The 115343-nt window shown below is 41.9% G+C and carries 82 protein-coding genes and 2 tRNA genes (2 of these 84 running past the window's edge); 62 read left to right on the top strand and 22 right to left on the bottom strand.

What is annotated here, in order from left to right; all coding sequences use genetic code 11:
• From IZT61_RS10130 to IZT61_RS10115, 4 genes are all read right to left on the bottom strand, one after another.
• Nucleotides 1-607 carry the beginning of an efflux RND transporter permease subunit gene (locus tag IZT61_RS10130; protein ID WP_196101015.1) on the bottom strand. The gene continues 2588 nt to the left of window position 1, outside the view, so only the first 607 of its 3195 coding nucleotides appear in the window; it begins with the start codon at nt 605-607; the stop codon falls past the left edge of the window.
• A gap of 84 nt (nt 608-691) precedes the next feature.
• A complete protein-coding gene (locus tag IZT61_RS10125) occupies nt 692-1759 on the bottom strand; it encodes an efflux RND transporter periplasmic adaptor subunit (protein WP_196101014.1) in 1068 nt (355 codons plus the stop codon).
• 2 nt (nt 1760-1761) lie between these two features.
• Nucleotides 1762-3102 (bottom strand): TolC family protein, encoded by a 1341-nt coding sequence (locus tag IZT61_RS10120; RefSeq protein WP_196101013.1) that lies wholly within the window; start codon nt 3100-3102, stop codon nt 1762-1764.
• Between the two features lie 224 nt (nt 3103-3326).
• On the bottom strand, nt 3327-3974 hold the full coding sequence (locus IZT61_RS10115; RefSeq protein WP_230383933.1) for a TetR/AcrR family transcriptional regulator: 648 nt from the start codon (nt 3972-3974) through the stop codon (nt 3327-3329).
• A gap of 122 nt (nt 3975-4096) precedes the next feature.
• On the opposite strand from IZT61_RS10115, the gene IZT61_RS10110 reads away from it, so the two are divergent.
• From IZT61_RS10110 to IZT61_RS10095, 4 genes are all read left to right on the top strand, one after another.
• Complete coding sequence (locus IZT61_RS10110; RefSeq protein ID WP_230383932.1) at nt 4097-4531, top strand: sterol desaturase family protein; 435 nt, start codon at nt 4097-4099, stop codon at nt 4529-4531.
• Between the two features lie 290 nt (nt 4532-4821).
• On the top strand, nt 4822-5268 hold the full coding sequence (locus tag IZT61_RS10105) for a hypothetical protein (RefSeq protein ID WP_196101012.1): 447 nt from the start codon (nt 4822-4824) through the stop codon (nt 5266-5268).
• Between the two features lie 475 nt (nt 5269-5743).
• Complete coding sequence (gene murB / locus IZT61_RS10100) at nt 5744-6760, top strand: UDP-N-acetylmuramate dehydrogenase (protein WP_196101011.1); 1017 nt, start codon at nt 5744-5746, stop codon at nt 6758-6760.
• A 131-nt stretch (nt 6761-6891) separates the two neighbouring features.
• Entirely contained in the window at nt 6892-7422 is a 531-nt protein-coding gene (locus tag IZT61_RS10095; protein WP_196101010.1) for an RNA polymerase sigma factor, read from the top strand.
• Nucleotides 7423-8257: 835 nt separating this feature from the next.
• On the opposite strand, the gene IZT61_RS10090 is transcribed toward IZT61_RS10095, so the two are convergent.
• The gene (locus IZT61_RS10090; RefSeq protein ID WP_317193191.1) at nt 8258-9787 is read right to left on the bottom strand and encodes a phytoene desaturase family protein; all 1530 of its coding nucleotides are present in this window, start codon (nt 9785-9787) and stop codon (nt 8258-8260) included.
• 107 nt (nt 9788-9894) lie between these two features.
• On the opposite strand from IZT61_RS10090, the gene IZT61_RS10085 reads away from it, so the two are divergent.
• From IZT61_RS10085 to IZT61_RS10075, 3 genes are all read left to right on the top strand, one after another.
• The gene (locus IZT61_RS10085) at nt 9895-10425 is read left to right on the top strand and encodes a hypothetical protein (RefSeq protein ID WP_196101009.1); all 531 of its coding nucleotides are present in this window, start codon (nt 9895-9897) and stop codon (nt 10423-10425) included.
• Between the two features lies 1 nt (nt 10426).
• On the top strand, nt 10427-11122 hold the full coding sequence (locus IZT61_RS10080) for a lycopene cyclase domain-containing protein (RefSeq protein ID WP_196101008.1): 696 nt from the start codon (nt 10427-10429) through the stop codon (nt 11120-11122).
• Nucleotides 11123-11335: 213 nt separating this feature from the next.
• Nucleotides 11336-11587 (top strand): cytochrome b5 domain-containing protein, encoded by a 252-nt coding sequence (locus tag IZT61_RS10075; protein ID WP_196101007.1) that lies wholly within the window; start codon nt 11336-11338, stop codon nt 11585-11587.
• Nucleotides 11588-11676: 89 nt separating this feature from the next.
• Here IZT61_RS10075 and IZT61_RS10070 read toward each other — a convergent pair whose 3' ends face one another.
• The gene (locus tag IZT61_RS10070) at nt 11677-12597 is read right to left on the bottom strand and encodes a PfkB family carbohydrate kinase (RefSeq protein ID WP_196101006.1); all 921 of its coding nucleotides are present in this window, start codon (nt 12595-12597) and stop codon (nt 11677-11679) included.
• A gap of 248 nt (nt 12598-12845) precedes the next feature.
• Here IZT61_RS10070 and IZT61_RS10065 point away from each other — a divergent pair.
• From IZT61_RS10065 to IZT61_RS10035, 7 genes are all read left to right on the top strand, one after another.
• Nucleotides 12846-12919: transfer RNA gene (locus tag IZT61_RS10065), tRNA-Asn, on the top strand.
• Between the two features lie 81 nt (nt 12920-13000).
• Nucleotides 13001-13074 (top strand) — tRNA-Asn (locus IZT61_RS10060).
• Nucleotides 13075-13444: 370 nt separating this feature from the next.
• On the top strand, nt 13445-14083 hold the full coding sequence (locus IZT61_RS10055; RefSeq protein WP_196101005.1) for a type IV toxin-antitoxin system AbiEi family antitoxin domain-containing protein: 639 nt from the start codon (nt 13445-13447) through the stop codon (nt 14081-14083).
• Nucleotides 14080-14946, top strand: coding sequence for a nucleotidyl transferase AbiEii/AbiGii toxin family protein (locus tag IZT61_RS10050; protein WP_196101004.1), 867 nt, complete (start codon nt 14080-14082; stop codon nt 14944-14946). The genes IZT61_RS10055 and IZT61_RS10050 overlap by 4 nt, the downstream gene beginning before the upstream one ends.
• Before the next feature lie 217 nt (nt 14947-15163).
• The gene (locus tag IZT61_RS10045) at nt 15164-16135 is read left to right on the top strand and encodes an aldo/keto reductase (protein ID WP_196101003.1); all 972 of its coding nucleotides are present in this window, start codon (nt 15164-15166) and stop codon (nt 16133-16135) included.
• On the top strand, nt 16136-16969 hold the full coding sequence (locus tag IZT61_RS10040; protein WP_196101002.1) for a helix-turn-helix domain-containing protein: 834 nt from the start codon (nt 16136-16138) through the stop codon (nt 16967-16969).
• Between the two features lie 297 nt (nt 16970-17266).
• A complete protein-coding gene (locus IZT61_RS10035; protein WP_196101001.1) occupies nt 17267-18151 on the top strand; it encodes a PAS domain-containing protein in 885 nt (294 codons plus the stop codon).
• A gap of 47 nt (nt 18152-18198) precedes the next feature.
• Here IZT61_RS10035 and IZT61_RS10030 read toward each other — a convergent pair whose 3' ends face one another.
• Entirely contained in the window at nt 18199-18699 is a 501-nt protein-coding gene (locus IZT61_RS10030) for a GNAT family N-acetyltransferase (protein ID WP_196101000.1), read from the bottom strand.
• A gap of 72 nt (nt 18700-18771) precedes the next feature.
• On the opposite strand from IZT61_RS10030, the gene IZT61_RS10025 reads away from it, so the two are divergent.
• A complete protein-coding gene (locus IZT61_RS10025) occupies nt 18772-19695 on the top strand; it encodes a DUF808 domain-containing protein (protein WP_317193190.1) in 924 nt (307 codons plus the stop codon).
• A gap of 1074 nt (nt 19696-20769) precedes the next feature.
• Here IZT61_RS10025 and IZT61_RS10020 read toward each other — a convergent pair.
• Nucleotides 20770-23931: a glycoside hydrolase family 2 TIM barrel-domain containing protein gene (locus IZT61_RS10020; protein ID WP_196100999.1), complete on the bottom strand. Its 3162-nt coding sequence runs from the start codon at nt 23929-23931 to the stop codon at nt 20770-20772.
• A gap of 723 nt (nt 23932-24654) precedes the next feature.
• Here IZT61_RS10020 and IZT61_RS10015 point away from each other — a divergent pair.
• The 13 genes from IZT61_RS10015 (at nt 24655) to IZT61_RS09955 (ending at nt 48219) form a co-directional block, all read left to right on the top strand.
• On the top strand, nt 24655-26190 hold the full coding sequence (locus tag IZT61_RS10015; protein ID WP_196100998.1) for a SulP family inorganic anion transporter: 1536 nt from the start codon (nt 24655-24657) through the stop codon (nt 26188-26190).
• An 883-nt stretch (nt 26191-27073) separates the two neighbouring features.
• Nucleotides 27074-30088: a SusC/RagA family TonB-linked outer membrane protein gene (locus IZT61_RS10010; RefSeq protein WP_196100997.1), complete on the top strand. Its 3015-nt coding sequence runs from the start codon at nt 27074-27076 to the stop codon at nt 30086-30088.
• A gap of 31 nt (nt 30089-30119) precedes the next feature.
• The gene (locus IZT61_RS10005) at nt 30120-31631 is read left to right on the top strand and encodes a RagB/SusD family nutrient uptake outer membrane protein (RefSeq protein WP_230383931.1); all 1512 of its coding nucleotides are present in this window, start codon (nt 30120-30122) and stop codon (nt 31629-31631) included.
• Between the two features lie 150 nt (nt 31632-31781).
• Nucleotides 31782-32891 carry a fasciclin domain-containing protein gene (locus IZT61_RS10000; protein ID WP_196100996.1) on the top strand — a complete coding sequence of 370 codons (1110 nt, stop codon included), beginning with the start codon at nt 31782-31784 and terminating at the stop codon, nt 32889-32891.
• Nucleotides 32892-32894: 3 nt separating this feature from the next.
• Entirely contained in the window at nt 32895-34016 is a 1122-nt protein-coding gene (locus tag IZT61_RS09995) for a DUF5007 domain-containing protein (RefSeq protein ID WP_230383930.1), read from the top strand.
• A gap of 21 nt (nt 34017-34037) precedes the next feature.
• Nucleotides 34038-37187, top strand: a complete 3150-nt coding sequence (locus IZT61_RS09990) for a SusC/RagA family TonB-linked outer membrane protein (RefSeq protein WP_196100995.1) — start codon at nt 34038-34040, stop codon at nt 37185-37187.
• Nucleotides 37188-37198: 11 nt separating this feature from the next.
• A complete protein-coding gene (locus IZT61_RS09985; protein WP_196100994.1) occupies nt 37199-38731 on the top strand; it encodes a RagB/SusD family nutrient uptake outer membrane protein in 1533 nt (510 codons plus the stop codon).
• 22 nt (nt 38732-38753) lie between these two features.
• On the top strand, nt 38754-39488 hold the full coding sequence (locus IZT61_RS09980) for a hypothetical protein (RefSeq protein ID WP_196100993.1): 735 nt from the start codon (nt 38754-38756) through the stop codon (nt 39486-39488).
• Between the two features lie 26 nt (nt 39489-39514).
• Nucleotides 39515-41134 (top strand): DUF5008 domain-containing protein, encoded by a 1620-nt coding sequence (locus IZT61_RS09975; protein WP_196100992.1) that lies wholly within the window; start codon nt 39515-39517, stop codon nt 41132-41134.
• Between the two features lie 34 nt (nt 41135-41168).
• The gene (locus IZT61_RS09970; protein WP_196100991.1) at nt 41169-42872 is read left to right on the top strand and encodes an alkaline phosphatase family protein; all 1704 of its coding nucleotides are present in this window, start codon (nt 41169-41171) and stop codon (nt 42870-42872) included.
• Between the two features lie 27 nt (nt 42873-42899).
• Nucleotides 42900-44339 (top strand): PA14 domain-containing protein, encoded by a 1440-nt coding sequence (locus tag IZT61_RS09965; RefSeq protein ID WP_196100990.1) that lies wholly within the window; start codon nt 42900-42902, stop codon nt 44337-44339.
• 24 nt (nt 44340-44363) lie between these two features.
• Nucleotides 44364-45197, top strand: a complete 834-nt coding sequence (locus IZT61_RS09960; RefSeq protein WP_196100989.1) for a PKD domain-containing protein — start codon at nt 44364-44366, stop codon at nt 45195-45197.
• Nucleotides 45198-45750: 553 nt separating this feature from the next.
• Nucleotides 45751-48219, top strand: coding sequence for a glutaminase family protein (locus IZT61_RS09955; RefSeq protein WP_196100988.1), 2469 nt, complete (start codon nt 45751-45753; stop codon nt 48217-48219).
• 293 nt (nt 48220-48512) lie between these two features.
• Here IZT61_RS09955 and dinB read toward each other — a convergent pair whose 3' ends face one another.
• Entirely contained in the window at nt 48513-49613 is a 1101-nt protein-coding gene (gene dinB, locus IZT61_RS09950) for a DNA polymerase IV (RefSeq protein ID WP_196100987.1), read from the bottom strand.
• Nucleotides 49614-50225: 612 nt separating this feature from the next.
• Nucleotides 50226-50585, bottom strand: a complete 360-nt coding sequence (locus IZT61_RS09945) for a response regulator (protein ID WP_196100986.1) — start codon at nt 50583-50585, stop codon at nt 50226-50228.
• A 343-nt stretch (nt 50586-50928) separates the two neighbouring features.
• Between IZT61_RS09945 and IZT61_RS09940 the strand changes: the two genes are divergently transcribed.
• The 12 genes from IZT61_RS09940 (at nt 50929) to IZT61_RS09885 (ending at nt 70932) form a co-directional block, all read left to right on the top strand.
• Nucleotides 50929-51948, top strand: coding sequence for a LacI family DNA-binding transcriptional regulator (locus IZT61_RS09940; protein WP_196100985.1), 1020 nt, complete (start codon nt 50929-50931; stop codon nt 51946-51948).
• Nucleotides 51949-52374: 426 nt separating this feature from the next.
• A complete protein-coding gene (locus tag IZT61_RS09935; protein WP_196100984.1) occupies nt 52375-55335 on the top strand; it encodes a SusC/RagA family TonB-linked outer membrane protein in 2961 nt (986 codons plus the stop codon).
• 44 nt (nt 55336-55379) lie between these two features.
• Nucleotides 55380-56969 (top strand): RagB/SusD family nutrient uptake outer membrane protein, encoded by a 1590-nt coding sequence (locus tag IZT61_RS09930; RefSeq protein WP_317193189.1) that lies wholly within the window; start codon nt 55380-55382, stop codon nt 56967-56969.
• Between the two features lie 19 nt (nt 56970-56988).
• Nucleotides 56989-58005 (top strand): SusE domain-containing protein, encoded by a 1017-nt coding sequence (locus IZT61_RS09925; RefSeq protein ID WP_196100982.1) that lies wholly within the window; start codon nt 56989-56991, stop codon nt 58003-58005.
• Between the two features lie 64 nt (nt 58006-58069).
• Entirely contained in the window at nt 58070-59989 is a 1920-nt protein-coding gene (locus IZT61_RS09920) for a glycoside hydrolase family 13 protein (RefSeq protein WP_196100981.1), read from the top strand.
• Nucleotides 59990-60223: 234 nt separating this feature from the next.
• Nucleotides 60224-60598, top strand: a complete 375-nt coding sequence (locus IZT61_RS09915; RefSeq protein ID WP_196100980.1) for a hypothetical protein — start codon at nt 60224-60226, stop codon at nt 60596-60598.
• A 50-nt stretch (nt 60599-60648) separates the two neighbouring features.
• Nucleotides 60649-61338: a beta-phosphoglucomutase gene (gene pgmB / locus IZT61_RS09910; protein ID WP_196100979.1), complete on the top strand. Its 690-nt coding sequence runs from the start codon at nt 60649-60651 to the stop codon at nt 61336-61338.
• 73 nt (nt 61339-61411) lie between these two features.
• Nucleotides 61412-63757, top strand: a complete 2346-nt coding sequence (locus tag IZT61_RS09905) for a glycoside hydrolase family 65 protein (protein ID WP_196100978.1) — start codon at nt 61412-61414, stop codon at nt 63755-63757.
• Nucleotides 63758-64359: 602 nt separating this feature from the next.
• Nucleotides 64360-66237 carry an alpha-amylase family protein gene (locus tag IZT61_RS09900; RefSeq protein WP_196100977.1) on the top strand — a complete coding sequence of 626 codons (1878 nt, stop codon included), beginning with the start codon at nt 64360-64362 and terminating at the stop codon, nt 66235-66237.
• Nucleotides 66238-66400: 163 nt separating this feature from the next.
• Nucleotides 66401-67777, top strand: a complete 1377-nt coding sequence (locus IZT61_RS09895; protein ID WP_196100976.1) for an MFS transporter — start codon at nt 66401-66403, stop codon at nt 67775-67777.
• A gap of 413 nt (nt 67778-68190) precedes the next feature.
• On the top strand, nt 68191-70065 hold the full coding sequence (locus IZT61_RS09890; protein WP_196100975.1) for an alpha-amylase family glycosyl hydrolase: 1875 nt from the start codon (nt 68191-68193) through the stop codon (nt 70063-70065).
• Between the two features lie 312 nt (nt 70066-70377).
• Nucleotides 70378-70932, top strand: coding sequence for an RNA polymerase sigma factor (locus IZT61_RS09885; RefSeq protein ID WP_196100974.1), 555 nt, complete (start codon nt 70378-70380; stop codon nt 70930-70932).
• Nucleotides 70933-71524: 592 nt separating this feature from the next.
• Here IZT61_RS09885 and IZT61_RS09880 read toward each other — a convergent pair.
• On the bottom strand, nt 71525-71797 hold the full coding sequence (locus IZT61_RS09880) for a GIY-YIG nuclease family protein (protein WP_230383929.1): 273 nt from the start codon (nt 71795-71797) through the stop codon (nt 71525-71527).
• Between the two features lie 486 nt (nt 71798-72283).
• Nucleotides 72284-72556, bottom strand: coding sequence for a GIY-YIG nuclease family protein (locus IZT61_RS09875; protein ID WP_230383928.1), 273 nt, complete (start codon nt 72554-72556; stop codon nt 72284-72286).
• 513 nt (nt 72557-73069) lie between these two features.
• On the opposite strand from IZT61_RS09875, the gene IZT61_RS09870 reads away from it, so the two are divergent.
• From IZT61_RS09870 to IZT61_RS09845, 6 genes are all read left to right on the top strand, one after another.
• Nucleotides 73070-74131, top strand: a complete 1062-nt coding sequence (locus tag IZT61_RS09870) for a FecR family protein (protein WP_196100971.1) — start codon at nt 73070-73072, stop codon at nt 74129-74131.
• A gap of 186 nt (nt 74132-74317) precedes the next feature.
• Complete coding sequence (locus IZT61_RS09865; RefSeq protein WP_230383927.1) at nt 74318-77593, top strand: SusC/RagA family TonB-linked outer membrane protein; 3276 nt, start codon at nt 74318-74320, stop codon at nt 77591-77593.
• A 19-nt stretch (nt 77594-77612) separates the two neighbouring features.
• On the top strand, nt 77613-79193 hold the full coding sequence (locus IZT61_RS09860) for a SusD/RagB family nutrient-binding outer membrane lipoprotein (RefSeq protein WP_230383926.1): 1581 nt from the start codon (nt 77613-77615) through the stop codon (nt 79191-79193).
• A gap of 301 nt (nt 79194-79494) precedes the next feature.
• Nucleotides 79495-79662, top strand: a complete 168-nt coding sequence (locus IZT61_RS09855; protein ID WP_196100968.1) for a hypothetical protein — start codon at nt 79495-79497, stop codon at nt 79660-79662.
• 10 nt (nt 79663-79672) lie between these two features.
• Nucleotides 79673-80536, top strand: a complete 864-nt coding sequence (locus IZT61_RS09850; RefSeq protein ID WP_196100967.1) for an SPFH domain-containing protein — start codon at nt 79673-79675, stop codon at nt 80534-80536.
• Nucleotides 80537-80589: 53 nt separating this feature from the next.
• Nucleotides 80590-81552, top strand: coding sequence for an acetyl-CoA carboxylase carboxyltransferase subunit alpha (locus IZT61_RS09845; RefSeq protein WP_196100966.1), 963 nt, complete (start codon nt 80590-80592; stop codon nt 81550-81552).
• 572 nt (nt 81553-82124) lie between these two features.
• Here the strand turns inward: IZT61_RS09845 and IZT61_RS09840 are convergent.
• From IZT61_RS09840 to IZT61_RS09830, 3 genes are all read right to left on the bottom strand, one after another.
• On the bottom strand, nt 82125-82679 hold the full coding sequence (locus IZT61_RS09840; RefSeq protein WP_196100965.1) for an REP-associated tyrosine transposase: 555 nt from the start codon (nt 82677-82679) through the stop codon (nt 82125-82127).
• Nucleotides 82680-83015: 336 nt separating this feature from the next.
• The gene (locus IZT61_RS09835) at nt 83016-86048 is read right to left on the bottom strand and encodes a glycosyltransferase family 117 protein (protein ID WP_196100964.1); all 3033 of its coding nucleotides are present in this window, start codon (nt 86046-86048) and stop codon (nt 83016-83018) included.
• 441 nt (nt 86049-86489) lie between these two features.
• Complete coding sequence (locus IZT61_RS09830) at nt 86490-89516, bottom strand: protein O-mannosyl-transferase family (protein WP_196100963.1); 3027 nt, start codon at nt 89514-89516, stop codon at nt 86490-86492.
• Between the two features lie 333 nt (nt 89517-89849).
• Between IZT61_RS09830 and IZT61_RS09825 the strand changes: the two genes are divergently transcribed.
• The 5 genes from IZT61_RS09825 (at nt 89850) to IZT61_RS09805 (ending at nt 95933) form a co-directional block, all read left to right on the top strand.
• Entirely contained in the window at nt 89850-90791 is a 942-nt protein-coding gene (locus tag IZT61_RS09825) for a ribose-phosphate pyrophosphokinase (protein ID WP_196100962.1), read from the top strand.
• Nucleotides 90792-90873: 82 nt separating this feature from the next.
• Entirely contained in the window at nt 90874-91458 is a 585-nt protein-coding gene (locus IZT61_RS09820; RefSeq protein WP_196100961.1) for a 50S ribosomal protein L25/general stress protein Ctc, read from the top strand.
• A gap of 206 nt (nt 91459-91664) precedes the next feature.
• Entirely contained in the window at nt 91665-92225 is a 561-nt protein-coding gene (pth, locus tag IZT61_RS09815; RefSeq protein WP_196100960.1) for an aminoacyl-tRNA hydrolase, read from the top strand.
• Nucleotides 92226-92470: 245 nt separating this feature from the next.
• On the top strand, nt 92471-94132 hold the full coding sequence (locus tag IZT61_RS09810) for an amidohydrolase (protein ID WP_230383925.1): 1662 nt from the start codon (nt 92471-92473) through the stop codon (nt 94130-94132).
• Nucleotides 94119-95933 carry a serine hydrolase domain-containing protein gene (locus IZT61_RS09805; RefSeq protein WP_196100959.1) on the top strand — a complete coding sequence of 605 codons (1815 nt, stop codon included), beginning with the start codon at nt 94119-94121 and terminating at the stop codon, nt 95931-95933. The genes IZT61_RS09810 and IZT61_RS09805 overlap by 14 nt, the downstream gene beginning before the upstream one ends.
• A gap of 373 nt (nt 95934-96306) precedes the next feature.
• On the opposite strand, the gene IZT61_RS09800 is transcribed toward IZT61_RS09805, so the two are convergent.
• Genes IZT61_RS09800 through IZT61_RS09790 form a run of 3 tightly spaced genes read right to left on the bottom strand, consistent with a single transcriptional unit; the run spans nt 96307 to nt 99200 of the window.
• Nucleotides 96307-97269 carry an AAA family ATPase gene (locus IZT61_RS09800; RefSeq protein WP_196100958.1) on the bottom strand — a complete coding sequence of 321 codons (963 nt, stop codon included), beginning with the start codon at nt 97267-97269 and terminating at the stop codon, nt 96307-96309.
• Between the two features lie 3 nt (nt 97270-97272).
• On the bottom strand, nt 97273-98637 hold the full coding sequence (locus IZT61_RS09795) for a peptidylprolyl isomerase (RefSeq protein ID WP_196100957.1): 1365 nt from the start codon (nt 98635-98637) through the stop codon (nt 97273-97275).
• A 38-nt stretch (nt 98638-98675) separates the two neighbouring features.
• Nucleotides 98676-99200 carry a hypothetical protein gene (locus tag IZT61_RS09790; RefSeq protein ID WP_230383924.1) on the bottom strand — a complete coding sequence of 175 codons (525 nt, stop codon included), beginning with the start codon at nt 99198-99200 and terminating at the stop codon, nt 98676-98678.
• Between the two features lie 167 nt (nt 99201-99367).
• Here IZT61_RS09790 and IZT61_RS09785 point away from each other — a divergent pair, with 167 nt between their 5' ends.
• Both IZT61_RS09785 and IZT61_RS09780 read left to right on the top strand, forming a co-directional pair.
• On the top strand, nt 99368-100021 hold the full coding sequence (locus tag IZT61_RS09785; protein ID WP_196100956.1) for a hypothetical protein: 654 nt from the start codon (nt 99368-99370) through the stop codon (nt 100019-100021).
• 161 nt (nt 100022-100182) lie between these two features.
• Nucleotides 100183-100758 carry a non-canonical purine NTP diphosphatase gene (locus tag IZT61_RS09780; protein ID WP_196100955.1) on the top strand — a complete coding sequence of 192 codons (576 nt, stop codon included), beginning with the start codon at nt 100183-100185 and terminating at the stop codon, nt 100756-100758.
• Nucleotides 100759-101432: 674 nt separating this feature from the next.
• On the opposite strand, the gene IZT61_RS09775 is transcribed toward IZT61_RS09780, so the two are convergent.
• Nucleotides 101433-103754 carry an OstA-like protein gene (locus IZT61_RS09775; protein ID WP_196100954.1) on the bottom strand — a complete coding sequence of 774 codons (2322 nt, stop codon included), beginning with the start codon at nt 103752-103754 and terminating at the stop codon, nt 101433-101435.
• Nucleotides 103755-103819: 65 nt separating this feature from the next.
• Between IZT61_RS09775 and tilS the strand changes: the two genes are divergently transcribed.
• The 6 genes from tilS (at nt 103820) to IZT61_RS09745 (ending at nt 110593) form a co-directional block, all read left to right on the top strand.
• Complete coding sequence (gene tilS / locus IZT61_RS09770) at nt 103820-105148, top strand: tRNA lysidine(34) synthetase TilS (protein WP_196100953.1); 1329 nt, start codon at nt 103820-103822, stop codon at nt 105146-105148.
• 3 nt (nt 105149-105151) lie between these two features.
• A complete protein-coding gene (locus IZT61_RS09765; RefSeq protein WP_196100952.1) occupies nt 105152-105640 on the top strand; it encodes a hypothetical protein in 489 nt (162 codons plus the stop codon).
• Between the two features lie 139 nt (nt 105641-105779).
• A complete protein-coding gene (locus IZT61_RS09760; protein ID WP_196100951.1) occupies nt 105780-106244 on the top strand; it encodes a hypothetical protein in 465 nt (154 codons plus the stop codon).
• Between the two features lie 436 nt (nt 106245-106680).
• Nucleotides 106681-107823, top strand: a complete 1143-nt coding sequence (gene bshA, locus IZT61_RS09755) for an N-acetyl-alpha-D-glucosaminyl L-malate synthase BshA (protein ID WP_196100950.1) — start codon at nt 106681-106683, stop codon at nt 107821-107823.
• A gap of 252 nt (nt 107824-108075) precedes the next feature.
• Nucleotides 108076-109950 carry a glycoside hydrolase family 35 protein gene (locus tag IZT61_RS09750; RefSeq protein WP_196100949.1) on the top strand — a complete coding sequence of 625 codons (1875 nt, stop codon included), beginning with the start codon at nt 108076-108078 and terminating at the stop codon, nt 109948-109950.
• Nucleotides 109951-110146: 196 nt separating this feature from the next.
• Nucleotides 110147-110593, top strand: a complete 447-nt coding sequence (locus tag IZT61_RS09745; RefSeq protein ID WP_196100948.1) for a KTSC domain-containing protein — start codon at nt 110147-110149, stop codon at nt 110591-110593.
• Between the two features lie 225 nt (nt 110594-110818).
• Here IZT61_RS09745 and IZT61_RS09740 read toward each other — a convergent pair whose 3' ends face one another.
• Genes IZT61_RS09740 through IZT61_RS09730 form a run of 3 tightly spaced genes read right to left on the bottom strand, consistent with a single transcriptional unit; the run spans nt 110819 to nt 113150 of the window.
• A complete protein-coding gene (locus IZT61_RS09740; RefSeq protein ID WP_196100947.1) occupies nt 110819-111538 on the bottom strand; it encodes a phytanoyl-CoA dioxygenase family protein in 720 nt (239 codons plus the stop codon).
• The gene (locus IZT61_RS09735) at nt 111538-112032 is read right to left on the bottom strand and encodes an SRPBCC family protein (protein ID WP_196100946.1); all 495 of its coding nucleotides are present in this window, start codon (nt 112030-112032) and stop codon (nt 111538-111540) included. The genes IZT61_RS09740 and IZT61_RS09735 overlap by 1 nt, the downstream gene beginning before the upstream one ends.
• A gap of 5 nt (nt 112033-112037) precedes the next feature.
• Entirely contained in the window at nt 112038-113150 is a 1113-nt protein-coding gene (locus IZT61_RS09730) for a lactonase family protein (RefSeq protein WP_196100945.1), read from the bottom strand.
• Between the two features lie 301 nt (nt 113151-113451).
• On the opposite strand from IZT61_RS09730, the gene IZT61_RS09725 reads away from it, so the two are divergent.
• The 3 genes from IZT61_RS09725 to IZT61_RS09715 all read left to right on the top strand — a co-directional run.
• Nucleotides 113452-113682: a DUF6370 family protein gene (locus tag IZT61_RS09725; protein ID WP_230383922.1), complete on the top strand. Its 231-nt coding sequence runs from the start codon at nt 113452-113454 to the stop codon at nt 113680-113682.
• A 254-nt stretch (nt 113683-113936) separates the two neighbouring features.
• Nucleotides 113937-114653, top strand: coding sequence for a pyridoxine 5'-phosphate synthase (locus IZT61_RS09720; protein ID WP_196100944.1), 717 nt, complete (start codon nt 113937-113939; stop codon nt 114651-114653).
• Nucleotides 114654-114808: 155 nt separating this feature from the next.
• Nucleotides 114809-115343 carry the 5' portion of an EamA family transporter gene (locus IZT61_RS09715; RefSeq protein WP_196100943.1) on the top strand. It continues 359 nt past the right edge of the window, so the window shows 535 of its 894 coding nt (coding positions 1-535); its start codon is at nt 114809-114811; the stop codon falls past the right edge of the window.

Here is a 115343-nt window from a genome sequence, read left to right as displayed (position 1 = left end):
GTACCTGCGGAACTGAAAGGTTGTAACCTTGCAATTTAGCAGCGTCTAAAGACACCTGAATTTCACGCTCAGAACCGCCTACTAAATTAACCTGCGCAACACCGTTTACCCTCGAAATTACCGGAGCAATTCTTTGGTCGATCAAATCGTAAAAAGATACATCATCCATATTGGCAGATGCCGTCATGGTAATTACAGGTAAGTCATCAAGCGAGAATTTACTTAACGAAGGTGCTTTTACATCTTCCGGTAAATCGGCGAGGATGGCGTTTACCTTACGTTGTGCATCATTTAACGAGATATCGATATTTGCTGCATCAGTTAAGGTAATGGTTACCGTTGATAAACTTTCGAACGATACGGAGTTGATCTTTTTAATGTTCTCCATGGAGGATACCGCATCCTCAATCTTTTTTGTTACGGTGTTTTCAACCTCATTTGGCGAAGCGCCGGGGTAAATGGTCGAAATAGATACTACGTTGTTAGAGAATTTTGGAAGTAATTCGTAACCCAACGAAAAGTAACTTAGCAGCCCGAGCAAGGTAAGTGCGGTAAATACCACAATCACCAGCGAGGGCCTTTTTATAGATATGTCTGTTATCTTCATTTTTTCTAGATTTGAGATGGGAGACGTTAGATTTGAGATTAGCCATTAGCCCTCAACCTCATAACCCTTTGCCTTTAACCTCTTTTATTTTACAATACTTACTGGCGTACCCTCGGCTAAATTGATCTGTCCACTTGTAATAACAGTTTCCCCTTCGTTCAATCCATCAAGAATTTCTACATTATCGCCCAAAATGCGGCCCGAAGTAACGTTACGAACCTTTGCCTTATTGTTTGCCTTATCGAGCACGAATACCTGGTTGCTGCTAACGCTGCCCGCAAAAGAAGTACGTGGTACCAAAATACTTGGTGCTTGTTTAGGGAAGTTAAACACCGCGGTGCCGTACATACCTGCCCTTAAGCTGTTTTTGGTGTCGTTGCTCACCTCTATTTCTACAGGGAAGTTTAATGTTGCATCGGCTTTTGGCGCAATAAATGTAATCTTGCCCGAAAATTTCTGATCAGGGAAAACTGATGATTGTATTTCGACGCTATTGCCCACTTTCAAGTTTGCCACCTGCGATTCGTTAACGCTAACCTGAAGCTTTAGCTTAGAAACATCAACAAGTTCAAAAAGCTGGGTTCCTTGAGCGGTAACAAACGCACCCACTTCAATGTACCTTTTGTTAACGATGCCGTTTATCGGCGATTTAATATTAGCATCACTCACCCTTCTTTGGGAAGCCTGTAAGCGTAATTTGGCATTCTCTGCAGCCAGTTTTGCCTGATCTAACTGTTGCTGGGTAACGCCGCCGGTTTCAAATGAGCTTTGATATCTTGCTAAATCCCTTTTTGCATTTTGGTAAGTCGCTTCCGCAGTTTCTCTGTCGGTATTAATGATCTCCGCATCAATGCGGGCTAAAACCTGCCCTTTGCTCACGCGATCGCCTTCATCAACATAAATTGCTTTAACACGACCTGCGTTTTCCGACAAGAAGTTTAGCTCTTGTTTAGGAACAAAGTTTCCGTTTGCAACAAAATCGAGGTTTACAACTTTCTTCTCTACTGTAGCAACACGAACGGCAACGGCGCCACCACCTTTAGCAATGAAAGCAGTTTTTTCTTCGTTCTTCTTTTTATTGTTGCTTAAAACATAAGCTATTGCACCAAGGGCAACAACAACTACGATAATTATGGTAATTACTCTTTTCATTTCTATTGTACTAGCGATTTAATGTTTCCGTTTGATTTTATTAGTTGTATTTCGGCTATCTTATAGTTTAACAAAGCCTGGTTGTAGCTGTTTTGTGCCTCTGTTAACGAGTTTTCTGTTTCCAGCAAATCGGTTAAGGTAGCCAAACCATTGTTGTAGTTATTCTGTGTACTTTTATAAATTTCTTGTGCCAGATCTGCATTTCTGCGCTGCGACCTAATGGTGTTCAAATTGTTGCGAAGCTGAATTTTTGCATTTTCGTAAGCCAGATTTAACGAGTTCGTCGATTCTTTTCTGTCTTCCTTCGCCTTCATAATCTCCACATCGGCCTGGCGGATTTTTGAACGTGTTAAAAATCCATTGAAAATTGGCACCCTTAACGTTAAACCAATTGCCGAAGCCCCATAGCCAATAGCCGCCGCATTCGAATTCAAGAAATCGAAACTGTTGCTCTGGCTTGAGTACGTGTAGTTTCCGGTTAATGCCAACGATGGATAATACTCTGCTACGTAGGCTTTACGTTGTAAGGCCAGCAATTTATCCTGATTGTTTAAGAGCTTAACCTCAGTTCTATTGGCCAGATCAACCGAATCGGTAAATACTGGTAGCTGGGTAACCTGAGTTAATTCCGTTGCCGGTAACTCGATTGGGTTGCTAACCGGCATGCCCATCGCAAACTTAAGCTGGTTTTCTAACTGTGTAACGGCGTTGATAATTTGCTCACGCTGCGTATTTAAATTGGTAACGTTTACACTAATCCGATCTACATCGATTTTTCTGGCCAACCCATTTTTATACTGGTTTGCAATTACTTTCTCAACTATGCCAACGTTTTTAATGTTGGTGTCGATTACAGCCAATTGCTCTCTGTTTACCAAAACCTGATAGTAGTTATTGGCCACCAATTCGATAATTTGTTCTTCGGTCAGCTGCGAAGTTAGGTTGTAATATTCTTCACTCGATTTCGCTGCTTGCAAGCCTGTAAAAACCTGTTGGTTAAATAACTGCTGCGAAAGCTGAACGCCAGCCGACGAATTCCAGTTTTGGCCCAGTTTGATGGCTTGCGATTGACCGCCAAAATCGGCTACCAATTGACCGATAATCGGGTTATAGGTTAAGCCTGCGGTTCCGGTAAGCTGAGGCAGGGCCTGCGCTCTTACTTCCTCCACTTTGTACCTTCCGCCCAGGATATCTAATTTAGATTTTCGAACACGGGCATTGTTCTGTAAGGCATAAGTTAATGCATCTTTTAAGGTTACTCGCTGTTGGGCAGCTACCATTTCTGGTAAGGCCATGCCAGTAAACATAATCAGCATTATTGTTGCCAGTTTTACTCTAAGCATAATGTATTGTTTTTTTGTTTTTGGGTTTCTTGTTTTTAACCTCTCCCCCCACCCTCCCCTTGAAGAGAGGGAGCTAGGAACTGCTAACTTATTTACTTCGTAATTGCAAACTTCGGACCGCGGACTTTCCGGACTTTTTAAGCCTTTAATCTTCGGACCTCGGACTTTCTGACTTCCGGACTTTTCAGCATTTAGTCTTCAACCTCCGAACTCCAGACTCTCGACTAACACTTTAATCCTTTTGTAAAGATAGAAGAGAGGTCTTTTTGCTTTTGTGTCATTTTATTTACTGCTTTTTTATCTGGGAGCAGATCTTTTCCGAGCTCCATTATGCACATATTTGTAAGGCCCATTAAGCTCTCTAAGTAAAGCTCTGCAACGTGCGCCATGTTTTCGTGTTTAATTTCGCCGTTACGCTGTGCCCTTTCAAATATTTCTGCATAAAACTCCTTTTCCGAATCTTTCAGCGCTGTTAGCTTTTTCTTCATCTGGTCGTCGTTAAAAATATCCGGAAGTCCTTCCGATATCCTCAACATAAAATATTTCATAAAGAAGGTGTTTCGAATATCGATGGTTTGAAACAATACGGTCTCTAATGTTGCATCTGGATTATACTTTTTCTTCAACCGATCAAAATAATCGGTAAACACTTTTTCAATTACCCCAACAATTAAGCTTCTTTTGTCGGGGAAATAATAATATAACGAGGGCTTGGAAACAGATAAATCTTCAGCTATATCGTTCATGGTAGTTTTACCAATACCGAAATGGCTGAAACGCTTGATGGCGCCTTCTATAATTTGTTCTCGCTTTTTATCAGCCTCAATCATTTTTACCTTTCTACTTTCTGACTTTTTTAATAATTTAGTCAAAATTAGGTGTTTAATCTGAAAAGTTAATCAACTGATTAAAAATTGAATTATAACATTGCATTTGAATGACAATTAAATTGCTTTTCGTTGGTTTATATGTATTTACGGTTTAAAATTTCGAAATGGTGATGTTAAGTATGTTGGTTGTATTCGTAACAATTATATTGATGGAATGTTTTTCGTGGGCTATACATAAATACCTATTCCATGGGCCACTTTGGTTTTTGCATAAAAGCCACCACGAAAAATCGCATGCTTTCTTTGAATGGAATGATCTGTTTGCACTTTTTTTTGCTGCTGTTTCTTTGTACCTGATGTATATCGATCGTAGCAATCTGGGCTACAAATTCGCCATCGGTTTGGGCATTACCATATACGGACTGGTGTACTTTATTATCCACGATTGGTTTGTACACAGAAGGTTTAAAACTTTTAAAAGCAATAACAAGTACCTGCAGGCGGTTAGAAAGGCTCATAAAATTCACCATAAAAATAGAGGCAAAGAGCAAGGAAAGGCTTTTGGGCTGTTGTTTGTGAGAAAAATTGAGAAGAACTAGCGTCTAAGGCCGGTTAATCTTAATTAGCTATAATAGCTGTTGCTTAACGGCTTTCGGAGTTGCGCTCACTTCACCTGTCATCCTGAACGCAGTGAAGGATCTCTGGGCGAAGAAAAGCTTGCATTAATAAACTTAAGTTCCAAAACATAAGCAACTGCAGGATTCAGGTTTCTGCAATGATAGGAAAGAGATTCTTGACTGCGTTCAGAATGACAAACATGAGAAAGTAGGCAAACAAATAATGGTTTTTTATTATTACCTTATGATGATTTCACTTATAGCTCCCGTTTATGAAAAATTTTCGAATCGTATTTCTGTTTTTAACCTTAGTTATATTAAATTCATGCGGAAAGAAGACCGATAAAGATCGGGCGATTGAGCTTGTAAAATCAAAATACGAAAGTGGTAATCAGGAATTGAATTTTGAGAACGCAACGCTCGACAGCCTTTATACTATCTCTCCAAAAGCTTATGCCGATAGTATTAAAAAGGGAAACGAGTTAGATACCACTTTAGCACTACTTGAAAGCGAAATAGAACATTTACCACAGGCAGAATCTGACAGCGTAGGCCGGATCAGTGCAGAATTAACTAAGCGCAGGTACCGCTTAATTGATCTGGCTAAGCTAAAGCCACAGTTTAGAGGCTGGAAATTGTCGGGAGTTAAAGTGGAGGATGAGAACGCCGAGGTACTGAGTTTTAACTTTGATAAGGGCATAACACAAATTGTGGAATAGTTTTACGAAAAACTGGTATCGGTTACGCGACGCGAACCCTTGTGCCTAAACCCCCGCCTGAACGGACGGGCAGGTGGGCGTACGGACAATGTCGTTTAGTTAAGTACAACGGGTGTCATCCGATAGCTATCGGATCTGAGCCTTTCGACTTCGCTCAAGATAAACTCAGTCGAAGACCTTTTTCTATAGGATAAAACAAGTAAACATCCGCCCTTCGACTAAGCCTGTATTGAGCCTTTCGTCTACGCTCAAGATAAACTCCAGTCGAAATGCTCAGGGTGACAATATTTTTTGTTTACCCTTAACTTAATAGCATTGGGACGGGAAGGCGGAGACGCAAATCCGCTAATTTTCAAATAAAAACCAACTAGTTCTCAACAACCTGCGCTGCTAAAAACTGGTATTGGCTATGGGCAACGTTAATCAATACTTTTCTCCAATATTTGTTACTTTTGTGCGCAAACTCAAAATCGCTATGCTTCAAATCCAAAAAGATATTTCGCTAAAACCATACAATTCATTTGGTATCGATGTAAAGGCAAAACATTTCGCCGAAATATTTAACGAAGAAGATTTGACAGCGTTGTTCAAAAACGAGCTTGCCAAAACTGAAGACCTGCTGGTTATTGGCGGCGGAAGCAATGTTCTTTTTACCAAAGATTTTAACGGCTTGGTAATCAAGATCAGTATAAAAGGCATTTCATCGCAAGTTGACGGCGAAAAGGTTTTGGTTCGGGCTGGCGCCGGAGAAGTTTGGAACGACTTTGTAACCTATTGCGTTGAGCATGGTTTTGCGGGCGTTGAAAACCTAAGCCTTATTCCAGGTACGGTTGGGGCATCGCCAATTCAAAATATTGGTGCATATGGCGTTGAGTTGAAAGATGTTTTTGAAAGCTGCACTGCTTTTGAAATTAAAACGGGCGAACTTAAAACGTTTACTTATGCCGATTGCAGCTTCGGTTACCGCGAAAGTGCTTTTAAAGGTGAACTAAAGGGACAATACATTATTACCTCGGTAGCTTTCGGCTTAAAAACAAATGCGGCCATTAATACTTCTTATGGGGCAATTGAGGCTGAACTGGAGAAAAGGGGTATAGAAGCGCCCAGTATAGCCGATGTTTCTGCGGCGGTTGCGCATATCAGGGTAAGTAAACTTCCCGATCCATCGACCATTGGTAACGCCGGCAGTTTCTTCAAAAATCCGGTGATCGAAAAGCATGAGTTTGCCGATGTGGTGTCTAAACATCCTGATGTGGTGCATTACCCCACTGCCGATGGGAAGGTAAAGCTTGCCGCCGGCTGGTTAATTGAACAATGTGGCTGGAAAGGGAAGGTGGTTGGCCATACGGGCACCTGGAAAAATCAGGCACTGGTTTTAGTGAATCATGGCGGCGCAACTGGCATGGAGGTTTTTCAATTTTCAGCTCAAATTATAGACAGTGTTCAGTCTACTTTTGGAGTCACTTTAGAGCGTGAAGTAAATATTTTGTGACGAAAAGGCTTTTGAAATAGTATTTAGTCTAATTGGCATGTGCCAAAAGTTTTTGGTATTAAGTTTGTTTATGTCAATATAAATGAGTATATTTTCATTTGACTTTTAAATCTTACCTAAAGCTAAACATCATGACAAAATTTGAATTCAACCATCTTGTTAACCACCACTCGGTATCACTTAGATCTTACGCGTTAAACTTTACAAAAGATGCAGAAGATGCAAATGATCTTGTTCAGGATACCATGCTGAAAGCCATTACTTATTACAATAAATTTAAGGAAGGTACTAACTTAAAGGGCTGGTTGTTTACCATAATGAAAAATACTTTTATTAATAACTACCGCCGTTTAGTAAAAACAAATACATTAATTACGCAAAGCGAAGATATTTCGTCGGCAAACCTTTCTTACAGCGCAACAAAAAATCAGGCTGAAAGTAAATTTGTGTTAAGCGATATAGATAAAGCATTGGCGCAATTACCTGAAGAATACTATGTTCCATTTATCCGCTATTTTGAAGGTTTCAAATACCACGAGATTGCAGATATGTTAAATATTCCAATTGGTACCGTTAAAACGCGTATTCACGTAGCAAGGGGAATTCTTAAAAAATATTTGAAAACCTATTCAAAAGATATGACGGTTGCTGAAATGGCTTAAGGCAGCAAACAATCGAAAGAATTAAAGGGTCTGAATTTATTCAGGCCTTTTTTTTTGTTCTTCGTTCTGCAAGGCAATCTCCTTTCGTATAATCAGATTGCTTACCGATGAAAAATCGGCACAAGTCGGTTCTCTGACCGGATGGTGTGGTATTATAAAAATCGTTATAATCGCGTCGCGATCCTTCCCGAAGTATCGGGACATGCGTTGCGGTACCATTGACGTTTTTATGCATTTCGCTGTTTATAGGGCTATACATGAACTGTCGTCATCCTCAGCTTGACTGGGGATCTTAATGCTAGGGCTTTAATCCCGAAGCTTCGGGACCCTGCGGCAGGCAGGGGTTTAGATACAAAGGTCTATCCGAAAAACTGATAAAGTATTTTTGATTACTAACTGCTGTTAATAAACGCGACAGGAGCGGCAGCCCCGCATTTTTCTTGCGGACTACAGCGGATGGCGGGGCTACAGTTGCCACAGCGCTGCTGTCCGTTCGTTTTCAAAAATGAAATAAGAACGTGTTTTCTCAAATAAATTGCTTAACGATGAAAAATCGGCACAATTCGGCTCGCACAGCCCCGGCTTCCCAATAATGAAAACAGATTTCTCGAATCGTTATTTTATAGAAAAACCCGGTAAAGCAAAAGGCCCGGAAACAATCCAGGCCTTTTTGCTTATCATATATTTGGTTAGTTGATTCTTATTTTTTCTTTCAACAGTTCGCCTTCTCTCTTATTTCGAAACCATTTAAAACCTCGGATGATAATGTTCTTCAGTGGTTTTTTAACAGTATTTTTGTTTTGTGGTTATAAAGATAGGGGAAATTTTAAGTTTGTCAAGATTTTTTTGACATTTTTTTTATTTCCTTTGCCGCCACCTGTCCAGAAACTATTGCTGGTGGCACCCCAGGGCCCGGTACAGTTAATTGTCCGGTGTATAAAAAATTTGATACTTTGCTCTTCATTTTCGGTTTTAGGAAGGCCGTTTGTATCAAAGTGTTAGCTAAACCATATGCATTGCCTTTAAATGCGTGGTAGTCTTTTTCAAAATCATCCATGGCATAGCTCCGCTTAAATAAAACATTTTTTTGAATGTCGTTTCCCGTTAAATCCTTAAAGCGTTTTAACAACAGCTCGAAATATTCATCCCTTTTGCTTTCGTTGTCTTTCAATCCGGGTGCAAGCGGAATCAAAAAGAAGAGGTTTTCTGCGCCCTCAGGTGCCACGCTTTTATCGGTTACTGACGGGCAGCAAACATAAAACAGAGGTTTTTGTGGCCATTTCGGGTCGGTATAAATTTCTTCGGCATGCTCATCGAAGTTTTCGTCGAAGAACAGGTTATGGTGAAGCACGTTTTTCAGTTTGGTATTTAGTGCAACATAAAAAAGGAGGCACGATGGAGCCATGGTTCGTTGATCCCAATATTTTTCACCGTACCTGCGGTGCGCTTTGTTTAACAGGTTTTGCTCAATATGATGATAATCGGCATTGCCAATTACAAAATCGGTGCTGAAAGACCCATTATTTGTTACGAGCTGTTCGGCTTTGTTGTTTTGTACCTCAATTTTAAGCACTTCGGTGTTGAAGTGAAATTTTACGCCCTGCGCTTCGGCGATGCTCTGCATTGCCGAAACCACCTTGTGCATTCCGCCGATGGGATACCAGGTGCCCAAAACCAGGTCTGCATAGTTCATTAAGCTGTACAATGCCGGCGTATTTTGTGGTGTTGCGCCTAAAAACAGTACAGGAAACTCGAGAAGTTTCCGCAGTTTTTCATTTTTAAAAAGCTGATGAACATGTTTGCGCATATTGCCGAGTAACTGCAAGCGAATGCCGCTTAAGGCCAGCCGCGGGTCGAAATATTCCATCACACTGTGCGATGGCTTAAAAACATATTCGTTCATCCCGACATCGTATTTGTATTTTGCCTGTGCTAAAAAGGTGTCAAGGTTTTTGCTACTGCCGGGTTCTAACACTTCGAAAAGTTGATAAAGATCGCCAAGCGTTGCAGGGATATCTAAAGTGTCATCCTTTCCGAAATAAATCCGGTACGATGGGCTTAGCCGCTCGAGCTGGTAAAAGTTTGATGCGGTTTTACCGAACAGGTTATAAAAATTTTCGAAAACATCGGGCATCCAGTACCAGCTGGGGCCCATATCGAACGTAAAGCCATCTTTTTGCCAGGTTCTGGCCCTGCCACCGGCCATTTCGTTCTTTTCAAGAACAGTCACATCGAAGCCGTCTTTGGCCAAAACAGCCGCGGCAGATAAACCCGCAAAACCTGCGCCTATGATGGTTACTTTAGGTTTTTTATCCATTGCCCAAATAAAGCGATTTTTAAGCATATTGTTTGAGAAGATTGTCATTTGCACCAAGATTCACTCAAATCCCGACTAAAGATTTTTGACTAAAGACTGAAGACTCAGCACTGAAAACTCAGGACTCCAAACTTTTCTCTACCTTTGCGCAACAAATGATTAGACTGTCTTTTTTATACCTGCTGCTCTTTGCATCAATCAATGTTTGCCAAGCACAGTTATCGCCCAAAGAAATTGCCGTGTTTAAAACCGATTTGGTTAAGGCGGTAGAAAACTCGAAAGTTACCGACTCTTTGTACGAGAAACTGGCCAAACTGCCCGGTAAAACTGCCTTGGTTACAGCTTACACGGGTACTTTGGAGGCATTGAAGGCAAAGCACTCCTGGAATCCGTACAACAAAATCAAGTATGTAAAGCAGGCGCTGATCACGATGCAGCGGGCAATAAACATGGATCCGCACAATATGGAAATCCGTTTTATGCGATTTTCTGTCGAACACTACACGCCGGGTTTTTTGGGGCTTAGTAAAAATCTGATTACCGACCGAAAGGAAATTATTAAGCATTACCAAAACCGTAACTTTGGCTCGGCCGACGATGTACTGATTAAAAATGTAGCTCGGTTTATGATAGACAGTGAGCGCTGCACCCCAGAAGAAATTATCATTTTAAAGAAGTTTAGTTAACATGAATTACATTTATTTGCTTATTAATGTTGGGGTAATCTTTTTTCCCTTGATATTGTCGTTCGATAAAAAGGTTCATTTTTTTAGTAAGTGGAAGTTCGTTCTGCCTGCAATTTTAATTACAGGTATCGTGTTTTTAATCTGGGATTTGCTTTTCGTTAAGCTCAACGTATGGTCGTTTAATCCCGATTATATTGTAGGGATCAAGTTTTTTGGGCTGCCAATTGAGGAGATCCTGTTTTTTTTAACTGTGCCTTATGCTTGCATTTTTATTTACGAGTGCCTTAATGCTTATTTTCCGGGCAATAATCTGCAGAAATACAGTTTCTCTTTAAGCAACCTGTTTTTGGGGCTTTGCGTTGCCATGCTGTTTTTTGGCTACAACCATTGGTACACGGTGATCAATTTTGGTTTCTTGCTGGTAATTTTGGCTTATGTTGAGTATGTAAACGTAAAGTTTCGGTTTATGTACAAGTTTTATCGGGCCTATTTGGTATCGCTTATTCCATTTTATGTGGTAAACGGATTTTTAACCGCTATCCCTGTTGTGATATATAACGATGAGCAAAACCTTGGTTTTAGGGTAGGCACCATTCCTTTCGAAGATCATTTTTATTTAATGGGTTTATTGTTAATGAACATTTATTTGTACGAAGTTTTTAAAAATAACAGATTTAAAAAGGACCTCGTTGCCTAGGTTTTGGAAATGAATGTTTGTGGTTCTTGGCAGCCGATACTCCCGCCATCCGTTATAGCCCGCAAAAAAATGCGGGGCTGCCACTGCTGTCGGGTTTATTAACAAGGTTTTGCATCGTACAAACCGTAAAATGAAAAACGATTTTTGCTTTTTAGCCACGCTTGGAGTGTATCCTGCAGCAACAAGGTGCTTCTAATAAATTTGAAAATAGTGATGGATCTACCGATTTATACGAAACAACAGCTTGCACTCAGAAACGGACAAGACAAACCGCAGATTTGGGTGGCTTACAAGGGGCTTATTTATGATATGACGGACAGCCGTTTGTGGCGAAATGGAAAGCATTATGAGCATTGGGCAGGGCAGGATTTAACGGACGAATTGCCTGATGCGCCGCATACTGAGGCGGTTTTTGAGAAATTTACCGCAATTGCAGTATTGGGTTCGGCGAATTTAAATCCGTAGATAAAAGAAAGTCATCGGATGAATACCTGCAACTTGCCTATATTCATCCGATGACTGGAAAATGTTAACTGAAAACCGCTAACTGAAACCTAAATTTCGATAGTAAAGGCGCTCAGACTTACAAATTCTTGAATCCTTGCTGCAATTTCCTCGTCGCTTAAGTTTAATAGTTTTTCGGTACCAAATTTTTCTACGCAAAACGAGGCCAGTGCCGAGCCATAAATGATGGCGTTTTTCATGTTCGCAAAGTTAATTGTTCCTACTTTAGCCAGGTAACCGATAAAGCCACCCGCAAAAGTGTCGCCAGCGCCCGTTGGATCAAAAACCTCTGCTAATGGCAGGGCAGGGGCAGAGAAGATCTGGTCCTCGTGAAACAATAGCGCACCATGCTCGCCCTTTTTAATGATCAAATATTTTGGGCCCATTTCGAGGATCTTTTTTGCGGCCTTAACCAAAGAATATTCTCCCGATAATTGACGGGCTTCGGCATCGTTAATGGTCAAAACATCCACCAATTTAATGGTTTCCAGCAAATCGTCCATCATAATGTCCATCCAAAAGTTCATGGTGTCCATCACAATTAGTTTTGGGCGTTTTTCGAGGCGCTTAATAACGGTTTGCTGCACTTGTGGCGTTAGGTTGCCCAGCATTAAGTATTCGCAATTTTGATAATTCTCAGGGATAACGGGATCGAAGTTTTCCAATACATTCAACTCTGTGATTAAGGTGTCGCGACTGTTCATATCGTTATGGTATTTTCCCGACCAGAAGAACGATTTTTCGCCAGCCTTAATTTGTAAACCTTCGGTATCAATTCCGTGTTGGGTAAAGGTGTCGATGTCGGTTTTTGGGAAATCATCTCCAACAACGGCAACAATTTTTGTTTTGTTGTAGAAGTATGAAGCGGCTAAACTAGCGTAGGTTGCGGCACCACCAACAATTTTATCTGTTTTACCAAACGGAGTTTCAATAGCATCGAAAGCTACAGAACCTATGATTATCAAGCTCATATATACGTTGTTTATTTTTTTTTAATTTTTTTCACTGCAAATATTGCATAAATAATTTAAAAGCCCTAATATTGCATTCCCAAAACGAACAAGGGTAAGTTTGCGTAAAAGCTTAAAGAACCTTGTTTTTTGGTAGCCGGATTCCTTCTTAGCTCAGCCGGTTTGAGTTCCTATTGGTTGGAATTAATCAGAGTTAAGAAATGTTAGAGGATTCTGACAAAATTAGTAAAGTAAACCAGAATAAATATTCCTTCTTAGCTCAGCTGGTTAGAGCATCTGACTGTTAATCAGAGGGTCGCTGGTTCGAGCCCAGCAGAAGGAGCAAAATCCTCACAGCAATGTGGGGATTTTTTATTAAAGCTTGCCAACTTGTTTTGGTAGGATATATAGACCAGGAAAATATTCCTTCTTAGCTCAGCTGGTTAGAGCATCTGACTGTTAATCAGAGGGTCGCTGGTTCGAGCCCAGCAGAAGGAGCTTGATTATTCAAGCTAAGCCCACTCCGCCCGAGTGGGCTTTTTTGTGCCTAATCTTTTTTAAAAATAGACTAAGAATTAGCTCAGCTGGTTAGCGTTGCCAATCGTCGGAATTAATCAGAGGGTCGGCTGGGGAGTAAGATCCCGATTCTTCGGGAAGCCCAGCAGAAGGAGCTTGATTATTCAAGCTAAGCCCACTCCGCCCGAGTGGGCTTTTTTTTGTGTTTATTCTATTTTATAAAAAATATGACAGCCTCGCTTAGCGGTTACCGTCATTCGAGCATGGATCGAAACTGCAAGTTTTGATTATTTTTTGTAATTTTAGCAAAGGATAAACGAAAAATTGCCGTTTATCTTATAAATATTTTACAATGGAAATCCAAACAGCACTGAGGCAGTTTTCTAATCAACCGCTTACTCACCAACTTCTGGTTAGTCTTCTGAGCGATTATATACGACCAAATGATAAAATATTGTCTTTAAAAGCAGATGGTCTGATCGAACCTGTTAAAAAAGGCCTTTATGTCACGGGTCGATCTCTTGGCACTGAGCGACCTGAAAACGCACTGCTTGCCAACCATATACTTGGCCCAAGTTACTTATCAATGGAAAGCGCACTTGCTCATTACGGACTAATTCCAGAAAAGGTTTTTGCCGTTACGTCAATAACAACGAAGGCCTCTAGGAAATTTCACACCTCCCTTGGGTTATTCACTTACACGAGTTTGCCATTGCCTTATTATGCCTTTGGTTTGGCCACTATTGCACTGTCTGAAGACCAGCAGGCTATCGTAGCGACTCCGGAAAAGGCGTTATGCGATAAAATAGCCACAACGGCGGGCATAACCTTAAGAAGCCAGTCGGCTGCAAGGGACTATGTTTTTGGAAACTTGAGAATGGAGGAGGAGGATGTAGCCAAGTTTGATCTTGATGCAATATCGAGCTGGCTGGAAAATGCACCAAAAAAAGAGAGCTTGGAAATGTTAATTAAAATGATCGAAAAAATATGATAAAGCAATGGCTCGAAGATTATCATCCTGCAAACAAGGAGGAAGCTAAAGATGCGTTGAGGGAAATTATGCAGGAGATTGCGCTGGCCGGACTTAACCGAGCTGGTTTTTTTGAAAAGGCAGCATTTTATGGCGGAACTGCGCTGAGGATTTTTTACGGGTTAGACCGATTTTCAGAATATTTGGATTTCTCTTTACTTGCCGTTGATCTGGATTTTTCATTAGGAAAATACCAAGACGCGATCATAAATGAGTTTGCTGCCCTGGGCATGCACGTATCTATTTTTGAAAAACAAAAGACAGTTAACAGCAGCATTAATTCGGCCTTTCTAAAATCGGAAACGATTTGGAAGGAACTGGTGTTGGAAAGTGTCATCCCGCAGAACGGTCTTAAAGAAGTAGCCAATATCAAGATCAAAATAGAAGTGGATAAAAAGCCTCCATTGGGGTTTTCTACCGAGGAAAAGCTATTGCTCAAGCCTTTTTCGTTTTACGTAAAGTGCCTGTCGCTTCCCGATCTTTTTGCGGGCAAGATGCATGCATTGCTTTTTGGAAAATGGGGTACCAATGTAAAAGGACGAGACTGGTATGATTTGGAATGGTATATCAGAAAGGGATATTTTCTTAATCTCGAACATTTTTTACTAAGGGCAATAGATAGTGGCGACTGGAAAAAGGATACCATCGACGAAGCGGAGTTCAGAAAATTATTGAGTGAAAAAATTGATAGTGTTAAAATGGAGTTTGTCAAGGCGGACTTCTCCAGATTTATAAAAGATCAAAAGCTAATCGAAATATGGTCTCCAAAATATTTCCACGATCTTACCACAAAACTAAAAATCGGTACATCAAATAAGGGCTAAACCGAGTTTGAAAAATTAAATCAGAAGCACCTATCAAAAAGCATGTGTCGCAGCGTTACTTTTCCGCTGTGTTGTTTCAGCTCAAAAATCTCGATTTTCAAGTTGACCAGGTCATTTTCACACCAAGGAGATCAGGATAAATTTTTGAGCCATACACGTAAAGTTTTTGAGCCGTACAGGAAACCCGAGGCAAGTTTTTTACACCCATCTTTGTGTTATGAGAAACATCACAAAAATTCAATTGGGTCAAAATGGTCCATTGGTATCAGAACTTGGTTTAGGCTGCATGCGCATGTCGTCCATCTGGGGCGGGCCAACGCCTGACGAAGCAGAAAGTATTGCCACAATTAACGAGGCGCTTGATCATGGAATTAACTTCCTTAACACCGGAGATTTTTATGGCGCCGGCCATAATGAAATGTTAATTGGCAAGGCGATAAAGGGGAGGCGAGATGATGCTTTCATCAGCGTTAAATTCGGTGCCATTTTTCATAATGGGCAATGGATCGGATTGGATCTGCGTCCCATGGCCATCAAAAACTTCGTAAACTATTCGCTTACACGTTTGGGCATCGAAACCATCGACCTTTACCAACCTAGCCGAATGGATGGCAGCGTGCCTATAGAAGACATTATCGGAACGGTGGCCGACCTGGTTAAAGAAGGTAAAGTGCGTACAATTGGCGTTTCGGAAATTACAGGCGATCAACTCCGCAAGGCCAATAGTGTGCATCCTATCAGTGCGCTCGAGATCGGTTATTCGCTTGCCGATCGGCAGATCGAAAACGACGTGTTGCCCGTTGCACAAGAGCTCGGCATCGGCGTAATTGCTTTTGCCAACACTGCCGAGGGCTTATTGAGTGGCGATATGAAGGCGCCATTAACAGAAAACGACTACCGCAACCATTTCTCTCGTTTTCAGGACGAAAACTTAATCAGCAATTTAGAAAAAGTAGCTGTTTTAAAGCAAATAGCCGATAATAAAGGGTACACGCCTACCCAGGTGGCCATCGGTTGGGTAAAAGCCCAGGGCAACCACATTATGCCTTTGGTGAGTATGAGCCGCAGGTCGCGTTTGGCCGAAAACATTGCTGCGATGGACATTGTATTTACGCCTGAAGAAATGAACACATTAAACACTACTTTTGCAGTAGGCGCTATAGTTGGTAGCACTTACTTACAACGTTAAATGACGAGCCCCGCAGAAATTCTTCCAGGTGTAATCTTTTATTCTTACCTCTCCACCGAGCGGAAAGAGAAAGTATGTTTTTGGAACCACCATACGCTGGTGCTGCAAGTGTCGGGGAAATTGGTACTCGAAACATCGGGCCAAACCATTTCCATTACAGGCGGAGAATTACTGCTCATCGGCAGAAACCAACTCGGTACATTGACCAAAACACCGCTGCCAGGTGGCAATTACGAAACAGTGGTTATATCCCTGCAAGAAGATCTTTTACGTAAGATTGTGTTAGAAGAAAAACTCACTGCAGACCAGAACTATATCGGTCCGCCGAATATTTTGGTTCCCTCTAACGAATTCTTGCAGGGCTATTTTCAATCTATAATCCCATATGCCCGAAGCTCAGGAAAATCCATGACCGACGAAATGGGTATATTGAAGGTGAAAGAAGGAATTAAGTTATTGCTGCTTACCCTGCCTGTGCTCCGTAACTTTCTTTTTGATTTTTCTGAACCTTATAAAATCGATTTGAAAAAGTTTATGCTCAGCAATTTTCATTTCAATGTACCAGTAGAGAAATTTGCCCAGCTAACGGGACGCAGCCTGGCAGGTTTTAAACGCGACTTTCAAAAAATCTTCGATGCGCCACCACGGCGTTGGCTGCAAGACAAGCGCCTTAATGCCGCGAAGCATCTGATAGAGGCTAAACGCCAAAAGCCATCGGCCATCTATTTAGAGCTGGGTTTCGAAAGCCTGGCACATTTCTCCAATTCCTTTAAGAAAAAGTTTGGCAAGGCGCCAAGTGAGCTCATGCATGTCCTTGCGCACCAAACCGGGTAGCCATTAAATGCCAAACTGCAAACAAAACCCGCCTGAGGACAGATTGTTTAAAACGCTCTCGTCAGGTTATTTTTGCCTTTCGATTTAGCCAACTCCAAACCCTGGAAAGTTACCTGTGTATAGTTAATAATACAGCGAGGGTATGAGTTTTACCGATGTTTTAAAAGTCTGTCTAACAGGTAGGTTAGCTAGCTTTGTTCCCTGGTAATATGGGTATTCCTTTAGGGAGTGTTAAACTCTTTTTAGGCTATTAATATTGCAGATTTTTTTTTCTTATTTAGGACCCCAAATACAGATATGTCCTCCGAAGAATTAAGCAATGTGTCGCCAGTAACTATCGCCGAGCAAGGAAGATCAGTTGAGATAGCGCAAACCCTGCAACTTGTTCGAAAAATATTTGGCTCTAAATTGGTAGAGTTGAGGTTTTTCGATGATCTTGCTGTTGATCAAGCGGTTATCGATAACAACTGCGCAAGCACGCTGCTCACTAGCAATGCAGGAGACCCGATCGGCCTTTTGGCTTTAAAAGATCTGTCCGCTAACGAACTGGGTAGCGAAGGCGAGGAGATTCTTACCCTCTTCGGTAAAAGTATTGTTCAGCAATTAGCAACGCTCGAAAGGTCAAACCAGCTAAATAAGAAACAGCAACAATACCATCTCGAGTTGCAACAATACAAAAACGAACTCGAATCGGCTTACGAAGATCTCAATCAAGCACACGAAGAGCTAAACGAAGCATTTAATACAACAATGTTACTTAGCAGAAGCCTGTCTCGATCGCGGGTAAAACTCAATGGATTTTTGCAGCAGGCGCCTATTGCATTGGGAGTGCTGCGCCACCGCCAGCTTAAAATTGAAGTAGCTAATAAGTTGATGCTCGATTTATGGGGAAAGGACAAAACGATAATCGGAATGCCGTTGGCAAGCGGAATCCCGGAGCTTGTCGGGCAGCCATACCTCGAAATATTGGATAATGTTTACACCAGCGGAGAGCGTTACGTAGGCAAAGCGGCCCGGGTAGAATTGTATAAAGACGGGCGCAAAACCGATTCGTACTTCAACTTTATTTACGAACCCCTTAAAAATGAACGCGGAATAACTAAGGCCATTATGATTGTTGCGACCGATGTTTCCGAGCTGGTAAATCGCCGCCAGGAACCACTGATTCAGACAGGTAAGTGATCTACTTCATCCCAACGTTATAATTGACCGGTAGGTTTTCTACCGCTTCACAATAACTTTTGATAACAGAAGAAGCGCAGTCCCGGGCGTTTGGCAAGCCCGATTTCACCACTAAAAGTATATCCCGATTTCGGAAACAGCGCTTGTGTAGCTTTATTTTCACTGTTTGTATCTACCCTTAGGATATGAATGTTTTTTTCCTCCGCCACAAGCTCCGCCTGCGCCAAAAGTTTTCTGGCGATCCCCATTCCCTGGCAATCCGGATCAACCGCCAGGCGGTGCGTTACAATAGCCAGTTCATTAATGTCCCAACCCGCATCGGCATATTCAGGGTCTTGATCGGTGGTAATTGCCGACACACCCACCACGTTACCTTCTAAGGTGGCCACCCACAATTGGTCTTTGGCTATATCATCGGCAAATACCGCAGGGTTTGGGTAATCGTTTCCCCATTGCAAATTGCCCGAGGCCCGCATAATGGGCACCACTTTTTTAACCAGATGCATAATTTGTGGGATATCTTCAGTCGCTGCCAATCTTATTTTCATCGGGGCAAAGATAACAGAATGAAAAACCTATCGAAATTGTTAAAGACAAGATCGGTATAAAATGAATGTTTTTTGCTGAAATTCGAGATCGAATTTATATTTTGCGACCCTTATTACGATACAGATATGGCTTCGGGATTTTTTGCGATTTTAGACGATATTGCGGCTTTAATGGATGATGTTGCTGTTGCCAGCAAGGTAGCTACACACAAAACCGCAGGTATTTTAGGCGATGATTTGGCTGTTAATGCAGAAAAGGCAACGGGTTTTTTGGCTTCAAGAGAAATTCCGGTGCTGTGGGCCATAACCAAGGGCTCGTTATTGAACAAGATTATCATTGTACCGATAGCGTTGCTTCTGAATGCATTTTTTCCGGTTGCAATTAAGGTAGTGTTGCTTTTGGGAGGTTTTTATCTGGCCTACGAGGGCGTAGAAAAAATTATCGAATACTTTTTTCATCGTTCAAAACCCAGTCACGTAGAAGCAAAGGAGGTAAGGCAAGAGGGCCCCGAAGAGGAAAGGGCCAAGGTACAATCGGCCGTTACCACTGATTTTATTTTATCTATAGAAATTGTAATCATCGCCCTCGGCACCGTATTGGAGCAGAGCCTCACCATACAAATACTAACCGTTTCGGTTGTGGCCTTGTTGGCAACAGTTGGTGTATATGGCATTGTTGCAATTATTGTGCGTATGGATGATGCGGGCTATCAATTGATTAAGCGCTCACATGAAAAAGGCGTTTTTACGGCAATTGGCAAGCTGTTGATTAAGGCGCTGCCAATCATCATCAGAATATTGGCTGTAGTAGGTACATTTGCCCTGATTTTAGTCGGCGGAGGTATATTTGTGCACAACATCGAATTTTTACACCATGTATTACCCAACTTTCCTTCGACACCAAAAGAATTTTTATTCGGGTTGATTGGTGGTTTAATTACCATTCCGGTAGTTTTACTGATTAAAAAAGTTACCGCTTTAATAAAGCGCAGTTAATTCATTCGTCGGCGGTTAACAACCTCTCTTCATGAGCGCCTTGGGTTAAAAGCAAAGGCAAAGAACCACTACCTTTAACAGCGAGAGGTTTAAGGCCAACTATGACCGGTCGTCATCCTAAACCTGATTTGGGACCTTTAGAGCACGAAAGACGCTAAAAAATAAATTCGAAAATTATCGGATCAGTAAAGGAAAGGGCCAGCGAAGTGATCTAACCATTGCTCGCTTAAAATCGACTACATAGGTACATGGGCCACATAACTTATAGCTTAGCTCTAAAAAACCTATGTTTTCTATGTGCCTATGTGTTAAAAAAAACGCCTTTTTTCACGTAATAAAACGAACAGCAGGCACTAGTCAGGTGCTCACAAATCGACCACATAGGTACATAGGCCACATAGCTGAGCTTTTAAGAAAAACCTATGTTTTCTATGTGCCTATGTGTTAAACAAACGCCTTTTCTCATGTAATAAAACGAACAGCAGGCACTAACCAATTGCTCAAATCGACCACATAGGTACATAGGCCACATAGCTGAGCTTTTTAAAAAACCTATGTTTTCTATGTGCCTATGTGTTAAAAAAGCGCCTTGGCTCACTTAATAAAACGTACAGCAGGCACTAGCCAATCGCTCACAAATCGACCACAAAGGTACATAGACCACAGCTGAGCTTTTAAGAAAAACCTATGTTTTCTATGTGCCTATGTGTTAAACAAACGCCTTGGCTCACTTAATAAAACGAACAGCAGGCACTAGCCAATTGCTCACAATCGATCACATAGGTACATAGGCCACATAGCTGAGCTTTTTAAAAAACCTATGTTTTCTATGTGCCTATGTGTTAAAAAAGCGCCTTGGCTCACTTAATAAAACGAACAGCAGGCAAACTAAGATACATAGGCCACATAGCTGAGCTTTTAAAACAAAACCTATGTTTTCTATGTGCCTATGTGTTAAACAAGCGACTTGGCGAAGTGATCGGGCAATTGATCGCTTAAAATCGACCATACGGCTTAGCCTAAAAAACTAAGCTTTCTAAGTATTAAAAACCAATTACCACCCCAAAATCGACGTTATTTAATCGGCTTAATATAATAACTGTAACTATAATCCTTAAATGGAATTTGGTATTCAATTAGCGGCGTGGCGCCCCAGCTATCAATCCCCTGTACACCAAGTTGCTGCCTATCCATGTGCACATAGATTTGGTTACGTTTAACCAACTCACCGCTGTGGTACTGTTTTTTCTCGGCTTCAGGGTCCAAATCCTCAACTGAATAAGGTAATGCATTAAAACTCAATAGTTGATCAATAAATTCGAAACGCAATCCCTTTCCTGCCTTATTGGTAAAATCTACCCAGCGTACATCGGTTTTATTGCCGCTTTCCTGCGGACGTGCATAATTGAAATATTGTTCGTTAACCGTCGATTTGTAGATCCCAATCAGCGATGCCGAGTTTCGGTCGATGTAATTTTCGCCAGGACCACGGCCGTACCAGTTCAGGTTACTATAGTTTTGGTTCAGCTGTAAATCATTACCGATGCGCATCAAGGTTTTGTAATTGCCTTTTATGGCCTTAAATTGGTTTTCAACCTTTATGCTTCCATCGCCCGAGATGGTAAATATCTGCGTTGTTTTTTCGTCGCCATTCAGCAAGCTCGCATTAATGGTAACGGTTGCTGTGTTTGTAGTGCTGGCAACATCGACCTTAATATTGCTTGAGGCGGTTTCCTGATATACATTGCGCCACATTCTGATCGTTTTGTTATAGCCAGCGCCAATGTCGTTATCGGTAGGGGCACGGTAAAAGCCAGGTTGCGGTCCGCTGATCAATACCTCATCGCCTTTTATTTTATAGCTTGTCAAAACCCCTTTCGTTAAATCGAACGTAGCCGTAAAATCGCTTCCCTTAATAGTAGCCTGGCCTGCGGTTTGCTCAACTTTTAAAGTTTTGTTCGTTGGCATAAGCGCTTCGTTTTTCGGTACACCGGCTAATGCAATTTGCTCGTAGGCAACTTCATGTCCTTTCTCTAAAAATGGTTCTGCAGTTTTCAATACATAATGTACGTTTAAAAAGTACTCTTTATCCGGGTTAAAACTGTTCTTAAACGGAATGGTTAAGGTTTGTGTTTGGCGAGGCTGAATATTTAAGGCAGCCACAGCGCCTTTTTGTATCGCTTTACCATCTTCAATAAGTTCCCAATTCAACTGTACGTTACTAATATCCTTAAAGAAATAGCTGTTATTTACATTAATTTCATTGTTTCCGTTATAAGTTGTCTTAATAAATTGATAAACTTTTTTTAGTTCTACCGCCATTGGGGTCATCTCGCGATAAGCGGTTACTACGCCCTTAATGCAGAAATTGTTATCACTAATATTTTCATCCACCGGCCCGCTTAAAGGGAAATCGCCTCCATAAGCCTGAATTCGCTTGCCGTTTTTTATGGTATCAATCGACTGATCTATCCATTCCCAAACAAAGCCGCCCTGTAGTTTAGCGTTATGCTCAATGGCTTCCCAATATTCTTTGAAGTTGCCCAGGCTATTGCCCATAATATGCGCATATTCGCTCATAATAAATGTACGATTCTCTTTGGTTTGTGCCGAATACTTTGGCAAATAATTTGGTGAGGGGTATTGCGGAACAATCATATCGGTATTGAAATCATATCCTGCCCGTTCATATTGTACCGGACGATTATCATTTTCCTTTAGCCAATTATAGGCCTCGTAAAAGTTTACGCCGTTGCCAGCTTCGTTGCCCAGGCTCCACGTTACCACCGAAGGATAATTTTTATCGCGTTCGTACATGCGCTGGATGCGCTCTAAGTGCGGTAATCGCCACTCTTTCTTGTTGGCCAAGGTAACTTCTAAACTGTAATTTAATCCGTGGCTTTCGATGTTTGCTTCGTCTACAACATATAAGCCATATTCATCGCAAAGTGCCATCCAATAGGGATCGGGTGGGTAATGTGAATGACGAACGGCGTTTACATTTAGCTTTTTCATCATCTCCATATCCTTTTCCATATCGGCGTGGGTTAAAGTGTGGCCCTGTTTTGCATTGTGCTCATGGCGATTTACACCTTTTAAAAACACACGTTTGCCGTTAACAAGAAAGTCGCTACCCTTAATTTCCACCGAGCGAAAACCGATCCGCTGCGGAACAACCTCAATTACCTTTTCGTCTTTGTCTTTTAAAGTGATATACAGCGTATATAAATAGGGCGTTTCTGCACTCCACGTTTTTACATTGTTTACCTGTGTCTTAAAATTCAGTTTCGCATTATAATTGCCTAAAACGGAGGTCATTTTAGCATCTTCTTTCCAAACATGGTTTCCTTTCGCATCAACGAGATCCAAAGAAAGATAAAAGTTATCCGGCTTGCTGTGGTTGGTCTTGCGATCAATCCTATAATTATCTACCGTAATCGTTGCATTTAGCAGGCCGTTGGTGTAACTGTTATCCAGTGTAGCGATGGTTTTAAAATCGCCAATGCTCAGTTTGGGCGTAGCATAAAGGTAAACATCACGCTCAATGCCCGAAATGCGCCACATGTCTTGGCATTCTAAATAGCTGGCATCGCTCCAACGATAAACCTGCAGGGCAACCAGGTTTTCGCCCGGTTTTACGTAATCGGTAATATCAAACTCGGCAGCAAGCTTACTATCTTCGCTATAGCCCACTTTTTTGCCATTAACCCAAATAAAGAAAGCCGATTTTACCGCTCCTAAGCTGATGAAGATTTGGCGGCCATCCCAATTTTCGGGTATGGTTACCTTTTTACGGTAAGATCCGACTGGATTGTTATCAACAGGAATATCAAATGGCGGGTTTAGTTGAGCACCCCTCAATCGGTGACCAGTAAATTCATAAGGCTGATTGACATAGATGGGCAGGCCGTAACCGTTTGTTTCCCAATTGGCTGGTACTTTGAAATTATCCCATTTACTATCGTCGAAACTCGTTTGAAAAAAATCTGTCGGACGTTTTCGGGGGTCTTGTACCCAGTTGAATTTCCAGTTTCCGTTTAGCGAAAGAAAATATTCAGACTTTTCCTTTATCCGTTTTTCGGCTAGTTCCCTGTTTTCGAAGCCGTAGCCCTGGGCACGCATTGGTAGTCGATTTATCGAAACAATTTCGGGTGTTTGTAACTCAAAAGGTAAATCCTGAGCTTGGGTAGGCCATGCAAAAACAGTTAGTGCCAATAAAGTAAGCAGTTTTCTCATTTTAATTTAGATGGGGTTCGTTAGGTTCTTAAGTTAAAAATGTTGTCGTGTCGATGCGCTTGTTTGCCAATTGGTTAGTCTGAACATTTCAGGTGTAGGTAGCCGACCAAACAACTTTGCATCATTTACAACAAGGTTTTATCGTTGGAAATAGTTGGTTCTGTGTGAAATATAAGTAAAACCTGCGAATGATGAAACGGCTATTTTTGCGCAAACGTTTGTTTGAAGCTTCAAATCGACATATTATTTTTAAATACAGCATAAAAGTTAATGCAAGCTCGGGTTTGAGAAGTGTCGTAGCGAGACGCTACGACCAGGTGGGTTTCTTCCACCATATCGTCATTCTCGCGTAGGCGGGAATCTTAAAGCGAAAAACTTGGATGGCATATCGTTTCCGGATAATTTACTTGGCTCCTATCCAAATCTTTTAAGTCGGTTGTGGCTTTTCCTGTTGTTGAATTTGTTTGTATGTCGTAGCGAGACGCTACGACCAAGTGGGTTTCTTCCACTATATCGTCATTCTCGCGTAGGCGGGAATCTTAAAGTGAAAAACTTGGATGGCATATCGTTTCCGGATAATTTACTTGGCTCCTATCCAAGTCTTTAAGTCGGTTGTGGCTTTTCCTGTTGTTGGATTTGTTTGTAGATGCATTAGTGATAATGTTATTTAGCTATCAGGTTTCTGATAGAAAATTGGATATTTGTAGGCTTAACGAAACGATAATGAAGCCCTATCTCCAACTTTTCGATTTTTCTAAAAAGATAAATTACAACAGAGAAATCCTTGCCGGGCTAACTGTGGCCATGACGATGATTCCTGAATCGCTGTCGTTCGCCATTCTTGCGGGTTTTCCACCGTTAACCGGTTTGTATGCGGCGTTTATCATGGGCCTGGTAACTGCTGTGTTGGGCGGGCGGCCGGGCATGGTATCTGGCGGCGCGGGCGCAACCGTTATCGTGTTAATTGCATTGATGAATAGCAACGGGCTCGAGTACGTTTTTGCTGCGGTGGCCCTGGCCGGCGTACTGCAAATACTGGTGGGTCTTTTTAAGCTCGGCAAGTTTGTGCGCCTTGTTCCACAGCCTGTAATGTTTGGTTTTGTAAACGGTTTGGCCGTAATTATTTTCGTTTCGCAGTTAACGCAATTTAAAACCATAGTTAACGGGCAGGAAACCTGGCTAAGTGGTACCCCACTTTACATTATGGCCGCTTTGGTTGCATTAACCGTAGGCATTGTAATGCTCTTACCAAAAATCACCAAGGCCATTCCTGCATCTTTGGTGGCTATTTTGGTCGTTTTTGCGGTGGTTTTTACATTTAATATAGATACCAAGCTGGTTAAAGATATCTCATCGGTAAAGGGTGGCTTTCCGGCATTTCATATTCCGGCAGTACCATTTAGTTGGGAAATGCTGGAAACGATATTTCCTTACTCGCTCATTATGGCCGGTGTGGGCTTAACCGAAGGGCTGCTTACGCTAAACCTTGTTGATGAAATTACCGAAACCAAGGGAAACCGCAACCGCGAAAGTATTGCCCAGGGCGTGGCCAATATCGCAAACGGCTTTTTTACCGGTATGGGCGGTTGCCCAATGATTGCACAAACATTAGTTAACCTATCGGCCGGCGCACGGGCTAGGCTGTCGGGCATAATAGCAGCGATAACCATTTTAGTAATTATTTTAATTGGCGCCCCGGTAATTGACAAGGTGCCAATGGCCGCATTGGTTGGTGTAATGATGATGGTTGCCATTGGCACATTTGAATGGATGAGCTTTAAGGTAATTAATAAGATGCCCAAACAAGACATTTTTATCGGTATTTTGGTAGCAGTAATTACCATTTGGCTGCATAATTTGGCGCTGGCTGTCTTAATTGGCGTAATTATATCGGCATTGGTATTTGCTTGGGAAAGTGCCAAACGCATTCGGGCGCATCGATATATTGATAACGACGGTATCACGAACTATGAAGTTTTTGGACCGCTGTTTTTTGGTTCTGTAGCCAATTTTAACGAGTTGTTCGATATTTCGGCTGATACCAATCAAGTGGTGGTTAACTTTAAGCACAGTAGAGTGTACGACATGTCGGGCATTGACGCATTGAGCAAGCTTACCGAAAAGTATAAAAACGTAAATAAGAAACTCCATTTAACGCACCTAAGCGAAGATTGTAAGCGATTGCTTAAAAATGCAGATGCGATTATCGAAGTGAACATTGTAGAAGACCCGACTTATAGGGTTGCTACCGAAAGGTAAACCAATGTTCCACATTTCAATCTTGTTTCCTAAGCACTACTGACTTTAAGTTTGTGCTAGTAGGGGAGACCTGCCCAACACAGGAGAGAGATATCTCAACCGATGAAGGATCGGTTATCGATATGACGGGTTTTCAACGCTGTCATCCTGAGTGTAACGAAGGATCTCCAAGCGATGAAGCACAGAACGCCAAAAACCCACTGCCAAAGAGGGTGGGGTGAGTGGGCAAGGACCGTGAAAGGTAGGTTACAGATGCTTCGTTCCTCAGCATGACAACAAGCGAGCTAAATGGTAGATCGAAGAAATCTGTTTCCTAAGCACTGCTGACCTTAAGTTTCTGCTGGTAGGGGAGACATGCCCAACGCAGGAGAGAGATATCTCAACCGATGAAGGATCGGTTATCGATATGACGGGCAGGGTGCAGGATCGGTTATCGATATGACGGGCCGTGTGCAGGGTCAGTTATTGATATCACGAGTTGTGTCAATTTACAGTAAAACGTTTAACTAGTCTGCAATTGAGCAACAAAAAATATCCGATTTTATTGTTATGCCGAGCAAAAAACACATTAAATTCTGTTTGTTTCCATTATGATATAGTCCTATAATACCTGTCTTAAATATGAATTGAAAAATATAACTGCATTTTTCTTATTATTATGATAAATAATTCTACTTAGCAATAAAATTATAATAAAAATTCATTTTGTTAAATAAAACGATTTAGTATTATATATATTTGATTTAACCAAATTAACTAATTATGAGAATAACCAAATACTACAACCTAAGTACATTCTTTTCGACTCAAGATAAACTTTTGATGTTCTAAAAAGTAATCCTAAAAAAAATCACCTTATTTAATAATTAAAAGATCCATCCCTATGCGATACTTATGGGTATGCTCTGCGCTTTTTGCCACGCTTACGTTAAACGTTTTATCGGCCACGGCATCAAGTTATGGGCTTAACACAAGTCTAAAAACTAGTTACTCTTTCTTTCAAGATACCACCAAAGTTCGGGTTGTATCAGAAAAAGACTCTTTGAGAAAAGACAGTTTAGATAAAATCAAACAGAAGTCTATTTACGACAAGTTATCCGGCGGTGTGCAGAAGAACACCGGGGATTTATCTCTTTTTCCTGCTATTTCGCTTCAGCAGAACTTAAAAGGTAATTATGCAGGCTTATACGTTCAGGAGCCATCGGGCGAACCGGGAAGCATTCAAAATATGTTTTTGCGGGGCGCACCAATGCCGCTCTTATCAAAAAAGGATGTTTACTCCTCGCAACCGCTTGTTGTGCTCGATGGTATTCCGCTGATTGGCGAACACCCGTTTGCCTTCGATATTCAGCAGTACGATTTCAATAGAATCGGCCCCGCAACCAATTTGCTTACAGGTATCGATATTAATAACATCGAATCTATTGAAGTGCTAAAAGACCCGGCAAGTATTGCGGTGTATGGTCCCAGGGGTGTAAATGGTGTAATCGTATTGAAGTCTAAAGCACCCGATGGCGTTTCGAGGAGCATCAGCTTCAACTCGTACATTGGCATGGTTCAAAAACCTACCGTTAATACCATCAATGGTAAGTACGAAAACGAGTTCAGACAACGCTTTTACGATATTTACACTACAAACGGCAGGTACTCTGATGATGAGGAATACCCTGTTTATCTGAGCGATTCGCTTAACAACGTATATAGCGGAAAATCTGACTGGACAGATCTTTATTATAAAAACGCACTGATATATGGTATCAACCTGGGTTTAACAGGGGGTACGGATCGTGCAAGTTTCAGGTTTTCAATTGGCAATACAAAAAGCCAGGGCGTTGCCGATGGAACGGGCCTCGATCGCTATAGCGCCATGTTCAACATCAACATGAAACCGGTAAAATGGTTATTGTTTTCGGCAATGATTAATGGAAACCGCCTAAACAGAGACCGAAACAGAACTTTAAGAGATCGCTTTGCGCAACTAAACTATTTCCCTGATTTGAGTGCACCACTTGCACCCAACAAAGATTATTACGGCAGCTACCTCACCGAGTACGACAAGGGTTTCGACGATAATAAAACAAACAGTATACAGGGTTTTGCCAAGCTGCTTGCTACATTGGGCAAATTTAAAATCAGCTCTACCTTTAACGTAGATTACAACGAAGGCTACCGCGATGTTTTTTATGCCAGAACCTTATTGCAGGGAACGAGCTATGCATCTAATTATTACGGTTTTAACCAAAGGTTGATGATTGACAACAAGGCAACTTACGACCTGAACCTGAACACCGTTCACGATTTCCATTTCGAGGTCGGGCAATCAATTTCGTGGGACCTTTATAAATACAACAATGCTTATGCTTACAAAGGCGCCAACGATTACATCAAGATCAATTTATTGGATTCGGACCCGAAACTTCCCAACGGACAGGATAATCCAAATTATTTGGTTCCAAAAGCTTTCCCAAGAGAACTAACTTACCGTTTTTTGGATAAAACACAAGAAAATCTCCTTTCATTTTATGGAAAGGCAGATTATTCTTTCAGCGATAAATATTTCTTATCCGGAACTTTGCGCTTAGATGGTTCGTCGAATGCGCAGCCTACCAGCCGCTGGTTTTATTCGCCTGCAATTGCCGCAGCATGGAACCTGAAAAACGACTTTTTAAAGGATTTTAAATCTATTGATGATTTGGTAATCCGTGCCAGCGTTGGCAGAATGGGCCGTACGTTTACTTACGATAATTATGCGCAGGGCCCGCAGTACACGGCAACGGTGGGGTGGACAGGTAACCTGACGGTTCCGGGCTATAATGCCATTGGGGTGTTAACAAGACCCTATTCGTTTGGCTGGGTAGGCTACGATGTGCCGTGGTCATACTCCGATCAGCTAAATATTGGTGCAGATGTGGCAATGCTTAAAAACCGTTTACATGCATCACTCGATTTCTACACCAAAGCAGAAAAAAATCAATTAATCGCCATTCCGGCCTACGCTGAATATGGTTATAAGCAGTCGATAGAAAGCGGTTTAGATATGACCAACACTGGCGTGGATTTAACCATCAGCGCACAGGTAATTGCAAACAGCAAATTCAGATGGAACTCGGCTTTAAATCTAAACCACAACAGCAATAAATTAAAGGCGTTGCCAAGGGGCTTAGATGAGATTGTAATCGGTAACCGCTTTTTAAAAGTTGGCCAACCTGTTGATCAATATTGGTTATTGGAAAACGATGGAATTTACACCGCCAATAATCAGGTTCCGGTAGTAAACGGACAGCCTTTAAAATACAATGGACAGGCCCTGAAAGCGGGAGACCCGATGTGGAAAGATCAAAATGGCGACAATATTATTGATGAAAAGGATAAAGTATTAAAAGGCCATTCGATGCCTACGCTTTCTGGAGGTTTTGATAACGCTTTCAGCTATGGAAACTGGACCTTAGGTACCAACGTTTACTTTAACCTTGGCCGGAAGCTGATTAACCAGGAAATGGCTAACCGTTTCGATTTTGTAAACCGCGAAGGAAATACAGATTTAAGCTCGGTTAAGGAAATTACCTTTTGGGAGAAACGCGGCGACTACAGCAAATATCCTTTGTACAACCCCTGGAGCACTGTTATCCCATATCGTGTAGATCAGGATTTATTTCTTGAGAATGCATCATTTTTAAAATTAAGATCGGTATCGCTTGGGTACGATTTGAAAGATGTGTTAAAGCGCAACAACATTAAAATTAAGAGAATATTTGTTTACGGCTCGGTAAACAATGTGTTTGTGGTAACGCCTTATACCGGGCAAGATCCCGAATTGGTTAGTTACGATGGGGTAGATACGGGCTACGGCCAACCGATACCGAGAACCTACACATTGGGTGTTAAAATGGAATTATAATATGAGAAGAACTACTACTAAAACATCAACGATGAAAAATATAATATACACCTTTCTACTTGCTGTAGTTGTTTTATCGGGTTGTAACAAGGCCTTAGAAGATGATTCTACGCGGGCCGTGGGCGAAAAAAACATGTGGAATTCTGTTGAAGATGCACGTGCCGGAATTATGGGCGTTTATGCCCTTACCCGCTCGGCCTTATCAGATAACAATGGCCACTGGATTTACGGCGATGTAAGGCCGGCAGAATTTGCAAGCCCTAAAAGGCAAGATCTTAAAGCAATTATCGCTAATAACTTAAACGCTTCCTATCCGGTTGTAGAGTCGCTTTCTGATTGGACACGGTTTTACGCCATTGTTAACGGTGCAAACGTTTTTATGGAAAACGCGGCACATGTTAAGGAAAACGATAAACGCTACTCGGATAACAACATGACGGTTGATATTGCCCAGGCGAGGTTTTTAAGAGCTTTTGCTTATTTCTATATGGTTCGCATTTGGGGCGATGTTCCTTTCATTATTTCCTCAAACGAAGGCAAGTTCGAAAATAAGCCACGAGAAAGCCAAGCCAAGATATTGGCCTGGGTTGAGCAGGAAATGTTAAGGGCTGCGGCCGATCTTCCTTTTGTTTACAGCGGCAACGATGTACAACAACCGGGCAACTATTACAATGAGGACCGAAACCGCTGGGGTGGTGCGCTGGCAACCAAGGTAACTGCTTACGCTGTTTTGGCCCATGTTGCCGCCTGGAATGCCGATTACCCGAGCGTAGCCAAATACGCCAAATTTGTTGAAGATAATTATGGCAAAACGGGCGGTGGGTACACTTCGGTAACTGATTTAAGTAACTCAAATGGCTTTTTCTATAATAAGAACAACCGCCAGATGTTTGGCTTTAACTCCGATTACGGCCATATTGATGGTGCGGCAACGGGTCATATTGAGGAATTGACGCTTGCAGAGCCAATTTTGACCAAGTCCGTTCCGGATATTTATCTGCCAAAAGATTCGATATTAAAGTATTTCAATTTAGCCAAAGATGAAAGGTTCGCTATTGATACACTGGGCGAATCTAAGTTCGACAGGTATTTTACCAACCTCAACGGAAAATACCCAATTTTTAGCAAAATAAAGGTGATTCAAGGTGGCGGTACCGACCCCAACTTCAGGTATTTTACCAGTGCCTTAATTTTTACACGCCTGGAAGATATTGTGCTGCTGCGTGCAGAGGCGTTATCGGTTTTAGGCGATCAAATTGGCGCACTCAACGAATTGAACAATGTAATTACCAGACGTATTACTGCCGATAACGATTCGCCGTATAGTACGAGCGACGATTTGATCAAAATCATTTTTGAAGAAAGACACCGCGAATTGCTTGGCGAGGGCCATCGTTGGTATGACCTGATCCGTTTAAACAAAATCAGACAGAACGATGCCAGGTTTATGAACCTGATCAACTCCGGAGGTATTTACTGGCCAATTTCCCGTAAGCTTTTATCGCAAAATAGTTTATTAACCCAAAACCCTTATTGGCGCTAGTGTTATGTTAATCCTAAAATGCGCTAATAAATGTCACCCTGAGCGGAGTCGAAGGGCAAATGCACGAGGCTTCGACTAAGTTTATCTTGAGCGAGGCGAAAGGCTCAGCCTGACAAAGCAACATTAACATAACACTAAATAATGCATGATATGAAGAATTTTATAAAATATGTGGGCGGGGTATCGCTACTGTTGATACTCGCCGTGGTTTATTCGGCCTGTAAAAAAAATGGAGGCTATTACGATGCCCAGGATCAGAATGTTCCCTTTGCAGGAAACACCTACGAATATTTGAAAAGTAAGCCCGGGGTTTACGATTCGCTGCTTGTGGCCATCGATAGAATGGGGCTTAAACAAACCCTTACCGATAGTAACATCACGCTATTTGCCGTAACCAACCCCAGCTTTCAGCTGGCTTTAAAAAATTTGAACACGTTGAGAAGACAGTCGGACAAAGATCCGTTGTTCCTCGCCAATATTGATGGCGTACAGTTAGATACCATGGTTTCGTATTACATCATCAGGGGTAAAAAACCGACAGACTCTTTGAAACTTCAGGATGGTTTGAATTTAACGAGCGTAAAAGTGGGTTACCCAATGCACGCAAAATCGATCAGAGGTTCGGCAAGTGGCCAGGTTGGTGCAGGGCCGGAGGTAATTGAGTTCAGCAACACCAAAAAGAGCCAGTTTGTTAGAAACTGGGCTACAAGTACTACAGCATCGAACAATATCCAAACTAAAAACGGCATTGTGCACGTAATCAGCCCCGATCATACCTTCGGTTTTGATGGTTTCGTTACCCGCTTAACGTTTGTTCCGCCACCGCCAAACTTAATGGTTACCGTGGGCGGTACGTTAACTACCAACCGCGAAAACGGTGGAGGTATTACCAGTGGAGAGAGCTCGAGAAAGGTAATTGATGGCGATGACCACACCAAATTCTTATGCGATTTGCAAGGTTTCTTAACGATGACCTATAAGCTTAAAACACCTGAAGTTTCTTCAGTTTACACCTTGATTTCGGCAAACGATTTTCAAGACAGAGACCCTAAAGCGTGGACTTATGAGGCATCGAACGATGGAACAAACTGGACTGAATTGCACCGTGTAAGCAACTTCTTTTTTGAAGAACGCTATCAGCAAAAAGTTTTCAGGTGTACCAATACAACGCCTTACCTGTACTACCGCATTAATATTACCGAGTTAAGAAATGGTAGTGTATTCCAATTGGCAGAATGGACAATTAATAAATCGAACTAGAAGATGGAATACAGAAAATATAAATTCAAAAAACTTATGAAGTCAATCGCTAAAAAAGATCTTCTGTTTATGGTGCTTGCGTTCGTTGCATTTAGCGGATGTAAAAAACTCTATGATTTACCTGATGAGAAAGATTACCTAAGTAATAATGTAAATTTTAGCAACAAGGTGTTGGAGCCGATTATTGGCCGTAACAATTTAATTGGTGGCTTTAATAGCGACAATTCTACAGCTCCGTTAACGTTCGAGATTGTTAATCCGCGTTGGGGCGATGGACGACCATTAACTGATATTTTTCAGAAAGTGCCAACTTATGTGTGGACTGCTCCTTATACGGGTTTAGAAACTTCGCTTGCAGAGATTGAAGCGAAACGTAAGATTGAAGAGCACCAGTTATTTGAGATGCGTTCGTCGGGCGAGTTCATTTTGTGGGCATCGGCAACGAATCAGTTAATCTCACCCCGACCAGCTGACAGTACAAACTTTGCGCAGGATACCCGCTTTTTTGATGTTAAGGTCAAAAATACCGGTGGTGAGCGGTTAATTAAGGATTTCCAGATCAGACCTTTCAGAGAGCGCCCTTACGAGCCCTCGAATGATATGAACTTATATACCGGCCGTCCTGCTCCCGATCCGAAGTTTCCTTTAGATCCAAAACTGAGAGATTATATCCGCCCGGGCTTATCGAACGTAATCGGCGTAACCTCAAACCAGGCTTTAGTTAGCAATAACGATAAAAAAGACGTTGTAGCTTACATCCGCCCCTTTACAGGTGGTAACGGTCATTCGCTCCGCATTAAGGTATTGAACAAAGATTCAGTAGAAATTAACCCGGCGTTTTTCAACGAAACGGTTTGGGATAAGATGATCCACGGTTTCAACATTCAAAAAACCGATAAATATGTTCAATACGATGTAGCCTATCCCATTCCGTTGGTAGAAACGCCAACATCGTATGCGCCGGGAGGTTCGAGGGCCAGAGTGCTGTTAAATTACTCACGAGGTGCTTTTGGTGGTGGACGTACTGTTGCAGCCATCAGTCTCGAGTTTGCCATTTACAAGGCTGGCGACTGGGAAATTGTGTTTCACTTTAAAAATGACAATCCAAAATTCGCAAGCGAGTAGTAAACATTTAAGGCAATTATTATGAAAAGATATATACTATTTTATGCTGTACTTATTGTGTGCATAATTTGTGGCACAAGTGCTTATTCGCAACAAAAAACCATGATTTTAAGTGGACGGGTTGTTGATAAGGAAGCAAAACAAGGCGTTCCGGGTGTTTCTGTTATTTTAGAAGAAACCAATAAGGGTTTAACGCAAACCAATGGCAACGGCCAGTTTTCGGTAAACGTACCGGTTGGCTCAACACTATTATTTAAGTTTTTAGGCTACAATACCCAAAAATATAAGGTAACCGGAACCAACAATGTTACTATTACCATTAGCGAAGATCGTACGGCGTTGGATGATGTAATCATTGTAGCTTACCAAAACCGATCGAAGCAAACCACAACCGGATCGTCGGTAGTGATCCAAGCCAAAGAGGTTCAGGATATTCCGGTATCAAACGTAGAGCAGTTATTGCAAGGTAAAGTTCCGGGCTTAAACATTCAGAACAACACTGGTGCGCCCGGCTTTAGGGGTTCTGTGCAGGTGCGTGGTTTATCGAGTTTGAGCATCGCCGGTAGCGGTAACGAATCGTTTTTGCAACCCACATCGCCATTATACATTATTGATGGGGTGCCTTTGGATGCAGATAAGGCCGCAGAATTCGGTTTCCAAACCCAGGGCCCCGGGGTAAGCCCGCTTTCGCTGATCCCACAAGAGGATATCGAAAATATCCAGATCTTAAAAGATGCGCAGGCCACATCAATGTACGGTTCGAGGGGTGCTTATGGGGTAATTATCATCACTACAAAAAGAGGTAACTCTAAAGTGCCGCGTATCAGGTACGTAACCAACGCCTTCGTAAATGCACCGCCAAAACTTCGCGAAACACTGGGTGGAAACTCTGAGCGACAGTTAAAAATTCAGCAAATTATTCTCAATGCGCAAAACGTAAACGATATCAGGGCAATTTCGACAACGCCATTTTTGGCCGACAGTTTAAACGCGTATTGGAACAACTCTACCGATTGGCAGGATGTATTTTTCCAAACTACTTACAACCAAAGTCATAACCTCGCCTTAGATGGTGGCGACCCTCGTTTTAATTATAAAGCAAACGTTGGTTACTATACCGAAAAAGGGGTAATTAAAAACACGGGTTACGACCGTTATAACCTGAACATGAACATGGAATTTAAGCCAAACGATAAATTCAGGTTCTTCGGTTTTATCAACGGTTCGGTGGGTAAGCAGAATAAGGGTAACGGCGTAGGCTTACTGCAATCGGGCGTTGCAGCAAACGGTCAGGCATCCAGTTTGTTGCCTCCTCCATCGTTTTACCAGGCATCGGGCGGTGTATTATCCGCTTTGCAAACCCTAAACGATAACAATTCGCGAAACTTGCGAACCAACGTGGAGGCCCGCTACGAATTTATTCCCGGTTTAGCCGCAACATCAACCTTAAGTTACGATTATACATCAGATACCGAATCGACCTTTACGCCCGCTGCGGCAAACGGTCAGTTTTCGAAACTTTACGATTATGTAGGCAGAAACTACCAGCTTTACAATCGTAACGGTATTACTTATGCAAAAACATTTGGCGAAAAGCACAACGTTTTCGTAAACACCTTTAACGAGATTTATAAGCAAGGTGCACAGGCGGGCATCACGCTTCAACAAAGAACCCCGAACGATCAGTATCAAGGCCCCGTAGGTTACGATGCCTTTTATTCGAGAGGTGGCGGTGTGTTGAGCAATTACAGAAACGCAACCATTGCATCGTTTGCAGGTTCAGTTTCTTACGATTACGATAAAAAATATGTAGCTGAGTTTTCTTACCGTTTAGATGGTACCTCATCAAGTGGTTTAGAAAATCCATACTCTAAAAACCCATCAGTTGGTTTAAGGTGGAACTTTAACAAAGAAAACTGGTTGGTAGATATGAAATGGTTATCGTACGGTAGTTTAAGGCTAACATGGGGGCAAAATATCGTTCCGACAGGTAACCTGCAAAGTATTTACGGTATTTATAACCTTAACGGAAACTTTAACAACAACCCAACCATTGGTATCAATTACGATTTAATTCCCAACCCGAACTTAAAACCTACCACAACCAGTCAGTACAACCTTGGTTTTGATTTGGGCTTGTTTAACGAGCGCATCTCCTTAAACTTCGATACCTATTACAAAAAAGTAGATAACCTGTTATTTGATCGGTTTTTATCAAATAGTACAGGTTTCAACAAGCTGGCCAGTAACGATTTGGGTATTGCCAACTACGGTACTGAGGTCATGTTGACTTTTAGGCCAGTGGTAAAGAAAGACCTTGATATTTCGGTGTCAGTAAACGGTGCCATTAACCGCGATGTGCTTTTAAAGCTTCCCGAAGAATATAACGGGCAGTACATCAGGTTTGATGGTTCTGGTTACCTGCAACACATCGTATACCGTGTAGGCCGCAACACGTTATCCAATTATTTAAGGATAAACCAGGGCGTTTACCGCACCGATGCCGATGTGCCAACCGATCCGGTTACTGGAAAAAGATACCAATCAAACGGACAGTTTTTCCTGGGTGGCGATCCGATTATGAAAGATGTGAACGGCGATTACATTTTAGATAGCCGAGATTACGAAATTACAGGTAACTCGCAACCATTAATTACCGGCGGTATTTCTACCAACATCAGGTACAAAAACTGGGGCTTAAACGTATACGCAACCTATACCGCCGACAGAACGATATTGAATAATGCACTGGCCGATCGGATTGGAATTATGCGTAATCCTTTCTCGCAAACATCAGTTGTACCGTTAAACGACCTGAATATTTGGAGAGCACCCGGCGACGTTGCAAAATACCCATACCCTTACGATTACAAACGGTTTGATCAGATTCAGCCATTAAGGGCCGATCAAACCTTATGGCAAGAGAGCGGAAGCTATTTAAAAATCAGCAACGTAACAGTTTCTTACATGTTCGATAAAAAGTTTATCAAGCGGTTTGGCCTTAACCAGCTCAGAATTTACGGCTCAACAAACAACCTGGTTACCTTTTCAAAATACAGCGGACCAAATCCTGAAAACGTAACTACACTCGGACGCGATATTTCTACAGGCTATCCTGTGCCACGTACCTATAACATTGGTTTGAACTTAGAACTTAACACAGGCAACTAATCTACATTATTATGAAAAAAATTATCATTTACACCATAATTCTTGCAGCCACATTTTGCTTGCCTGCTTGTAAAAAGTTTTTGGATATTCAGCCTCTGGACAAACTTACCGGGAACAACTTTTTCCAATCGAAAGAAGACGTTGTTGCTAACATTTACAACCTATCGCGAATTGTTTTCGGCAAGTACAACGAAACGCACTTTATTGGTGCCACGGGCGAGTATCGTTCGGGCGAGGTGATGTACGAAAGCCAGTCAGACCACGCACCTGCACGTTCGTTTGTGGAGGCGCTGGGCAGAAACGATTTATTGTATTTGTTAAGTGGTGGCGTGCCATGGGTTACAGATATCAACTATAACTTTAACCGCATTACCGATTGGACAGGATATTATCAGGCCATTCAGGGCGCCAACATCTTAATGGCTAAGCTCGATGAAGGAATCCCCGGCGTAACAGAAGCAGAAAAGCAATCTTTTAAGGCCGAAGCAGCATTCATTCGCTCGTTAAGTTACTTTATTATGGTGCGCTTGTTTGGCGATGTGGTGTATTATACCGATCCTTTCCATGCAACGGCCCAACCCCGCGAAAACTTCGTATCTGTATTAAATAAGTGTATTGCCGATTTAAAAACCTATAAAGATGCAATTGCCTGGACTTACAGCGATCCATCCATAAAAGGAGTAAGGGCAAGCAGGGGCAGTATTGTGGCCTTAATGATGGAGATGAACATGTGGAATGCTGGTTTTGATGCGGCCAACGCCGACAACTATTACAGAGAAACCGCTGCTTTGGGCAAAGAACTGATTGCAAGTAACGCATTTAGGTTAGTGCCAATAACCGATTGGGCAACTGTAGTTAAGGGAAGATCGGACGAGAGTTTGTTCGAGTTTTACCGCAGTATAAACTACGGCGATGCCAATACCAACCTTGCGCCGGTGGCCGATATGTTTTTGCATTATCCGTACAAACGCCCCGAATATACGCACCGTGTAAGCTTTGCCTATTACCGTGGCGAGTACATGCAAAAACTGTTTCAGGATGGTAGCGACAGACGAATTACCACCTGGTTTGACGAAAACATTTTTGCCGATAACGGCAAGTTCATGATGTTAAAATTTGCGCAAAATGCCTTTGCTACAGGAGAGGAAGATGCCAACCCCGATAACACCTTCATGATTTTTAGGTACGGCGGCGAAATTCTGTTAGCTGCAGAGGCAATGGCCAATATTGGCGAAGATGGCGATGCCATTAAACTTTTAAATATGGTTAGAGACCGTGCACAGGCATCGAGATATTCGGGCGGAGGGGGTTCGTCACTAAAAGACTTCATTTTTTATGAAAGATCGAGAGAATTGATCGGCGAAGGACACCATTATTACGATTTGGTGCGCACCAAACGGATATTGAGCAACCAGTGGAGTTACAATGTGCTTACAGCCGATAAATTTAATCGTGGCGCATGGACCTGGCCGCTAAACGCCAATGCAAGAAACAACAATCCTTTTGTTGTATTAAACGATTATTGGGTTAACGGTGGTAATTAAAATGATTAGAAACATTAAAGATATGAAAAAGCTAATAGTAATATGTGCCGCATTTTTACTGGTATTAAACGCTTGTAAACGCGATGAATATTATATAGATGGAGGTAAGGCAAACCCCGATTACCCCGGCAACATGTTAGAATACCTGCAGGCCAAAAAAGTTCCTTTCGATACCGTTGCGCAAATTGTAAAGCTTGCGGGTTTGGAAAAGCAATTTACTACTGAAGACTTCACTTTCTTTGCTTTCGACGATGACGTGATTAAGCGGACAATCGGTACCATAAGAACCGAGGGGCTCAACAGTTTCTTGTACTTTTCGGGTAAGGATACCGTGAAAACCCTCGATCAGATCTCGCCGGTAATCTGGAGAAAATACCTTCAGCGCTATATGTTTAAAGGCGCTAACCGTTTAAGAGATTACCCACAAATTGATTTGGGCTTAAGAACAATTTACCCCGGCGCATTGTATTACGATTATAACAACGACGTATCGAACATTGGTGTTGTATTTGGCGATGCAAATGGCGTTCGTTACATCGGGTACCGCCAGTTGTGGCTATCCTACATCCCCGATATTTCGAAGCCAAACGATAACTGGACCTCTATAGCCGTTGCCTCCTCGGATATTAAACCAACAAATGGCGTAGTACATGCACTTGCTTATACCGGCTCCTATTTAGGATTTAACCGTTACGAGTTTTACAACGATGTTTATACCACGGGCTTAACACCGAGCGCAACAACTACAGCAAAATAATTAGGTTACCTATAAAAGATTAGAACATGAAACAACTCAAATACATGCTAACCATATTTTTCCTAATTGCCCTGGTTATCCAGGGTTGCAAGCAGGAAGAAGAATTAGGCGAAGATCCCTACGGTGTAGGCAAACAGCCACTTGGCATTGCTATAAGCCAAACCGCACCGCCGGTACCCGCCGAGGGCATTGTAGGTACAACAGTTACCATTAAAGCAACAGGATTAATGCCGTACAAAGATCAGCTAAACCTGATGTTTAACGGCGAAAAAGCAGAAGTAGTAAATATTACCGCAACCGAAATAATCGCTAAAGTACCTGCTACGGGCAGTACCGGCAATATATCGATTGCCATTGGCGATCAACTGGTTGTTGGACCGCAGTTTACCGTAACTGGCCTCGTTAAAACCGACATTACCTGGAAAGCAACTGCAGGAACAAATGGTTATGTGAGCCAGTTTTACGAAATGAACGATGGCCGGGCACTCGTTATCGGTAGCTTTACCAATTACGATAACAAAGGTATTGTAACGCCGATTAACAGAATTGCAAGGGTATCGTTAGATGGCGAATACGACCGTACCTTTAGAACAGGCAGGGGTGCAAACGGAACTTTATCCCGCGTAATCGAAATAGGTGGCCGTTTTGTTATTGTCGGAGGTTTTACCGGTTATAATCAGCGTACAGAAAATATCAGCAACATTACTACTTTATTTCCAAATGGTGCCATCGATACGGTTTACATCAGAACCGAAAGAAGACCAACATTAACCGATACCATTACCCATAAATGGTTCCCTAAGTTTAACGGCGGTACCAATGCCTACATTAACAGGGTGTACGCCCACCAGGGAAAAATATTGGCTACTGGCGATTTCAGATATTATGTAAAGAGAGATTACCGCAAGGCAAATTACGATAACACCAGAGATACCGTTATTTTGGATAGTACCGAGATCCGTCAGATTTTACGTTTCAACCTCGATGGTTCGTTGGATAAAACCTATCGATTTAATACAGCAACCAACAAGGGTGGGGTGAGCGCCAACGGCCCGGTAGATACTTATATGCACACCGATGCGGCCAACTTAGAAAAATTAGTGGTGTTCGGCAGTTTCAGCACTTTCGACGATCAGCCTGCTTCGCGTATTATCCGCTTAACCGCCGCCGGAACGAAAGATGCAAGCTTTAACCCCGGTACCGGAGCCAATAATACCATCGGTTCACTTACCTATAATTCCACCACCAAAAAATACTTAATTACAGGTTCGTTTACACAATACAACGGAAAGCCCGCAAATGGTATAGCGCTTCTTAACGAAGATGGTTCGCTTGATGAGTCATTTACTGCAAAATCGTACGAAGGTGGATACGCCTATTTTGCAAGGCAGATTTCGACCGGCCTCATTGTGGTAAGCGGCGATTTTAGAAAGTACGATAACGTAACCAGAAATGGCTTTATGATCCTTACCCCAACCGGCGCACTCGCTCCCGGCTATAATGCAACCGGGCCATTCTCCGGCATTTTATCTGATGTTGTCGAAACCAAATCCGCCGATGGTAAAAAAGCCTTATTGTTGCTTGGTTCGTTTAACCGTTTCGATAACCAGCCGTACAACAACATCATGAGAGTTACTATTGAATAATAAAAGCCTAATAAAATATTAAACAAAGATGAGCATGACGAAAAGATATAAATTATTGTTTGGTGTAATCGCCACAGTAATTACAACGGCCATATTTTCTTGTAACAAGGAATTCGATAGAACACTTGCTGAAAAAGACGGTACCGATACCACACAGGTGAGGTATGGTGCCCGAAAAGTGCTTTACCTGGTGGTAGATGGCGCCAGAGGGCAATCCGTATCAACAGCAAACATTCCAAATATTAACGCATTGTTGCCAAATTCCATTTATAGCTGGGTGGCACTAAACGAGCCCGATGCAACACAAAATGCAACCAATTGGGCAACCATGCTTACCGGCGCAAAAAAAGCCAAGCATATGGTGGCTGATGATAACCTGACCAACAACAACCTGCAAAATTACCCCATCATTTTTAAACGCATAAAGGACATCCAGCCACAGGCCAAAATTGCGGCTTACACCTCATCTTCTGTTTTTCAAAAACTGACCACTGGTGCCGATATCAGTACCCTTGTAAATAACGATGATCAGGTAAAGGCTGCTGTAATCAATCAGTTGAATACAGATACAGCTTCGGTTATTGTTGGGCATTTTACCGATGTGGATAAAGCAGGTATGGCGAATGCGAACGGCTACGACAATTCGTTTCCTGTTTACAAAACCGCTATCGAAAAATTTGATAGCAGTGTAGGCGAAATTATGGCCGCACTAAAGAAACGCCCAAACTACCTTAACGAAGATTGGTTAGTGGTTATCGCATCAAGCGATGGCGGTGCTTATACGCTTCCGGCCAATACCGATGACCAAACCATTTTTAGCAAACCCGGTAATAATTCTTTCATCATTTACTACAGTTCAACCTATCAAAAACGAATTATTGTTAAACCATTTACCGGTAACAGGTATTTAGGTAAAACCGTAAAGCTGATTGATACAGGCATCAGAGCTGAAATTTCTGGTGCTGATGCAGCCGTTTATAATATAGACGATACCACCAAAATGACCATTGAGCTAAAGGTTAAAAAGAATCTGGATATTTTTAGGTGGCCGAGTATTTTGGGGAAAAGGAAGGAGTGGTCTAGCGGTCACCCAAGCGTGGGCTGGGTAATTTACCTCGAAGAAGCGTATTGGTATTTTGAATGGAGAGGTACAAAAGATACCGACTACAAACAATGCCGTGGCGGCGATTTAAGCAAAGGCAAATGGGAAAACCTTTCGGTTAAGATAGAGCAACGTGGCACCCAACGCTTTGTTCGAACGTATACAAACGGTGTATATAATAACGAAGTAGAAATTACCAATTCTGGTTCGCTGGCCAATTCAAATCCGCTTAAATTGGGTTATTTAAATGGTACTGGCCACGGCGTGCCCGATTGCTACGTTACCGATATTCGTTTCTTTAAGTTAAGCGTTCCAGAAAGCGTAATTGGTCAGTATGCCTGCGAAACCTCTATCGATCAGAGCCATCCATCCTACAACTATTTGGTAGGTTACTGGCCTGCAACCGATGGAAACGGCGATAAAATGATCGATCTTTCATCACAAGGGCACGACTTTACGCTAAAAGGAAAATATGTTTGGGAAAACTTTAACGATCTGATCTGTCCGCCATCAGCCAGCACTTTGGCCGTTTTGGTGCCGCAAACAGCAGATATTCCAACACAAGTAATAAACTGGTTAAAAATAGCCAACAAGCAAACATGGTCTCTTGATGGACGGGTTTGGTTAGATCAATAGAATATTGATAATATAATAAATATCGAAATGAAAAGAGTTGTATACTTAATAGTAATAGGATTAGCCACCATGGTGGGTGCCTATTCTTGCAAAGAGTCGCAAATAGAAGATTTATCCCAACCCGATCCGGCCAGCAGGAGCATAACCGGCGAAGGCATTGTGGTGGGCAACGTGTCCATCGATAATGAGTTTGTAAAAGTTCCCTTCAAAATCTCCTTATCCGGAGTTGCCGAAGAAGCTTTTCAGGTGGGCTTAACACTCAACAACGATACCGTTACCCAGCTGATTAATAATGGAACCTTAACCAATGCCATCTTAATGCCGTCGGCAGCAGTAGAATATCCTACGGTAATTAATGTGGCTTACGGTAACGATAGTGGCGAAGGTATTGCAATCGTTCGCCGATCGACGCTGGAACGTAACTTTGGCAAAAAAGTGGTTTTTGCATTAAAACTATCAGCGCCGGGCAAGGGCAACAAAATCGCCGGAGGTAAATCGACCATATTGGTGGTGATCAATACGCAGGATTTATTGAAATCCACCGATTTGCATTACCTTACATTAAACGGTGGCGGTACCTACAACGTGGTTTACCAGGGCACTTACATTGTTGGCCCGGCAGGAATAACCATTCCGCTCGTTGTAAGTCTGGCCAATTCGCCATCATCCGCATTTAATATCAAAATTAAAGATAACGTAGATACCATCTCAACCCTGGTTGCAGCAGGAACGCTTCCGGCAAACGCCATCCATTTGGCCGCAAAAGATTACTCGCTCGATACTTTGGTGCGTTTTAACACAGGCGCTTCCAGCGCTACCGTGAGGCTCTCCATTCCCTGGCCCGTTTTCGATGCCAACATTGCAGCAAATAAAAAGTTTGCCTTTGCCCTGAGTATCAGCGATGCAACAAACCATGTCATTCACCCAACAAATAGCAAGCTCATTGTTACGGTAGATCCGAATGTAAACCTCGATAACAACTCTTACATTTCAGGAACAGGTACCGGCCTAACCGCAAGGTATTACACCAACTACCAAATGGATCCTGATGATGGTCGTGCACCCTTTGTAACCAGAGTTGACGAGGCTATTAACTTTAGCGGCGACGGATGGCCGGACGGCGTTAAAAATTCGGCAGGAGTTTCGTTAAGCAGAGATAATTTCTCTACCCGTTGGACAGGAGAATTCCTTGCGCCTGTTCGCGGAACCTACACTTTCTACCAAACCCGTTGGGATGATGGTTCGAGGTTGTATGTTAACGGCGTGGCCCTCGTAAACGATTATACCACCCAGTGGGATAAGGATACCAGAAAGGGAACCATATTTTTAGAGCGTGGTAAACGTTATAAAATTGAAGCACACCACCGTGAAAACGTGGGTGGACAGCAGGCTTATCTCGAAATTGAGGTGCCCAACGTTTTAAGTAAACGCGTAATTCCAAAAAGCCAGTTATATCCTACACCATAAACATTTATTGATATGAAAAGTAATATGAAAAGATTATTAAGTGTGTTTTCGCTTTTGCTGCTTATCGTTGTGTTAACGGTAAAATGTAAAAAAGACGAAACCGTAGAGGTTGTGCAAGAAGTTGAGGAGCCAAAACCATTGGTTGCTTTTGACTACAAGCTGCCCGACCCGACAAAATTTTTAGAGGTGCAGTTTACCGCCACCCCGCAAAACTATAAGTCGCTGCTTTGGCAATTTGGCGATGACAGTACCTCCGTAGAGGTGTCGCCAAAACACGTTTATCGTTTTCCGGGTACTTATCATGTGGTACTAACGGCCAGAAACGGACAAGGCTACACGGCGGTAAAAGAGGTTAACATAAAAGTAGTAGACCCCACAATTAACTACGCAATTTGTGGCGAAAACTACATGAAAACCATTGGCGGTATTTTCTCGGTAAATTTAGAAGCCGGTGCCGGTGCCGATAGTGGCGAAGGCTCTAAAAAACTGGTCGATGGCGATATCAAAACCAAGTTTTTACAGGCTGGTTTCGATGGAACCCAAAGATGTACCTTCGAATTAAAAACGCCGCAGGTTGTAGGTGCCTATACGCTAACATCGGGCAATGATGCTGCAGACCGCGATCCGAAGTTCTGGATTTTGCAGGGCTCAACAGATGGAATTCAGTACCGCGATTTACATACGGTAACCGTTTGCCCGTGGGAAAACACCAATTCCGGAGCAAGTAGAAACCAAACTAAATTGTTCCATTTTGATAATTATGTGGCCTACAAATTTTACAGGCTATACATTAAGCAAACCCGATCGGCAAGGGTATTCCAATTGTCTGAATGGACGATTAATAAGAAACAGCCTTAAGCTACAGCCAGCCCTCCCCAAAAAGGAGGGCTTTTTTGTCGTGTGTAGTCATCCGATGAGCTATTGGATTTTTATTTGGCGCCTAAAACCTCTCCCTTTTAACGGCGGTGGTTTTTGTTCTGTCTGTAAATCCCTCTCCTCGAGGAGAGGGAAAGCAGAGGCATTGCTTTTAACCTAAACGCTGATAGGGAGAGGTTATGCAGTCATCCGGTATCTATTGGATTTTTATTTGGCGCCTAAAACCTCTCCCTTTTAACGGCGGTGGTTTTTGTTCTGTCTGTACATCCCTCTCCTCGAGGAGAGGGAAAGCAGAGGCATTGCTTTTAACCCAAACGTTGATAGGGAGAGGTTATGAAGTCATCCGATGAATATTAGCCATCTAGCCCATATTCATCGGATGGTTTTTTTAGCTATCGAGATTAAAGCATGCTTTGCAGATATTCATCCATCAACCATACGGTAAATTGAATAAATTTTTATACTTTAGTAAAACGTTTAACTATTGTGTTTTCTAACCGAATTCCTATTAAAAAAATCTATACACACACAAATTATGAACAAGTTTAAATCCATTAAATTACTGGGCATGATGGGCTGCATTTTTATCAGCAGTTTATTAAACGCTCAGGAACGAAAGGCGCCCTCTTACCCTTTAATTACGCACAACACTTATTTCAGCATCTGGTCAAACACCGATGATTTGAACCAATCATCAACTACGCATTGGACCGGAGCAGAAAATTCGCTATTAGGAATGTTAAATGTAGATGGCAATATTTATCGCTTTTTAGGAAAAGAAACGCCTAGTTACAAAACTATACTGGGCACTTCAGACGAGAAGGGATACGAAGTAAAGTACACAGAAAACGAGCCTAAAGGCGATTGGAGCGCATTTAATTATGGCGCAAACGATTGGAAAACCGGATCTGCACCTATAGGCGACGACGCAAAGAATGTTAAAACCCTGTGGAAATCGCATGATATTTGGGTGAGAAGGAACTTTACGGTAGCCAACCCTGCGTCGATAAATGATCTTTTTCTAAAGATCAATCACGATGATAATATCGAGGTTTTCCTTAATGGGAAAAAGATTTATTCAAAAGAGGGCTGGACAAATACCTTTCAGTATATCGCCCTGAACAATAGCGATAAAAATGCCTTAAAATCAGGCCAAAACGTAATTGCCATTCACCTGATAAATACAGCTGGTGGCCGCTACCTTGATTTTGGATTGGTTAATAAAGAGAAAGATAATGCCGGGAAAGTTCAGCTGGCCAAACAAAAAAGCGTTGATGTAACCGCAACTCAGACCATTTATAATTTTACTTGTGGCAAAGTTGATTTGAAGCTGACCTTTACCTCGCCACTGCTCATGAACGATTTGGGTTTGTTTGCAAGGCCGGTATCGTACATCACGTATCAGGTAAAAGCTAACGATAACAAAACGCATCAGGTTAAAGCCTTTTTAAGTGCCTCATCCAATATTGCTGTTTACAGACCGTCGCAAGAAGTTACGGCCAGCAAGTACGCAACGGCTAAACTATCGATTTTAAAAACGGGTACTATAGAACAACCCATATTAGAAAAAGGTGCCGATGATATGCGTATCGATTGGGGCTATTTTTATGTTGCGGCACCAAAAGCGGCCAATACCATTCAATTTGTAACTTCAGAGAAAGATGCAGCCGATGCATTTAGAAAAGGCAATTCAGCATCGACAGCAAAAACAGGGAAAATGCTGGCCTTGAATACTATCGTTCCGTTTGGCACGGTAGGAAAAGCAGCCGTAGAAAAATTTGTTGAATTGGGTTACGACGAAATTTATTCCGTACAATACTTCAACAAGAATCTACGACCTTGGTGGAACACATCGGGCAAAGAAACGATTGAAGGACAATTAACCGATGCGGCTACGCAATACAAATCGGTGATGGCCAAATGCGATGCCTTTAACAAATCCGTTTATGCCGACGCCTTAAAATCGGGCGGAAAAGAATACGCCGATTTATGTATGCTGGCCTATCGCCAAAGCATTGCCGCCCATACGCTTGTAAAAAGCCCGCAAGGCGAAATTTTATGGTTATCGAAAGAGAACAATAGCGGTGGTTTTATTAACACCGTTGATGTAACTTATCCTTCAGCGCCATTATACCTCATTTATAATCCCGCGTTATTGCAAGGAATGTTGAATGGTATTTTCTATTTCAGCGAAAGCGGCAAATACCCGCACCCTTGGGCGGCGCACGATTTAGGTACCTATCCAAAAGCGAACGGACAAACCTATGGCGAGCCAATGCCAGTTGAGGAATCGGGAAACATGATTATTTTAACCGCGGCAATTGCCAAGGCGCAAGGAAATGCCAATTACGCAAAATTGCACTGGAAAACCTTAACCACCTGGGCTGATTATTTGGTAAAAGAAGGACTCGACCCGAAAACGCAGTTGTGTACGGATGATTTTGCCGGCCACCTTGCCCGAAATGCAAACTTATCGGTTAAGGCCATTGTTGGGATTGCCTGTTACGCACAAATGGCCGAAACATTGGGTTACAAAGAAACTGCAGCAAAGTACAGAGCTATTGCCGAAAGCATGGTGCCTAAATGGATGGAAATGGCCGATGCAGGCGATCACTATGCGTTAACATTTGATAATAAAGATACCTGGAGCCAAAAATATAACCTTGTTTGGGATAAGGTGCTCAATTTAAACCTGTTCCCGCAAAAGATTTATAATACCGAAACAAAGTATTATTTAACTAAGCAGAACAGGTACGGTATTCCGCTCGATAGCCGAAAAGCCTATACTAAAAACGACTGGATTTTATGGACAGCCACGTTTGCACCAACCCGCGAGCAATTTGAGGCATTGGTTCATCCGGTTTATAAGCATGCTATTGAAACCGAATCGAGAGTACCATTAAACGATTTTTACGATTCGAATACCGGTATTCGCGATAACTTTAAAGCCAGAAGCGTAGTGGGCGGTTTTTATATGAAAATGCTTGCTGATAAGTTGAAATAAGCCTCTCCCTTTGAAAGGTTGAAGCTATTGAAAAGACAACACATCCCTCTCCGGGAGAGAGGGAAACAAAGGTAAAGTGGTTTGAACCTTTAAGGTTAGAGCCTCACCCTTTGAAAGTATAGTGATAGGCTTTGCCTGTTAATCCCTCTCCGGGAGAGAGGGAAACAAAGGTAAAGTGGTTTGAACCCCTAACTTTAGCGTTTTGGGTTCAAACTACAGTCCTTTAAAACCCTCTCTTCTGGAGAGGGCTATTACTACATTTGCCTACCTACCACCGTTGATTGGGTGAGGCTTTAAAACTCAAATTCCAATTGGTTGCTTTCTGGTTTCTCCGGCGCTACCTCATCATAAAATCTCGATAAGGTAATTCCCAGTAATCGAACTTTGGCAAAGCCGATATCCGCTTCCTCCAAAAGTTTAATCGCTTCTTTGTAAATCGTTGCTGCGTTATTTATGGCTACGCCGAAAGATCTGCTGCGGGTAATGATCTTAAAATCTTCAAACTTGATTTTTACCGTGATCGTTTTACCGCTCAGCTGGTATTTTTCCAATCGGCTGGCTACCGTTTCGCTAATTTGCTTGAGTAAATCGTGCATTACGGCGTCATCGTTTGTGTCTTCCGCTAGGGTATCCTCTGCTCCAACAGACTTGGTTTCGCGATGTGCCCTTACCGGTCTGTCGTCAATTCCGCGTACAATTTTATAGTAAAAGCTTCCCGATTTTCCGAATTGAGCAGTCAGTTGTGGTTCCGTCAATTTCTTTAAGTCGGCACCGGTGTTAATTTGCATGGCTTTCATTCTGGCCGCTGTAACCTTGCCCACGCCGAAAAATTTTTCGACGGGCAGTTTTTCCATGAAGGCCTTAATTTTAGATGGTCCGATGAAAGTTAATCCGTCGGGCTTGTTCATATCAGAGGCTACCTTGGCCACAAACTTGTTAACAGAAACTCCGGCCGAAGCGGTGAGATTTAACTCATTCTTAATGGCCTCTTTAATTGACTTTGCAATATCAATAGCCGAACCAAGTCCGAGTTTATCTTCGGTAACATCTAAGTAAGCCTCATCTAACGAAAGTGGTTCGATAATATCAGTATAGCGACTAAATATTTCCCTTATCGCCTTCGAAACGGCAGAATAGGCGTCGAAACGCGGATAAACAAAAATGGCTGTGGGGCACAACTGGTAAGCTTTACTACACGACATGGCCGACCGAATCCCGAAAACCCGGGCCTCATAACTTGCCGTTGCCACTACGCCGCGTCTATCAGGCTTGCCACCAACAACAATTGGTTTTCCGCGTAACTCTGGAAAATCTCGCTGCTCTACAGATGCATAAAAAGCATCCATATCGATATGGATAATCTTGCGAACTGTTGGTGAGGTTTGATCGGACATTTGCAAACTAAATCTCGGAAATTTTACGCTGAATATTTAACCAGATTTTTTTTCTTTACAAAATAGGGAGAGAGTTGTGCTGTTTTTTAAGGTTGGCGCCTGGTTTAACGCTGTCATCCTGAGGTGTAATTTATTGCAAAAATTCAATATGATAACGGTGCTTAGTAAAGTAGGACTCCTAAAAAAGGTCATCATTTGAGCGCAGCCAAGAAATCTCTATCAAAGGTTCAAAGATTTCTCCACTTCGGTCGAAATGACGATTTTTTGATTATTTCGAAAAAGGTCGATCGTAGTATAACGAAGGATCCCCAAGCGATGAAACGCGAAACGCCAACAAACCACTGCCAAATATTGAAAATAGGTGGGTAAGGGAAGTGAGACGTAGGTTACATGCTTTCCCGAGAAGTTGGAACAGGCTGCTCCATTTATTTGGCGTTTTCGTTTCCGTCTTTGCGAAATCGATTTTTCATCGATTGAAGCAATCTCATAGCGATTTTATTGCAGAACAGATTGCTTCGTACCTCGCAATGACGACGCCTTAAAAACTTCACCTCAGCATGTAGTTGTCAGATAATTCGGTAACAGAACGAAAATTAAGTTTGATTGAGTACGCTAATTTAAAAGATGAGTTACCTTGTTCAACAGCAAATCCATTTCGAAAGGCTTTTCCATGAAGTCGTTTGCACCGGCATCCAACGCCGATTGGCGAATGTCTCTGCTTGCAGATATCATCAATACTGGGATTTCCTTATATTGAGGGTCGTTTTTAAGTTGTTTGCAAATGTCTCTACCATCGTGCCCGCTCATCCATATATCAAGGAGAATTAAGTCTGGTTTATTTTTTACGGCATCTATTACAGTTCCACCGTCATAGGTATAATCAACATCGTATCCCATTACCTCTAAAATCATCGTTACTGCATCAACAATGCCCTCATCATCGTCTGCGATGAGTATTTTTTTATTTCCCATTCGTAAATATTAATTCCATTCAGTCCTTTTGCAAACAAGTAACGTATCCATAATCAGCATTATAACAATATTAATGCTTAAATGTCCGTTTTTGTTTTAAAAATTACGATTATTTGTACAATGAGTTTTTCGATAGTTTGATGGTGCAATTATCATAAAAATGATTGGAAATTAAAACATTTTTTTATGGATATATCGGTTTGCTCAACGAATTAAAAGGTGTAGGCAACACGCTTTTTTTAAAGCCGCTGAAAATGAGGAAATTAAATTTGCAAATAAATTAATTAGCAGTTTTATAGCTTATATTTACCGCTTCAAACAAAATTATAGCTCTGCAGCCCAAATGGATAGTATTAATATTAAGAAATTAGCCGAAGCGTTAAAACTGTCAACTTCTACAATTTCTCGTGCTTTTAGAGATAACAGCGATATTAGTAGCGCCACCAAGGAGCGGATTCTTGCCAAGGCAAAAGAACTAAACTATCAGCCCAATCATTACGCCAGCAATTTAAGAGAACAAAAAAGTAAAACCATTGCGGTAATTGTTCCCGAGCTGGCCAATAACTATTTCTCGCAGGCCATACACGGTATCGAAAGAATTGCCAGGGAAAATGGTTACCATATCTTGATTTATGTAACCGACGACGACTACAAGAAGGAGGTAAACTTTATTCAGCATTTGCATAATGGGCGGGCCGACGGCATTATCATGTCGGTTTCGGGCGAGGCCAACGACCATAACTACCTGAATAACTTTGGCGCCAAACGCCTGCCGTTGGTGTTTTTCGACAGAATTTACGAGGATATTGAAACGCCAAGGGTAATTACAAATGATTACAACAGTAGTTATTTGGCTACTGAGCACTTAATTGAGCAAGGTTGTAACCGGGTGGCTTATATGGTGGTTAACAAAAGCCTATCCATTGGTAAAACCAGGATGCAGGGATACATTGATGCGTTGACGAAGCATGAGATTGCATTCGACGAAAACCTGATTGTAGATTGCAGTAACAGTTATGAAGAAAATAGTGTGATAGTGAAACGAGCCTTGCTCGAGCTTAAACCCGATGGTGTTTTTGCTTCGGTAGAGCGTTTGGCCTTTGCAACTTATTATGCCTGTTACGATTTAGGCATAAAAATTCCGGACGATGTGAAGGTGATCAGTTTTTCGAGTTTAGAGATAGCGCCCTTACTCAACCCCTCGCTAACAACTATTACACAACCCGCTGCCGAAATAGGCGAGGAGGCTGCCAAATTATTGTTTCAAATTTTAGATAACGATGCCGATAAAAATCAGTCGAACGAGCTGATTTTGGAGTCGAAGATTATAGCGAGAAACTCAACTTCAAACGGCGTCAAATAGCACAAAAACTGCCCGCTTTTTTTCATCATATTTTTTCAAAAAATTTCGTCACTTAGTGTAAAATACGCAGAATTTCGATCAAAATTCGGGAACGTTCCCGAAAAGTAAGTCTTAATTGCGTTGATTTTTTCGGGAACGTTCCCGAAAATGAAGCGAAAAAAGACTTAGTGTAAAATTTACACCTTAAAATAAAATTTATAGTTTACAAATAGTTGATAAACAATGTTTTATGTTTTTAAGTTGTTAGTAATGTGGAAACTAATGTTGTTAAAATTTTGAAAATCCTTCCGAAAACCTTGGCTGATTATTTTCTCTAAAATATATTTTTTAAATAAATTTTGATTTTTCATTTCGTGCTGTAAATTAGAGCTGTGTGTAAATCACAACAATATTTAACCAAATTTTATACTTAAAAGAGCTTCGAATATGAAAGTATTTTACCTGTTAAAACAGGGGCTTTTGATGCTGTTGGTTTTCTCAGCATTAATCGTAAAAGCACAAACCGGATCTATATCTGGAAAGGTGCTTGATGAAACTGGCCAACCTTTGCCAGGTGCTTCGGTAATTGTAAAAGGTACAACAAGAACTACATCGACAGATGCAAATGGTGTTTTCAAATTGTCGGGCCTTTCTAATGGGTCGGTAACGGTTGCTGCCAGCTTTATCGGTTACCAAACACTCGAAAAAACAGTTAATGTTGCGGCAAATACCACTGCCGATTTTCAGTTGGTTCCGGATGCGCAGAATCTTAACGAGGTTGTGGTAATTGGTTACGGTACCGCAGAGCGGAAGAACCTTACCGGTTCAATCGCTACCGTAAATTCAAAAGATTTCCAAAAAGGAACAATTACTACACCTGAACAATTAATTCAGGGTAAGGTTGCCGGTGTAAACATTATCTCGGGCGGCGGTTCGCCAGGTGGTGGTAGTACCATTCGTATTCGTGGTGGTGCATCGCTTAACGCCAGTAACGACCCTTTAATTGTGGTAGATGGAGTTCCCTTTAGCGGCAACGCCATTGGCAATGCGCCAAGCCCGCTTTCGTTAATCAATCCTAACGATATTGAAACGTTTACCGTTTTAAAAGATGCAAACGCGACTGCAATTTATGGTTCGCGTGCATCAAATGGGGTAATCTTAATTACGACCAAAAAAGGAACGTCGGGCGCTCCTCAAATCAACTTCAACACAAACAACTCCATTGCAACAGTTGCAAAAAAAGTAGATTTATTATCTGCCGATGAAGTTCGTGCCTTTGTTAACGCAAACGGTAATGCTGCGCAAAAAGCGCTTTTAGGTACGGCAAATACCGATTGGCAAGATGAGATTTATCAAAACGCTTTTTCTACAGATAACAATTTGAGCATTGCAGGTTCATTTAAGGGCGTGCCTTACCGCGTATCAGCAGGTTACTTAGATCAGGAAGGCGTGGTAATTACCAGCAAATTGAAAAGAGCAACCGGGGCAATTTCAATATCACCGAAATTATTCACCGATCACTTAAAAATCGAGTTGAACTTAAAAGGTGCTTTAACCGATTCTCAGTATCCGAATGATGGTGCAATTGGTTCGGCCATTCAGTTCGATCCAACCCAACCCGTTTATGCAACCAACAAGTTTGGCAACTACTTCGAGTGGATTACCAGTGCAGGCGTTCCAAACCCAAATGCACCGCGTAACCCGGTTGCCTTAATCAGACAACAAGATAATCATGGTAATGCGGCAAGAAGTTTCGGTAACGCAAAGTTCGATTATTCGTTCCATTTCTTACCAGAGTTACATGCAGTGGTTAATGTGGGTTACGATTACTCGAAAGGCTACGGACGTACCATAGTGCCAATTTATGCGGCGCAAAGCTTCTCTACCGAAGGATCGTTTACAAGAAGGTTAAATACAGAGATCAACAAATTCTCGGAAGCTTACTTAACCTATGCCAAAACAATTGGCAAAAGTAGATTTGATGTAACGGGTGGTTATGGTTATTACGATGATGCCGTTACCAATTATAATTTCGCCAGCTACAGAGGTACAGGCGTTTTGCAAACTACACCTGTTTTCCCTTTTTCTGTTGACCAAAACAAGTTACTTTCTTACTACGGCCGTTTCAACTACACGTTTGCTGATAAATATATTTTATCAGGAACGATGCGTGCGGATGCTTCCTCTAAATTCGCTGAAGACAATCGCTGGGGTTATTTCCCGTCAGTTGGTTTTACCTGGAGAATTATCGATGAGAATTTCTTAAAGGATAGCAAGGTGCTTTCTGATTTGAAATTGAGGTTAACTTATGGCGAAACCGGTAATAAAGATGGAATTGGTAACTACGATTATCTATCTAAGTACTACGCGAATAGCAATCAAGGACAGTACCAGGTTGGCGATACTTTTTATAACTACTATAGCCCTGCAGGTTACGACCCTGATTTAAGATGGGAAACCACAACAACTTATAACGCTGGTTTAGATTACGGTTTTATGCAAGGCAGAATTTATGGTAGCGTTGATGTTTACTATAAAAAAACCAAAGATTTGTTAAGCAAGGTTACCATTCCGGTAGGAACAAACTTTAGCAATGAGCTAACAACCAACGTTGGTAACATGGAAGTTAGAGGTGCTGAGGTAAGCTTAAACTATGTAGCAGTTAAAACCGAAAATACCACATGGGATATTGGTGTTAACGCGGCTTACAACAAAAGAAAGGTTACCAACCTGACATTAAACCCAAATTCGGGCTTCAAAATCGATGCGGGTGATATTACGGGCGGTACAGGTATTCATTTAAAATACAATGCAGTAAACCAGTTGCCAGGCTCATTCTTTGTTTATAAACAAGTTTACAATGCCAATGGAAAACCATTAGAGGGAGTTTACGAAGATTTAAATGGCGATGGTTCTGTTAATGCTGCCGATCAGTATTTTTATAAATCGCCAGATCCGGTTGTTACCTTAGGGTTTAATACCTCGTTTACTTACAAAAGATGGACTGCGAGCACTGTTTTAAGAGCTAATATTGGTAACTATATTTACGATAATATTTCTTCAAACTTCGGTATCAGAAACAACGTTTTAAGTACACAAGGCATTTTGAACAACTCTACAACCGATTTGTACAACACTAACTTTTCTGGCGGATCTGGTGTTCAGTATTTGAGCGATTACTTTATCAGAAATGCCTCATTCTTAAAAATGGATAACGCAGGTTTATCGTATAACGTAGGCAAGCTTTCCAAAAATGGCAACATGTCGATGCGCATTTCTGCAAACTGCCAAAATGTGTTCGTGGTATCAAAGTATAAAGGAATCGATCCAGAATCGGTAAGTGGAATCGATTATAATCTTTATCCACGTCCCAGAACTTACACTTTGGGCTTAAACGTTGGGTTTTAATTAAGGTAATGGCTATCAGAACCTATCAAAGAAAAGATATGAAAATGAAAAATTCATTTAAAATGATATTGGCATCAGGCATGTTACTGCTGTCATTAAATTCATGCAAAAAAGAAGCGTTAAATTTAACACCTACAAATGATGTAACTGCCGTTGATGTATATGCCACACCAACCGGTTATAAAAACAGCTTGGTAAAATTATATGCCACTTATGCATTAACAAGTCCTCAAGGTGCCGAATCAAGTGATGTTGGCGGATTGAACTCGGGCTTCGCCGATTTTTTAAGGCTGTTTTGGATGACCCAGGAGCTGACTACCGATGAGGCAATCTGCGCATGGGGCGATGTGGGTATTCCAGAATTGGATTATGGCATGCCAACGCCAGATAATCAGTTTTTGCGTGGTTTATATTCAAGAAGTATTCTACAGATTACTTTCTGTAACGAATTTCTTCGTGAAAGCACACCTGAGAAACTGGCGAGCCGCAACATCACAGGTGCCGATGCAACTGCAATTACACGTTACCGTGCAGAAGCCCGGTTTTTACGTGCCTTTCAATACTGGGTATTGTTAGATGCTTTTGGTAACCCGCCGTTTATTACCGAAGATGATGCCATTGGTAAGGTAAACCCGAAACAAATTCAGCGAGGAGCCTTGTTCACTTATGTAGAATCGGAGTTGAAAGCCATCGAGGCTGATCTGGCCGAACCACGTAGCAACGAGTATGGTCGTGCCGATAAAGCAGCAGACTGGGCTTTGCTAGCCAGATTGTATTTAAACGCACAGGTTTATTCAGGTACCGCAAAATATACTGAGGCGATTACTTATTCGAGCAAGGTAATTGCTGCGGGTTATTCGCTAAAAGCCAACTACATGGATTTGTTCAGGGCAGATAACAACGTTAATAACACAGAAAACATTTTAACCATCAATTACGATGGTATAAACGGAACCAACAACGGTGGTACGACGTACATCATTAACGCGGCAATTAACGCTGATATGAATCCAACTTCTTATGGTGTACCCGGTGGTGGTTGGGGCGGAAACAGAACCCGTCCGAACTTGCCAAACTTATTCCCTGATGCAAACGGATCGTTAGATAAGCGTGGTGTTTTCTTCGGAACGAAAAAGGCGGTTGATGCTGTTGGCGAGTTCACAGATGGATTACGCGTAACCAAATTTAAGAACATTACTTCTTCTAATGCTCCGGGCAGAACCCTTAACGGTACTTTTGCATCGGTAGATTTTCCTTTGTTCCGTTTGGCTGAGCAATACCTGATTTACGGAGAAGCGGTTGCCCGTGGCGGTTCTGGTGGTACGGCTGGACAAGCGCTAACTTACGTCAATTTATTGCGTCGACGTGCTTATGGCAATGCATCGGGCGATTTGGTTGCGGCTGCTTTAACTACCGACTTTTACCTGGATGAGCGTGCACGCGAATTGTATTGGGAAGGCCATCGCCGTACCGATTTAATTCGTTTTGACAAGTTTGCCGGCTCAACTTACATTTGGCCATACAAAGGCGGTACACAGGCGGGTACAGCATTACCGGCTTATCGCAATCTTTACCCACTTCCATTAGCAGATCTAATTGCTAATCCCAACTTGGTTCAAAATACAGGTTATTAATCTTAATAGTGAATAAGATATGAAATCAACAATATTTAAAACCTTAGCGCTTTGCTTCATGGCATTATCGCTTTGGTCGTGTAAAAAAGACGAAACCCAAACGGTTTCGAATGTTGAACCAGCAGGAACACTTACTGCTTCGGCAACAACAATAAATTTGGTTCAGGCCAATGGCACAAAAGAAGCATTACAGTTAACTTATCCTTTGGCCACTTCATCGGGCTATGTAGTTCCGGTTACTTCCACTTTGCAGTTCGGCTTAAAAGGCAAAAATTTCGATCCGGTAAGAGAGGTTGTGGTTACAAGTAAAACCTATGCACCAACCATTGCCGATTTTAACAACATGATTTTGGCTTTAGGGGGTAAAGTGAATGAAGCAGCACAGATAGAAGTTCGCTTAAAATCGGGCGCTGCGGTTAACGATTTAACTTACTCTAATGTCATTACTTTAAGTGCTACTCCATATTTGGCTTCGGCATGGATTTATGTGCCGGGTGCTTATCAGGGATGGAATCCATCTACAGCTGATAGTTTAATTTCTCTATCGAGTGATGGCGTTTATACCGGAATGATTGCTTACACCGAAGGTAATTTAGAGTTTAAAATTACCCCTGCAAAAAAATGGGATGTTGCTTATGGCGACGCAGGTTCAGGTTCAATCAGTACATCTGCTGGAGATAACTTAAAATCGCCTGCCGCAATTGTTAAGCAGGTTACTGTTGATTTAAATAAGAAAACCATTGTTTTTGGTACACCAAATGAATGGTCGATTATTGGTGATGCAACCGCTGGTGGCTGGGCAACGGATACCGATATGAAAGGAACTAATGATGGAAAGTCTAATTTCTATATCTTAAAAACAGCTTTAGGCGTTGGAGAAATGAAGTTCCGTTTCCAGCATGATTGGAAAACTAACTTAGGCGGTAGTCCTGCTGCTTTAACAGCTGGTGGCGACAATATTAAAATAACGGCTGCAGGAAATTATACTATTACCTTAGATGTAGCGGCTAACAAAGCAACCATAGTTAAAAACTAAACTATTTAATAACATGCCCTGTAGTGTTCCTTGCTACAGGGCTTTTAATCTCTAAAGTTTCAGCATGATCAAATCCCAAAACCATACCAATCAGGCGCTGTCGTTTAATGCTCAAACTCATTCTTTTCCTAAGCTTGGAAAAAATCTATTTATTGTCGTAGCCTTTGTCATTTCGTCAATTACAAATCTCTTCGCCCAGAAACTGGAGCGTATCGAGCCGATGTTTTGGTACACGGGCATGCACAACCCAAAATTACAGTTGCTTGTTCATGGCGAAAATATTGCTTCGAGCACTGTTTCATTAACCTATCCGGGCGTAAAGCTCGTTAAGGTTAACAAAGTTGAAAACCCAAATTATTTGTTTTTGGATTTAACACTTTCTTCAACAGTAAAAGCGGGATCGTTCCCAATTCATTTTGCTGTTAAGGGTAAAAAGACATTCAGTTATACCTACGAACTAAAGAACCGCAATAAAAGTGCAGACAGAATTCAGGGGGTAACACAAAAAGATTTTATTTACTTGCTGATGCCGGATCGTTTCTCGAATGGCGACAAAAGCAACGATGTTGTTCAGGGATTAACCGAAACAGCACTCAACCGCGATAGCATGTATTACCGCCACGGTGGCGACATTGAAGGGGTAATTAATCATTTAGATTATTTAAAAGATCTTGGGATTACAACCGTATGGATGACTCCGGAGATTGAAAATGATATGCCGCGTGCCTCTTATCACGGTTATGCAGCAACCGATCATTATAAAATAGATCCGCGTTACGGAACTAACGAACTTTATAAAAAATATGTAGAAACCGCTCATGCTAAAGGCATGAAGGTAATTAAAGATATTGTGCACAACCACATCGGCACGGGGCATTGGTTTTTTAAAGATTTGCCAATGAAGAGCTGGGTGCACCAGTGGCCGAAATACACGCAGACCAGTTACCGCGATCAAACGGTGATGGACACCCACGCGTCGGCCGCCGATCGCAAAAAAATGCTCGACGGTTGGTTTGTGCCCTCTATGCCCGATTTAAATGAATCGAATCCTTTTGTGCAAAATTACCTGACGCAAAACCACATCTGGTGGATTGAATATGCAGGAATTGATGGTTTACGATTGGACACTTATCCTTATAACGACCCAGAATATATGGCCGATTGGGCGATAAAACTGAAGACAGAGTTTCCTAATCTGTCTGTTTTCGGCGAAACCTTTGTAAATGGCGTAGCCAATCAGGCTTACTTTGCGGGCGGAAATACGGTAAACCGTGGTTTCGATACGCATTTGCCCGGCATTACTGATATGGCGGTAAAGGATGCAATTTATGAAACGGTAAACGGTAAAAATGGCTGGACAGATGGCGTAAATCGTTTGTACGATGTAGTAGCGCACGATTTTATGTATAAAGACCCAACCTTGAATTGCATCGCTTTAGATAATCACGATATGAGCCGCTTTTACTCGGTGGTAAACGAAGATTTTGATAAGTATAAAATGGGTATGGCGATTTTGCTAACCATGCGTGGCATTCCGCAAATGTATTACGGAACAGAGATTTTGATGAAGAACTTTTCTAATCCCGATGGTTTGGTTCGCTCGGATTTTCCTGGCGGATGGGATGGCGATAAAAAAGATAAGTTCATCGCTGATGGCAGAACCAATAAAGAAAACGAGGCGTTCAACTTCGTAAAAACCCTGGCCAACTTCCGCAAAAACAGCCTTGCGCTACAAACCGGAAAGCTAATGCAGTTTGTACCCGAAGATGATATTTATGTGTATTTTAGGTACAACGCCGCCGCAAAAGGTACGGTAATGGTTGTTGTAAATAATACCGATAAGGAGAAAACTTTAAATACCGATCGCTTTGCAGAACGCATAAATGGCACTACGACCGCAAAAAATGTAATTACAGGCGAAACCAGTGCGATAAAAGAAATTAAGGTGCCTGCAAAAACAACGTTGGTGCTGGAGTTAGGGTAGTCCGAAAGTCGGGAAGTCCGAAAGTCGGGAGGTCCGAAAGTCCGAAGACAAGACCTCTCCCTATGAACGTTTGCGTTAAACGCACTGCCTTTGCTTTCCCTTCCCACTTCTTCGGAAGGGATGTAAAGACAAAAATGCTGCTGACACTAACAGGGAGAGGTTTAAAGCAACAAGACTAAAGCGACAAGTCACCCGCTCTCCTTCGGGGAGGGTTGGGGTGGCTCTGCAAAGAACATGAATGCCAGTGCAAGGAACCTGAATGCCAGTGCAATGAACCTGAATGCCAGTGCAAAGAACATGAATGCCAGTGCAATGAACCTGAATGCCAGTGCAAGGAACCTGAGTGCCAGTGCGATGAACCTGAATGCCAGTGCAAGGAACCTGAATGCCAGTGCAATGAACCTGAATGCCAGTGCAATGAGCCTGAATGCCAGTGCAAGGAACATGAATGCCAGTGCAAAGAACATGAATGCCAGTGCAAAGAACACGAGTGCCAGTGCAAGGAACCTGAATGCCAGTGCAAAGGAAGATTTAGTCGGGAAGTCGGAGGTCCGAAAGTCCGAAGACAAGGTGATAAGCCGAAAGCCGTACAAATGTCTTGATACTTGATACTCGCTACTGATACTTGATACTCGCTACTTGATACTAATATTATAAAAATGCAAGAAAGACTCATGACTTCAAACTCACGACTTACGACTAAAATAAAAGCCTGTCTCTTCGATTTAGATGGCGTACTGGTCGATACGGCGGTTTACCACTATCAAGCCTGGAAGCGCTTAGCCAATTCGATGGGCTTCGATTTTACAGAGGTACAAAACGAGCAGTTAAAAGGGGTAAGTAGGGTAGAAAGCTTAAACAAAATTTTGGCCTGGGGCGAAGTAGAAAAGACCGACGCTGAAAAAGAAGAACTGGCCGCCTTAAAAAACGGGTGGTATGTAGACATGATTACCAAAATGACGCCCGCCGAAGTGTTACCAGGAACAGTTGATTTTTTAACTGCCATACATCAGGCAGGTTATAAACTAGCCTTGGGTTCTGCGAGCAAAAACTCAGGAATCATTTTGGAAAAAACAAACCTCGCTCATTTTTTCGATCAGATTGTAGATGGAAATATGGTGACGAAATCGAAGCCGGATCCGGAGGTTTTCTTGAAAGGAGCAGAACTTTTGGGTTTCGCACCTGATGAGTGCGTGGTTTTCGAAGATGCAGTTGCCGGTGTTGAAGCTGCAAAACGCGGCGGGATGAAAGCCATCGGCATCGGCGAAAAAAGTGTGCTTACCGATGCAGATCTGGTGGTAAGTGGATTGGATAAATTAACGGTTAAAGATTTAGAAAGAATGGTTTAAGGTGTAGGGTTTAAGGTTTAAGGCGTGTGATCTCATGTCTCATATCTCATATCTCACTTCTCAATACTAATAAATGAAAAACTATATTAAAGCAGATGAGTGGAACATTATCGAAGAAGGCTTTGATCCACATTTAAATAAAATTTCGGAAAGTATTTTCAGTTTGGGTAACGGCCGAATGGGGCAACGTGCCAACTTTGAGGAAACTTATACGGGCGAAACCTTGTTGGGTAACTACGTTGCTGGCGTGTATTATCCCGATAAAACCCGTGTTGGCTGGTGGAAAAACGGCTATCCTGAATACTTTGCCAAAGTGTTAAATGCGGCTAACTGGGTGGGCATCGAAGTAAAACTGGACGATGAAATTTTAGATTTAGCCACCGCCCAGGTAACCGATTTTAAGCGTGTGCTTAACATGCATACAGGAGTTTTGGAGCGCACCTTTACGGCAACGCTAAAAAGCGGCAAAACCGTTAAGGTAAAAGCGACCCGTTTTTGCAGTATTGTGGATGACGAAGTTGGCGCAATCCGCTACAGCATCACACCATTAAATTTTGACGGAAAAATCACCCTGATGCCATTTATCGACGGCGACATCAAAAATCAGGACAGCAACTACGATGAAAAATTCTGGACAATGGTTGCTGATGAAATTACCGGTACAGAAGCTTACATTAAGTTGCGGACTAAAAAAACCGAGTTTGAGGTTTGCACGGGAAGTAATATTGAATTGTATAAAAATGCTGAAAAAGTAGATATCAAGGTTGAAGCTGTTCGTAAGGAAAAATTTGTAGGGCAGAGCTTTTCGGTGGATGTAAAGGCAAACGAGGAAATCACTTTGGTTAAAATCGCTGCCAATTTATCATCAGAAAATTATCCGAAAGAATCACTTTTAAAAGAGACAAAAGCAGTTATCGCCAAAGCAACAGCCAAGGGTTTTGATACTTTATTGAAAGAACAAACCGAAGCCTGGGCAACGAAGTGGGAAGAAAGCGACATCATCATTGAAGGCGATGTATCAGCCCAACAAGCCATTCGATTCAATATTTTCCAGCTTTTCCAAACTTACACGGGTAAAGATGACCGTTTAAATATCGGTCCGAAAGGCTTTACCGGCGAAAAGTACGGCGGTTCTACCTATTGGGATACCGAGGCTTATTGTGTGCCTTTTTATCTGGCCACAGCGCCACAGGAGGTAAGCAAAAATTTACTGGTTTATCGTTACAAACAACTGGATAAGGCCATCGAAAATGCGACCAAGCTAGGCTTTAAAGATGGCGCAGCATTGTACCCGATGGTAACCATGAACGGTGAAGAGTGCCACAACGAGTGGGAAATTACCTTCGAGGAAATCCATAGGAATGGAGCCATTGCTTTTGCCATTTACAACTACATCCGCTATACGGGCGATGAAAGTTATCTGTCAGATTTCGGCCTGGAAGTGTTAATTGGCATTACCCGGTTTTGGAAACAGCGTGTAAATTGGAGCAGCAATAAGCAGCAATATGTAATGCTTGGCGTTACAGGTCCGAACGAGTACGAAAACAACGTAAATAATAACTGGTACACCAATTTACTGGCTACCTGGTGCATGAAATACACCACCGAAGCTGCGGGGATTGCAAAAAAACAACAACCACAAAAATACAACAACCTGTTGAAACGCTTGAACTTTAGCGATCAGGAATTTGCCGACTGGGCCGATATCATCGAGAAGATGTACTATCCGGAAGACGAGGAAAGAGGCATCTTTTTACAGCAGGATGGGTATTTAGATAAGGAGCAGACCTTGGTTAAAGATTTACCGGCAAGCGAAAGACCGATCAACCAGAAATGGAGTTGGGACAGGATTTTACGCTCACCTTTTATTAAGCAAGCCGATGTTTTGCAAGGGCTTTATTTCTTCGAAGAGGATTACGACTTGGAAACAATCAGAAGAAACTTCGATTTTTACGAACCGCGTACCGTTCACGAAAGTTCTTTATCGCCTTGTGTGCACAGCATTTTAGCTGCTAAATTAAACGATGAGGCCCGAGCGTATGAGTTTTATTTACGCACCGCACGATTAGATTTAGATGATTATAACAACGATACCGAAGATGGCTTGCACATTACCTCAATGGCCGGAACATGGATGAGCGTGGTAGAAGGATTTGCGGGCATGCGTGTTCGGGATGGCAAATTACAGTTCAATCCTTTCTTGCCCGAAAAATGGAAATCATTTTCGTTTACTATTGGCTTTAGGGGCGCTACGCTTAAGGTAAACATCAGCGAAAACGGAATCAACATTAAAAACAATAACGACATTGCACTGGAAATTGGCATCAGAAACCAGTTGTATAAACTAGAGGGCAATGCAGAATTAGAGATCGAAGAAAGCTTGAAGAAAGAAGTCGGGAGTCCGAAGTCTGAAGTCTGAAGTCCGAAGTCGGGAAGTCCGAAGACTAAAAGCAGAAAGCTTAAAGAAGGAAGACCCGCTATTGCCGTCTAGCTTTAACTGACGGATAAAAGTAAAAGCTGAAAAGGCCCGATTGCCGTCTAGCTTCAGCTGACAGATAAAAGTTGTACAAAAGCTGAAAAGGTCCACTATTGCCGTCTAGCTTTAGCTGACGAATAAAAGTTGTACAAAAGCTGAAAAGGCCCAATTGCCGTCTAGCTTCAGCTGACGGATAAAAGTTGTACAAAAGCTGAAAAGGTCCGCTATTGCCGTCTAGCTTCAGCTGACGGATAAATGTAAAAGCTGAAAAGGCCCAATTGCCGTCTAGCTTCAGCTGACGGATAAAAGTTGTGCCAAAGCTGAAAAGGTCCGCTATTGCCGTCTAGCTTTAGCTGACGGATAAATGTTGTACAAAAGCTGAAAAGATCCGCTATTGCCGTCTAGCTTCAGCTGACGGCTGAAGTTGTACAAAAGCTGAAAAGGTCCGCTATTGCCGTCTAGCTTCAGCTGACGGATAAAAGTAAAAGCTGAAAAGGTCCGCTATTGCCGTCTAGCTTTAGCTGACGGAAATAAAACAATAAAAAATGAAGAAAAGTACAAATGTTAAAGGGTTTCAACCGCGAGCTTCGATAAGCAAAAAGCATTTTTCGGCTTCTGGCTTAACCCCTTTTGGAGAGTTAATTCTTAATTTTCATCAGAAGGGAAAAGCAAGGATTTTGACCCTTTTAATTACCTTTACAATCCTATCATTATCATCCTGCGAACAAAAAAAGAGTCAAAATATGAACGATAAGCAAATCGTTATATATCAATTATTGCCCCGTTTATTCGGGAATAAAAACACAACAAATATTCCTTACGGCACCATCGAGCAAAATGGTTCTGGCAAGTTCAACGATATTACAGATAAAGCGCTGGATGGCATTAAAGAGCTTCACGCAAACTATGTTTGGTACACTGGAGCCCTTGCCCATGCAAGTTTAACCGATTATTCGGCTTACGGCATTAAGGTAGATGATGCCGACGTGGTAAAAGGTCGTGCAGGTTCGGCATACGCCATCCGCGATTATTACGACGTTAATCCTGATTTGGCGGTTGATGTGAAGAACCGCATGAACGAGTTTGAGGAGTTAATTAAACGAACGCATGCGAAGGATTTGAAGGTGATTATCGATTTTGTTCCCAATCATGTGGCCAGAAGTTACCATTCGTACGCCAAGCCGAAGGGGGTAGTCGATTTTGGCGAAAAAGATGACCTGAATAGAAGTTTCAGCACGCAAAACGACTTCTATTACCTTCCCGGCCAACCTTTGGTAGTGCCTACAAACGGACAAAAGACACCGCTTTCGGTGTTGCAGGATGGAAAGTTCGACGAAAATCCGGCCAAAGCGACAGGCAATAACGTATTCTCAGCATCGCCTAAATATGACGACTGGTATGAAACGATCAAATTAAATTATGGTGTCGATTATCAAAACCACGAACAACAACATTTTGATCCCATTCCGCCCGTTTGGACAAAAATGCGTGATATTTTAATCTACTGGACCAATAAAGGAGTTGACGGCTTTCGCTGCGATATGGCCGAAATGGTGCCGATAGCTTTTTGGAATTGGGTTATTCCGCAGGTAAAGCAAGTTAAGCCCGATTTGATTTTCCTGGGCGAGGCTTACAATCCAAAAGTTTATAAACAATATTTAAATGAAGGCAAGTTCGATTACTTGTACGATAAGGTGGGACTTTATGATGGGTTAAAAAAGTTAATCAGGAACGAACCATCTGCAGATGTAAAAGACATTCGTCGGGTATGGCAGGTAGAAAGCGCTGGTTTTGGCAAACATATGTTGCGCTTTTTAGAAAACCACGATGAAGAACGCATTGCATCGGCAGGCTTTGCAGGAAAGGCCGAACTGGCCTTACCTGCAATGGTAGTTTCGGCAACGCTTGGCGCTGGCCCCGTAATGCTATATTTTGGTCAGGAAGTTGGCGAGCCCGGAAAAGGACAAGAGGGTTTTGGTGGAGACGATAACCGCACCACCATCTTCGATTATTGGGGCGTTCCGAACCATCAGAAATGGATGAACGGAGGCTTATTTGACGGTGGTAAATTAGATGAAGCACAACAAAATTTAAGAGCCTATTACAAGCAGTTGCTAAAAGTGACCTCAACAAGCGATGCTGTTTTACATGGCGATATTTACGATGTTCCGCAAACAGGGAATATGAATAACCGCATGTATGCGTTTATTCGGTATTCGGCAAATCAGCGCCTGTTGGTCGTAGCCAATTTTGATAGAAATCAAACGCTGGAGGCCAACATCGAAATCCCCGACGACATTTTGAAAGTGAAGCATTCGTCGCCCGTTACCGATTTATTAACAGATAAAAAATTAAATATACCGGCAGGAACAAGCATACCGGTAAAACTTGCACCCGTTACGGCGCAGGTGATAGAATTTTAGAGAAATTAACCGCTAAGGTAAAGCCATTTCGTCATTGCGAGGTACGAAGCAATCTCATTAGCGAAGTAGATTGCTTCGTGCCTCGCAATGACGACCGTTTATATACTTTGTAGGTGAAACCAAATATAAAACCAAATTAAAGGACAAAACAAACCCAAATATAATGAGCTTAAAAACAGTATTCGAGAATCCGAAATTAACGCTTGCGCAAATCATCAACATGAGTGTGGGCTTTTTCGGTATTCAATTTGGTTGGGATTTACAGCGTGCCAACATGGGGCGTATTTACGAAAACCTCGGCGCCAATCCCGATCAGGTACCCTTATTGTTTTTGGCCGCTCCGCTAACAGGTCTTTTGGTGCAGCCTATTATCGGTTATTTGAGCGATCGGACCTGGCATCCAAAATGGGGCAGAAGAAGACCCTATTTTATGATCGGCGCCATTGTAAGCAGTATTGCGCTCATTTTTATGCCGCACAGCAGCGTATTGTGGATGGCCGCCGGCTTGCTCTGGATTTTGGATGTTTTCGGCAACATTGCTATGGAGCCATTTCGTGCTTTTGTTACCGATAAACTGCCCGATAGCCAGGTAAATCGTGGTTTCATTATGCAAAGTATGATGATTGGCTTAGGTGGAAGTGTGGCCTCTGCCTTACCTTGGCTAATGAAAAACGTATTTAATCTGCAAAATACCGCCGAACAAGGCAGTATTCCGGAAAACGTAAAGTTCTCTTTTTACATCGGTGCATTTTTCTTTTTTGCCGCCGTTTTATGGACGGTTTTTACCACTAAAGAATACCCACCTCAAAATCCAGACTTTAAAGAAAAACTGGATAAAAACAGCAGCGGCTTTTTGGGTGGCGCAAACGAAATACTTCATGCACTCCGCAACATGCCCAAGCGCATGCAAATCGTATCCCTCGTTCAGTTTTTTACCTGGCCGGGCCTCTTTTTAATGTGGTTTTATTACACCACGGCAGTAGCAGTAAATGTTTTTGGAGGCAAAGATGCCGCAGATCCTGTTTATGCGCAAGGCGCCGATTTCGGTAGTTTAACACTCGCCTATTATAGCGTGATTACTTTCTTGTTTGCGCTGGTGTTACCTAAAATTGCCGATGCATTGGGCAGAAAAACAACGCATGCGCTGTGCCTTATCTGTGGTGCAATCGGTTTAATCAGCGTAGCCTGGGTGCACGATAAAAACATGTTGTATTTATGCATGACGGGTGTTGGCATTGCCTGGGCAAGTATTCTCTCCATGCCGTATGCCATGCTAAGCGGTTCGCTGCCCAAAGATAAAATCGGGATTTACATGGGCATTTTCAATTTTTTTATCGTACTGCCAGAGATTATTGCTTCGCTCGGTTTTGGCTGGTTAATGCGCAACGTTTTAAATAATGATCGACTTTTGGCGGTTCAGTTGGGTGGCGGATTAATGATTCTGGCCGCCGTAATCTGCTATTTGTTTATTAGAGAGCCTAAGAAAACAAACGCGGTTTTAACAACAGAACTTAAGATCGAAGAAAACAGATCGGTTTAACAAATTTCGTCATTGCCCCAAAGGGGCTACCTTGTAGCGAGGCGGGATAAGAGCGAGCCGAAGCAATCTCATTCACAAAGTAGTTCGCTTCGTTCTCCAAGAAATCGGAGTTAACGCATGACCGCTTCGTCCTGCTGAATTCATTTCAGCATCTTTCATGCTTAGCGTTCGTGCTAAATAGATCCCAAGCCAAGCTGAGGATGACGACCGTTCATGGTGAGTGCATATATGCTTAAAGGATATCAAAAACGTCATCCTCATTTTCTTCAGGGCACAACCCTGATGGGTAATCGCGATGACGAAAGGCTGAGATAAGTCATCGGATGCATACCTACATAGGCATACATTCACCCTATGACTTTAGATCGGTGCAATCAACTAAATCAGTGAAATCAAACCAGAGGAAAACCAAAATGAAAAAAATTATTTATTTACTGCTGCTAGTAACAGCGTTTAATGCAGCCTGTAAAAAAGCAGCAAATGGAGGCAATGACCCGATACCAACCAATACCGAGTTGCCCGCCGGGGCCAAAGATGGTGTTGCATTTATCAATAACGGCACATCCGCAATTGTTACGCTTTACGCACCGGGAAAGAATTCGGTATCGTTAATTGGCGACTTCAACGATTGGTCGACCGCGGCAAACGTTATGAAAAAAACGCCGGACGGGAACACCTGGTGGGTTCAAATCGATAACCTTAACCCAAATACAGAATATGCTTACCAGTTTTATGTTGATGGAAGTTTGAAGGTTGCCGATCCGTATTGCGAGAAAGTGCTCGATCCGAACAACGACCAATACATCTCTCCATCAGTTTACCCCAATTTAAAAACTTATCCAACCGGAAAAACGACGGGGATTGTAAGTGTAATGCAGGCCAATCAGCCCACTTATACATGGAAAAATACCAGTTTTACCCGTCCCGCTAAAAACAATTTGGTGATTTATGAATTATTGATTCGCGATTTTACCACCGAACATAGTTATGCCTCAACGTTGGCAAAGCTCGATTATTTAAGCGGGTTGGGGATTAATGCCATCGAATTAATGCCTGTTAACGAGTTTGAAGGAAATTTAAGCTGGGGCTATAATCCGTCGTTTTATTTTGCACCCGACAAATATTACGGTACTAAAGTGGCGTTGCAAAACTTTATCGACGAATGCCACGGCAAAGGAATTGCAGTAATTTTAGATATGGTTTTGAACCATTCGTTCGGTCAATCGCCAATGGTGCAATTGTATTTTGATGGGGCCAAGCCTACAGCCAGTAGCCCTTGGTTCAATGTAGATGCCAAACATCCTTTTAATGTAGGCTACGATTTTAATCATGAAAGCGCCGCAACCAAAAAGTTTTCGAAAGATGTGATGAAATTCTGGATGCAGCAGTACAAAATTGATGGTTTTCGCTTCGATTTATCGAAAGGCTTTACGCAAACTCAGTCATCGGGCGATGATGTGTTTAGGAAATACGATGCCGGGCGGATAGCCATTTGGAAAGATTACAACAATTACATCAAAAGCATCGACCCAAATTTATATGTGATTCTAGAGCATTTTGCCGAAGAATCCGAAGAAAAAGTGTTGGCTGATGAAGGTATGATGCTTTGGAACAACCTTAACTACAACATGAATGAGGCCACGATGGGTTGGTTGAGCAATTCTAATTTTCAATGGGGCTTTTATGCCAATCACGGTTTTTCGAAATCAGAAAACCTCGTTAGCTATGCCGAAAGTCACGATGAAGAACGTCTGAACTTTAAAAACCTTGAATACGGAAATGCCTCGGGCAATTATGTAATAAAAGGAAATTTGGCCACTGCTTTAAAGCGGGCGGAACTTGCAGCAGCGTTCTTGTTCGCCGTTCCCGGGCCGAAAATGATTTGGCAATTTGGCGAGTTGGGTTACGATATCCGTATAGATTTTAACGAGAGAACGGGCGAAAAGCCAATTAAATGGGAATATTACAGCGAACCGAATCGCAGGGCTTTGTATGATGCCTACGCGAAGTTTATCCGACTGAAAAAGAACAATAGCATTTTCAATGCTACCACTTCGAGTTGCAATTTGGCTGGCGGAATTAAGTACATCAAATTGGTTGAAGGGAGCAATACTGTTTTGGTGGTAGGTAATTTCGATGTGGTGAACCAAACGGCGAGTATCGATTTTGGCGCTTCGGGAACATGGCTTGATGCGGTTGGAAACAACATTAATTTGGCTTCGGGCACCTACTCGGCAACGCTGGCGCCCGGAGAATACCATATTTTTAGCAAAACAGCTTTAAAATAATCTACAAAGATACTAACTCGTCGTAGCGTCTCCGATGCTATTAAGTTAAGCTTATCAATTGTCAGTCTTTTCGTTTATCCTTAATTTAATGGCATTGGTAGCGTCACGCTACGACATATATTTATCCTTAACTCAATGACTTTGCGCTTTCGCCAGATGAATTTTAGTAAGGCGCTTTAAGATATCTTTGTATTTCATTTAAATTTAGCCGCAGATTAGCAGATTAGTTTACAAAATCTGTCAATCTGCGGCTTTTTTAGTTACAATCTTAATGATTTTCGTTAATATTGTTTTAACAACTAATCATCCTTAATGAATAACAAATTAGCGCATCACTTACTGTGGGAAAGGCTTCGTGCCGGAGATAAGGATGCATTTTTTGATCTCTATAAGGAACTCTATTATCCGCTGGTCAATTTTGGGATCAGGGTGTGTGCAGATTCAGACACATCAAGCGAAGCCACCGACCTCGTTTTTACCACCGTTTGGGAAAAACACGATACACTTAATCGTGTAGATAACGTTGAAGCTTACCTCCGCACATTTTTAAAGCGAAAGCTGCTCAGGATTTTGGAGCGCAAACGCAAGGTAAGCGACGCACTGTTGAACGCAGGTGCTGATGGTGAGTGGATGGAAATGAGCTACGAGGAGTTTATCGTTAAGGTGCAAAGCGATGAACTCGTAAAGCACCAGCTAAAAAATGCCCTCGAAAAACTTACCTTTCGGCAAAAACAGTTAATTCATTTAAAGTTTTTTGAAGGCTTGAGTTACGAGCAAATTGCCGAACAAAGCAATCAAACCATCAAAACGGCATATAATACCATTTACGATGCGTTGAAGATTTTAAGGAAAGAGTTTAACGCTTAGTGTGTTATCTCGAGTGGGATTTTCCAGACGTCATCTCGACTGAAACCTACCTTTATTCGTCATCTCGACCGAAGTGCTCCATAGGAGCTCCTACGGAGGAGAGATCTTTGCATCTAAATTGCGGCAACCATCTTTAAAAGATTTCTCGGCTGCGCTCGAAAAGACGGCCTGTGGATTGATCGTCATCTCGACTGAAACGGAGAGATCTTTGCACCTAAAGCGCGGCAACCATCTTTAAAAGATTTCTCGGCTCTGCTCGAAAGGACGACCTGTGGATTGATGGTCATCTCGACTGAAACGCTCCAAAGGAGCTCCTTGGGAGGAGAGATCTTTGCACCTAAAGCGCGGCAACCATCTTTAAAAGATTTCTCGGCTACGCTCGAAAAGACGGCCTGTGGATTGATCGTCATCTCGACTGAAACGCTCCAAAGGAGCTCCTTGGGAGGAGAGATCTTTGTACCTAGAGTGCAGCAATCACTTTTAAAAGATTTCTCGGCTACGCTCGAAAAGACGACCTGTGGTTTGATCGTCATCACGGCTGGAACTTCTCATATCGTCATCTCGACTGGAACGGAGAGATCTTCGTCGCTTACTACCATGATTGAATTTCCGGAGACAAATCTGTCCAATCTTTGTTTAGGGAGGCTATTAGACGTTCCTTTTTTCCTCTGTTCCATTTTTTCAATTGTTTTTCCCTGGCAATTGCCTCTTCAATTGAAGGATACATTTCGTAGTAAATGCAAACTGATAAATTATATTTTGCGGTAAAAGACTTGGGATCAAGCTTGTCTCTATGTTGAATAATCCTTGCTTGTAAATCTGAGGTTACTCCAATGTAGAGTGTTGTTCTTAAAAAGTTAGTCATGATGTAAATACAGCCGCCTCGTTCCATAATGCATGTTTTATTTAAGGTACGAAAGTTTTAAGGAACTATCCTTAAAAGATTTCTCGGCTGCGCTCGAAAAGACGACCGGTGGATTTGTCGTCATCTCGATTGAAAGGAAGAGATCTTTGTACCTAAAGTGCGGCAACCATCTTTAAAAGATTTCTCGGCTGCGCTCGAAAGGACGACCGGTGGATTTGTCGTCATCTCGACTGAAACGGAGAGATCTTTGCACCTAAAGCGCGGCAACCATCTTTAAAAGATTTCTCGGCTACGCTCGAAAAGACGGCCTGTGGATTGATCGTCATCTCGATTGAAAGGAAGAGATCTTTGTACCTAAATTGCGGCAATCATCTTCAGAAGATTTCTCGGCTGCGCTCGAAAGGACGAGCCGTGGATTGGCCGTTAACTTGGCCAGAACTCCTCATATCGTCATCTCGACTGGAACGGAGAGATCTTCGTCGCTTACTACCATGATTGAATTTCCGGTGACAAATCTGTCCAATCTTTGTTTAGGGAGTCTATTAGACGTTCCTTTTTTCCTCTGTTCCATTTTTTCAATTGTTTTTCCCTGGCAATTGCCTCTTCAATTGAAGGATACATTTCGTAATAAATGCAAATCGATAAATTATATTTTGCGGTAAAAGACTTGGGATCAAGCTTGTCTCTATGTTGAATAATCCTTGCTTGTAAATCTGAGGTTACTCCAATGTAGAGTGTTGTTCTTAAAAAGTTAGTCATGATGTAAATACAGCCGCCTCGTTCCATAATGCATGTTTTATTTAAGGTACGAAAGTTTTAAGGAACTATCCTTAAAAGATTTCTCGGCTGCGCTCGAAAGGACGACCGGTGGATTTGTCGTCATCTCGATTGAAAGGAAGAGATCTTTGTACCTAAATTGCGGCAATCATCTTCAGAAGATTTCTCGGCTGCGCTCGAAAGGACGAGCCGGTGGATCTGTCGTCATCTCGACTGAAACGCTCCAAAGGAGCTCCTTGGGGAGGAGAGATCTTTGTACCTAAAGTGCGGCAACCATCTTTAAAAGATTTCTCGGACTGCGCTCGAAAAGACGGATTTTCTAGCTGCGCTAGCACGGTCCATCTTTAAAAGATTTCGCGGCTGCCTACCCGCGGTCAGGCGGGCGCTCGAAAAGACGATTCATTCTTAAAACATTTCGGCTTATTAAAAAAAAGTTAAAAAATCTTTAGGAAAAAGTAACCTTTTTCGGCACTGATATATAAAAGGCAAATAGTAATGGTTGATAGAAGTGAGTTCAATGCAGAAGATTTCCTTGTCGATAGTACATTTCAGCAATATTGTGCCGGAACCGACGAGCTATGCATCGAATATTGGGAGAAATATATAAAAGCCCATCCTGAGCAGTTGCAAGTGATAACCGAAGCAAAAAATCTATATTCAATTTTAAGCGGCAATCGGCGCAAGTTAACGGAACAAGTGGAAAACCTCGGTAAAAAGCTATTTCCGCAAGGTAAAATAGAAACGCGTAGCAGTTTTCTCTGGTTAAAAATTGCCGCAACAATAGTCGTTATTATCGCTGCAACACTGGCTTACCTAAGCTACAACAGGTTTAAGGCTCAGGAACAAACGGAAGAAGTTTTTACATGGGCAACTCAAAGTGGCGAACGGAAAAAAATTCGCTTATCAGACGGAACCGTTGTCATGTTAAATGCCAAAAGTGCGCTGTCAATAGTAAAGGGATTTGGCAAAGAAAGACGCGAGGTTAACTTAACCGGCGAGGCGTTTTTCGATGTAGTGCATTGCAAGGATGTTCCCTTTCAGGTTCATACGAGCGAATTTAATATCAATGTTTTGGGTACTGCTTTTAATGTAAAGGCTTATCCTGATGAGACCACTTCGGAAGCAACCTTGATTAGAGGATTAATTACCATGGAGGCCGTTAACGGAAGCGGCATTATCACCTTAAAACCCAGCCAAAAGGTAACGGTATACAAAAATGCGCTTCAACCTCAAAAAAGGGCAAAACTGGTAAAGCCATCGTTATCAAGGCCAGAAATTACAATTAACCATTATACTTTAATTAAGGACAGTACAATAGTAGAAACCGCCTGGACCAAAAACCGCATTGAAATTTACGATCAGGATTTTGATGAAATAAAGGGCGCCCTTGAAAAGTGGTATAATGTGAAAATAAAATTTACCAATGCCGAAGTCGAAAAATATCGCTTCACCGCAACTTTTAGCAATGAAACAATCGAACAAGCACTATCTGCCTTGCAAAAGGTGGAGAACTTTAAATATGAGATTAAAGGAGATTTAGTAATCATCTCAAAGTAGAATAAAAAAAGGACGGTGTTGGAGCACCGCCCTTTGAACATTTTTCTTTGATTAATTAATGGCAGTTTATGCGCAAACAGATTGCTGCCAAGAATTTATGCAACCAAAAAAAACAAAAATATGATTTATTATTACTCACTGCAAGAGCATCCGAGATACCGGAAGCTTTTAAAATTCATTATGCTAATGAAATTGACCTGTATTATGGTTTTCATTACTTGCCTTAATGTCTCTGCATCGGTTTTTTCGCAAGAAAAGATATCCCTCGATGTAAAGAAGACCAAGTTGGGCAAGGTTTTACAGATTATTGAGCAGCAAAGCAGTTACCATTTTGTTTACAGCTCTTCTTATGTTCCGGTAAATAAGGATGTAAGCATCACCGTAACCAATACACTGGTTACCGATGTTTTGGCCACCATTCTTAATAGAACAAATTTGAAGTACTCTGTTTCTGACGGGGGCCTGATCGTAATTAGCAGAAATAAAGAGGTTCCCATTTCGGGCACGGTGAAAGATGCACAAGGGGTTGCACTTCCGGGCGCAAGTGTTAGGGTGAAGGGCACGGCCATTGGCACCTCGACCGATGTAAACGGAAAGTTCGCATTGAATGCACCAGACAATGCCATTTTAGTAATTTCGTATGCAGGTTTTCAAACGAAAGAGGTATCAATAGCATCGCAAACTTCGATCGATATTGTGCTTGCAGAAGATACCAAGCAATTAACCGATGTAGTAGTAACGGCATTAGGTATTAAAAAAGAACGTAGAGCCTTAGGCTACTCTGTTACACAAATCGGTGGCGAAACGCTAACGCAGGCACGCGAGAACAACATTACCAACTCCCTGGTTGGAAAAATAGCAGGTTTGGATGTTGCGAGTACTTCAGGCGGTGCCGGTGCGGCCACCAATGTTACCATTCGCGGGGTGTCTAGCTTAGGTCCGTCCAGCCAACCGCTATACGTGGTAAACGGTATTCCGATGGAGAGTTCGCCGGTTGGTTTTGGCAGTACAATCGGCATTGGCAACAACGGCGGCCAGTACGATAATGCGCCCGATTTAGGCGATGCCATCAGCAATATCAATCCCGATGATATAGAAAGTATTTCCGTTTTAAAAGGGGCGGCGGCTTCGGCACTTTATGGCAACAGGGCCAAGGCCGGGGTAATCTTAATCACAACCAAAAGCGGAAAAGGAAACAGCGTCGAATTTAGCAGCAATTACGTTGCAGAACAGGTGATGGACAGAACCAATTGGCAATACGTGTATGGGCAGGGTGTAAACGGCGAAAAGCCTGCAACGCAATTGGCCGCGGCATCAACCGGAAGCTCGAGCTGGGGCGCACCTTTGGATGGCTCGAATGTAGTTCAGTTTGATGGGGTGAGCAGGCGATATAGTGCCCAACGCGATAACATCGAAGATTTTTACCGAACCGGCGGAAGCTTTACCAATACCCTCGCTTTGAACAAATCGTTTACAGGTGGCGTTATTCGTTTATCGGCCAGCGACCTTACAAACCGCTCGGTGGTTCCAAATTCGGGGCTCAACAGACAGAATTTTACGCTCTCAAGTACATTCGATCCGGTAAAAAATTTAGTAATTGATGCACGTTTCAATTACATTTTGGAGCAAGCAAAAAACCGCCCAATGCTGTCAGATGGTGCAGGAAATGCCAACTATAACGCCGCATTTTTGCCAACCAGCGTAAATATCGAGACACTTAAACCGGGCAAAGCGCCGAATGGAAACGAGCTTTCTTACAATACCGGAAACCCGTATGCCACCAACCCCTGGTTTGCCGCTTACGATTTTATCCACAATACTAAAAGAGAAAGGTTGCTCAGTTCGGTAAACGCCCGTTATACTTTTGATGATGGTTTGTTTTTACAGGCAAGAGCCGGAAGAGATTCTTATAACGATAATTACGTTGCGGTAACGCCTTCGGGAACGGCTTACGATGCGGATGGCGGTTACACCGAACAGATTAGCAAATTTTCGGATATCAACGTAGATGGTTTGATCGGGAAGTCATTCAAAATTGACGATATCTCGATCACACCGAACATTGGTGCCAGTTATCGCCGTACGGAGAGCGAGGGCACTACAAACGGAGGCGCCTCGTTCCAGATTTTTGGTATTTATACTTTAGCCAATACGGGAGGGAAATCGGTTTCTGTTTATCAATCGAATGCAGAAACGCAATCGGTGTATGGAACTTTAGAACTTGCTTACAGAGATCTCTTGTATTTAACGGGTAGTATTCGCAGCGATTGGTTCTCTACCCTGGCAACGCCTGGTAAGGATAATAAACTGAATACGGTTTATCCATCAGTTAGCGGTTCATTTGTATTTTCGGAGCTTTGGAAACCATCGTTCTTAAGTTTTGGTAAGTTAAGGGCAGGTTATGCCATGGTAGGGGCCGCTTTTAATCCGTTCCAAACGCAATTATACTACAATTTACGCAGCGAATCCGTTAACGGAAGTCCGCTGGGCAATATCGTTAACTCATCTATTCCGAACGCTTCTTTAAGGGCATCAAGTGCCAGCGAGTTGGAAATTGGTACTGAGCTGCGGTTTTTCGGAGACAGGTTAAACGTAGATTTTACCTGGTACAACAAAAAATCGAAAGATGAGATTCTGGCTGTACCTGCTTCTACCACCACAGGTTACAACGGCGCTGTTTTAAATATTGGCAAGCTTAGGAACCAGGGTATAGAAGGGTTGGTATCGGGAGTTGTGCTTAAAAACGCCGACTTCAACTGGACTTCAACAGTGAACGGATCATATAACGACAACAAGGTTACCGCGCTTGCTCCTGGTACGGCATCGCAGTTGTTGGCTACATCGCGAAGTAATGTTGGCTTTTTGCAAAATTTAGAAGGGATGGCCATTGCTCAGGTTATGGCTTACGATTTCTTGTATGATGCAAACGGAAACATTTTAAAAGATACCAATGGTGCGCCTCAAAGGGGCGAGTTAAAACCTTATGGTTCGGCCTATAACAAATGGGCTGCGGGATGGACTAACGAGTTCACGTATAAAGGAGTTAATCTTTCATTTTTGATCGATGGTAAATGGGGAGGTAAAATCTTTTCGGCAACGGATTATTATGGATATGTTTTCGGTCTGCACCAAGCCACATTGGAAAATCGTGACGCCCTTGGCATTAATGCGGCAAACTATTACAGCACTTATGCAGGCAACGTTTCAAAACAGTTCGTTCAAGATGCAAGCTTCATTAAGTTCCGTCAGGTAATTTTAGGTTACAACTTCCCTGCAAAAATGTTCAACAACAAAATCAAGGGGCTAAACTTGAGTTTCGTTGGTCGTAACCTTTTCATCATCATGAAGAAAACAGATAATATCGATCCCGAATCGAGTTACAATGCAAGCTTTCCGGGTATGGAACTGGGCGGCGTACCGCCGGTGCGTACCTACGGTTTAAATTTAAGTGTTAAGTTATAATCCTTTAAAAAAATTGAAAATGAAAACGATTAACAAATTATACGTACCACTTTTATTATCCGGGTTAGCACTGATAGCAAGTTGTACAAAAGATTTTGAAGAAATAAATACCGATCCTGTTTCTGTAGGTCAGGAACAATACAACCCAAATTACCTTTTATCTACCGCTCAGTTAAATTACACCGGGAGTATAGATTTCGCCTACGAAACCTGGCGTGGTAATTTAATTTATGCAGCTACAATGATGCAGGGAATGTCGTCGGTAATTAGTTATTGGGCCGGAGATAAATATATGCTCAACGAGGGTTATACTGCTGCTTATTGGGAAAAAGCCTATCCAGATCAGGTAAAATATGTTGCCGATTTGGTAGAGTTTACAAAAGATAAGCCACAATATAACAACGTGCATCAAATGGGCAGAATCTGGAAAGCACTCATTTTTGAGCGTCTTACCGATTTATATGGCGATATACCTTATTTCGATGCCGGAAAAGGTTATTATACCGGTAATCTCTATCCAAAATACGATGCACAACAGGCCATTTATACCGATTTACTGAAAGAGGTAGATGAGGCCGGAAACGCACTCAGCACAGGCGGCGATGCCGTAATCGGCGATCTTGTTTATGCTGGCGACATTGCGAAATGGAAGCGTTTTGCCGCAAGCTTAATGTTACGCATGGCGATGCGCTTAACCAAAGCCGATGCTGCATTGGCGCAGACCTACATTAACAAAGCCGCAGGGAAAACCATGACGGATAATGCCGACAATGCCATGTTTAAGCACGATGCGAATGGCGGTAGGGTTACCCAAAACAGAAATGCACAGGTTTTGTTGGGCGATGGTGGACAGGAGAATTTTTACACCCGGTGGAGCAGTACCTTCATCAACTATTTAAAAACCAATAACGACCCACGCTTGAGTAAGGTTGCGGTAACCAAATTGTATTTAACAGACCAAACGAAAGGGCAAAACCCCGGTTTTGTTACCACTGCATCGGTACAAAAAGGCATGCCCAACGGGAAGGATTTGAGTGGTACAGCAGGTAGAGATGTTCGCCAGGATCCGTCTTACACCGATTTTACCGATTACTCTTCGCCAAATCCGGGCATGTTGAAACGCGATGGAAATACCTTCATTTTAACCTACGCCGAAACCGAATTGCTTTGGGCCGAGGCGGCGCAACGCTTTGGTATTGGCGGCTCTGCAGCTACCCATTACAACGCCGGGGTAACTGCGGCAATGACATTCCTTGCGCAATACGATGCAAGCATGGCGGTTGGTACAAACGATGCAGGAATCTATTTGGCAGCGCACCCTTATGTAGCAGCAAATGGCCTGGAGATGATTGCAACGCAATACTGGGCGCACACCATTACCATGCTCGATTTTTACGAAACCTGGTCTAATTGGCGCAGAACGGGCATTCCGGCACTGGTTCCAATTGTATATCCAAATACCAACACCGGCGGATCTATTCCACGCAGATTCCCGTATCCACTTGTAGAGGGCGTTTCGAACGCTGCAAACTATAAGGCAGCCTCGGCGGCGGTCCCCGGTGGCGATAAATTAGTTGGAAAAGTATGGTGGGATAAATAAAAAAGTATCATCTCATCCCTATATTTTATTAACCGGCATTGCAAGTAGCAGTGTCGGTTTTTTCATGCGTAACGTTTTCTCACGTGAATTTCGGTTACCGCGGCTGTAAGGATTTGGATGTGTTTTAAAAGAAGTTTGAGCGCAATGTTACTGCAGCTATTCGCGTTCATCCAGCTTTATGCTTCGAGCAGCGCTAAATCGGTTAAGTTTCTGTACACTTACAACCGATTCCTAATTAGTTTAGTGAGCTTTGGAAATTCGTTCTTGTTTTTTTAACTTACACAAATAAACTTTCGTAACAATGAAACTCGTTCTCAATCTAATCAGCATAATTGCGGCAATTATACTTATCACATTCGGCGTAAACAATATCAGTCAACCCTCCAATTTGAAGGTTTGGATTGGTGTTGGAGAAGTTGTTTTAGGTTTAATTGTGCTATATTTTCCGCTTAAAAAACTATTCAAATAAATTAACGCTAATGGAATATCAAGACGCTACGAAAAAAACACTGTATAAAAAATTAATCAGACTTATTGCCGGTATGGTAATACTGCTCATTGTAATTGCAGTTCAACCTTTTACTTACGAAAATATTGATGCCGGTAATGTGGGCATCAAAATAAACCTTTATGGCTCCGATCGTGGTGTAGATAACATTACTATTGTTACCGGCCGGGTGTGGTATAATACCTGGACAACCAAAATTGTTGAGTTTCCTACTTTTACACAATCGGTAGATTATGAGCCTTTTGTAGTAACCACCAAAGATGCCGCCGAGTTTAAGGTCGATCCTAAATTGAATTACCATGTAAATTCGACTATGGTTCCTCAAATTTACAGACAATACCGCAAGCCGCTGGCAGAAATCGAACAACAGTTTATGCGTAATACCATTTATGATGCCTACCGTATCGTGGCCAACTCTTTCAGTTCAGATTCGGTGATGAGTAACCGCGAGCGTTTTGAAGATCGCATTCAAATGATCTTAACCAAAAACCTGAGTAAAGACGGCTTTATTTACGATCAGCTAACATCTGCAATTACGCCTCCAGAAAGCTTACGACAAATGATTGACGAAAAAAATGCATCCATACAGGCAAGATTGAAAGCAGAAAATCAGGCCAAACAAGCAGATGCGGAAGCGAAGGTTAAAGTGGCTACAGCAACCGGCGAAGCACAGGCCTTACTGGTAAGGGCAAAAGCAGAATCGGAGGCCAATCGCTTAAGGCAACAATCGCTAACGCCATTATTGGTGCAGCAACAATGGATACAGAAATGGGATGGTAAATTGCCAACTACGCAAGCTGGTGGCAATGCAAGCTTCATGCTCCCGGTAAAGTAAATTAAAGTGTTGGCCACAAACTAAAAATAATTACTTATTTTTGTGGTTCAATTATGCAGCAAATAAAAACATCATTCGATTTTGAGAAACCCATTGCCGACCTGGTTCAGCAAATAGAAAAGGTTAAACAAGTTGCCGAAAAAACAAAGGTAGATATGTCTGCCACGTTAGACGAGCTTGATGGCAAATTAAATGAAACCACAAACACCTTATATAAAAACTTAACCGGTTGGAACAAGGTTCAAATGAGCCGCCATCCTGATCGCCCGCAAACACTCGATTATATTAGCATGATTTGCGACGATTTTATCGAGCTTCATGGCGATAGAACGGTTAAAGATGACAAGGCAATTATTGGGGGATTTGCTACCATAAATGGTCAAACGGTTATGATAATTGGGCACCAAAAAGGCAAAAATACAAAAGAGCGTCAGTTTCGTAATTTCGGTATGGCAAACCCCGAAGGCTACCGCAAGGCGCTACGTTTGATGCGCCTGGCCGAAAAATTTAATAAGCCCGTTATTTCGTTTATCGATACCATGGGTGCTTACCCAGGTTTAGAAGCCGAAGAACGCGGACAAGGCGAGGCCATTGCCAGAAACTTGCTCGAAATGTCGGTGCTGCGTGTACCAATTATCTGTATTGTTGTTGGCGAGGGTGCTTCGGGCGGTGCTTTGGGCATCGGAATCGGAGATAAAGTTTACATGTTAGAACATACCTGGTATTCGGTGATCTCTCCCGAATCTTGCTCATCAATTTTGTGGAGGAGCTGGGATTTTAAAGAAAAGGCGGCAGAGTGTTTGAAACTAACTTCCGACGATATGTTCGGCAACAAGCTAATTGATGGGATAATCCCTGAACCGCTTGGCGGAGCACACCAAGATCCAGAATTAATGGGCAGGACCTTAAAAGAGTATATTGTGAAAGATTTAGCTACCTTAGGGAAGATTAAAACTGATAAAATGATTGAACAGCGAATTGAAAAATTCGGTGAAATGGGTGTTGTGAACGAATAATCATTAACTAACTATATTATCCATCCCGTTCGGCTATGCTGAGCGGGATTTTTTGTGACCTGTTACGATACAATCGTAAGGTTATCTGTGCGCTCGTTAGAAACGAGCGCAAGCGTGTTTTTTTGTGATCTGTTACGATACAATCGTGAGGTTATCTGTGCGCTCGTTAGAAACGAGTTCAAGCGTGTTTTTTTTGTGATCGGTTACGATGAAATCGTAAAGTTATCCATGCGCTCGTTAGAAACGAGCGCAAGCGTGTAAGCGTGTTTGTTATGGGCTCACGCTCGTTTATAACGAGTGTGCAAATAGCTAATCGTATTTTACGACGAAAAAGGCATGTAAGGCTTATGCTCACGCTCGTTTATAACAAGTGTGCAAGTAGCTAATCGTATTTCACGATGAAAGGCATGTAAGGCTTATGCTCATGCTCGTTTATAACGAGTGTGTAAATAGCTAATCGTATTTTACGATGAAAAAGACATGTCGGGCTCAATACACCTATAGCTCACGCTCGTTTAAAACGAGTGTGTAAATAGCTAATCGTATTTTACGATGAAAAAGACATGTCAGGTTCAATATACGTCCAACAATTCTACCTCAATAACCCCGCCTAAACTTGAGTAGTTTGATGCAGAACTATAAATATAATGCTCAGCCTCTGATACAATACCTGTCCTAACCGGATTTTGATGGATATAGTTTAGTTTCTGATAAGTAAAATTGACCTCAATCAATTCAACGGCATGGTAGCCGTCTTGCCACACTTTATAGTTTTCTACTCGTTTAAGATACTTGGCTGCGAATTCAAACTTGTTCAGCAGCCATTTTTTACGACTCTCATTGCCTGCATTGATTTCATCAATAATGGCTCTGTTCGTGAATTTCTTAAAATCGCGGATAATTTCAAAGAGTTTGATCTCTCCACTTGTAGAAGCGATCAGGTGGATGTGATTTGTCATTAAACAATAGGCATAAAGTACCAGGCCCTTATGTTGCTGACAATGCTTTAATGAATTTATGACGATTTCTTTGTAAGTCATCCTGGTAAATATATCCACCCAATCTACGATGGTGAATGTTAGGAAATAGATTCCTTCTGGATTATAGGCTTTGTATTGATCAGACATACTATAAAGCTAAACTTTTTTATACAACTTTAGGTTGTGGTTCCAATTTTTCGTAGAATGTTACGATAAAATCGTGAAGCTATGTATGCGCTCGTTAAAAACGAGCGCAGGCTTTTTATGCTGGCTTTTTAGTATAGGGCTCACGCTCGTTTCTAACGAGTGTGTAAATAGCTAATCGTATTTTACGATGAAACCACATCCAATGCTTTTTTGCGTGGCTATTTTTCCACTTCGGCAGACCATCAGGTAACAAAACATAGTTTGTGGCCAACCCAAGCAGCATAAAAAAAGCAGCTACAAATTAATGTAGCTGCTTTGCTATTCACTTAGAAACTGTTATTGCGGACTTTCTTGCGGAAAGAACATCGATAAGCGACTTTCTAAGCCAGTAAAAATCTTTTGCAGATTATTGCTCACTTTGTCTTGTCCCGCGGCTTTACTGGTATTGATCATTCTATTTAAATAATACAAACCTGTCTGAATGCTCTGCGATCCTGTTAAACCTTTAGCCTGCGATAAATCGGCTAGGTAAGTCAGCTCTTTATTAATGTAATCTCCCGATTGCGTTAATATTTCATTCGCTCTTGCATTTTCGCCGAGCTTATAAAGATTTTCTGCCATGTAATATTTAACAACAACGGTACGAATGCCGAAGAACCTTTGAGGCATCACATCATAATATTTATCTACAACTTTTTTAGCCTCAGCAATTTTACCTTCTTTAATTAAGCTTCCTGTTAGGTTACTCAAAATATTGGTGAAGATAAAAGTATCATCAGATGATTGTGGATCTAAATAGGTTGCCGTTTTCATGTTGCCCCATTTAAATTTGTTCATTACGTTGTTGTATAGGACTGGCGTATTCAACTGTTCTGTTTTTTCTTCACCCGATGCAGTATCTGCTTTCAGTGGCATTAAGCGTAAAGCCAATCCTTCGCTATACAAGTATTTATCTAAACCATTAAATTGCTCAGAAGGCACTGTAGATGCAAAGTAAATTGGACGTTTCCAGTTGTTGTGAGCCAAAATATCGAACATGGCCAACGTTCCTTTGGTAACATATCCCTTGTTAAAAGTCCAATCCATTACCGGAGTGATTTTCGCGGCATCGGCAGCAGGAACCGTTCCTGTGCTAATTACCTGTTGAGGATCTATGGTAATCTTCAGGTTTTTAGTTGGTAAAAAGTTCGATTTTGTACCGTCCTGCATGGCAACCTTGTCCTCATCGTTTGGCGATAACAATAAGTCTACAATATTTTTAAGTTCGATAGCGCCGGCAATTTTATAATCATCATAAGGCATTACATCGCGTTCACCTTGTACATATTGCGATGGCTTCATGGTAATTGGCAACGGTGCCGACTCGTTTTGTTTCTGCCTCAAACCGTTGATGTACCAATCAGTGTCGAACAAACTGAGGTTAACAATACGCACATCAGGACGAACATTTTCTACTTCCTGAATATACCAAAGCGGATAAGTATCGTTATCGCCATAGGTAAACAGAATGGCATTCGGTGCACAGGATTGCAGATAATCGTAAGCAATATCATGCGGAACCATTTTGGTCGAGCGATCGTGATCATCCCAACCTTGCTCGGCCATAATTACGGGGGCAGCTAACAAACCGATCACCGTTGCGCCGATTGCCCCCATGGTAGGGGTAAGTTTTTTGAACACCCATTCTTTTAGGCCCAGCACGCCGAGCCCTATCCAAATGGCAAACGCATAAAACGATCCCACATACGCGTAATCACGCTCGCGAGGCTCTAAAGGCTTTTGGTTTAGGTATAAAACAATGGCAATGCCCGTAAAGAAGAAAAGCAAGGCTACAACACCAGCATCTTTTTGATTGCGTTGGAAGTGCCAAAGTGCACCAATAATTCCGATAATTAATGGCAAGAAGAAGAATCGGTTATAGGCATTGTTATCAACCGTTGATGGCGGCAAATTATCTTGCGGACCACGCAACATCGCATCTATTGGCTTCACGCCGCTAATCCAGGTGCCCTCATGTCCGCTTCCCTGACCTTGTTCGTCATTTTGGCGGCCAACAAAGTTCCACATAAAATAACGCATGTACATGTAGCCAATTTGGTAGCTGAACAAAAAGCCCACATTATCTACGAGATTTGGATTTTTAGAATCGTCCAGGCGCATCCACTCTTTGTAAAAAGCAGCATGGTCGTCGCTGTACATTCGTGGCAACAATGTATTATTGTTGTATTCGTAATCGGTTTTTTTACCTGCAACCTCATATTTCTCAGCGCCTTTTCTCCAAAGTGTTTTACCTTCGCTTAAGCCTGTTCTTTCTGAATTATAATTCGGGCCGAACAACAAGGGCCTGTCGCCATATTGCTCACGGTTAAGGTAGCTTAAAAAAGAGAAAGCATCTTTTGGGGCACTATTGTTTAGGTTGGGATCGGCTTTTGCTCTAATAACGATCATCGAGAAGGAGGCATAGCCAAAAATGATGAGCACAGTAGAGATCAAGCCCAGATTTAACAGTTTCTTTTGGTGTTTAATTGAGTATCTGATACCCCAAACCAAGGCTCCAATTAGCAAGATGGCGAAAAATATAATTCCCGTACCGAAACCCATGCCCAGTGTATTTACAAAGAATAAATCGAAGTAAGCACCAAATGAAACCAGGTATTGAATAATTCCATATTGAATTACGGCCAGGATTAAGATCCCAACAATTAATGTTTTTATAATGCCTGTTCCAGTTGCTTTGCCCGTCTTTCTGAAGTAATAAACGAATGCAATTGCAGGAATAGTTAATAAGTTTAACAAGTGAATACCGATTGATAGCCCCATAATGTAGGCGATAAACAACAACCAGCGATCGGCACGTGGCTCATCGGCATGTGCTTCCCATTTTAAGATGGCCCAAAATACAATTGCGGTAAACAACGATGATTGTGCGTAAACCTCCGATTCTACAGCAGAGAACCAAAAACTATCTGAAAACGTATAGGCCAAGGCACCAACTGCGCCCGCCCCCATAATGCTGATTAGGTTGCTTGTTGAAATTTCTTCGCCAGCTTTAATAATGGTTTTTTTAGCCAATGCCGTAATCGTCCAAAATAAGAACAAGATCGTTGCACCGCTACAAACAGCAGAGCCAACGTTCATCCAATAAGCAATTTTGGTTAAATCGCCAGCAGCGAAGATTGAAAAGAAGCGTTGAATCATTAAGAATAATGGCGCACCGGGCTGGTGAACCACCTGCATTCTAAACGCCGATGCAATAAACTCACCACAATCCCAGAAACTGGCAGATGGTTCAAGCGTTAAAATGTAAGTTGTTGTGGCAATTAAAAAACAGACCCAGCCTATTATATTATTGACTTTTGAATAATTCATTGGTTTGTATAATGATATTAAAAAATAACGTTCACATAAAAATGCTGCCGAAATTAACTATTCTCGTCGATAAAACAGGTAAATTTTTGGATTGATTTAACAAAATTTAACGGCTTTAGCTTCTAATGTGTATGGTAAGTCGGGTGTAACCTTGAGCGGAGTCGGGTGTCACCTTGAGCGGAGTCGGGTGTCGCCTTGAGCGGAGTTGGGTGTCGCCTTGAGCGGAGTCGGGTGTCACCTTGAGCGGAGTCGGGTGTCGCCTTGAGCGGAGTAGGGTGTCACCTTGTGCAAAGTCGGGTGTCACCTTGAGCGAAGTCGAAAGGTAAGTGCTCGGGGCTTCGACTCCGCTCAGCCTGACAAAGCGGCTGCGAAATGTTGCCACTGCGTTCAGCATCACAGCAACCTCCCAATAAACTAATGAACCAATGAACCAATGAACAATCAACTACTCGCCAATGGTGTCAATCGATCGATAAAAGTGTTGTATTGCTGTTCTAATTTTTTACTCATCTCTGTCTGATCGAAATCTTTGGTCAATTTTGCCATCTGCCCGAGAAACGTCAAGTAAAAGCGAATGTTCTGTTCAGATACTAGCTGCTTTTCACTTTCCGAAACTTCGGTTAAATAGTTCAGTTCCTTGTTAACGTAGGCTGCGGTTTTATTAATCATTGCGTTTGCCCTGTTTAGATCGTTTAAGCGGTACAGATTTTCGGTAAAGTAAAAAGTGGTCATTACCTGGCGCATGGTGTAAAATTTGTTGGGGATTACATCGAAATACTTTTGTGTCACTTGTTTAGCTTCCTCAATTTTTCCTTCCCTAATCAGGCCGGTTAACAACCCGTTGAACAGATTCGAAAAATAAGTCACATCATCGGCCGATTGCCTGTCCAGATGGTTGGCGTATTTGATGTTTCCGTAACCGTAAACATTAACCAGGTTGTTGTACATTGGTTTCACGTTAACACGATCGTAATCTTCAGTAATACTCATATCAGGTTTCAGCGGCAGCAATCTTCTGTTCAGCCCTTCGGTGTATAAATATTTGTTTAAGCCTACATACTGCGCATCAGGCATGGCACCGGTAAAATAAATCGGCCTTTTCCAGTCGTTATGAGTTAAAATATCGAACAAGGCCAACGTTCCTTTGGTAACATAATCACTGTTGTATGTCCATTCCATCGTGTCTGCAATTTTACCGGCATCTTCTTTTGGTACCGTGCCAGTATCCAAAACCTGTTTCGGATTTACGGTAATCTTTAAGTTTTTGGTAGGAAGCACATTGTACTTTGAACCGTCCGTCATTGCTACTTTATCAGCATCGTTATCAGAAAGAAGCACGTCCATAATCTCCTTTAGCTCGATATATTGAGCGATTTTATAATCCTGATAATACATGATATCCCGTACCCCCTCTACATATTGTTCGGGTTTCATAGAGATGGGTAGGGGAGCCGATTCGTTTTGTTTTTTCTTCATCCCATCAATGTACCAATCGGCGGTGAACAAGCTTAGGTTTACAACCCTAACATCCGGACGGATATTTTCTACCTCTTGTGCATACCAAACCGGATAAGTATCGTTATCGCCATAGGTGAAAAGAATGGCATTTGGCGCACACGATTTTAAATAGTTTACCGACATATCGTGCGCTACATAACTATCAGAGCGGTCATGATCGTCCCATCCCTGACTCACCATAAGCACCGGAGCGGCAATTAAAGCCGCCATCGAAGCGAAAATTCCAGCTTTTGCCGGCGTTAATTTTTTAAAAACCCACTCCTTTAGGCCAAAAACACCAAGCCCGATCCAGATGGCAAAAGCATAAAACGAACCTACATCAGCATAATCTCTTTCTCGCGGCTCTATCGGCACCGAGTTGAGGTAAACCACTATTGCAACGCCTGTAAAAACGAACAGCAAACCAATAACGCCCGCATCTTTTTGGTTGCGTTTAAAATGCCATACCGCACCAATCAGACCGATAATTAAGGGCAAAAAGAAAAAACGGTTATAAGCTTTATTTTCGGTAATCGATGGCGGAAGGTTATGCTGACTACCGAGTCGCAAGGCATCAATTGGTTTAATGCCACTAAGCCATTCCCCATCGCGGCCACCAAGTTGGCCATCTTCATTATCCCGTCGGCCAACAAAGTTCCACATAAAATAACGCATGTACATCTGCCCCGCCTGAAATGAGAACAGGTATTTAAGGTTATCTACTAAGGTAGGTTTATGCTGATCGTCGAAACCCATATAGTTTTTATAAAAGCGAACATGCTCTGCCTTGTCGCTGTACATTCTCGGAGCAAGAGTTTTGTCGCCGAAAACGTATTCAGATCTGGTCCCCGCCGATTCGTATTTGTCTTTTCCTTTACGATAAATTCGGCCGGTGACTTTAATATCAATTTTTTCCGAATTGTAGTTTTGACCATATACCAAAGGCCTGTCGCCATACTGGTCTCTACCAACATATCTTAAAAATGAATAAACATTATCTACATTGTAATTATTGAGGTTTGGTTTAGCCTCAGCCCTGATAATGAGCAGGGCAAAAGAACTGTATCCAAAAATAATGAGCGAAACCGATAGCAGGATCAGGTTCAACGCCCGCTTGTTGTTCAGTATAGAATAACGGATGCCGTATACTAACCCGCCGACAATTAAGATGGCGTAAACTAAAATTCCCGATCCAAAAGAAAGGCCAAGGTTGTTTACGAAGAAATAATCGAAGCTTGCCGCAAACGCGATGAGGTATTGTATAATGCCAAACTGAACGATAGCCAGTGCCAAAATCGATAAAAGAAAAACCTTAACAATGTCTTTCCAATTTGGGTTGTTCGTTTTCTTGAAAAAGTAAACAAAAATTATTGCCGGTATAACCAACAGGTTTAGTAAGTGTACGCCGATTGATAAGCCTAGCAAATAGGCGATAAAAAGCAACCACCTATCGGCCCGGGGCTCCTTTGCCTGCGATTCCCATTTTAAGGCCGCCCAAAATAATACTGCGCTAAAGAGCGATGACAGGGCGTAAACCTCGGCCTCGACAGCCGAAAACCAAAAGCTATCAGAAAAAGCATACGCCAAAGCGCCAACTAAGCCAGCGCCAATGATGCCGATGGTTTTTGAACGGTTTATTGCTTCGCCGGGCTTTACAATGGTTTTCTTTGCCAATGCGGTAATCGTCCAGAACAGAAACAAAATAGTCCCTGCACTTGCCAGCGCCGACGACAAGTTGATGAAATAGGCCACCATAGTCTTATTTCCGAATGCGAAAGTCGAAAACAGCCTTTGCACCATCGAAACAATTGGTGCGCCAGGTTGATGCACCACCTGGAGGCGAAATGCAGAGGCGATAAACTCACCGCAATCCCAAAAACTAACAGATTGATCTAAAGTTAAAACATAGGTGGTTATTGCAATGGAAAAGCATATCCAGCCAACAAGGGTATTGATTTTTGAATAAGTCATAGCTTATGTTAATGGTTAGGTTTAGCTAAAAAGTCGGATTTTGAAATGCAATGTTGCACCGTGCGAATAATTTTTTTTGACTTTCAATTAGTTAGCAATAATTTTTTATTTTTTTTAAATACCCTCTTGCATAATTAAAATATGCTTCCTACATTTGCATTCCCTTTCGGGGAAATATCCTCGATACGTTTTTGTCCGATAGTATAAGGGTAGTACAACGGTTTTTGGTACCGTTTGTCTTGGTTCGAATCCAGGTCGGACAACTAAATTTCAGTTCGGATTGTATCTCACCAGATACGATCCGATTTTTTTTAACCGTAAACTACACGGATTATGCCATTGCAGTTTAACCCGGTAAAGTTATTCTCCGGAACTGGTTCAAGAGGATTATCACTTAAGATTGCTGAACACTACGGCAAACCGCTTGGTAGCGTAACCATTCACAAATTCAGTGATGGCGAATTTCAACCTTCTTTTGACGAATCGATTCGTGGTAGTGACGTTTTTTTAATCCAATCTACTTATCAGCCCAGCGATAACTTAATGGAACTGCTTTTAATGATTGATGCCGCTAAAAGGGCCTCAGCACATTATATTACGGCAGTAGTTCCATATTATGGTTTGGCTCGCCAGGATAGAAAGGATAAACCGCGTGTGGCAATTGGCGCCAAATTGGTGGCAAATTTATTGAAGTCTGCAGGTATTCACCGCATTATGACAATGGATTTGCATGCAGCGCAGATACAAGGTTTTTTTGATATTCCGGTTGATCACTTAGACGGATCGGTTATTTTTGTGCCTTATATCAAAAGCTTAAATTTAAAGAATTTAACCATTGCATCGCCAGATATGGGCGGTTCGTACAGAGCCCGTACCTTTGCCAAGTTTTTTAATGCGGAGGTAATTATTTGCGATAAGCGCCGTAAACGTGCCAACGAAATCGAATCAATGTCGATTATCGGTGACGTAACCGGACAAGATGTGGTTTTAATTGACGATATTTGCGATACTGCCGGAACCTTATCAAAAGCTGCGGCTTTAATTATGGAGAATGGTGCCGCAAGCGTTAGGGCTGTATGTACACACGCCGTATTATCGGGTAAAGCTGTAGAAACAGTAGAAAATTCGGTTTTGACTGAGTTGATCGTTACAGATACCATCCCGCTAAAACAAGAAAGTGATAAAATACGGGTGCTAAGTACCGCTGCACTGTTTGCAAGGGCAATTGCCAATGTAAATGAGCATGGATCAATTAGCGACCTGTTTAGAGTGTAATTAGGTTGAAGGTAGAGGGTTTAAGGCGGAAGGTCTTGATACCTGATACTGCTAATAATAATAAACAATAAATATAAATAAAATGAAAACAATCGCTATTAGCGGTTCTCCAAGAGAGAACGTAGGGAAACGCGATGCCAAGGAACTTCGTTACGAAGGTAAGGTTCCGGCGGTATTGTACGGTGGAAATGAGCAAAAACACTTAGCTGTGTTGATCGCTGATTTAAGAGATGTTATTTATACTCCGGAAGTAAATTTTGTGGAAATTGATGTGAACGGTGCTAAAACAAAAGCAATCGTAAAAGACACACAATTCCACCCACTTACCGACGTATTAATGCACATCGATTTTCTTCAGTTATTCGACGAAAAAGAAATCGTGATGGAAATTCCGGTTAAGTTAACAGGAACTTCTCCAGGTGTTAAAATGGGGGGTAAATTAATCCAAAAGTTACGTAAACTTCGCGTTAAAGCGTTGCCAGCTAACATGCCACAAAACGTTGAGGTAAGCTTAGAGCAATTAGAAGTGGGTAGCTTATTCCGTGTTCGCGATCTTAAAGGTCAGAACTACGTAATTACCAACACTCCAGAAGATACTATCGTATCAGTTGCAATGTCTAGAGCATTAAAACAAGCAGAAACTGAAGCTGCAAAAGGTAAAAAATAATCAGGATTTCCAAGATTATCAGGATTTCCTTGATTTGAAAAAAGCGGTGCAAATGTTGCATCGCTTTTTTTGTGAACCATATTTTACGTTTTCGCATTTAAGTTTTAGTCTTTAGTCTCGAGACTTCCGACTCTAGACTCGGGACTCCGAGCTCCCAACTCTCAACTCAAAACTCCCAACTCCCAACTTTTTCCTACCTTTGCGCCATGAAATATCTTATAGTTGGTTTAGGCAATATTGGGCCCGATTATGCGCATACAAGGCACAACATAGGTTTTGATATTGCAGATGAATTGGTGAAAGGCTTAAGTGGAAGCTTTGAGAATATTCGTTTGGCTTACTATGCGGAAGTGAGTTTTAAAGGGAAGAAACTTCATGTGATTAAGCCGACCACTTTTATGAATCTCAGTGGTAAGGCCGTAAACTATTGGATGAAAGAACTTAAGATTGCTCCCGAAAATGTGCTCGTTATTGTTGATGATTTGGCACTGCCTTTAGGGAAACTCCGCCTAAAGCTGCAAGGGTCGAGTGCCGGGCATAATGGACTGAAAAGTATTGAAGAGGTTTGCGGCGGTCAAAACTACGCCCGATTACGTTTCGGCATTGGAAGTGACTACCCAAAAGGTCGTCAGGTAGATTTTGTGCTTGGCCAGTTCGATAAAAATGAACAGCTGGAAATTCCGGCCCTCATTGATAAGAGTGTCGAACTGATCAAAAGCTTCGTAACTGTTGGCCCCGCGCACACGATGACTGCTTTTAACAAATAAGTTGCGTTATGCCTATTTATTTCGAACTTAAAAAATGGTTTTGGCGGTAGGGTGAACCAATATCTTCAGAACAATTATTGGAGAAAGATTGCTTCGGCTCGCTCGCATCCAGCCTCGCAATGACGGCCGCTTGAATTGATCGAGTTCAGATTGATAGTTCATTCTAATTATTCATCGAATAATAAGCAAAGCTAAAGGCATTTCTCTAAGCTTCCTGCTCTGTAAAGCTGAAATTACAAAACCAAATGATTCAATTTTATATCTTTAGCCACATGAAATCTCTTTTGTACTTTTTCTTTCCTGTTTTGCTATTTTCTTCATGTAGTGAAAAGGAAGAGGCAGACAGTATTGTTTACAACGCAAAAGTTTATACAGTTAATACCAACTTTGATACCGTTGAAGCTTTTGCCGTAAAAAACGGGAAGATTTTGGCGCTCGGTACCACCCACGATATCAGAGCGCAGTACAAAGCCAAAGAAGAAATTGATGCCGCTGGCAAAGCGGTATATCCGGGGTTTATTGATGCGCACGCCCATTTTTATGGCTACGGACAAAGCTTGCAAACTGCCGACCTTCGCGATACAAAATCGTGGGATGAAATTTTACAGCGGCTAAGTGATTTCGCTAAAACCCATCCCGACGGTTGGCTAATCGGTAACGGCTGGGATCAAAACGACTGGCAAGACAAATCTTTTCCTACAAATGAAACCTTAACACAGCTCTTTCCAAATCGCCCGGTATTTTTAAACCGTATCGACGGACATGCAGCCATTGCCAACCAAAAAGCTTTGGATGATGCAGGTATTAAAGGCGAAGTAAAGTTGGTTGGTGGCGATATGCTTGTTAAAAACGGAAAATTAACGGGCGTGTTAATTGATAATGCAGTGGCCTTGGTAGAAAGCAAAATCCCATCGCCAGATGCTAAATTAGCCGAGAAAATTTTTACCGATGCGCAAAAAAATTGCTTTGCTGCTGGTTTAACCACTATTGATGATTGCGGACTGAGTTATTTAGCCGTAGAGTTTATCGAAAAGCTGCAGAAAGAGAACAAGCTTAAAATGCGTTTGTATGTGATGCTTTCTGATGATGAAGCCAATTATAAATATCTGTTTAACCGTGGACCGATAAAAACCGAACGCTTAAATGTACGGGCCTTTAAGGTTTATGCCGATGGGGCATTAGGCTCTCGCGGGGCTTGCCTGTTACATCCATACAGCGATATGCCAGGCAAAAAAGGCTTTTTATTGAGCAATCCCAAACATTTTGAAGAAGTGGCCAAAAAAATAGCTGCCAATAACTTCCAAATGTGTACGCATGCCATTGGCGACTCAGCTAATCGGACGATTCTAAAAATTTATAACAACGTTTTAAAAGGTAAGAACGATAAACGCTGGCGGATAGAGCACGCACAGGTTATTAACAAAGCCGATTTCGATTTATTCGGAAAAACAAGCATTGTGCCTTCGGTACAGCCCACACACGCTACATCAGACATGTATTGGGCTGGCGAGCGCTTAGGGAAAGAACGCTTGAAAGGTGCTTATGCTTATAAACAATTATTGAAACAAAATGGCTGGATCCCTTTAGGAACAGACTTCCCTGTCGAAAACATAAATCCCTTATTAACGTTTTATGCAGCAACGGTTAGAGAAGATTCGAAAGGATTTCCAAAAGGAGGTTTTCAGGTAGAGAACGCTTTAACGCCCGAAGAAGCCTTACGTGGCATGACCATTTGGGCAGCTAAAGCCAATTTTGAGGAAAACGAAAAAGGCAGTCTGGAAAAAGGCAAACTGGCCGACTTTGTTATACTCGACAAAGACATTTTAAAATCAACATCACAAACAATATTGAAAACTAAGGTTTTGAAAACCTACTTGAACGGAGAAAAAGTATATGAAGCGAAATAGATTATTTATTCTGGCTACGGCGAGTTTCTTTAATGTTTTATGTTTAGGAGCATGCGCACAAGAGCATTCCTCGAACGAAAAAAAACTTTCAGTAGCAAATTCGATAAGCAGAAGCACGGTAGTTTTAAACAATCAGGATTCTATAATTCCCTTAAAATCGCTCGATAAAAAGAACATTGCCTCGGTAAGTTTGAGCTTTGCCTACAGTGCCGTGTTTGATAGCCTTGCGAACAAATACGATAAGATTACTTCCTTCTCTGCCGATTCTTATAAGGACAGCGTTAACCTGTACGATTTGGAAGATGACCTCAAATATTTCAATACGGTGCTCATCTGCGTCGACGATCAAAACAGCAACAACGCAAAGTTTATCAACTTTATCAACAGCATAAGCAAAACGAAGAACGTTATTCTTTCGGTTTTTGGCAATGGAACAGCCTTAAAATCTTTTGATGCAATTCAAACTCCAGTTGTATGGACGGCGCAAAACAATGCAGATGCTGCGGCCATCGTTCCGCAATATATCTTCGGAGGAATTTCGGCGGAAAATAAATTAACGAAGGCCTATTCAGCACGCTACACCATTGGATCGGGCTTTAAAACTGCCAAAACAAGGTTGAAATATACCGTTCCGGAAGATGCCGGCGTGAATTCAAACAGCTTGAAGGAAATCGATGCCATTGCATCGGAGGCCATCAATCAAAAAGCTACGCCCGGCTTGGTTGTACTTGTTGCCAAAGATGGAAAGGTAATTTTTAACAAAGCCTACGGAACGCACACTTATGATTCGAATATGCCTGATAAGGTAACAGACATTTTCGATTTAGCCTCAGTTACGAAAGTTACCGCTACTACACCTTCGGTAATGCGGTTATTTGAAGAGGGCAAGTTAAAACTAGATACCAACATTGGCGCCTACATTCCAAAGGCACGAACTACGCCAATGAATAACATTCAGGTTCGCGAAGTTATGCTTCACCAGGCTGGTTTTATCCCTTACATTCCCTTTCATAATTACATAAAAGCTGGCGATTACAGCCGCGATTCATCCGCCGCGTTTCCCACAAAGGTGGCCGATAATTATTACATCAGGAAAGGCTTTTTTAAAGATTTTATGTGGCCAAAAATGTTAAACTCTCCTATAAAAACCCGGGGGAAATACGTTTATAGCGACATTAGCATGTACGTAATGAAAGATATTGTTGAGCACATCAGCGAAGAACCGTTAAATGATTATGCTTATCAGAACTTTTATAAACCACTGGGCATGCAAACTGCCGGTTTCTTGCCAAGAAACCGTTTCAAGGCCGATCAAATCATTCCGACAGAGATGGATACTTATTTCAGGAAGACATTGTTGGTAGGCTACGTTCACGATCAGGGTGCAGGGTTGGCTGGTGGTGTTTCTGGCCATGCAGGTTTGTTTGCCAGTGCCAACGACTTAGCTATTATTTATCAAATGTTGTTAAACCGGGGCAGTTACGGCGGCGAGGAGTACTTTAAAGCGCAAACAGTTGATATGTTTACCTCGAAACAATCTAATGTAAGTCGTCGCGGCTTAGGCTTCGATCGCTGGGATCCTGATACGGCGAAACATTACCCTTCGGTGTATGCTTCGCCACAAACTTATGGACATACTGGCTACACGGGCACTTGCGTTTGGGTCGATCCATCGCGTGGTTTGGTGTATGTGTTTTTATCAAACAGAGTGAACCCGACCGTAAGCGATAAACTATCAGACCTGAGAATAAGGGGCCGAATTCAAGACGTGGTGAATAAAGCGATTGATGAGGCGAAGTAAGGGCAGGCGATATGATTGCTAACCGTAAAATCCCGTCATCCGATAGCTATCAGATTCGAGCGTAGTCGAGAAATTTTAGTAAAGGGCACCGCCGCAGGCAAAGATCTCTCCGTTCCACTGCGCTTCAGTCGAGATGACGATGGGCACTGACCCAAAGCTGGCAGTACTTCGGCAACGGATTTCTTTCTGAGCTGAAATCCCGTCATCCGATTCGAGCGTAGTCGAGAAATTTTAGTAGAGGGCACCGCCGCAGGCAAAGACCGCTCCGCTGCAGTGGAGTTGACGATTGTCTATCAGCACAAAGCGTAAAGCCAGCAGCATTTAGCTATCGGATGACGTGGGTCTGAAACAAAAAACAGGATAAAAGCGTCGGCTATAAAAGAGCTTTGATTATTTTTTCAATAGATAATCCCTCGGCTTCAGCGCGGTAATTGCGCACGATACGGTGGCGTAAAATGGGCTCAGCAACGGCCTGCACATCTTCAATATCAGGAGCATATTTCCCAGTTACTGCTGCATGGCACTTGGCGCCCAAAACAAGAAACTGAGAAGCTCGCGGGCCAGCGCCCCAACTGATGTATTTATTTATCGCCTCAGTAGCAAATTCGCTATTCGGACGCGTTTTTGAAGCTAGTTTAACCGCATATTCCAAAACATTGTCCGTAATCGGAATATTGCGTATCAATTGCTGAAAATACTGAATATCATCCGCATGAATGATCTTCTGCAGTTGAACAGATTTACTGCCTGTTGTGTTTCTAACAATGTTCAGTTCATCAGCAAAAGCAGGGTAGTTGAGCTGAATATTGAACATAAAACGATCCAATTGCGCTTCGGGCAGGGGATAAGTTCCTTCTTGTTCAATTGGGTTTTGAGTGGCTAAAACAAAAAAGGGCTTCGGTAAAATATGTGTCTGCCCAGCCGCAGTAACCGATTTCTCTTGCATCGCCTCTAACAATGCCGCCTGAGTTTTTGGAGGTGTACGATTAATCTCATCGGCCAAAATAATATTCGAAAAAACAGGCCCCTTAATAAACTTAAAATGCCTGTCTTCGCCAAGTATCTCAGCGCCGATAATATCGCTCGGCATTAAATCGGGCGTAAACTGTATGCGGTTAAATTCGAGGTCTAAAACAGCTGCAACCGTTTGAACGAGTAGGGTTTTTGCTAATCCCGGTACGCCAACCAGCAAACAGTGTCCGTTGCTAAAAATGGCAATTAAAACCGATTTTATGATTTCATCCTGTCCAACTACAACCTTGCCGATTTCGGCTTTGATATTGTTGAAAGATTGATGAAGCGCATCAACAGCTTCTACTTCGTTCTTATACTGCATTGTTTATTTTGAGGCGGTACTGCTTTTTGTCCAAATTTTTAATTCATCGCAGGTATTAAACTCGTCGTCTATTTTGATATAAGTGCTTTCACGACGTTTTTCAAACCATTCGCTTAAAGTACGATTAATTTTATCATTTTGTGCGGCATCCCTGATTTTTGGGAAATCTTGTGCCATGTTTGCTTTGTGTGGCGGTATTTTCGATTTTAAGTAAAGAATGCGGTAAGCTTCCTTGCCATCGGCACCAGTAAATAAATGTGGTTTCGAAATGCCGCCAACTTTCATCGTATCAATTACCAAAAATACCGACGGATCCAACTTGTCGACAGGAATAAACGTTGATCTGGCTTGTACATTCTCCGCATTCAACATCATACCTCCGTTGTATTTTGTTTCTTTGTTATCAGAAAACAAGTTTGCAGCCGCCGCAAAGCTGTACTTTTTTGCCATAATATTGTTGTAAATACTATCGGCGTGTTTTTCTAAACGCACTAAGCTTTCGGGCGTAGTTCGCGGAATAATTAAAATATGACGGGCATGAACCTGCTCTCCGCGGCGTTCAATAACCTGTAGAAAGTGAAAGCCAAACTCTGTTTCAAAAATAGGCGATACCTCACCGGCCTTAAGTTTAAAGGCCCAGCTTGTAAATTCCTTTGCCATGGTGTTTCTATCGAAGAAACCTAAGTCGCCACCATCAGCAGCAGATCCCGGATCTTCAGAATAGGTCTTTGCCAAAATGCCCATATCCTCACCGCTCTTAACACGTAAACGAAGTGCCTCAATTTTATCGCGAAACCTTTGTTTCTCTGCTTTTGAAAGCTGTGGGTTTAAAATCACCTCGCCAACCTCAACTTCGGTGTTAAACTCCGGAAGACTATCGCCCAGCGATTTGAAATACTTTTCAACCTCCATTGGCGTAACATTAATGTTTTCGGTAATTTTCTGTTGCATCTTCTGCGCAATCAACTCATCTTTAATCGATGGACGGATTTCGTCTTTGTATTGAAGAACGGATTTGTTCAAAAACTGCTCTAAACGCTCCTGTCCCCCCGCACGCTGCATGCTGTAACGCATACGTTTATTTACCTCATCATCTACCTGGCTTTCTTCAACCATTACAGAATCGATTTCTGCCTGTTGTTTTAACAATTTTTGAGTTAAGGTATTTTGCAAAATCTTACACTTGATATCCTGGTTTGGTGGGTTTCCTTGGTAGAGATATTGGGTATATTGTTGATTTAAATCCGAAAGTAAGATGATGTTGTTTCCTACCACAGCAGCAACTTTATCGATATTATGCTTTGTTGTTTGCGCGTAACTGCTTAAAAAGCAAATCAAAGAAACTGCTACTAAAAATATTTTCTTCATTCTAATGTTATGTTGTACAAATTTAATACTGTAAGCTGTTATAACCTGGCAAGTTTTTTCAACTCGCTTTCGTTAATTTTTACCTGGTACTTCTGTTTTAGGCCTTTCAGCCAGTTTTCCTCTAAACTTTGCTGGTAATCGGTAATCACTTCACCTCTTACTTCATTTAGCGGTTTGTTGTAATGTTGTTTGTTGCTGTTATAAAACTCAATTATCGCCTGTTCGTCTTCCTGCGCTTTGTTCCAGATTTTTTGTTCCGAAACATTGAACATTAAAACGCCTTCCTTATATTCATTTATCAAAAAATCGTGGTCTTTGCCGCTGGTGGTCGCTTTTTTATGTGTTTCCAACAGCGCTTCGTACGTTTTAATTTCCTGCTGGTACACAAGGCTCTTGTCGAGACCCATATCGCGGGCATCCAAAACTTTCAGTTTAAAGTTGATATACAAATTCAAATAAGCCGCTAAATTTGCATAATCGGTACTTAAATTTCCGTTATGGCTTTTCTTGTACGCCCACATAAACTCTTTTGCACTTATTGGTTTACCATTTATTGTAGCCACATTTTGAGCATTCGAAATGCTGCAAATAAGGCTTAGAACAAATAAGCAAAAAGCTTTTCTCACGCAGAGCAGTCTATAAGTTTTAAGGGATAAAAGTAACAATTAGCGGCGCTATTATAAGATATTTAACTAATTTTAACAGAAATTATTATTCAGCAAAAATACGAATGGAAAACCAGGTTACCAACAATGCGAACGCTTTACGTTTATTTTTTACCGATGATGTTTTTGTGGTGGAAGATAAAAGTGTGAAAATGCCGCTTTTTGCTAGTACTGAGGTTGTTTCGGCGCCTGAAGCGATATCTGACCAAAGCGCTAATGAGCAATTAGAAAGTAACAGTTCTACTCCATTACCGAGTATTAAAGTTGGGGAAAGTACCAAAATTGATGTTCCTGCAGTTGAAATTCCTCCTGTAATGGAGGAAATCGCGACTAAAAAAGAGTTTAAATTTTTGGGCGGGAACAAAAAGGCAGTGCTTATTCTGGTAAACGATAACAACAACGACGTAAGTACTGAGCAAGGGCGGGAGTTGTTGCGTAAAATTGTGAAAGCGATTAACCTTTCTACGCCCGATTTTGCCCTGGTGAATTATTCAAATTATCCAAATACCGATTTTATTGCCCTTCGCGAGTTTTTTAAACCCGTGATTATGCTGTCGTTTGGTGTAGAGATTTCAGAATTAAAGCTCAACCTTTCTTGGCAGAATGAAATTATCGTTCACGAAACGACCAAGATAATTTTCGCACCCAATCTTCATCATCTTGATAGTAATATTGCCGCGAAAAAACAATTGTGGGGCCATCTGCAAAAATTATATTAAGAAGGTTTAAAGCTGAAGGTGAGAAGGTTTATGGACTGAAAAACAATGACAAAACCAGTCGTCTAGCGAAAGTCATCCGATGAATAAAAGCAGCACGCAAATATTCATCGGATGACTGATTTACCTAATGAAACCAATGAACTACTGAACCATTGAACCAAATGAAAAAACTCGTTTTTGCAACAAATAATCAACATAAAACAGACGAAATTCGTTCGGCTTTGGCTGGCCAATACGAAGTGCTTAACCTTAACGATATCGGCTGCACTGACGATATTCCGGAAACGGCACTTACTTTTGAGGGAAATGCAGCACTGAAAAGCAGCTACGTGGTTGAACGTTTCAACCTCGATTGCTTTGCCGACGACAGCGGATTAGAAATTGAAGCGTTAAATAATGAGCCCGGGGTTTACTCTGCCCGTTACAGCGGAGGCAGAGACAGCCTGGAAAACATGCGTTTGGTGCTCGAACAAATGAAAAACCAGACCAATAGAAATGCCAGATTTAAAACTGTTATTTCATTAATGCAAAACGGCAAACAGCATTTTTTCGAAGGTGCAGTTGAAGGAACAATCCGGTTCGAGATGTCGGGATCGAAAGGCTTTGGTTACGATCCGATTTTTCAGCCCAACGGCTACAACATTACTTTTGCTGAAATGGATATGGCAGAGAAGAATAAGATTAGTCACCGGGCAATAGCGCTTAAAAAAATGATCGACTTTTTGAAGGAGCAATAGTCTTTATAGTGTTTGTTTTGCCGTTTAATAGGAACGTCGTCATCCTCAGCTTGACTGGGGATCTAAGAAGTATGAACGCTAGTTGGAAAGGTGCTGAACCAAGTTCAGCATGATGAAGCGGCCGGGTCTGTGCTCAGTTTCATTTGGTAAGCGAGACGAGTGTTATCCAATAGCTATCTGATCTGAGCCTTAATGGAATGTCTAATGCGGCAACTATGAACGGTCGTCATCCTCAGCTTGACTGGGGATCTATTAATCATGAACGCTAGTTGGAAAGGTGCTGAACCAAGTTCAGCATGATGAAGCGGCCGGGCCCTGCGCTCAATTTCATTTAGTAAGCGAGCTGGGTGTTATCCAATAGCTATCTGATCTGAGCCTTAATCGAGTGTCTAATGCGGCAACTATGAACGGTCGTCATCCTCAGCTTGACTGGGGATCTATTAGTCATGAACGCTAGTTGGAAAGGTGCTGAACCAAGTTCAGCATGAGGAAGCGGCCGGGCCTGCGCTCAGTTTCATTTGGTAAGCGAGAAGAGTGTTATCCAATAGCTATCTGATCTGAGCCCTGATGGAACTGTCTCGTCATCGGAGTTGATTATTTTTTGAAGAACACTTAGCTTTTCTGTGTTTAAATCCATAAATAAATTTAGCAAATTATTTTGAATATTACCAAACCTACATTTTGCCAACTGGTTTAACCTCAGTCGCTTGTTTTTCGGGTAGAGCAGGTTTTACCTCACGCCTGGCAGTATCTTGTTTTATTCCAGGTGTTTTTTGATCCACGTTTAAAGAATTTTTTGCCGCTGTTGTTTTCGGTTTCTCGGCTGGAGGTGTACTGGTTTTTGGCGCTGTAGTTTTCGGTTTATTTTGCGGTTTCTTCGCAGCAGCTTTTGGTTTACCCTTCGCTTTACCAGACGAACCAACTGCGTCTTTCTTCGATTTCGGACGCTCTTTCGGCTTCCAAGAAAAGCCTTTCAAGGTGAGGTTTTTATCAACCGTATTCTCCGGACTTAATGCGCCCTCAATTCCATTGATATAAACAATATCCTCAATATCATTCTCATTATCTTTAAAAATAAACTTGATGCGGCTACTCAACGTTTGGTTCATTTCTTTGTACACCTTGGTGCTGTCATCTTGCGTATAATAAATGCTCTCGGCATTGCCATCTACATACAAGTTCTTAAACTTTCCATCTTTAAAAAAGCCAGTCATCAACCGACCTTTTATCTGGTTAAAACGCAACGAGTCTTTAGGTGTGTTCACCAAAAAAGCATTTCTGATCGCCTGTAAATTGTTAAGCTTTTTATTCTTAAACTGAACATAAATAGTGTCTCCTACCTGTTGCGAGCCCTCCGACCAGATGATAGGGTTGCTGTAGCAACGCAAAGTAGAGTCGGCGCTGGTATAAAACAAACTGTCGGTTTTGGCCTGAATATTTGTTTTAAAAACCTTTACGCCGTGGTACGCTTTAATAATACGTGCCTGAACGGTATCGGCAGGGTTAAAGCTAACGGTGTCGGGCTTAACGCTACCCCCTTTGGTTGGTAATGCAGTTTTGCCTTTTCCCTTTATAAGCCCTTTTTCCATGCTCTTATTCAGGCTATCTAAATCAACGGCAGGAATCTTTTTCAACAAATCGCCCATTTTTGCCGACGATTGCTTTTGCAAGCTATCACCTTTTAATTTAGGTAGATTTTTAACAATCGAATCGGCCTTGACCTTCAAAATATTGCCTTTCTGTAAGCTATCAGGAACAATACCGGGTAATTTTTTTTCCAACGAATCTATTTTCGTTTTTAGGCTGTCGGCATCGCTGTTTTTGGGCAAATCGATGTTTTCACCTTCAATGGTGTTTTTCGATTTATTTTTATTTCCCTTGTTCTTTTTTTCATTTCGCTTAGTCCGGTCATCTTTCGTCGTAACTTTTTCGCCCAAATCGTCGGCCGTTGCTTTGGGCTCTTTCTTTTCACCAGTTTCCTCGTCATCTTCACCAACCTGATTATCAGCTTTAATGGAAATTTTAGGAATTAGTTTCAACGTTTTTTGTAAAACCATCTGAGTTTCCAAAGTATCGGCGCCCATCCACAAACTATCAGGACGCTTTTTACCCTTTACCTCTATCGAATCTTCGGTTCCTATACCCAAATACGCATTCCGGGTTACCAACGTGCGCTGATCGGCCTTGTAATAATAGCCTAAATCGCCGAACATTTTCATTTTGTCTTTCGTATCAGAGAAAACAATGTTTTTAACCGCTTTTCCGTAACCAATTTTGCCAAAGTAATACAGGCTGTCGCCCTTTAGCGACCGCGTACCTTGCGTGTAAAGGTTCTTCTTTCCAAAATAAGCGTCTTCAGTTGCTGTATTGTAAGCCCCATTTTCCGTGTAAAGGTTGTCGTCTTTACCTTTGATGTTAGTCGGGCCATAAAAATAAGTCCATTTGGTTTGCGTATTGTAACGCAGCGTGTCCGATTTAATGGTAACCTGCGGCGTTACCACCACAACGTTATACCTGAAATAAGCATCGTTGCTGGTACTAAAATAATAGCCGTTTTTGCTCGTCAACGTTACCTCCTTATTTACAATTTTGCCCCCACTGGTATAGGTTCCAATTTTGCTTAAGGTATTATAATCTAAAATATTGGTTGTTAAAATCGACGTTGGATCAACCATTCTGACATTCCCGGTTAAATGCGCATGCTTTTTATTTCCGTCGTATTCAAGCTGATCAGAATAAATATCGGTAGTAAGCTGATTGATGTGTACGTTGTTATACGCTTCGAAGTAATTGCGCTGATTATAGTATACAGCGCTGTCGCAAGTAAGGGTAGCATTATCTTGCTTGAAAACCGGATTTCTCAACCGGGTTATATTATTTTTAACATCGCCATAAATCTTGCCATAAGAAACGATTTCAATCTTTGAGCCCACTTGCTGAGCGAACATCAAAACCGGGCATACCAATAAAAAGATAAAGACAAATAGTTTTTGCACCCTACAAAGTTAGTTTTTTGTTCCGAACGTTCGGAATACCAGTTAAAATTAAATATTTTTGGTGGATGTTACCTTTAGCTCAATTCCGACAATTTATTGAACAGCACCAGCTATTTGCTAAAGATGACAAGGTTCTTTTGGCCGTTAGCGGCGGAAAAGATTCGGTTTTAATGTTACATCTATTTAAAGCTATTGGCGTTAATGTTGGCGTAGCGCATTGTAATTTTAATTTACGTGGAGAAGAAGCGCAGCGTGATGAACATTTCGTTAAAATGCTGGCCACTTCCCTCGATGTTCCGGTTCATATAACGCATTTCGATACCAAAAAATATGCTGCCGAAAATAAAATCTCTACACAAATGGCTGCAAGGGATTTACGTTATCACTGGTTCGAGCAAATCAGAAGCGAGCACAAATATGAGTGTATCGCCCTTGCGCAACATCAAAATGATGCCGTTGAAACGGTTTTGATTAATTTGGTTCGCGGCACCGGCATTAGCGGTTTGCACGGAATCCTTCCGAAAAGAGGTAAGCTGATTAGGCCACTGCTGTTTTTAAGCCGTAATGAGATTGAAACCGCCGTTGCCGAAAATAATATCGGTTTTGTAGAAGACAGCTCGAACCTGAGCACCAACTACACCCGAAACAAGTTACGCCTGCAGGTGATTCCGCACCTGAAAGAGATCAACCCCAACCTCGAGAAAACGTTTGAGGAAAATATGGCCCGCTTTGCCGAGCTCGAAAGCTTTTTAGCTCTTCAAGTGCAAGAACTGGCTGATAATTTATTGATTAAAAGGGCCGACGGCATCTATATTTCGCTGCTCGATATTGCAGCACTTCGACCACAAAAACTGCTGCTCTACGAGTTGCTTAAGCCTTTTGGTTTCGTTGAAAAAGTGGTCGATGCTATTTTGCAGCGCTTAACCTCCCCAAGTGGAACCCATTTTTTCAGTGCCAGCCATCAGGCAATCATCAATCGAAAAGATTTGATTATCGCCCCCCAAAATACTGCCGATCATTTAAACCAATTTATCCATCCTTCCACCGCAAATATTCGCTTCGGCGATGATGAAATTGCCTTAACTTTTAGCGATGAACTCAAATTTGAAGCCGTTGCCAATAAAGCGTTTGTTAATGCTGACCGATTGATTTTTCCATTGGTGTTGCGCAACTGGCAAAACGGCGATAAGTTTATCCCCCTGGGCATGCGCCATTTAAAAAAGGTGAGCGATTTTTTTATCGATGCAAAAGTACCCTTGCACTTAAAGCACACCACACCAATTTTGGTTAACGGAAATGGCCAAATTATCTGGATTGCAGGCATGCGGCAGGATAATCGTTACAAATTAACAGCCACAACAGAAAAAGTTGCTATATTCGAACTCAAAAAGTAATCAGTGGAAAACAAATACGCCTATATCGAAAAACAATACATTGGCCGCGATTATGTTCGCATTTTCATCAGGTTGATTATGGCGGCCTTTTGTTTTGGTGCGTATGTTTACGAACGCGACCGCGATAATACGCAGGATTTGTTTCTGGTTGTGGGCTTCGGTATTATTGGCGTTTCGATGTTGCTGCTGTTCCTCATTCAATACAAAATCATTATTGAGAATGGTAGTATGATTTTGGATGGTTTATGGACTACCAAACGCGTTAAGATCGACTTGAATAGCATTGTAGATGTTCGCAAAGCGACGTATAGCCGTTACTTTTTTAACAACCCGGTTTATAACCTCCACACCAAAGGAACCATCCGTTTTTACTCATCGGGCAAAGACGCCGTAGTTTTAACGGATAGAGACGGCCTTGAATATTTTATTGGCACGCAACGACCAAATGAACTCTTCCTGGTAATCAATGAAGAGATGAAAAACCTCAAATAATGGTTAGTTTGGGGAATAATTTCCCCAATGTTACCCGCTGAGTATATTCTACACACTGCAAAATCTTCGTTTTTCTCATCGTTAGGGCCTGTTTCTATTAAGGCATTCTATTTGAATAGTTAATCTGTAAATGATTAACATGAAAAAAATAATACTTATCTGTTTTATACTCGCTGGATCAATTCACGCATGGGCGCAAAGTTATGTTCCGAATGTTTCTAGAGACTCAGTCGGCATCTTGAACGCTAAGGTGGATGTGTTGAAAGCCAAAATTAAAGTGATTGAGCTCAAGATTGAAGAAGCCGAGGAAGAAGCGGACGTTGAAAAACTGCGGATTAAGCTTGCCGAAGCAAACGATGAGGCAGAGCAATCGGCAGAAAAAGCGAGCAGACATACCAACAGAAGCGGTGGGGGCGACGGCACAGACTTAAAGGAAGTGAATAAGCTGGCTAAACGGGCAAAAAATAATAGGGAAGATGCTATTAAAGCGCTGGAACGTTTTAATAAACAAATTGCCAAGGTAATGAGCCTCCGCGAAGAAATTCAAAAGGAAGAACGCAAACTTCGCCACAGAAAGCCACAAATCTCTTTTGATTACAAATAATTTAGTACCCGTCTCGATTTGATTAGCGCCCCTTTACCGGGGCGTTTTTTGTTTTTAGGCGCTTGTAAGCAGCCAGCTCCGGTTTTGTCATGCTGAGTTTTAATTTTCTAGCCAAAAAATCAATAATGCGTGACGTAAAAAAACAACCACCCTCCCAAAGGGATGCCTTTGGCACCTGCCCCTCCTTGTAAAGAAGGAGGGGAGTCGGACAGTGCGAACGTTAATGGTTATCGAGGCCAAATGGTTGTGCAGTTGCTACTCATCGCCTAGACCGTTCATGTATTGGGGTTTACAACTAAGGCATTCGAAATAGGACTTATTTTTAATGATCGACTGCCGGTTTGTTAGAACTACATTCATTTTTTTATTGCAATAACCCGACACGCATTTCAAACTAAAATCGGCTACATTTGCAATAACAACAACGCAATTATAAATGAAGATAGGAATAGTTTGCTACCCAACTTTTGGCGGTAGTGGAGTAGTTGCAACGGAGCTCGGAAAGGCGCTGGCAAATGAGGGACATCAGGTACACTTTATTACATACAGCCAGCCTGCACGGCTCGATTTTTTCTCGGCAAATTTATTTTACCACGAAGTTTCGGTGCGAGATTATCCGCTTTTTGATTATGCACCCTACGAATCGGCATTGGCCAGCAAGCTCGTAGATGTAGTGCGGTTTGAAAAGTTGGATGTTTTGCACGTTCATTATGCAATTCCACATGCTTCGGCAGCTTTTATGGCCAAGCAAATACTGGCCAGCTATGGCATTAATATTCCGGTTGTTACTACTTTACACGGAACGGATATTACTTTGGTGGGGAAAGACCCAACCTACAAACCCGTGGTTACTTTTTCCATTAACCAAAGCGACGGGGTTACCACCGTATCCGACGATTTAAGGGAAGATACTTACAGCCATTTCGACATCACTAAGGAAATTAAGGTAATCCCCAATTTTATCGATTTTACGCGGTTCAGTTTGCAGGCGAAAGATCATTTTAAAAAGGCAATTGCGCCAAACAACGAACGCATATTAATTCATACCTCCAATTTCAGAAAAGTAAAGCGCACAGCCGATGTAATCAGGATTTTTGAAAAGGTACAGGCGGTTATTCCATCTAAATTGTTGATGGTTGGCGATGGTCCGGAGCGTGCTTACGATGAGCAGCTTTGCAGAAGTCTTAATATTGGCGAAGGCGTGCGTTTTTTAGGGAAACAGGATGCGGTAGAGGAAATTTTATCCGTTTCTGATTTGTTTTTAATGCCTTCAGAATCTGAAAGCTTTGGCCTGGCAGCGTTAGAGGCAATGGCTTGCAAAGTTCCGGCAATTACCACTAATGCCGGTGGTTTACCTGAACTCAATGTTGATGGTTTTTGCGGTTACATGAGCAATGTTGGCGATGTAGATGCCATGGCTGCCAACGCAATATCGATTTTGGAAAGCGATGCCACATTAAAGCAATTCAAAGAAAATGCATTCAAAAGGGCGCAGGATTTCGACCTTAAAAAAATCTTGCCATCGTACGTCGATTTCTATAGAGAAATAATCGAAAAGTCGTTGCAAGCCAGATATTAAAATTTGGTTATTTGTGGCTTAATAGCTTATATTTAATGGTTTGAGCATATTTATGTGAGGAAAAAAACTTTGTTTCAGCTCAATTGAACGCAATCAAACGTTTGAGTAGAGACTGGTTTTTTGCTTTGAAATTGAAGAAAACGAGTACATTGCCGAAAGAAAAACCGGCAGTTGATACAAATCCTCAAAAAAATATGTTCATTTTCTCAATATTTTATTGAGCACCTGAACCATTAAAAAAATTAAGCACAAATGAAAACCAAATTAGTTGCGTTAGTGTTGCTGCTCGCATTTGCATCAACTGCCAACGCCCAAACAAAAACAAGCAAACACACTTTCGCAATTGCCGATGGCAACTTTTTGTTGGATGGCAACCCGATCCAAATCCATAGTGGAGAGATGCACTATTCGCGGATTCCAAAACCTTATTGGCGCCATCGCCTGAAAATGATGAAAGCAATGGGGTTAAATGCAGTTGCAACTTATGTTTTTTGGAATTACCATGAAGTTGCTCCCGGAGTTTGGGATTTCAAATCAGGAAACAAGGATGTTGCCGAATACATCAGAATCGCTCAGGAAGAGGGCTTGTTTGTAATCCTCCGCCCCGGTCCGTACGTTTGCGCCGAGTGGGAATTTGGCGGCTATCCGTGGTTTTTAACAAAAGTTCCCGGCATGGTAATAAGGGGTAATAACCCACAATATTTAGCGGCAACCAAAGCCTATTTCACAGCATTATATGGCCAGGTTAAGAATTTGCTGGTTACCAATGGCGGCCCGATAATTATGGTTCAGGGCGAAAACGAGTTCGGCTCGTATGTGGCTCAGCGTAAAGATATCAGCCTCGAAGATCATAAAAAGTATAGTGCGGCTGTGTTTCAGCAGCTAAAAGATGTGGGCTTCAATGTGCCATTCTTTACTTCTGATGGCACATGGCTTTTTGAAGGCGGTGCATTACCCGGCGCCCTGCCTACAGGGAATGGCGAAGATGATGTGGCTAACCTAAAGGAAAAAGTTAACAAATATCATGATGGAAAAGGCCCATACATGGTTGCTGAGTTTTACCCTGGCTGGTTAGATCATTGGGCAGAACCATTCCAAAAAGTTTCGTACAAGAGCACCGCCAAGCAAACGCAAAAGTATTTAGATGGCGGCGTTTCGTTCAACTATTATATGGTTCATGGTGGTACAAACTTTGGCTTTACCTCGGGCGCAAACTATGATGGTAAACACGATATTCAGCCCGACATAACCAGCTACGATTACGACGCTCCGATAAGCGAGGCAGGTTGGGCAACTAAAAAGTACGATACCTTGAGGCTAATGCTTAAAAACGAAAAAACACCTGCTGTACCCGCCAAAACACCTGTTATCGAAATAAAAGATATCGCCTTAACTAAAGCTGTTGATTTGGAAGATCTTAAAAGTAAGGTTTCGCCAGTTAACGATGACAAGCCGCTAACTTTTGAAGAACTGAATCAGGGCCATGGCTATGTGTGGTACAGCAAAAAATTTAAGCAACCCATTAGTGGCAAATTAGAATTGGCTGGTTTACGCGATTATGCCATAGTTTACGTTAACGGAACCAAAGTTGCCGAGCTTAACAGTTATTATAAAAAGTACGATTGCGATATTGAAATTCCGTTTAATGCCACATTAGATATTATCGTTGAAAATATGGGCCGCATTAATTACGGTGCAAAAATAGTGAACAGTACAAAAGGAATTATTTCTCCGGTAATTATAAATGGAGAAACGATTACTGGCAATTGGGAGATGTATAAGCTCCCAATGGACGAAGTGCCTAACCTGGCCGCTGCGAAAAACACAGCAACAGCGGGTAGACCGGCCGTTTACCAGGGCAGTTTTAATTTAACCAAAACTGGCGATACATTTTTGGATATGCGTAATTTTGGAAAGGGAATTGTGTTTGTTAATGGAATCAATCTTGGTCGTTATTGGAGTGTTGGTCCGCAACAAACGTTATATGTTCCGGGTTGCTGGTTAAGAAATGGTAAAAATGATATTGTAATCTTCGAGCAGAAGAACGATGTGATGCACAAATCGGTATCGGGTATCACTACACCAATTTTGGACGATTTACAACCTGAAAAAGGTTTGCCAAATTAATATGAAGCGTTATCAGCCCAGAAAAAACTGGTAACGCTTGTTTATATTTTTTCGACCGGTTTTACCGCTTGGATGTGTCTTGATTAAACTCATCTGCCAAACCATTTTGATCTTTAAGAAGCTTTCTCCAAAAGAAATAGTTGTCGTTTTAAACTTTCTCTAAATCAAATCATTATAAATCGTACCTTTGCGGCAAATGAAAAAAATAGTAGATTATAGAAAGCTTTTAAACGTTGATAAAACGGCTGAGCTTACGGCGCTTAAGTCGGTTTACCGCACAATGATGAAAGAATGCCACCCTGATAAGTTTCAGGTAGAAGAGGAGAAATTAGCGGCAGAGGCCAGAAGCAAAGAAATAATCGAGGCTTATCACTTTTTGGTGAGCATTGCGCCAGAAACGCGTGAGCAAAACATTGAAACGTACACCCAAACGATTACGAATTCGAACATTTTAGATTTTGAGTACAAGCAATCGGTGTTAAATATTCAGTTTTTTGATGGAAGCGCTTATGAATACTTTGATGTGCCAAGGGCTATTTATATCAAACTCGTAAACGCCGATTCGCCGGGTCGTTTTGCACGCCGCCACATTTGCAATTCGTACCCTTACCGTAACGTAGCTAAAGTAGCCGAACCAGCTTAAAATTAGTTTAAGATATTTTAAAGAAAGACTTGCCGAAAGGGCAGGTCTTTTTGTTTAAATGTGGGTTGTGGCCCAGTGTTTTTCGGTTAAAGTTACTTCTTAGCGTTTTTGAGGGGTTGACCAAAGAACCGTCATTTCGACCGCAGCGCTCCGCAGGAGCTCCTTGGGAGGAGAAATCTTTTGATTTTGGATTTAATGGTGATTGCTTCGCTGGAGCCGCATCCTTCAATTGAACTCCAAATACTCGGCCCAATTTAAGCCAGCTGGTAGTGGTTGGTTGCTAAACTCCAAATGAATAACCCGCCGCCTATTTTTGTTTGTAGTGCGGCTGGAACTATGTAGCAAAAGTGGTTTCATAATCATTATTCCGCCCGATGGCACATTGCAACTGATTTCGTGTTCAACCGTCCAATCAATATGCTCAGGCCGATAAATCCCTTTACTGTGCGAATTTGGAATGACCTTCAAAGCCCCGTTTTCCTCATTTGTGTCGTCGAGATGAATACGAATGGTGAAGTTTTTTTCTAACAGGTTTAATGGCGGTTGAACGGCAAACTGATTGGGCTTTACAGTGTATGGGCCGAAGCCATCAATGTCGACCTTTTTATCCACCGAAATTGTCAGGTCCTGATGATAAGAAACAAACCAGTTAGATTCTTCAGGCTTGTCAAAATAGATCGATTTTACCAAAAAATAGTCACCTCCAAAAACCTCATCAATAGTGCCGATAAGCGTGCTATTGAAGATGTGTTCTTTTGCCGCCGGTACCTCCGTCAAAAATTTTCTAATCGCAAACAGATCTTTCGATTTCCTGAACGCAGGTTTATTCGAGTCGACGGCATCAATTACCTCCGCAATTTTTTGCACTTCCGCAGGCGTATAAATGTTGTTAATAATAGTGAAGCCAACCTCGCTAAGCTCCTTTTGATAATGCCTCAAAATCATTAATTATTTATCATCGGTTTAAACCTGTTGTCTTTATTCCGTAAATCGAGGCCGCCCTCGTAAACCGATTTCAAATTGATCAGATAAAAGCTCCAACCGTTGTGGCATCCCAAACGAATTTCCTTTTTAGACACATCGTCAGTCGGAATGTTTCGTTGCGTCAACGTTACAATTACATACTCAAATTCTTCTTTCAACCTGATCTCAACAAGGCAATTGCCGGCAAATGTAAACTCAAAACGATCTTTGCCATTTGCATCCGTTATTTTACCATGTTCAATATCGTTATATAAGTACCATGTCCATTTGTAACTATCACCTTTAAGTGCTTGCTGCGCTTTGTTAAGTTGCAACCCATTTTCATCGGTAAACCCGGCATCAATCAGAAACCACCTTTCAAGCTCAGCCGCAGTAGTCCAGGCGTTATAAATCTCGGCCACGGTTGCTTTTACCGCTATTTTTAGCGTGAACGTTGTCCAATCGAAGTTCTCCATGCAAATTATTTATCAAATACGAGGCAGACCGGCGCACCAACATCAATCCTTTGGCTGCTGTCGGTCAGCTTTCCTGTAACCGGATTCCTTTTAAATATCACTACATCGTTGGTGTATTGATGCGCAACCAACAGATATTTTCCGGTAGGATCGATGGTGAAATTCCTTGGTCCGTTGCCCAAAGTGCTTATCGTTTCTATAAATTTGAGCTTTCCTGTCGAAAGAATTGAAAACGCTGAAATACTATTGGCGTCGCCACGATTCGTTTCATAAAGAAATTTTCCGTCAGCAGAAACATGAATGTCCGCACCATCAACCTTCCCGCTAAAATTTTTCGGTGTAGTTCCCACTTCTTGAATTTTGGTCAAGCTTCCATCAGCATAAGAAAAAACGGTTATCATGCCATTAAACTCGTGTGCCAGATAAGCAAACTTCCCATTGGGCGCAAAAGTGATATGTCTTGGCGCGGTGCCGGGTGTTGTTTCAACCACTGCCTTTTCTGTCAGCGTCTTATCTTTTCCAGTAGCATTATACTTGTAAATATAAATTTTGTCTTCGCCTAAATCATTAACAATTAAATGCTTATGGTCAGGGCTGAATTTTGTCATGTGTACATGAGCACTTTCCTGCCGGCCTTTTGGGTCGATGCTTTTGCCAGTGTGTTTAACTACCTGAATGGCCTCCGTTAATGATCCATCCGCCTTGCGAGAGAACACAGCTAAGCTACCTCCTGAGTAATTGGCCACAATAACATTTTTACCGTCAACAGTAATAAAGCAAGGATCTGCACCATGACTATCAACTTTGTTTAAAAAAGTTAAGCCACCAGTTTTCGCATCGTATTTAAAAGCGCTGACTGTACTGCTTTCGCCTGTTTCATTTACGGCGTAAACGAATTTCTTGTCAGGAGAAATAGCCGAATAGCTGGGATTTGCCGTACCCTTGGTGGTGTGTTTTAGCACAGCCTGTCCTTTGCTTGCATCGAAGCGATAAGTGTAAATGCCCTCACTTTTGCCGGGCGCCGTATAGGTGCCAACAATGAGGTTGTAATTTGCTTGTTGAGCAACTGCAGCCGTAGTAAGTAGTGTCATAACGATAATTGCAATGTGTTTTTTCATGGGGTCGGTCTGTTTAAACAAATATGAGGAAAAATATGTCGAAGCGATTTTAAAATTGTTTCTTTTTTGCTTTTTAACATTTGTCGTTTTAGTATCCGCCCAAAAAGGAAAACACAAAAACTTTGTAAAAAGATCGGTTTAGTTTAAAAGTTACGATAAATCGTGTGTTTAAAAGGGTAAATTTGAAAAAAAAGCGATGAAAATTTTAATGTTTGCACTGTGTTTTTGCACTATTTCAATTATGGCAAATGCCCAGGTTGTACCCAAAACTAAGCTGTCACGTCAAACAGTTAACAAACAAATGGCAGAAGTTGCCTGCGGCGAATGCCAGTTTAAAATGAAAGGGAAAGATTGCGACCTGGCTGTGAGAATAAACGGAAAATCTTATTTCGTAGATGGAAAGGGTATTGACGATTTTGGCGATGCCCACAGCGAACATGGGTTTTGTAATGCCATAAGCAAGGCACGCGTAACAGGGGAAATTGTAAACGGGCGGTTTAAAGCAAAGGAAATTGAGTTGGTGAAGAATTAAACAGCGTGTTTGGTATATGAAACGATAAATGTTAAACCTTATTTAAAATCTTTCTAATTTAACTCAAAACTTTTACCTTTACCACTGAGGTAATGGATAAGGAAAAAGTAAAATTATGGTTTAAGCGAGTCGGTGTTGCAGGCTTTCTATTCTTCCTGATTAAGGGGATAATTTGGCTGATTGTGTTTTATTTTATTGGCAAGAACGTTGCTTAATATTTCGCACAAACAGCAGCAAAGCCTTATCTTTGTCTTATGACAAAATTATCGGTAAACATCAATAAAATTGCTACACTTCGCAACAGTAGGGGTGGCAACAATCCTGATTTGGTAAAAGTTGCCTTGGATTGTGAACGTTTCGGTGCGCAAGGGGTTACGGTACATCCACGTCCTGATGAACGCCATATCCGTTATCAAGATGTTTACGATTTAAAAGCCGCCATTGCTACGGAGTTTAATATTGAGGGAAACTGCAGGGAAGACAAATTTGTAGATTTGGTTTTGGCCAACCAGCCTGCACAGGTTACTTTGGTTCCCGATGCCGAAGGTCAGATTACCTCAAACCATGGCTGGGATACGATAAAACACAAAGAATATTTGAGTGAAATGGTTTCCGTTTTCCAAAAACAGGGCATCCGTGTTTCCATTTTTGTGGATCCCGTTGTAGAAATGATTGAAGGTGCTGCCGAAACAGGGACCGATCGGGTGGAACTGTACACAGAGGCTTATGCGTATAACTATTATGCCGATCGCGAAAAAGCCATTGTAAATTATATTGCTGCGGCGCATCACGCCAATAAGTTGAACATCGGCTTAAATGCAGGCCACGATTTAGATCTCCACAATCTGCATTATTTTGCTCAAAGTATTCCGGGTTTATTAGAAGTTTCTATCGGCCATGCGCTAATTAGCGATGCGCTTTATTTGGGCTTGGAAACTACTATTCAAAAATACTTGCAACAACTTACTTAAAAAGCTGAGCAGAAAGACCAAAGGCGAAAGCTTAAAGGGAGTCCGAAAGTCGGGAGTCCGAAGTCCAAAAAACTGAAGGCAGTTGCACGTTCTTGATACTTGATACTCGCTGCTCGACACTAAATACTCAAAAACCGCTACTTGATACGATTTTAATGTTAAAAGGAATTCTCCTTGTTTTTTTTGGCGCCTGTTGTTTCGGCATCTTATCTACATTTGTTAAGCTTGCCTACCACGATGGTTACAGTTTGGGCGATGTAACGGGGGCACAGGCTTTTTTTGGGGCGGTAATTTTGTGGGTGTTGTTTTTCTTTCAAAGCAAAACTTCGGCCTATAAGGCTAAAGCAGTTAAATTAGTTACGCCTTGGTGGAAGCTTGCGTTGGCCGGAATTTCGACCGGTTTGGTAAGTATCTTATATTATCAAAGCGTAAAATTAGTTCCAAACTCGGTAGCCATCATCTTGTTGATGCAGTTTATCTGGATGAGTATTTTACTTGAATTGATTATCTATAAAAAGAAACCGACCGGATTGCAGCTGCTGGCTATTCTTTTAGTTTTGGGCGGAACGGTTTTGGCGAGTGGAATGGCAGAGGCAACAGTTGAGCGGCTGAGTTTAAAAGGCGTGGGTTTTGGCCTTCTTGCTGCGGTTTCCTATGCCGGCTTCTTAATGCTGAGTGGAAAGGTTGGAA

Origin of the sequence: Pedobacter endophyticus, assembly GCF_015679185.1 — a bacterium.
Taxonomy (GTDB): domain Bacteria; phylum Bacteroidota; class Bacteroidia; order Sphingobacteriales; family Sphingobacteriaceae; genus Pedobacter; species Pedobacter endophyticus.
The sequence above is the reverse complement of the archived record's forward strand: the minus strand, read 5'-3'. Positions and strand labels throughout refer to the sequence as shown.

What these genes read in the sequence shown, in the direction of transcription:
- IZT61_RS10125 (WP_196101014.1), bottom strand. Translation starts at nt 1,759, where the DNA reads ATGAAAAGAGTAATTACCATAATTATCGTAGTTGTTGTTGCCCTTGGT.
- IZT61_RS10120 (WP_196101013.1), bottom strand. Translation starts at nt 3,102, where the DNA reads ATGCTTAGAGTAAAACTGGCAACAATAATGCTGATTATGTTTACTGGC.
- IZT61_RS10110 (WP_230383932.1), top strand. Translation starts at nt 4,097, where the DNA reads ATGGTGATGTTAAGTATGTTGGTTGTATTCGTAACAATTATATTGATG.
- IZT61_RS10105 (WP_196101012.1), top strand. Translation starts at nt 4,822, where the DNA reads ATGAAAAATTTTCGAATCGTATTTCTGTTTTTAACCTTAGTTATATTA.
- murB (WP_196101011.1), top strand. Translation starts at nt 5,744, where the DNA reads ATGCTTCAAATCCAAAAAGATATTTCGCTAAAACCATACAATTCATTT.
- IZT61_RS10095 (WP_196101010.1), top strand. Translation starts at nt 6,892, where the DNA reads ATGACAAAATTTGAATTCAACCATCTTGTTAACCACCACTCGGTATCA.
- IZT61_RS10090 (WP_317193191.1), bottom strand. Translation starts at nt 9,787, where the DNA reads ATGACAATCTTCTCAAACAATATGCTTAAAAATCGCTTTATTTGGGCA.
- IZT61_RS10085 (WP_196101009.1), top strand. Translation starts at nt 9,895, where the DNA reads ATGATTAGACTGTCTTTTTTATACCTGCTGCTCTTTGCATCAATCAAT.
- IZT61_RS10080 (WP_196101008.1), top strand. Translation starts at nt 10,427, where the DNA reads ATGAATTACATTTATTTGCTTATTAATGTTGGGGTAATCTTTTTTCCC.
- IZT61_RS10075 (WP_196101007.1), top strand. Translation starts at nt 11,336, where the DNA reads ATGGATCTACCGATTTATACGAAACAACAGCTTGCACTCAGAAACGGA.
- IZT61_RS10070 (WP_196101006.1), bottom strand. Translation starts at nt 12,597, where the DNA reads ATGAGCTTGATAATCATAGGTTCTGTAGCTTTCGATGCTATTGAAACT.
- IZT61_RS10055 (WP_196101005.1), top strand. Translation starts at nt 13,445, where the DNA reads ATGGAAATCCAAACAGCACTGAGGCAGTTTTCTAATCAACCGCTTACT.
- IZT61_RS10050 (WP_196101004.1), top strand. Translation starts at nt 14,080, where the DNA reads ATGATAAAGCAATGGCTCGAAGATTATCATCCTGCAAACAAGGAGGAA.
- IZT61_RS10045 (WP_196101003.1), top strand. Translation starts at nt 15,164, where the DNA reads ATGAGAAACATCACAAAAATTCAATTGGGTCAAAATGGTCCATTGGTA.
- IZT61_RS10040 (WP_196101002.1), top strand. Translation starts at nt 16,136, where the DNA reads ATGACGAGCCCCGCAGAAATTCTTCCAGGTGTAATCTTTTATTCTTAC.
- IZT61_RS10035 (WP_196101001.1), top strand. Translation starts at nt 17,267, where the DNA reads ATGTCCTCCGAAGAATTAAGCAATGTGTCGCCAGTAACTATCGCCGAG.
- IZT61_RS10030 (WP_196101000.1), bottom strand. Translation starts at nt 18,699, where the DNA reads ATGAAAATAAGATTGGCAGCGACTGAAGATATCCCACAAATTATGCAT.
- IZT61_RS10020 (WP_196100999.1), bottom strand. Translation starts at nt 23,931, where the DNA reads ATGAGAAAACTGCTTACTTTATTGGCACTAACTGTTTTTGCATGGCCT.
- IZT61_RS10015 (WP_196100998.1), top strand. Translation starts at nt 24,655, where the DNA reads ATGAAGCCCTATCTCCAACTTTTCGATTTTTCTAAAAAGATAAATTAC.
- IZT61_RS10010 (WP_196100997.1), top strand. Translation starts at nt 27,074, where the DNA reads ATGCGATACTTATGGGTATGCTCTGCGCTTTTTGCCACGCTTACGTTA.
- IZT61_RS10005 (WP_230383931.1), top strand. Translation starts at nt 30,120, where the DNA reads ATGAAAAATATAATATACACCTTTCTACTTGCTGTAGTTGTTTTATCG.
- IZT61_RS10000 (WP_196100996.1), top strand. Translation starts at nt 31,782, where the DNA reads ATGAAGAATTTTATAAAATATGTGGGCGGGGTATCGCTACTGTTGATA.
- IZT61_RS09995 (WP_230383930.1), top strand. Translation starts at nt 32,895, where the DNA reads ATGGAATACAGAAAATATAAATTCAAAAAACTTATGAAGTCAATCGCT.
- IZT61_RS09990 (WP_196100995.1), top strand. Translation starts at nt 34,038, where the DNA reads ATGAAAAGATATATACTATTTTATGCTGTACTTATTGTGTGCATAATT.
- IZT61_RS09985 (WP_196100994.1), top strand. Translation starts at nt 37,199, where the DNA reads ATGAAAAAAATTATCATTTACACCATAATTCTTGCAGCCACATTTTGC.
- IZT61_RS09980 (WP_196100993.1), top strand. Translation starts at nt 38,754, where the DNA reads ATGAAAAAGCTAATAGTAATATGTGCCGCATTTTTACTGGTATTAAAC.
- IZT61_RS09975 (WP_196100992.1), top strand. Translation starts at nt 39,515, where the DNA reads ATGAAACAACTCAAATACATGCTAACCATATTTTTCCTAATTGCCCTG.
- IZT61_RS09970 (WP_196100991.1), top strand. Translation starts at nt 41,169, where the DNA reads ATGACGAAAAGATATAAATTATTGTTTGGTGTAATCGCCACAGTAATT.
- IZT61_RS09965 (WP_196100990.1), top strand. Translation starts at nt 42,900, where the DNA reads ATGAAAAGAGTTGTATACTTAATAGTAATAGGATTAGCCACCATGGTG.
- IZT61_RS09960 (WP_196100989.1), top strand. Translation starts at nt 44,364, where the DNA reads ATGAAAAGATTATTAAGTGTGTTTTCGCTTTTGCTGCTTATCGTTGTG.
- IZT61_RS09955 (WP_196100988.1), top strand. Translation starts at nt 45,751, where the DNA reads ATGAACAAGTTTAAATCCATTAAATTACTGGGCATGATGGGCTGCATT.
- dinB (WP_196100987.1), bottom strand. Translation starts at nt 49,613, where the DNA reads ATGTCCGATCAAACCTCACCAACAGTTCGCAAGATTATCCATATCGAT.
- IZT61_RS09945 (WP_196100986.1), bottom strand. Translation starts at nt 50,585, where the DNA reads ATGGGAAATAAAAAAATACTCATCGCAGACGATGATGAGGGCATTGTT.
- IZT61_RS09940 (WP_196100985.1), top strand. Translation starts at nt 50,929, where the DNA reads ATGGATAGTATTAATATTAAGAAATTAGCCGAAGCGTTAAAACTGTCA.
- IZT61_RS09935 (WP_196100984.1), top strand. Translation starts at nt 52,375, where the DNA reads ATGAAAGTATTTTACCTGTTAAAACAGGGGCTTTTGATGCTGTTGGTT.
- IZT61_RS09930 (WP_317193189.1), top strand. Translation starts at nt 55,380, where the DNA reads ATGAAAAATTCATTTAAAATGATATTGGCATCAGGCATGTTACTGCTG.
- IZT61_RS09925 (WP_196100982.1), top strand. Translation starts at nt 56,989, where the DNA reads ATGAAATCAACAATATTTAAAACCTTAGCGCTTTGCTTCATGGCATTA.
- IZT61_RS09920 (WP_196100981.1), top strand. Translation starts at nt 58,070, where the DNA reads ATGATCAAATCCCAAAACCATACCAATCAGGCGCTGTCGTTTAATGCT.
- IZT61_RS09915 (WP_196100980.1), top strand. Translation starts at nt 60,224, where the DNA reads ATGAATGCCAGTGCAAGGAACCTGAATGCCAGTGCAATGAACCTGAAT.
- pgmB (WP_196100979.1), top strand. Translation starts at nt 60,649, where the DNA reads ATGCAAGAAAGACTCATGACTTCAAACTCACGACTTACGACTAAAATA.
- IZT61_RS09905 (WP_196100978.1), top strand. Translation starts at nt 61,412, where the DNA reads ATGAAAAACTATATTAAAGCAGATGAGTGGAACATTATCGAAGAAGGC.
- IZT61_RS09900 (WP_196100977.1), top strand. Translation starts at nt 64,360, where the DNA reads ATGAAGAAAAGTACAAATGTTAAAGGGTTTCAACCGCGAGCTTCGATA.
- IZT61_RS09895 (WP_196100976.1), top strand. Translation starts at nt 66,401, where the DNA reads ATGAGCTTAAAAACAGTATTCGAGAATCCGAAATTAACGCTTGCGCAA.
- IZT61_RS09890 (WP_196100975.1), top strand. Translation starts at nt 68,191, where the DNA reads ATGAAAAAAATTATTTATTTACTGCTGCTAGTAACAGCGTTTAATGCA.
- IZT61_RS09885 (WP_196100974.1), top strand. Translation starts at nt 70,378, where the DNA reads ATGAATAACAAATTAGCGCATCACTTACTGTGGGAAAGGCTTCGTGCC.
- IZT61_RS09880 (WP_230383929.1), bottom strand. Translation starts at nt 71,797, where the DNA reads ATGACTAACTTTTTAAGAACAACACTCTACATTGGAGTAACCTCAGAT.
- IZT61_RS09875 (WP_230383928.1), bottom strand. Translation starts at nt 72,556, where the DNA reads ATGACTAACTTTTTAAGAACAACACTCTACATTGGAGTAACCTCAGAT.
- IZT61_RS09870 (WP_196100971.1), top strand. Translation starts at nt 73,070, where the DNA reads ATGGTTGATAGAAGTGAGTTCAATGCAGAAGATTTCCTTGTCGATAGT.
- IZT61_RS09865 (WP_230383927.1), top strand. Translation starts at nt 74,318, where the DNA reads ATGAAATTGACCTGTATTATGGTTTTCATTACTTGCCTTAATGTCTCT.
- IZT61_RS09860 (WP_230383926.1), top strand. Translation starts at nt 77,613, where the DNA reads ATGAAAACGATTAACAAATTATACGTACCACTTTTATTATCCGGGTTA.
- IZT61_RS09855 (WP_196100968.1), top strand. Translation starts at nt 79,495, where the DNA reads ATGAAACTCGTTCTCAATCTAATCAGCATAATTGCGGCAATTATACTT.
- IZT61_RS09850 (WP_196100967.1), top strand. Translation starts at nt 79,673, where the DNA reads ATGGAATATCAAGACGCTACGAAAAAAACACTGTATAAAAAATTAATC.
- IZT61_RS09845 (WP_196100966.1), top strand. Translation starts at nt 80,590, where the DNA reads ATGCAGCAAATAAAAACATCATTCGATTTTGAGAAACCCATTGCCGAC.
- IZT61_RS09840 (WP_196100965.1), bottom strand. Translation starts at nt 82,679, where the DNA reads ATGTCTGATCAATACAAAGCCTATAATCCAGAAGGAATCTATTTCCTA.
- IZT61_RS09835 (WP_196100964.1), bottom strand. Translation starts at nt 86,048, where the DNA reads ATGAATTATTCAAAAGTCAATAATATAATAGGCTGGGTCTGTTTTTTA.
- IZT61_RS09830 (WP_196100963.1), bottom strand. Translation starts at nt 89,516, where the DNA reads ATGACTTATTCAAAAATCAATACCCTTGTTGGCTGGATATGCTTTTCC.
- IZT61_RS09825 (WP_196100962.1), top strand. Translation starts at nt 89,850, where the DNA reads ATGCCATTGCAGTTTAACCCGGTAAAGTTATTCTCCGGAACTGGTTCA.
- IZT61_RS09820 (WP_196100961.1), top strand. Translation starts at nt 90,874, where the DNA reads ATGAAAACAATCGCTATTAGCGGTTCTCCAAGAGAGAACGTAGGGAAA.
- pth (WP_196100960.1), top strand. Translation starts at nt 91,665, where the DNA reads ATGAAATATCTTATAGTTGGTTTAGGCAATATTGGGCCCGATTATGCG.
- IZT61_RS09810 (WP_230383925.1), top strand. Translation starts at nt 92,471, where the DNA reads ATGATTCAATTTTATATCTTTAGCCACATGAAATCTCTTTTGTACTTT.
- IZT61_RS09805 (WP_196100959.1), top strand. Translation starts at nt 94,119, where the DNA reads ATGAAGCGAAATAGATTATTTATTCTGGCTACGGCGAGTTTCTTTAAT.
- IZT61_RS09800 (WP_196100958.1), bottom strand. Translation starts at nt 97,269, where the DNA reads ATGCAGTATAAGAACGAAGTAGAAGCTGTTGATGCGCTTCATCAATCT.
- IZT61_RS09795 (WP_196100957.1), bottom strand. Translation starts at nt 98,637, where the DNA reads ATGAAGAAAATATTTTTAGTAGCAGTTTCTTTGATTTGCTTTTTAAGC.
- IZT61_RS09785 (WP_196100956.1), top strand. Translation starts at nt 99,368, where the DNA reads ATGGAAAACCAGGTTACCAACAATGCGAACGCTTTACGTTTATTTTTT.
- IZT61_RS09780 (WP_196100955.1), top strand. Translation starts at nt 100,183, where the DNA reads ATGAAAAAACTCGTTTTTGCAACAAATAATCAACATAAAACAGACGAA.
- tilS (WP_196100953.1), top strand. Translation starts at nt 103,820, where the DNA reads ATGTTACCTTTAGCTCAATTCCGACAATTTATTGAACAGCACCAGCTA.
- IZT61_RS09760 (WP_196100951.1), top strand. Translation starts at nt 105,780, where the DNA reads ATGAAAAAAATAATACTTATCTGTTTTATACTCGCTGGATCAATTCAC.
- bshA (WP_196100950.1), top strand. Translation starts at nt 106,681, where the DNA reads ATGAAGATAGGAATAGTTTGCTACCCAACTTTTGGCGGTAGTGGAGTA.
- IZT61_RS09750 (WP_196100949.1), top strand. Translation starts at nt 108,076, where the DNA reads ATGAAAACCAAATTAGTTGCGTTAGTGTTGCTGCTCGCATTTGCATCA.
- IZT61_RS09745 (WP_196100948.1), top strand. Translation starts at nt 110,147, where the DNA reads ATGAAAAAAATAGTAGATTATAGAAAGCTTTTAAACGTTGATAAAACG.
- IZT61_RS09740 (WP_196100947.1), bottom strand. Translation starts at nt 111,538, where the DNA reads ATGATTTTGAGGCATTATCAAAAGGAGCTTAGCGAGGTTGGCTTCACT.
- IZT61_RS09735 (WP_196100946.1), bottom strand. Translation starts at nt 112,032, where the DNA reads ATGGAGAACTTCGATTGGACAACGTTCACGCTAAAAATAGCGGTAAAA.
- IZT61_RS09730 (WP_196100945.1), bottom strand. Translation starts at nt 113,150, where the DNA reads ATGAAAAAACACATTGCAATTATCGTTATGACACTACTTACTACGGCT.
- IZT61_RS09725 (WP_230383922.1), top strand. Translation starts at nt 113,452, where the DNA reads ATGGCAGAAGTTGCCTGCGGCGAATGCCAGTTTAAAATGAAAGGGAAA.
- IZT61_RS09720 (WP_196100944.1), top strand. Translation starts at nt 113,937, where the DNA reads ATGACAAAATTATCGGTAAACATCAATAAAATTGCTACACTTCGCAAC.